This is a genomic window from Rathayibacter sp. AY1F2, from assembly GCF_002930885.1.
GTDB lineage: Bacteria > Actinomycetota > Actinomycetes > Actinomycetales > Microbacteriaceae > Rathayibacter.
Genome location: NZ_PSVG01000001.1, coordinates 1 through 114,181 on the forward strand (window position 1 = coordinate 1; position 114,181 = coordinate 114,181).

Below are 114,181 nucleotides of genomic sequence, written 5' to 3' on the forward strand. Positions count from 1 at the left end.
CGGCGAGCTGTTCGAGCTCGACCTCGAGGACGACGACGTCGACTCGGTCGCCGGGCGGGCGGGCGGCCTGGCCGCGGCGCTCGGCGCGGTTCGCGAACTCCCGGGCCTGCTCGCGCTCGAAGTGCTGCGCCTGCTTCTGCTGGTCGTACTCGGTGTACGCGTCCACGATGCGGCCGACCAGGCTGTGGCGCACCACGTCCTCGCTGGTCAGGCGCGAGAAGTGGATGTCGTCGATGCCGTCGAGCACGCGCGTCACGAGGCGGAGTCCGCTCGCGCCGGTCGGCAGGTCGACCTGGGTGATGTCGCCGGTGACGACCATCTTGGAGCCGAAGCCGAGGCGGGTGAGGAACATCTTCATCTGCTCGGGCGTCGTGTTCTGCGCCTCGTCGAGCACGACGAACGAGTTGTTGAGCGTGCGTCCGCGCATGTAGGCGAGCGGAGCGACCTCGATCGTGCCGGCCGCGAGCAGCTTCGGGACGATCTCGGGGTCCATCATCTCGTTCAGCGCGTCGTAGAGCGGGCGCAGGTACGGGTCGATCTTGTCGGTGAGCGAGCCGGGCAGGTAGCCCAGCCGCTCCCCCGCCTCGACCGCCGGGCGGGTCAGGATGATCCGCTCGACCTCCTTGCGCTGCAGCGACTGCACGGCCTTCGCCATCGCCAGGTAGGTCTTGCCGGTTCCGGCCGGGCCGATGCCGAAGACGATGGTGTTCTGATCGACCGCGTCGACGTACTCGCGCTGCCCGAGCGTCTTGGGCCTCACGCTCCGTCCGCGTGCCGTGAGGATGGCCTGGCCGAACGCCTCGGCCGGGCTCACCGGCCCGCCGTTCTGCAGGATGCGGGCGGACTCGCGCACGCCCTCCGGGTCGAGATCGTGCCCGCTCGCGGTCATGCGCACCAGTTCTTCCACCAGGCGCGTCGCCGCGGCGACGGGCTCGCGCTCGCCGTCGAGCGTCACCTCGTTGCCGCGCACGTGCACCCGGACATCGGGGAATCGTCCTTCGACCGCTCGGATGAGGCGGTCCTGGGGTCCGAGGAGTCGCACCATCGCGACTCCGTCGACGGCGACGACGCGCCGCGTCGTCTCGGACGCGTCCGCGCCGGGGGCGGGACGCTCGTCGGGGCTCGCGCCCGTGTTCTCAACCGGTGGCAAGGGAGCCTTCCGTCTGGTGGCCGCCCAGGACGTGGGCGTGCACGTGGAACACGGTCTGGCCCGCCTCTTCGCCGGAGTTGAAGACGAGGCGGAACTGACCGTTGCTGTGGGCGTCGGCGAGCGACTGGGCGACCTGCACCATCTCGGCGAGCAGGGCGGGATCGGCGGCGGCGAGGGCGGCGACCGTGGCGTGCTCCTGGGTCTTCGGGAAGACGAGGAGGTGGACGGGCGCCTTCGGCTCGATGTCGGTGATCGCGAGGATGCGCTCGTTCTCGAACACCACATCGGCCGGGATCTCGCCCTGGACGATGCGCGTGAAGACGGTGGGTTCGCTCATGCACTCATCTTAAACGGGGCCCGTGCGCGACGGGCGCCGCGTTCGCCCACGGCACCCTGCTCCGGCGCCCCGAGGCGGCTGTGGAGGAGCGTCACCAGCGGCCCAGGCGGGCCGAGAGGACGGCGATGGCAGCGGGACCTGCGGTCGAGGTGCGCAGGACGGAGTCGCCGAGCGCGACGGCCTCGGCGCCCGCCTCCGCGAGCAGCCGCAGCTCCTCCGGAGCGATGCCGCCCTCGGGCCCGACGACGAGCACCAGGTCGCGTCCGTCCGGGACCACCTGGGAGAGCCGCGCCTGCGCCGAGGGCTCGAGGACCAGCACGCGGGACGTCGCGGCGCGCGCGACGAGACCGCGCACCTGCTCGAGCGGCGCGACCTCGGGCACCCGGGGGCGCAGCGACTGCTTGCTCGCCTCGCGCACGATGGCCCGCCAGCGCTCGCGCCCCTTCTCCTCCTTCGGGCCCGACCACCGCGAGATCGACCGCGCGGCCTGCCACGGGACGACCTCGTCCACCCCGAGCTCGGTCGCCGCCTGCACGGCGAGCTCGTCGCGGTCGCCCTTCGCGAGGGCCTGGACGAGGACAAGGCGCGGGGACGGAACCGGGGACTCCTGCACCGACTCCACGACGAGCACCACTCGCGCCGGCTCCGCGCTCTCGACGACCGCGGTCGCGACGAGTCCGCGCCCGTCACCGACCCGGACGCTCTCGCCCGCGCGGATCCGGCTGACGGTCGCGGCGTGCCGTGCCTCCGCGCCGGTGAGCGCGAGCCGGCCCCCGACGACGAAGCCCTCGGAGTCCAGCGACTCGTCGATGTAGTGGTGCGCCACGGGCTCAGCCCAGGAAGCGGTCGCGGAGCTTCGAGAAGAGGCCCTGCTGGAAGTGGGTCAGCGCGGGCTTCTGCGGCTTGTAGTGCTTCGCGAGCTCCTGGACCAGCTCCCGCTCGCGGTGGCCCAGCTTCGTCGGGGTGACGACCTGGATGCCGATGCGGAGGTCGCCGCGTCCGCTGCCCCGCAGGCGCGTGACTCCGCGTCCCTTGATCGTGACGATCTCGGTGCTCTGCGTGCCCGGCTTGATCTCGATCTCGATGTCGCCGTCGAGCGCCTTGAGCGACGCCGTGGAGCCGAGGATCGCGTCCGTCATCTGCACCTCGAGGGTGCAGAGCAGGTCGTCGCCGTTGCGGCTGAAGACGTCGTGGTGCTTGACCTTGATCTCGAGGTACAGGTCGCCGTTGGGGCCGCCGGCCGGGCCGACCTCGCCGCTGCCGGGCATCTGCAGGCGCAGGCCCGTGTCGACTCCCGCGGGGACGTCGACGGGGATGGTGCGGCGGGCGCGGACGCGTCCCTGGCCCTGGCAGGTGGAGCAGGGGGTCGCGATGACGGTGCCGTAGCCGCGGCAGGTGCCGCAGGGGCTCGCCGTCATCACGTTGCCCAGGAGCGAGCGGACCGTGCGCTGGATCTGGCCGGAGCCGTGGCAGATGTCGCAGGTCACCGGCGAGGTGCCGGGCTGGCAGCACGAGCCCTGGCACGTCTCGCAGAGCACCGCCGTGTCGACCTCGAGGTCGCGGTGGGTGCCGAAGATGACCTCGTCGAGCGAGACCTCCACGCGCAGCAGGGCGTCCTGGCCGCGCTCGCGGCGGGAGCGCGGCCCGCGGGACGAGCCCTGCGCGCCCTGCCCGAAGAAGGTCTCGAAGATGTCGCCGAACCCGCCGAAGCCCTGGCCGCCGCCGCCGAAGCCCTCCTGGGGCCCGCGGTCGTACTGCGCCCGCTGCTGGGCGTCGCTCAGGACGTCGTAGGCGTGCGTGACGAGCTTGAAGCGCTCGGAGGCGTCCGCGCTCGGGTTGACGTCGGGGTGCAGCTCGCGGGCGAGTCGGCGGTACGCCTTCTTGATCTCGTCGGCGGAGGCGTCGCGGTCGACGCCCAGCACTTCGTAGTGATCGGCCACAGGTGGCTTCGTCCTTCGTTCGTGGGTCGGTGGGCCGGGCACGGCGCACCGGGGGGATCCGGCGGGGGCCGGGAGGTCGGGCCTACTCCTCGCCGAGGAGGCGGGAGAGGTAGCGGGCGACGGCGCGCACCGCGGTGATGTTGCCGGAGTAGTCCATCCGGATCGGGCCGAGCACGCCCAGGCGCGAGACCTGGCCGCCCGCGGTGTTGTACCCGCTCGTGAGCACCGAGGTCTCCTGCAGCCCGAACGGCGCGTTCTCGCGGCCGATGCGCACCGAGATGCCCCGGGGGTCCGGGGTCATCTCGGCGAAGAGGCGCAGCAGCTCCACCTGCTCCTCGATCGCCTCGAGCACGGGGTAGATGCTGCCCGAGAAGTCCTCCTCGGTGCGGACGAGGTTGGCGGCGCCGGCCATGACCAGGCGGTCCTGCCGGTTGGCGCCGACCTGCTCGAGCAGGGTCTGCACGATCGGCGTCAGCACGTGGCGCCGCTCGGGGCTGAAGCGCTCCGCGACGGAGCCGAGCGTCTCGGCCGCCTGCTGGAGCCCGAGGCCCAGCACGGCCGTGTTGAGCTTCGCGCGGATCTCGCCCAGGAGAGCGTCGTCCACGTCCTCCGGGGTCTCGAGCACGCGCTGGTCGACCCGGCCGGTGTCGGTGATCAGCACCGACAGGAGGCGGCGGGGAGCGAGGGCGACGAGCTCCACGTGGCGCAGCCGCGCGGCCCCGAACGACGGGTACTGCACGAGCGCGACGCTGTTGGTGAGCTGCGAGAGCAGGCGGACGGTCTTGACCAGCACCTCGTCGAGGTCCGGGCTCTGCCCGAGGAACGTCTCGATCGCCTGGCGCTGCGCGGAGGTCAGCGGGCGCAGGTCGGCGAGCTGGTCGACGAAGAGGCGGTAGCCCTTGTCGGTCGGCACGCGGCCGGACGAGGTGTGCGGAGCCGCGATCAGCTCCTCCTCCTCCAGCTGGGCCATCTCGTTGCGGATGGTGGCGGCCGAGACGCCGAACGCGTGGCGCTCGACGATCGACTTGGAGCCCACCGGCTCCCGGTTCGCCACGTAGTCCTGCACGATCACGCGCAGGACCTGGAGACCGCGCTCCGTGACCATACGACCGACCTCCCGCCGGACTCCGAGTGCCCGCGGGCACGACCGTCTGCGGCGCTGACGCCGCGCGGAGCCTGGCACTCCGCAACTCTGAGTGCCAATCATAACCGGGAGGCGGACCGCCCGGCGGGGTTGCGCGGGGATCGGCCGGGGTGCACTCCTGCAGGGCCGCGGGGAGGAGCCCCGTCATCCCCGAGGAGGAGGTCCCGCGCGGCCCGGTGCGGAGGGAGTCGCCGCATGCCACGATGGACGCCGAGCGCACGGGGGACGCCCGTCGCCGCCGCCGGAACGGAGACCATCATGTCGGCCACCCCTCCCCCGCCCCCCGTCTACGGGACCCCGGCTCCGCCGCTGAACCCGGCGGACGAGAAGACCTGGGCGATCGTCACGCACGTGACCGGCATCTTCTTCAGCTTCCTGCCCTCGCTGATCGTCTTCCTGGTCTTCAAGGGGCGCGGACCGTTCCTCGAGGCGCACGCCAAGACGGCCCTCAACTTCCATCTGACGACGCTGATCGCCTACGTCGCCGGGACGATCCTGTCCTTCGTCCTCGTCGGCTTCATCGTGTTCCTGGTCGTGCCGATCCTGGTGATCGTCTTCGCGATCATCGCCTCGGTGCGCGCCAGCGCGGGCGAGTACTACACGTACCCGCTCAGCATCCCGTTCTTCAAGTAGCCGCGGCACCGGGGCGGCCGTGCGTCGCCCGCCCCGGGATCCGGCCTCAGCCGTCGGTGAGGCGGCGCACGACCGCGTCGGCCAGCAGACGGCCGCGCAGGGTCAGCACGATCAGGCCGCCGAGCGCCGCCCGGCCGTCGACGAGGCCGTCGGCGATGAGCCCCGCCACCTCGCTGCGCCGATCGGCGTCGATCGCGTCGATGGGCAGCCCGTCCGCCAGGCGCGAGCGCAGCAGCACGTCCTCCACACGCCGCGTGCCCGCGTCGAGCGTCTCCCGCCCGGCAGCGGGCGAGACCCCGGTGCTCAGCCGGTCGGCGTAGGCCGCCGGGTGCTTCACGTTCCACCAGCGCACGCCTCCGACGTGGCTGTGCGCGCCGGGACCGACGCCCCACCAGTCGTGGCCGAGCCAGTACGAGAGGTTGTGCCGGGAGCGGTGGGCTGCGTCGCGCGCCCAGTTGCTGACCTCGTACCAGGAGTACCCGGCAGCGGCCAGGCGCGCGTCGGCGAGTTCGTACATGTCGGCCGTGAGGTCGTCGTCCGGGGTCGCGACCTCGCCGCGGCGGATCTGACGGGCGAGCTTCGTGCCGTCCTCCACGATCAGGGCGTAGGCCGAGAGGTGGTCCGGCCGGTTGGCGAGCGCGGAGTCGAGCGACCGCTCCCAGTCGGCGAGGGACTCCCCCGGCGTGCCGTAGATGAGGTCGAGGCTGACCTGCAGGCCGGCCTCCCGCGCCCACTCGACCACGAGCGGGACCCGCTCCGGGTCGTGGGTGCGCTCGAGCGTGGCGAGGACGTGCGGCACGGCCGACTGCATCCCGAAGCTGACGCGGGTGAAGCCCGCCTCGGCCAGCGCGCGGAGGTAGGAGGCATCGACGGAGTCCGGGTTCGCCTCGGTGGTGATCTCGGCGTCGGGCGCGACCCCGAAGTGGGTGCGGAGGCCGTCCAGCATCCGCACCAGGTCGCCGGCGGGCAGGAGGGTGGGCGTCCCGCCGCCGAAGAAGACCGTGCGGGCGGGGCGTCGGGGCAGACCCGCGCGCTCGAGCACCTCGGCACCGAGAGCCATCTCGGTGATCGCCTCGTCGGCGTAGTCCTGCTGCTTCGCCCCACGGAGCTCGGTCGCCGTGTAGGTGTTGAAGTCGCAGTACCCGCAGCGGACCCGGCAGAACGGCACGTGCACGTAGAGGCCGAGGTCGCGCTGCTCCACGCCGTCGACGACGGACGCGGGCAGTCCGCCGTCGAGCGGAGCAGGATCGGCGATCGGGAGGGCGCTCCCCACGTCAGCTGACGCGCGCCGGCAGCAGCGCGCGCAGGTACTTGGCGACCTGGCGCTTCTGCACGGCGCGCAGCACCGGCGCGCCCAGGCGGTAGAGGCGGGTGGAGGGTCGCGAGAAGACCCGGATGACGAGCCAGACCGAGTCGTCCGCGCGCTTCTCGACGACGAAGGACTCCTCGCCGCTCTCGGGGTGGCCCGCGAGGGTGCCGTAGGCGAAGCCGACCTGGTCGGGCTCGTCGACGACGTAGACCACGCGGACCGGGGCGTCGAAGACGCGGCCGAGCAGGGTCACGCGGAGCACGGCGGTCACGCCGGCGGTGATGTAGGGGGTGCCGTCGGGAGCGAAGTGCTCCTCCGTCGGCCGGCTGACGAGGTCGATCGGGGTGCCCGCGGCGTCGAAGTTGACGCCGGTGTACTGCACGCCGCTGCCGCTGGTGATATCGGTCACCTCGATGCCGCTGCCGCGCTGCACGCCCCAGGTCATCAGGGAGGCGGTGGTGATGGCGAAGCGCTCGTCGCCCGAGCCGAGACGGGCCTCGAAGCGCTCGGCCGTGAAGCCGTCCGGCGGGTACTCGAGCAGGTCGGGTGCCAGAGTGCCGCCGACGGCCGCGTAGGTGACCTGCGGCTGGCCCTCGAAGTTGGAGCGGCGGATGCTCACGTCCCGACCTTCTTCCCGGACTCCTCGAGCGCGGCGCGCGTCGAGTCCGCGCGCCGGGTGGTGCTGTCCATCCGACCCAGCGTATCCGACCGTCGGCGCCCCGAGCCGGGAACGACCGAGGGCCCTCCCCCGCCGGAGCGGGAGGAGGGCCCTCGTCGTGGTGCGGGTCGGGTCAGCTGCAGGGAGTCAGCTTCGCGACGGCGTCCGACAGGGTGCCGGTGCCGCCGAGGAGGACGATGCGCGTCGCTCCGCCTGCCTTGATGCCCTGCAGCACCTTGACCGGCACGCAGGTCGGGGGCACGGCGAAGAGGGGGCTCCCCGTGCGCCCGGCGGCCGCGGCTCCGGCCAGGGCGTCGGGGAAGTTCTCTCCGGTGGCCAGGAACACGGTCTCCGACCCGCGGGGGAAGGCCGCCCGGTTGAGCTGCTCCGAGGTGTCGTAGCGGTCGACCCCGCCGATGCGGCTCACGGTGGGTCCCCCCGGCACAGTGAGGGAGTTCTGGATGCCGGCGCTGACCGACAGCTCGGATCCCGCGATGGTGAGCACCGGCGGCCGGAGCCGCGTCAGGATCCCGACAGTGGTCGGGTCGGCCGCCGGGAGGCCGCCGTTCACGAGGACGACGGGGGCGGAGTTCTTGCCCGCGGCGGCGGTGGCGCTGAGCGCGTCGGGGAACTTCTCGCCGGTCGCGAGCCAGGCCCCCTTCGGCGAGGTGCCGAAGGCGCTCTCGATGATCTTCCGCGACGTGTCGTAGCGGTCGGTGCCTCCGAGGCGGAAGACCCTCCCGTTCGCGTACTGGCCGAGGTCGGTCGCGAGGGCGTCGCTGACGCTGAGGTCGGAGCCGACGACGACGATCCGCTGGGGCTTGAGACGGGTGAGCTCGTCGCGCACGACCTGGCTCACCGAGTCGCGGTCGACCAGGAGGAGCGGGCCGCCCTGCTTCGCGGCGGCGGGACCGGCGCTGAGCGCGTCGGGGAAGTTCGCGCCGGTGGCGATGTAGACGACGGGGACGCCGGGGGTGTCGAAGGTCGCCTTCGAGATCTCGACCGCGGTGCCCTGGCGGTCGGTGCCCGCGAGGCGGACGACCTCCAGGCCGGTGCCCGGCGTCGGGGTGGTGGTCGACGGGACGACGCGCAGCGGCGCGCGCACGATGACGCCGGTGCCGGAAGGCTGCTCCCCGCCGCGGCTGAGTCCCTTCACCTCGACCGACGGGGCGCCGAGCGGCGTCGTGTCGCTGAAGGTGAGGTAGCGGTCGAAGAACTCCTGGGTCGGGGTGATCGCGATGCCCCGGCCGTCCTGCACGACCTTGGGGACGGCCTTCAGGCGGCCACCGTCCTCCGTTCCGACCGTGGCGCTGAGGCCCGCGAGGTCGAAGAAGCCGGGGATACCGGAGTCGAGGACGATGACGTCGCCCGCGCCGGCCTCGGTGACAGTGCCGCCGCCGGCCCAGAATTCGCCGCCGGCGCGCTCGGAGGAGGTGGACGTCGACAGGTCGAGGTCGGCCTCCGCGGACCCGCTCGCAGCAGTCACCTGGAGGTCGGCGGAGAGGGCGAGGACGAAGCCGGTCCGGTCGACGCCGGCCGGAGCGTACGCGTCGTCCGCCTCGTCCTCGGCGCCGTTCAGGAGGAGCGAGAGCGAGGTGCCGCCGAAGGAGCCGGCGGCGCGTCCGATCGGGATCTGGATCGAGTTGGTGGCGGTGTCGACGACGGATTCGCCGCTCGCGAGGTCCGTCGCGGTGCTCCTCAGCTGCCACGTCACGACCCGGTAGCCGGGGTGCGACCACTCGGTGAAGGTGTCGGGAGCGGTGGAGTCGGGCAGCTCGACGGTCAGCGTGGTCGCGTCTCCGGGCACCGGAAGCGGCACGTCGGTGCCGAACCGGGCGCTGTCCGACCAGGAGTAGGGCGCGGGCGCGACCGGGATCACCTTGTTCGCTGCCGAGGCCGGTCCCGCCGCCACCAGCGATCCCGCTGCGACGGCCGCGATGCTCGCGAGCGCCGCCCCCGTCCTGATCCAGCGCTTCCTCGTGCTCGTAGGCACCACGGACTACCACCCTTCGTCATGGTGGAGGACCGGTCGTCGACGCTGCAGCCCCCCGTGCGGATCGATCTCGATCCACGGCCGCGTCCTGGCGTCCGAAAGCTACCGGTCCGCTGTGAGGCGCCGCAATCCCCGAGGACACGATATCCCGGACGGGGGGGTGCGTCGCCCGTCCGGGAGGGGGGACGGGCGCCGGCGACGGGGCTCGCGCTACTTCTTGTCCTTGGTCTCGACGTCACCCGAGAGCGCGGCGATGAACGCCTCCTGGGGGACCTCGACGCGGCCGACCATCTTCATCCGCTTCTTGCCCTCCTTCTGCTTCTCGAGGAGCTTGCGCTTGCGGGTGATGTCGCCGCCGTAGCACTTGGCCAGGACGTCCTTGCGCATCGCGCTGATCGACTCGCGGGCGATGATCCGGGCGCCGATGGCGGCCTGGATCGGCACCTCGAACTGCTGACGCGGGATCAGCTTGCGCAGGCGCCCCGTCATCAGCACGCCGTAGGCGTAGGCCTTCTCCCGGTGCACGATCGCGCTGAACGCGTCGACCTGCTCGCCCTGCAGCAGGATGTCGACCTTCACGAGGTCGGCCTCCTGCGAGCCGGCGGGCTCGTAGTCGAGCGAGGCGTAGCCGGCGGTCTTGGACTTGAGGTTGTCGAAGAAGTCGAAGACGATCTCGCCGAGGGGCATGTGGTAGCGGATCTCGACCCGGTCCTCGCCCAGGTACTCCATGCCGATCAGGGTCCCGCGGCGGCTCTGGCAGAGCTCCATGATCGTGCCGACGTAGTCCTTCGGCGCGAGGATCGCGGCCTTGACGATCGGCTCCGTGACAGCGGCGATCTTCCCGACGGGGAACTCGCTCGGGTTCGTGACGGTGACGGTCTTCTTGTCCTCCGTCGAGACCTCGTAGATGACCGAGGGCGCCGTGGTGATGAGGTCGAGACCGAACTCGCGCTGCAGGCGCTCGGTGATGATCTCGAGGTGCAGGAGGCCGAGGAAGCCGCAGCGGAAGCCGAAGCCGAGCGCCACCGACGTCTCGGGCTCGTAGACGAGCGCCGCGTCCGAGAGCTTGAGCTTGTCGAGGGCCTCGCGCAGGTCCGGGTAGTCGCTGCCGTCGATCGGGTACAGGCCCGAGAAGACCATCGGGAGCGGCTCGGTGTAGCCGGGCAGCGCCTGCGTCGCGGGCTTGGACGCCGTGGTGACGGTGTCGCCGACCTTCGACTGGCGCACGTCCTTCACACCGGTGATCAGGTATCCCACCTCGCCGACCGCGAGACCCTGCGTCGCGACGGGCTCGGGGCTCGACACGCCGATCTCGAGGATCTCGTGCGTGGCGCGGGTCGACATCATCTGGATCTTCTCGCGCGGCGAGAGCTTGCCGTCGATCATCCGGACGTAGGTGACGACCCCGCGGTAGGCGTCGTACACGGAGTCGAAGATCATGGCGCGCGCAGGGGCGGAGGGGTCGCCGACGGGCGGCGGGATGAGCTCGGTGACGCGGTCGAGCAGCGCCTCGACGCCCATGCCGGTCTTGCCGGAGACGCGGAGGACGTCGTCCGGGTCGCCGCCGATGAGGCTCGCGAGCTCCTTCGCGTACTTCTCGGGATCCGCGGCCGGCAGGTCGATCTTGTTCAGGACAGGGATGATCGTGAGGTCGTTCTCGAGCGCGAGGTAGAGGTTCGCGAGCGTCTGCGCCTCGATGCCCTGCGCCGCGTCGACCAGGAGGATCGCGCCCTCGCAGGCCGCCAGCGAGCGGCTGACCTCGTAGGAGAAGTCGACGTGACCCGGAGTGTCGATCATGTTCAGGGCGAACGTGCGCCCGTCGCGCTCCCACGGCATCCGCACGGCCTGCGACTTGATCGTGATGCCGCGCTCGCGCTCGATGTCCATGCGGTCGAGGTACTGCGCGCGCATCGCCCGGTCCTCGACGACACCCGTGATGCCGAGCATCCGGTCGGCGAGGGTGGACTTGCCGTGGTCGATGTGGGCGATGATGCAGAAGTTGCGGATGGACGCCGGATCGGTCGCGGCGGGCTCGAGCCCGGAGTGTGCACGTGGAGACATCGTGGGACCAGTGTCCCATGCCCGGCGGCGGAGGCCGGGACCGGCGGCTACAGATCGAGTCCGTAGGTGCGGGTGGGCTCGACGCCGGGCGGGTTCTCCCGCTCGCCGAGGCGGACGAAGCCCATGCTCTCGTAGAGGGCGTGCGCGGTGGTCATCAGCGTGCCGCTGTTCATCACGACCCGCTGGAGGCCCCGCTCGGCGGCGAGCATCACGACGAACTCGGTGAGCAGCCGCCCGAGACCCCGCCCGCGTGCCTCCGGGGCGACGGCGAGCAGCCGCCAGTCCAGCTCGCCGGGGCGGCCGAGCTCGTACAGGTTCGCGCCCGGGCGCGCAGTGGTGACCGTCGCGCGGATCCGCCCGTCGCCCTCGACGGCGACCCAGACCTCGCCCTCGACGTCGTGCCGGGCGACCGCGGCGACGTCGGCGGCGTACTCCTCCCCCAGCTCGTAGTCGTGGGCGTAGGCGGCGAGCCGCAGGCGCGAGACCTCGTCGTACTCCTGGGCCCGGACGCGCCGGACCAGCACCTCGGCGGCGCTCATCCGCGCACCGGGGCCGGGAGAGCGCGCAGCCCGTGCTCCAGCGCGGCGGGGTCAGCGGCGAGGCAGACGCGGATCCAGCCCTCGCCGGTGCGGCCGAAGGCGCTGCCGGGAGCGACGGCGACGAGGGTCTCGAGGAGGAACGACTCGACCCAGGAGGCGACGTCCCCGCCGGTCGCGTGCGCCATGTCGATCCACAGGTAGAACGCGCCCTCGGGCTCGCGGTAGGCGATCCCCCGCTCGTCGAGCACGCCCGTCGCGAGCCGCAGGTTGGCGAGGTAGTGGTCGGAGGCGGCGGCCACCGCGTCCTGCGGCCCGGTCAGAGCGGCGAGGGCGGCGCGCTGGTCCGGAGTGGCGACGCAGCTGATCGCCGCCTCCTGCACCGTGACCATGATCGACGTGAAGCCGGGAGGCGTCACGAGGTAGCCGACGCGGACGCCGGTCGTCGCGTAGGTCTTCGAGAAGGAGAAGACGCTGAGGACGCGGTCGGCGTCGTCCCCGCGCTCCTGCGCGATCGCCGCGAGGCTCACGTGCGGGCGCCCGTAGGTGAAGTACTCGTAGACCTCGTCGCTGAGCACCCACAGGTCGTGGCGCCGGGCGATGTCGAGCAGGCGCTCGAGGACCTCTCTCGGGAACACCACGCCGAGCGGGTTGGACGGGCTGTTGACGATCAGGACGCGGGTCCGGTCCGTGATCAGGCGCTCGACCTCCTCGGGATCGGGGAGGAAGGCGTTCTCGGCGCGCAGCGTGTACGGCACGGGCACGGCGCCGATGGTCCGCGCGTTGGTCGTGAAGACGGTGTAGCCCGGGTCGGGGATGAGCACCTCGTCGCCGGGCCCGAGCAGGAGCGTCATCGCCTGGTGCAGCGCCTGCGTGGCGCCGACGGTCACCCAGACCTGCTCGACGTCCGCCTCGATGCCGTTGTCTCGTGCCAGCTTCTCGACGATGGCGCGCCGGAGCTCGGGGACTCCGCCGTTGGGCCCGTAGCGGGTGTCATCGGCCGCCCACGCCGCCCGTGCCGCCTCGATGATGTGCGGCGCGGTCGGCACGTCGGGCTCGCCCACCGCGAGGAGGGTGACTCCGTCGAGCCGCAGCGCGATCTCGAACAAGTGGCGGATGCCCGAGGGCGGCACCGCGGAGAGGTGATCGGCGAGACGGGGCACCGGCGTCACGTTACCGGCGGGCCCGGACCGCGAGACGCCACGGCGGTCCGCCTCCCCCGGCGTGTCGCCCCGGCGGCCCCGACCCGGACGGCGCCGCACCCGCGGGCGCGGCGCGGTTGAAGGGTGACGACGGGTGCGCTAAAGTTCCTTGTTGGCTTGCGCTCCCCCTCCGGACACCCGGCAGGCGTGGAGTGATCAGAAGCCGGCGACCTCCAGTCGCACCGCAGGGCGTTCAGACGCCCGCGGAAGGGGCACTCCGTCGAGTAGCCGGCTGCACACACGCACATCCGAGAAGAAGGTAATCCACGTGGCAAACATCAAGTCGCAGATCAAGCGCAACCTCACCAACAAGAAGGCGAACGAGCGCAACAAGGCCGTCAAGAGCGAGCTGAAGACCGCCATCCGCTCGGTCCACACCGCCATCGCCGCCGGCGACACCGAGAAGGCCGGCACCGCCCTCGCCTTCGCCGCCAAGAAGCTCGACAAGGCCGCCAGCAAGGGCGTCATCCACAAGAACCAGGCCGCGAACCGCAAGTCGGCCATCGCGAAGCAGGTCGCCGCGCTGTAGTACTGCGCGAAGCTGCAACGACGAAGGGTCCGGCCATTGGCCGGGCCCTTCGTCGTTGCAGCTTCGCGGTCGACGGGCTCCTCGTGCCTCGTCGCCCGTCGCGCAGTCGGCTTCCGCGCTTGGTTGCGGTGGGAGGAGCGGGTTCCGTTCCGGGTACGTCGATCCGCTGACACGCGGATCGCCGGTGACCCTGCGAGGGCATCGTCCGGCTCTCGATCGGCTGCGGCCCGGTCGGCTACCGCGGAGGGTCGCGGGGGGAGGAGCGGAGAGCGTTTCGGGGTACGACGATCCGCTGACACGCGGATCGCCGGTGACCCGCACCGATCTCGACGGGCTCCTCGTTCCTCGTCGCCCGTCGCGCGGTCGGCTTACAGGGGTGGTCCCGGTGGGAGGAGCGGGGAGCGTTCCGGGTACGACGATCCGCTCGCACGCGGATCGCCGGTGACCCTGCAGGGTCGTCGTCCGACTCTTCGTCGGCCGCGGTGCGACCCTGCGAGGGGAGGTGATCCCCTCACTGCTGGTCGAGTGGACGCGGAGCGGCGTATCGAGAACCGCCGGGGACGAGGTCGGTGCGGATCGCGGGCGCAGGGTCTTTCGGGCGGGTCAGAGGCCCCGGGCGGAGACGACGGAGACCATGCGCTCGAGGGCGTACACGGGGTCGCGGGTGGCGCCCTTCACGTTCGCGTCGGCGTCGGCGACCGTCAGGATCGCGGTGCCGAGGCCCTCGCCGGTCCAGCCCTGCAGGTCGCGCCGGGCCCGGTCCACCTGCCACGGAGCGAGGCCCAGACGCGAGGCGACCTGGCCCGAGCCCTCGCGCGAGCCGGCGACCTTCGCCATGGTCCGCAGCTTGCTCGCGAACGCGGCGACGATCGGTACCGGGTCGGCACCGGAGGCGAGGGCGTGGCGGAGCCCGAGCAGCGCCTCGCCGTGACGGCCCGCGATCGCGGAGTCGGCGACGGTGAAGGCCGTGGTCTCGACGCGGCCGCCGTAGTACTTCGCCACGGTCGCCTCGGTGATCTCGCCGGTGACGTCGGACAGCAGCTGCTGGCACGCCGACGCGAGCTCGTCGAGGTCGTCGGAGAAGGCAGACACCAGGGCTCGGACGGCACCGGTGGTCGCCGTGCGGCCGGCGGTGCGGAACTCGGCGATCGCGAAGTCGACCTTGTCGCTCTCGCGCTTGAGCTCGGCGCAGACGATCTCGATGCCGCCGCCCGTGCCCGAGCGGATGGCGTCGAGGAGCTTCTTGCCCCGGTTGCCGCCGCCGTGGCGGAGCACCAGGGTCGCCCCGTCCGCGGGCGCCGAGAGGTAGTCGAGGGTCTCGAGGAGGAACGCGTCCGTGCACTTCTCGACGTTCGAGACGCGGATGAGGCGGGGCTCGTCGAAGAGGGACGGGCTCGCGAGCGTCAGCAGCTCCCCCGGCGCGTAGCCGCCGGCGTCGATGTCGCTGACCTCGAGGCTCGGGTCCTCGGCCCGGAGGAACTCGCGGAGGAAGCGCAGCGCGCGGTCGGCGAGGAACTGCTCCGGGCCGGTGATCAGCACGATCGGCGCCGGCCGGGTCTGGTTCCAGGCGAGCTGCGGGATCGCCGCCTTCGAGGGCGCTGCCTTCGCGCGCGCCGGGGCCCTGCCTGCCATGCCGTGTCCTTCCGTGCCGCGCCCGTCCGAGCGCCCTCCACCCTACGGCCCGCTCACGGCGCCCCGAGGCCGCCGCGGGAGCCGTCGCGCCGCTCACCCAGACCGCGATCCCGTCGCTGCGGGACGCGAGCACGACCGTACCCTCGACATCCGACCTCAGCGCCTCGACCCCGCGCTCGGCCAGCAGAGCGAGGAGCGACGGATTCGGATGACCGTAGTCGTTCTCCGCCCCGACGGAGATCAGCCCGACGCTCGCGCCGAGCGCGTCGTAGAGGGCGAGCGACTGGTCGGCGGAGCCGTGATGCGCGACCTTGACGACGTCGACCCGGCCGACCGGCAGCCGGGAGACGCGCCCCTGCTCCTGCTCGCCGAGGTCGCCCAGGAGCGCGACGGAGAGCGGGCCGCCGCGGGCGTCCGCGCCGATGTCGACCCGGAGGGTCACGCTCGCCTCGTTGCCCCGCAGCGCGCTCCGCCGCTCCGGCCACTCGACCCGCCAGCGCAGCGAGCCGAGCGCGCCGCTGTCGCCGCGGACCGCCTCCTGCACGGCGACCCCCGCGCCGGTGAGCGCCGCCCGGTCGCGCTCGTCGTCGCGGCCCGCGGCGGGCCCGACGAGCGCGGCGTCGGTCCGTCCGAGGACGGCCTGGAGCCCGCCGACGTGGTCGAGGTCGTAGTGAGTGAGAACCAGCAGCGGGATCCGGTCCACCCCCATCAGGCTGAGGCAGGCCTCGAGCGGTGCGGGCTCGGGCCCCGTGTCGACGAGCAGCACGCCCGCGTCTCCGCGGAGGAGGACCGCGTCGCCCTGCCCGACGTCGCACATCGCGACACGCCAGTCCTCGGGAACCGAGGCGGCGCGGAGGAGCGGCGTGGCGACGGTGGTGCCGCCGGCGGCGGCGATCGCGCACGCCAGCCCGACGGCGGCGATCCGGCGCACCCGCGCGAGCCGCGGCGACTGCGTGACCAGCACGAGGGCGAGCAGGGTCAGCACGGTGAGCGCGAGCGCTCCTCCCACTCCGGGCCACCAGGCGATCCTCGGGGCGGGCCACGAGTCGACGGCGCGGGCGATCGAGGCGATCCACCAGGCGGGGACGGCGGCGAGCCGGATCGCCGCGTCGGCGGCTCCGGGCCACCAGGGAGCGAGCAGGCAGCCGATGAGCCCGAGCCCGGTCGCGGCGGGTGCCGCGGGCTCGGCGAGCAGGTTGGCGAGCACTCCGTACACCGGCACCGACGGGTCCACGAGCAGCAGCACGGGCTGGCAGGCGAGCTGCGCCGCGGTCGGCACCGCGAGCAGCAGGGCGAGAGGCCGGGGCAGCACCCGACCGAGAGCGCCCGCGATCGGCTCGGCGAGCAGCAGGAGTCCGGCGGTGGCGAGGACGGACAGCACGAAGCCGAGCCTCCCCGCGATCGAGGGGTCGGCGGCCACGAGGAGGACGACGGTCGCGAGCAGAGCGGGCACTGCCGCTCCGGAGCGACGCCCGAGCCGCGCGAGGAGGACCACCGTCGCCATCACGGCGGCCCGCACCACGCTCGGCTCGGGGGTCACCAGCACCACGAAGCCGGCGAGCAGGGCGAGGGCGGCGACGGTCCGGAGGCGGCGCCCGGCGCCGAGGAGCGCCACGATCGTCCAGCCGGCGACCACCACCACGGCGCAGTTGGCGCCCGAGACGGCGGTCAGGTGGGTGAGCGACGCGGTGCGCATCGCCTCCTCGAGCCCCGCGTCGAGCGCGGACGTGTCGCCGGTCGCGAGGCCCGGCAGCAGCCCCGCCACATCGCCGCCGACCAGCGCCGCGCGTTCGAGGAAGCGCGAGCGCAGCACCTCCGCGACGGCCGCCGCTCCCCCGGGACCGCGCCGGTCCTCAACGGACGCCGCTCTCAGCATCGTCGCCTCGCCGACGGACCCCTCCTGCGCCGCAGCACGGGCCTCCAGGTCGAGCTCGGCGCCCACGGGCAGACGACCGCCGGGATCGGCGAGCAGCACGCGGACGGGGGCCGCGGTCGACGCGTCTCCTACCCGCAGCGCCGTCGCGTCGAACCACACTCCCCCGGTCGCGAGCGGTCGGGCACCCGTGTCGACGCGCACGGTGACCGGAGTGAGGGCGCGATCCTCCTGGGCCTCCCGCAGCGACGCCGGGTGGCCACCGGGCGCCGCAGCGACGACGGAGGTGAGGGCCAGGGCGGCACCCGCGCCCGCGACGAGCACCGCTCCGACCAGCCGCCCGCCGAGGCCGCGCCGGAGCAGGACGCACGCCGCCCCGAGCAGCACCCAGCCCGCGGCGCACCACGAGAGGCCCCCGTCGAGCACTGCCGCGACCGGCAGCATCCCGGCCGCCCACGCGGTGGTCCAGGCGGCCACCGCTGCCGGCAGGAGCCGCAGGTCCGCCGCCCGCACGCTCCTCACGGCGCGACCTGGTCGCGGAACGCGGCGAGCGTCTTCTCGCCGATCCCGGGGACCTCGAGCAGCTGGTCGACGGAGGAGAACGGGCCGTTCGCCTCCCGGTGGGCGACGATCTTCTTCGCGGTCGCCGGGCCGATCTCGGGCAGCTCCTCCAGCTGGGCCGCCGTCGCCGTGCTCAGGCTCAGCACGGATCCGGCGGCGGAGGCTCCTCCTGGAGCGGCCCCGCCCGGAGCCGCTCCCGCCGCGGCCGGCGCCGCTCCCACGGCCGGCACGACGATCTGCTCGCCGTCCACGAGCCTCCGGGCCAGGTTGACCGCCGCGCGCTCCGCCGACTCCTGGAACCCTCCGGCGGCGGCGACCGCGTCCGCCACCCGCGCCTCCGGCGACAGGACGTACAGCCCCGGAGAGGCGACCTCGCCGGCCACGTGAACGTACAGCGACTCGACCGCCGCAGCAGCGGGCGCGCTCGTCGACACGGCGGGCTCCAGGACCCGCTCATGACCGCTCGACCGCGCTCCCGCGAGCAGCACCGCGACCACCGCGGCGCCGATGACGAGCACGACCGCCGCTCCCACTCCCACGCGCCAGCGCGGGCGGGCGCGGCGGGGCCGCAGCAGCGCCGTCAACTGCTCGTCGTCCGTCCCGCTGGTCTCTGGCATCCGCCGACGGTAGGACCCGCGTCACCGCCCGGCGCGGCCGCCGACACCGATCCGGGGACAGCCCGCCGGATCGCCTCCCTGTGGAGGAGAGAGCAGCACCGGCAGGACGCACGACGGGGCCCCTCCTGCGAGAGGAGGAGCCCCGTCGGGACGGATCGGCGGCTAGACCGCCTTCGTCACCAGGTTCACCAGGCGCGGCGCCCGCACGATCGCCTTCACGACCTCGCGGCCGACGAGAGCCCGGGCGACGCCGGCCGTGGCCCGCGCCTTCTCCTCGAGCTCGTCGGAGGAGATCTTCGGCGAGACCTCGAGCCGGTCGCGGACCTTGCCGTCGACCTGCAGGATCGCCGTGACCTTCTCCTCGACCAGCAGCGACGGGTCGGCCTTGCGCCACAGCGCGTGCGCGACGGTGCCCTCGTAGCCCAGACGGTGCCACATGTCCTCGGCCGTGTACGGCGCGAACAGGTTGAGAGCCATCGCGACCACCTCGACCGCCTCGCGGACCGCGGGGTCCCCGGCCCCGGCGCCCGAGTCGACGACCTTGCGGGTCGCGTTGACGAGCTCCATCAGCCGCGCGACCACGACGTTGAACTTGAACGCCTCGATCAGCGACGGGGACTCCGCGAGGAAGCGGTGGGTCTGGCGGCGCAGAGCCGCGTCGCCCGACTTCCACTCGACGTCGGGCCTCGAGGTGACGTCCTTCGCCAGGCGCCAGGCGCGGGCGAGGAACTTCGCGCTGCCGCCGGGCGAGACGTCGGCCCAGTCGATGTCGTCCTCGGGCGGGCCGGCGAACGCCATCGTCAGGCGCACGGCGTCGACGCCGAACTCGTCCAGCTGGTCCGAGAGCCGGACGATGTTGCCCTTCGACTTGGACATCGCCGCGCCGTCCATCTGCACCATGCCCTGGTTCAGCAGCGCGGTGAACGGCTCCGTGAACGACACGTAGCCCAGGTCGAACAGCACCTTGGTGATGAAGCGCGCGTACAGCAGGTGCAGGATCGCGTGCGTCACGCCCCCGACGTACTGGTCGACGGGCGCCCACTTCTCGGCGAGCTTCGGATCGAAGGCCTGCGTGTCGTCCTTCGGCGAGAGGAAGCGGAGGAAGTACCACGAGGAGTCGACGAAGGTGTCCATCGTGTCCGGGTCGCGGCGCGCGGGCGAGCCGTCCACCGGGTGCGGCACGTTCACCCAGTCCTCCGCCGCTCCGAGCGGCGACGAGCCCTTCGGCTGCAGGTCGAGGCCGTCGGTGGAGGGCAGGACGACGGGCAGCTGGTCCTCGGGCACCGGCACGAGCTCGCCGTCGGCTCCGTGGATGATCGGGATGGGGGTGCCCCAGTAGCGCTGACGCGAGATCAGCCAGTCGCGCAGGCGGTAGTTCTTGGCCGAGCGGCCGCGGCCGCGCTCCTCGAGCATCCTGATGACGCGCTCGATGGCCGTGCGCTTGGAGAGCCCGTCGAGCGGCCCGGAGTTGATCAGGCGGCCGTCGCCGGTCAGCGCCTCGCCGGTCGTGGCGGGGTCGAGCGAGTACTCCTTCTCGAGCGCGGCCAGCTCCTCCGGATCCTCGGGGATGACCGGGATCGCCCCGGTGACGGACGCGTTGGTGTCGACGACCACGCGCACGGGCAGGTCGAAGGCGCGGGCGAAGTCGAGGTCGCGCTGGTCGTGCGCGGGCACGGCCATGACGGCTCCGTGGCCGTAGTCGGAGAGGACGTAGTCGGCGGCCCAGATCGGCAGCCGCTCGCCGTTCACGGGGTTCACCGCGTAGCGGCCGAGGAACACGCCGGTCTTGGGGCGGTCGGCGGTCAGGCGCTCGATCTCGTTCGACTTCTGCACCGTCTCGAGGTAGCTGCGGAACGCGTCGCGGATCGCGGGCTCGGAGCCCTCGACCAGCTCGGAGGCGAGATCGGAGTCGGGCGCGACGACCATGAAGGTCGCCCCGTAGAGCGTGTCGGGGCGCGTGGTGAAGACGGTGACGAGTTCGTCACGGCCCTCGATCTCGAACTCGACGTCGGCGCCGATGGAGCGGCCGATCCAGTTGCGCTGCATGGCGATGACCTTCGACGGCCAGGAGCCCTCGAGCTGGTTCAGGTCGTCGAGCAGCCGGTCGGCGTAGTCGGTGATCTTGAAGTACCACTGCGTGAGCTTCTTCTTGACCACGACCGCGCCGGAGCGCTCGGAGGTGCCGTCCGCCAGGACCTGCTCGTTCGCCAGGACCGTCTGGTCCACCGGGTCCCAGTTGACCCAGCTGTCCTTGCGGTAGGCGAGGCCCTTCTCGTACATCTTGAGGAACAGCCACTGGTTCCACTTGTAGTACTCGGGGTCGGAGGTGTGCAGCACGCGGTCCCAGTCGAAGGACGCGGCGTAGCGCTTCATCGAGCGCTTCTGCTGCTCGATGTTGTCGTAGGTCCAGGTGACCGGGTTCAGCCCGCGCTTGATCGCGGCGTTCTCGGCGGGCAGGCCGAAGCTGTCCCAGCCGATCGGGTGGAGGACGTTGAAGCCCTGCTGGCGCCAGTAGCGCGCGATCACGTCACCGAGCGCGTACGCCTCGGCGTGGCCCATGTGCAGGTCGCCCGAGGGGTACGGGAACATGTCGAGCACGTACTTACGGGGGCGCTTGTCGTCGGGGTCGTCCGTCGCGAACGGGCGCGTCTCCTCCCAGATCGGGAGCCACTTCTCCTGGAGCGCTCGGAAGTCGTAGCGCTCCTCGTCGCTCGCGCCGGTCTGCCGGGAGGTGTCTTCTGCCACAGGTGCTTCTCACTTCTGAAGGAGGGGGAGAACGCGCACGCGTGGGCGGCTGCGTTCGACCATCAACCCTACTGGCCCCGCGCGCACGGCAGACGAACGCGGCGCCCGCTCACTCCTCGGCGGCGCCCAGCACCGCGAGGAGCGCCCGCGCCTTCAGCCGCGTCTCCTCGACCTCCTCCTCCGGCACCGAGAGCGCGGTGATGCCGCCGCCGGTCCCCAGGCGGGCGCGCTCGCCGTCGAGCACGAGGGTGCGGATCGTCATCGCGAGGTCCAGCGAACCGTCCGAGCCCAGGCGGCCGAAGGCGCCGGAGTAGACGCCGCGGGGACCGCCCTCCCACTCCCGCAGCAGCTCCACGGCCCGGCGCTTGGGCGCTCCCGTCATCGAGCCGGCCGGGAAGAGGGCTGCGATCAGCTCGGCGATCCCGACGCCGGGCGCCCGGCGGGCCGAGACCTCGCTGACCAGCTGGTGGACGTGCGGGTAGCTCTCCACCTCGAGCAGGCGGTCGACGACGACGGAGCCGGGGGCGGCGATCCGGGCGAGGTCGTTGCGGACGAGGTCCACGATCATCACGTTCTCGGCCCGCTCCTTCACGCTCGACACGAGCTCGTCCCGGAGCGCGCGGTCCTCGTCGGCGTCCCGGCCCCGGGGGCGCGTGCCCTTGATGGGATGCGTGGCGACGCGTCCATCGGCCCCGCCGGTGAGGAACCGCTCGGGCGAGGCGCTGACGAGCGCGAGCGGGCCGAGGCGGATCAGCCCGCCGTGATGGCTCGGGCTGGAGCGGCGGAGGCGACGGTACGCCTCGACCGGATCGAACCGGCCCTCGACGACGATCTCGTCGGTGAGGCAGAGCTGGTAGGCGTCCCCCGCGCGGATGGCCTCCTGGCAGCGGCCGATCAGCGCCGTGTACTCGGCGGCGGAGTGACGGCGGACCGGGACGCCGGCGGGCTCGGGATCCGCGGGGTCCGCGGGTGCGAGCGCGCCGACGAGCTCGAGCAGGCGCACGGTGAGCTCCTGCGCGTCTCCTGTCGCGACCAGGCGGACGGTCCGGGTGCCGTGGTCGAACTCGAGCACGGGGTCGCCCCGGAGCAGGGCGAGAGCGGGCGGATCCGCGGGGCCGGTCGGCGCCGAGGGCAGGGAGACGGAGGCGGCTCCCGCCTCGTAGGAGATCCAGCCGTAGCGGCCGAGCGCGCGGTCGCCCGCCGGGGCCTCGTCGTCGACCGCGGCGAGCGCCGCCGCCACGTCGCCGCCGGCCTCGACGAGGAGCACGTCCTCGCGGGCGCACGCCCCGAGGTAGGAGCGGCCGCTCGTCGCTCCGAGGCCCGAGTCGAGCCAGAACGACGCCTCGGCCGTGGCGAACAGGGCGTGGTGCGCGAGCTCCGGATCGACCCAGGGCAGCTCGACCGAGCGGACGTGCCGATCCTCCGAGACCACTGGGCTAGCGTAGGCGGTCGTGGACGGCGAGCAGGTTCGGGAGTGGGACGGGCGGGCCCTGACGAGCGTTCCCGAGCCGCCCGGCACCTCCCTGGACGCGGCCGACTCCTGGCTGGTGGACGAGGGCCGGGTCCGCGGACTCGACCTGCACCGCGAGCGGTTCGCCGCCTCCGTCGCCTCGGCGGGCGGGCACCCGGACGTCGAGGCGTTCCTCGACGCCGCGATCGCCGCCCTGCCCCGCGAGGGCCGGTCCTTCCCGCGCGTCGAGCTCTCGGGAGGCGCCCTGCGGCTCCGGCTGCGACCCGCCCCGCCGACGACCCGCTCGGTGGTGCTGTGGACGAGCCCCGTGGATCCGCGCCGGACACCGTCCTGGAAGGGGCCGGACATCGCACGTCTCGCCCTCCTGCGAACGCTCGCGCACGCCGCGGGAGCGGACGAGGCCGTGCTGCTCGACGCCGAGGGCGCCGTCATCGACGGAGCGAGCAGCGCGATCCTGTGGTGGCTGGGCGACGCGCTGGTCGTCCCTCCGGCGACGAGCACCCGCGTGCGCAGCGTGACGGCTCGCACCGTCTCGGTGCTCGCCGGCGCGCTCGGCGTGGACGTGATCGAGGCCCCGGCCGAGCCGGAGTCGCTCGAGGGCCGTGAGGTCTGGACGGCCAACGCCCTGCACGGTCTGCGGCTGGCGACCGCCTGGGCGGACGGACCGGCGCTCGCCGCGGAGCCGGGCCGCCTGGACGCCTGGCGGAAGCGGCTGGACGCTCTCAGGCGGCCCCTCCCTGCGCTCTGACCCGCGGAGGACCTCAGCTCCCACGCGTCCCCCAGACGGAGGGCCCCCGTTCCGGTCGCACTCGTGCGTCCGCCGTGCGAGCATCGAGTACCCCCTCTTCCGGCCCCCGCCGGCCACTCGAGAAAGTCCTGCGATGACGCGTTCCCCCTCCCCCCGCCCCCTCGCCTCCGGGCTGATCGCGCTCGTCGCGACCGGTGCCCTGCTCTTCGGCGCGACCCCGGCCCTCGCCGCGGAGAACCCGCAGAAGCCCCTGTCCTCCTCCGAGGAGGCGCCGACCGGCCTCGCTCCCGCGAGCGAGTCGCCCGAGGCCGCCCAGCAGACCGCCCGCGCGGCCGTCAGCTACTACAACGCCCTCGTCGGCGGCAAGGAGCTGGCCGCCGGACAGCGGATCGTCTCGGGCACGAACGGCTACTCGTTCCGGATGCAGACCGACGGCAACGCGGTGGTCTACGACCCGCAGGGCCGCCCCACCTTCGCGACGAACACCCAGGGCCGCGGCGACCACCTGGTCATGCAGACCGACGGCAACATGGTCGTCTACTCCGCCAAGGGCGGCCCCGTGTGGAGCACGAACACGATCAACGAAGCGGGCGCCTCGGTGATCATGCAGCCCGACGGCAACCTCGTCGTCTACCGCGAGAACGGCTCGCCCGCCTGGGCGAGCAGCGTCCGCCGCGTCATCGCCGAGCCGGTGACCGACACGCTGTTCACGGAGCAGACCCTCCGCCCCGTCCACCAGCTCACCTCCGCCGACGGCCGCTTCAGCGCCGTCATGCAGAACGACGGCAACTTCGTCGGCTACGGCCCCCAGGGCGCCGTCTGGGGCACCGGCACCGGCGGCTCCGGCAACCGCATCACCATGCAGAAGGACGGCAACGCCGTCATCTACGGCTCCGACGGCTCCGTCAAGTGGTTCTCGGGCACGCGCGGCAAGGACCTCCGCCTGGGCATCAACAACGCCGGCTCGCTGATCATCGTGAACCCGTCCGACGACGTGATCTGGACCAGCCAGGCCGCCTTCCCCTCGACCACCCTCTACGCGGCGAACTCGCTCGAGGCGGGCAGCTTCCTCCGCTCCGCGAACGGCGTCTACCGAGCGGTGATGCAGGCGGACGGCAACTTCGTCGTCTACGGCAAGAACGGCCCGATCTGGGCGTCGAAGACCACCCGCGCAGGCGGCTTCTTCGCCCTCGACACCAGCGGGCAGATCGCCGTGGGCACCGAGACGACGAGCGGATGGTCGGTCGTCCCGCCCGCCGCGTCGGTCGGCCCCTACAAGCTCGTCATGCAGGACGACGGCAACCTCGTCGAGTACGACAGCCGCCGCGCGGTCTGGGCCAGCCGCGGCTGACGCCCCTCCGCCACGACGCCCCCTGGTCCCCGGACCGGGGGGCGTCGTCGTCTCCCCCGCCGTGGGACGATTCCCCCGACCCCGCCGCCCTCCCCGACAGGACTCCTGCGATGACGCACCTCCCCTCCGGCCGCTCCCTGACCGCCTCCCTCGCGGCGCTCGCCGCCACGGGCGCGCTCCTGCTGGGCTCGCTGCCCGCCTCCGCGGTCGAGGCCCCGCCCTCGGCGTCCTCCGCCGTCGCCTCCGCCGCGGTCCTCCGTGCCGGCGAGCAGCTCGCGCGCGGCGAGCGCCTGGTGTCCCCCGACGGCGCCTCCTCCCTCGTGATGCAGACCGACGGCAACGCCGTGGTCTACGCCGCCGGCGGCCGTCCCACCTGGGCCTCGGGCACGCAGGGGCGCGGCGACAGCCTGCGGATGCAGGACGACGGCAACCTCGTCGTGTACGCCGCGGACGGGCGCCCGGTCTGGGCGAGCGGCACGGTGGCCGACCCGGGCGGCGAGCTGCGGATGCAGGACGACGGCAATCTCGTGATCTACCGCCGCAGCGGCTCGGCCGCCTGGGCCAGCAGCATCGGCGGCCGGATCGACGAGCCGCGCACCGACACCCTCCGCCGCGGCAGCACCCTCTACGCGGGGAACCGGCTCGCCACTCAGGGAGGCACCACGGCGGTCATGCAGGCGGACGGCAACCTCGTCGTCTACGGACAGGGCGGGGCTCTCTGGGCGAGCGGCACCCGCGGCCGGGGCAACGTACTCCGGATGCAGGACGACGGGAACGCCGTGGTCTACACCGCGGACGGCGCGCCCGTGTGGGCCTCGGACACGTCCGGCGAGCCGGGCGCCACGATGGTCCTCCGCGAGGGCGATCTCCGGATCGCGGACGACTCCGGCGTCCTCTGGAGCAGTGCCGCGCTCGTCGTGCGCGACTCGCTCTCCCCGAGCGGCCTCGTCGTCGCGGGCACGCGGCTGACCTCGGCGAGCGGGCAGTGGCGGGCTGAGATGCAGCGCGACGGCAACTTCGTCGTCTACGGGCCGAACGGCGCGGACTGGGCGACGAACACCTCCTCCGCCTCCGGTGCCGCCTTCTCGATGAGCTCCGAGGGCCGGCTCGACGTGGCCGACTCCCGGATCCTCTGGCTGCGGTTCCCGAGGATCTCCTTCGGCATCGGCCAGAGCGGCGTCGTCGCGCCCTACCGCCTCGTGCTGCAGGACGACGGCCGCCTCGTCGAGTACGACGGCATCGGACGGGCCGTCTGGGCCAGCCGGGGCTGACGCGCGACGCATGATGGAGGGGTGAGCGACCCCGGCGACTTCATCCGCTCGGCCCTGGAGTACGAGGGCGACGTCTGGCGCGCGCAGGACGTGCGCGAGCGCCTGGGAGCAGGGCTCGACTCGACGGGCGCCTCGGTCGGGGCGGTCCGCGGCACCGTCCGCGACGCGCTGAGGAAGTTCCGCTCGCTCGAGCACGACGACGTGACCGCCCTCTCCTCCGAGCTGTGGGAGCCGGCGGTGTTCGAGCCGCGGCTGGCGGCCGTCGTGCTGCTGCAGTCCCGAGCCGAGTGGCTGCGCGGCTCCGACCTCACCCGGCTCGAGGGCTTCGTCCGCGACTCCCGCGTGGACGAGCTGAGCGACCCGCTGGCCCGCGACGTCGTCGCTCCGCTCCTGGCAGGGCTGCTTGGTGCGGCGCGGACCCGGGCGGACGCGGTCCTCGACCGCTGGGAGGCGGAGGGCGGGCGCCTGGCGCGCGCGGCCGCCCTGGCACGGGCCTCGGTCCCGACGGAGCACGGCTGAACGGCCGCTCGGACCGACCGCCCCGCGGAGCCGGACGCCTGCTCAGGCGGCCCGGTACTCCTGAGCCGCCGTGCCGTCCGCCACCCGGATCCGCGTGTCGAACTCCAGGCCCGGATCGACCCGGTGCGCGATCAGGACCACCGTCCGCCCCTCGGCGGCGCGGAGCAGATCCCCGAGCAGGGCGTCGGCCACGGGAGCGTCCACCGACGCCGTCGGCTCGTCCAGCACCAGGACGCGGAAATCGGCCAGGAGTGCGCGTGCGAGGGCGATCCGCTGAGCCTGACCGCCCGAGACGAGCGAGCCCCGCTCCCCCACCCGCGCGTCGAGCCCGCCGCGTGCAGCGACCCAGGGCCCGAGCCCGACCCGCTCGAGCACCGCCTCGAGCACGGCGCCATCGGCCTCGGGCCGCGCGAAGAGGAGGTTCTGCCGGATCGTGTCGTCGAAGAGGTACGGCTGCTGCTCCATGAGCCCGACCCGCTTCCGCACCTCCGCCTGCGGCAGCGTGCGCGCCTCGACTCCGCCCAGGAGGTAGCTGCCGGAGTGGTCGAGGAAGCGCACCAGAGCGTGCGCGAGCGTGGTCTTCCCGGACCCGCTGCCGCCGGTGACGAGGACGCGCGCACCCTCCGGCAGGTCGAGCGAGACGCCCCGCAGCGCGGGCGTGTGCGCGCCGGGCCAGCTCACCGACAGGTCGCGCAGGACGATGCCGGCGCCCCGGGGAGCCGGGGCATCCGGGTCCACGTCCGCGTCGGTCGCGAGCGCCGGCGACGCCGCCTCGGCGTCCAGATCGGCCAGGCGCTGAGCGCTCGAGAGCGCGGTGCGCGCCGCCTGCACGGCGAGCGGCGCGGCGGCGGCGACCTCGAAGACCGCGAGCGGCACGAGCGCGACGACTCCCAGCGCCGGACCGCCGAGGTCGCCGATCGCCGGGATCCCGAGCGCGAGGCCCGCCCAGACCGCACCGCCCGAGCAGAGGGCGAGGACGGCCGCGGCCAGTCCGGCGGAGGCCGCCCGCCGACGCGCCGCCCGGGCGAGCGACTCCTCCGCGCGTGCCACGTCCGCCAGAGCGTCACCCGCCGCATCGAAGGCGATGAGCACGTCGAGGCGGGTGACCAGCAGGTTGAGGCGCTCGGCGAGCTCCCCGCGCAGCGGCGCCAGCTCGCGATCCGCCTGCGCGGAGAGCCGGCCGGCGCCCAGGGCCCCACCGGCGAAGGCGAGGACCAGCAGCGCCAGCAGCACGGCGCCCATCGCCGGCAGCAGCAGCCAGACGCCGACCACCGAGACCGCAGCGACCAGCGCCGCGACGACCAGCGGCTGCACGACGCGCAGCGGCACGTCCTGCTGGGCGTCGACGTCCGCCACCACCCGGGAGACCAGGTCGCCACGGCGAACGCGGCCCAGCCCGTCCGGCGCGACCGGCACCAGGCGCTCGTAGACGCCCGCCCGGAGCTCCGCGAGCGCGCGGAAGGCGGCGTCGTGGCCGGTCAGCCGCTCGAGGTAGCGGAAGAAGGCCCGCGCCAGCGCGAAGGCCCGCACGCCCACGACGGCCATGGAGAGGAACAGGATCGGCGGCTGCTCGGCCGCGCGGACGATCAGCCAGGCGGAGCAGGCCAGCAGCGCCACGACGGCGGAGGAGGAGAGCAGCCCGAAGGACAGACCCGGCAGGAAGCGGCGCGGCCCGGGCATCGCGGCGCGGAGGACGTCGGAGCGGTTCACCTCGCGACCGCCTCCGCCGGCGCCAAGGCGATCACGGCGTCGGCCGCCGCGACGGTCGCGGGCCGGTGGCTGGCGACGACGACGATCGTCCCGCTCTCCGCCAGCGACCTGAGTCCGGCGAGCAGCGCCCGCTCGGACTCGTCGTCGAGGGCGGCGGTCGGCTCGTCCAGGGCCAGCACCGCGCACCCGCGCTCGAGCAGGCGGTGCACAGCGCGGGCGACGGCGACACGGGCGCTCTGCCCGCCCGAGAGGCCCGTCCCCTCGGCGTCGAGCCGGCGCTCGGGGTCCACGTCGACGGCGGCGATCGCCAGGGCCCGCCGCACGCGCTCGGGGTCCGGCGAGAGTGCTCCGAGCCCGACGGCGGAGGCGACGCTCCCCGGGAAAAGGTCGGGCCGCTGGCCCGCCCAGGCGAGCGTCGACCGCAGATCCGCGACCGGCGACCCGCCGAGCAGCAGCGTGCCCGAGAAGGGCACGAAGCCCGCGAGCGCGGCGATCAGCGTCGACTTCCCGGACCCGCTGGGCCCGGTCACCACGGTGATCGACCCGACGGGGAGCACCGCGTCGACAGGAGCGAGCGTCCGCCCGCGTCCGTCGTCGACCGCGAGACCCCGCAGCTCGAGCGCCCCCGTCGCCGCCGGGGCCTTCCCGCGAGCGGGCAGGGCCGCCGCGCGCTCGAGGACGGCGAAGGCGCGGTCCGCCGCCTGCACCCCGTCCGCCGCCGCATGGAACTCGGCACCGACCTGGCGCACCGGCAGGAACACGTCCGGCGCCAGCACCAGGACGAACAGCCCGACGGCCAGCCCCAGCGAGCCGTCGACGAGCCGCAGCCCGATCGAGACGGCGACCAGCGCGACCGAGAGCGAGCCGGCGAGCTCCAGCACGAAGCCGCTGACGAAGGTCACCCGCAGCACCTTCATCGTGTGCACGCGGTAGTCCTCGGTCAGCGCGCGGATCCGCGTCGCCTGCCGCTCGGCCCGCCCGAAGATCTTGAGTGTTGCGAGGCCGCCGACGGTGTCGACGAAGCCGGACGCGAGCGCCTGCAGCCGCTCCCACTGCCGCGCCTGCACGGCCTGGGTCGCCCAGCCGATCAGCACCATGAACACCGGGATGAGCGGCAGGGTCACCACCAGGAACACCGCGCTGAGCGGATCGGCGAGGAAGACCACGAGCGTCAGGAGCGGCGTCGCCACCGCGGTGGCGATCAGCTGCGGGAGGTAGCGGGCGAAGTAGCCGTCGAGGGAGTCCAGTCCGCCGCCCAGCAGCGCGACGACCCCGCCCGAGCCCCCTTCGGAGCGGCCCGCCGGGCCGAGCTCGACCAGTGCGGCGAGGACCGCCTGCCGCAGCTGCGCCTTCGCTCCTGCTCCTCCGCGCACCGCGTTCACCTCGGTCGCCCAGGCGAGAGCCGCCCGCGCCGCGACGACCGCGAGCAGGGCGGCCAGCAGCGGCGCGAGATCGTCGGCGCTCCTCCCGTCGACCGCACCGGCCACCAGCTGCGCCACGAGCCACGCGAAGGCGACGATCGCCAGGGTCCTCGCCAGCGCGAGCACCCCGCCGAGCAGGAGGAACACGCGGGCCGCCCGGGCGTAGCGGAGCAGGCGCGGATCGAGGGGCTTCACGTCAGTGGGCGTCGACCGGGATGTGCGCGCGGCTGATGCGCTTGCGGAAGATCCAGTAGGTCCAGGCCTGGTAGCCGACGATGAGCGGCACGAACACCAGGGCGGTCCAACTCATGACCGCCAGCGTATAGGGCGTGCTGGAGGCGTTCTCGATCGTCAGCCCGTAGGCGGGGACGTTCGAGGCCGGCATCACCGCGGGGAACAGCGTCGCGAAGAGGGCGAGCACGGCGAGCGCGATGGTGCCGGCCAGCAGCGCGAAGGCGCGTCCCTCCCGGCCTCGCGTGATCGCGAGCCAGCCGCCGACGAGGGTCGCGGCCGCGCCCGCCGAGAGCGCCCAGGAGGCGGTGCTCCCCTGGCCGAGGTTGGTCCAGGCCAGGAAGACCGCGGCGACGACCACGGTGAGCAGCCCCGCGCGGGTCGCCAGGCGGCGCGCACGCTCGCGGATCTCCCCCTCCGTCTTCAGGGCGACGAAGACGACTCCGTGCGTGAAGAAGAGCAGGAGGGTCGTCGCTCCGCCCAGGAGCGCGTAGGGGTTCAGCAGGTCCAGGACGGTGCCGGTGAAGTTGTGGTCGGCGTCCATCGGGACGCCCTGCACGATGTTCGCGAAGGCCACGCCCCAGAGGAAGGCGGGCACCGCGGAGCCGACGACGATCATCGTGTCGAAGCGCCGCTTCCACTGCGCCTCCGGACGCTGGTGCCGGTACTCGAACGAGACGCCGCGGGCGATCAGCGCGAGCAGGATGAGCAGAAGCGGCAGGTAGAACCCGCTGAAGAGCGTGGCGTACCACTCCGGGAACGCGGCGAACAGGGCGGCGCCGGCGACGATCACCCACGTCTCGTTCAGGTCCCACACCGGGCCGATCGTGTTGATCAGCACGCGGCGGTCGGTGTCGTCGCGCCCGAGGAACGGGAGCGACATGCCGACGCCGAAGTCGAACCCGTCGAGGACGAAGTAGCCGATGAAGAAGAACGCGACGATCCAGAACCAGAGAACGGCGAGATCCATGAGGGGTGCCTCCTAGTAGACGGTGCCGACGAGCTGCGGGCGACCGCTCTCCTCGTCGACCTCGGGAGCGTCGTCGGGGCCGGCCTGCGCGGCCCGCTTGATCAGGCGGAACTCGACCACGGCGAGCGTGCCGTAGATCGCGGTGAAGGCGAGCAGCGAGATCAGGACCTCGAGGCCGCTCACTCCGGGCGAGACTCCGTCGGCGGTCTTCAGCAGTCCGAACACGAGCCACGGCTGGCGGCCCATCTCGGTGAAGACCCAGCCCACGATCATCGCCATCAGCGGCAGCGGGGCGGCCCAGATCGCGACCTTCCACATCCACTGCTTCGGCTCGCGGCCCTTCCGGGTGAACCAGAGGCCGGCCGCGGCGATGCCGATGGCCAGAACGCCGAGGGCCATCATCCAGCGGAACGACCAGTAGGTGACCCAGATGATCGGCGTGTAATCGCCGGGTCCGTAGACCTGGGTGTATTGCGCCTGGAGGTCGTTGATGCCCTCGACCGTGCCGGTGAAGGTGTGCGTCGAGAGGAAGGAGAGCAGGTAGGGGATGCGGATCGAGAACAGCTCGCTCGAGCCGTCCGGCGTGCCCCAGGTGAAGACGGAGAAGGAGGCGTCGACGCCCGTGGAGGTCCTGTAGAGCGCCTCCGCGGCCGCCATCTTCATCGGCTGCGTGTCGACCATCGCGAGGCCGAGCGAGTCGCCGGTGAACAGGGTCAGGCCGCCGCTGACGAGCATCATCCAGGCGCCGAACCTCAGCGCGGGGCGCATGGTCTCGAGGTGCTGGTTCCGCGAGAGGTGGTAGGCCGCGACGCTGATGATGACGGCGGCCGAGACCATGAAGCAGGCGAAGATCGTGTGCGGGAACGCGGCGAGAGCGACCTTGTTGGTGAGGAGCGCCCAGATGTCGGTGAGCTCCGCGCGGCCCTTGGTCTCGTTGATGCGGAAGCCGACCGGGTTCTGCATGAACGCGTTCGCGGCGATGATGAAGTAGGCCGAGAGCGTGGTGCCGAGCGTGGTCAGCCAGATGGTGGCCAGGTGCAGCTTCTCGGGCAGCTTGTCCCAGCCGAAGATCCAGAGGCCGATGAAGGTCGCCTCGAGGAAGAAGGCGAGCAGGCCCTCGAACGCCAGCGGGGCCCCGAAGACGTCGCCGACGAAGCGGGAGTAGTCGCTCCAGTTCATCCCGAACTGGAACTCCTGGACGATCCCGGTCACGACGCCCATCGCGAAGTTGATCAGGAAGAGCTTCCCGAAGAACTTCGTCAGCTGCAGGTAGTGCACCTTCCCGGTGCGCACCCAGCAGGTCTGGAAGATCGCGACGGTGAGCGCCATGCCGATCGTGAGCGGCACGAACAGGAAGTGGTAGATCGTCGTCAGACCGAACTGCCATCTCGACAGCAGGAGCGGGTCCAGGAGTTCGTTCACAGCTCCGAGAGTAGGTCGGCGGAAGGGGTCCGACGGCCTCCGATCCCAGTACTGGGGCGGATGTGCGGCCTTCCGCGAGCTCCTGGCGGCACCCTTTCCGGGGTGGCCCCGGACGCCCCTCCGAGCGCTCCCGCCGACCGGTCGCTCGACGTCGAGACAGTCCCTCTCGACGTCGAGGGAGTCCACCGCGCGGCGACTGCGGAGCGGGGCTCGCCTCCGTCGGACCAGCCGCCGCCGGCCTCTCGACGCCGAGCGATCAGGCGGGCGACGGAGCGCTGAGACTTCCTCTCACGGGCCTTCAGCGGATTCCCAGGCGCACATCCGCGCGATCGGCTCTGGGAAACCGTTCAAGAGACTCCCGGGGCCGATGCCGAGGCGCCGTCGGCGGGCGCCCCGCGGTCAGCCGGCGTCGACGCGCGAGCGGGAGCCGGAGAACCAGGCGGGCGCCTGGAAGCCGTACTTCAGCACGGGCAGGTCGCGGGTGAGGCGCCAGTAGCCCAGCGCCGCCGCGACGCCGGTCCCGCAGACCAGGAGCGGCACGACCGGCCCGATGACGTCGAGCCAGCGCTCTCCGTCGAAGAGCAGCAGGGCGCTCGTGGCGAGCGAGACGAAGAGGACGTGCACCACGTACACCGGGAGCGTGTTGCGGCCGATGAAGGTGATCCAGCCCGCGCCGCGCCGGTTCGAGAGGAAGCGGGCGACCACGAGCCCGGCGAGGACCGCCAGCACGCTCACCAGGACCAGCCCGATCGTCAGCAGCGGGAAGCGGGCGCGGACGGCGAGGATCACGCCGGCGAGCGCGAGGAACAGCACGCCGAAGCCGACTCCGCTGAGGATCCCGCGGCGCTCCACGAAGGCGATCACCGCGTTGCGCAGGTAGAGGCCGAGCAGGAAGAACATCAGGTAGCGGGCCATGCCGTCCCAGGCGATGTTCCCGGTGCCCTCGGAGGTGCTGGAGCGGACGGCGTACCAGACCACGGCGATCGCGGTCGCGATGCCGATCTGCACCCGCCAGTCGATCCGGCCCTGCGCGAGCTTGGCGGCCACGAAGAAGATCGTGAGCGCGTAGAGGAACCAGAGCCCGTTGTGCGGCATCACCGGCTGGAGGAGCAGCGCGAGCGGGTCGGACTCGTCGGTGCCGCCCGGGTTGGGCACCACCAGGAAGAAGAGGAACCGCACCACGGACCAGAGCAGGAAGGCCCAGACCAGCAGGCTCAGCCGCGAACGCCAGAGCTCCGGCCACGACCGGGTGAGCACGGAGCCGGCGAACAGCCCCGAGGCGAGGAAGAACAGCGGCATCCGGAAGGTGATGAGGAGGAGGTTGATCTCGTTCCACGAGTCGGGGGCGATCCCGGCCGTCGTGGTCCACTGCACGGAGTGGGCCAGGGCGACCAGGATGATCGCGATGCCCTTCGCCGTGTCCACCCAGGTGATGCGTGCGCGTGCCATGAGTCCTCGTCGTGATCGTCCATCGGAAGTCGGCCGGCGGCGACGATGGCGATGGCGATGTGCAAGTGTCGCACGGCTGTGCATCCTCTGTGATGTTCTGCGCGTATTCGATCACGGCGATCCGGTGACGGAGAGACGGCCACCGGGTGCGCGGGTCCTCGGCCGGCCGCCTCGTGGACGACGCGCCCCCGCCGATGCCCGAGGATCGAGCCATGACTCGAGCGACGCCCCCCGGCTCCGCCCCCGACCCCCGCCGCATCCGCCTCCACCTCCTGGTCGCGCTGCTGGTGCTCGCGCTGGTCCTCGCCGGCGCGGGCATCGCCCTCTCGCTCGCCTCGCGGAGCGGAGGCGCGGGCGCTCCGGCCGCGAGCTCCCCCGACCCCACCTCCTCCGTCGACATGGCCGAGCGCGTCGCCGGTCTCGAGAGGCGCTTCGCCGCCGGGTTCCCGCAGCACAGCATCGTCCTCACGGGCAGCTCCACGATCGGCCGCTGGACGACCTCCAAGGAGGACCTGCGCCCGCTCGAGACCTACAACATCGGGATCGGCGGCACGACCGTCGCCGATCACCTCGCGTGGCTGGACCGCATGGTCGCCCCCTTCGATCCCCGCGCCGTGATCGTGTACGTGGGAGCGAACGACATCAGCGGCGAGGAGGGCTCGCGCACCGGCGCCCAGACCGCCGGCGCCGTCGTCGAGTACCTCCAGCGCGTGGAGGAGGTCGCCCCCGACGCCGAGCTGTTCTACGTCGAGATCGCGGAGACGCCCGCCCGCGCCTCCGTCGGCGCCGAGGTCCGCGCCGCCAACACCGCGGTCAGCGCCTACGCCGAGACGGACGGCCGCGTCACCTTCGTCCCCACCGCCGACGCGCTCGTCACCTCCGACGGCTCTGTCGACCCCTCCCTCTTCGTCGACGACGGCCTGCACTTCGACGAGGCCGGCTACGCCCGGTTCTCGGAGGCGGTCCGCGCGGTGGTCCTGCCCGCTCTGGAGTGAACCGGCGGGCCGACGCACTGCAGCCCCGCTCGACGTGAGCGGCCCGGGGACACCGCGCCCGGAGCCCCCAGTGTTGACCCTGAAGGGGGACACGGCCCCTCCGCCGCGCGCGCCTATCCTGGCCCCGCGTCATCGCCGACAGCGCCCTCTGCACCGCCGCAGACCGCCGCTCGCTCAGCAGCGCCGACCGTCTCGGAGTCACCGATGCCCCGCTCGAGGATCCGCCCCCGCGGTCTCGCCCTGCTCACCGTCCTGGCGATCACGGCCGCCGCGCTCGTCGCCGGGCCCGCGGGTCCGGCGTCCGCCGCTCCCGTCGTGCCCGCCGGCTTCACCGACTCGCGGGTGGCGGCCGTCCCCGCGCCGACCGCCCTCGCCTTCACGACCGATGGGCGCACCCTCGTCTCCTCGCAGACCGGAGCGATCCGGGTGATCCGCGGAGGCAGCCTTGTCGCCACTCCGGCCCTCGACCTGCGCTCGAAGGTCTGCGCCAACGGCGAGCGCGGCGTGCTCGGCCTCGCGGTCGACCCGGCACCGGGCTCGCGCACCGTCGTCGTCTACTACACCGCGAAGGGCTCCGACTCCTCCTGCCCGACCAACGCCGGCGGCACGGTGAACCCCGCGGGAGCCCCGCGCAACCGCGTCTCCTCGTTCCAGCTCGGCACCGACGACCGCATCGACCCGGCCTCCGAGCGCGTGCTCCTCGACGGCATCTACTCCCCCGCGAGCAACCACAACGGCGGCGACCTCGCCATCGGCAAGGACGGCCTGCTCTACGTCAGCGTCGGCGACGGCGGCTGCGACTACCGCGGCGGAGTCGGCTCGCCGGGCGGCAGCGGCTGCGGCGGCCGGAACGACGCCGCCCGCGACCCGAACATCCTGAACGGCAAGATCCTTCGGATCACCCTCACCGGGGGCGTCCCGGCCGGCAACCCCTACCTGGGCACCGGGACCGCCTCCTGCCGGCTCGCCCCGGCCGCCGAGGGCCTGCGCTGCCGCGAGACCTTCGCGAGCGGCCTGCGCAATCCGTTCCGGATGGCCTTCGACCCGAACGCGACCGGCACCGTCTTCCGCATCAACGACGTGGGCCAGGACGCCTGGGAGGAGATCGACCAGGGCGTCGCCGGCGCCGACTACGGCTGGAACACCCGTGAGGGCCACTGCGCGAAGACCGGCTCGGCCTCGAACTGCGGAGCCGTGGCGCCCGCCGGGCTCACCGACCCGGTCCACGACTACGCGCACAGCAGCGGCTGCGCCTCGATCACGGGCGGCGCCTACGTCCCCCGCGGCGTCTGGCCGGCCGCCTACGACGGCGCGTACCTCTTCGGCGACTACGTGTGCGGGAAGATCCGGACCCTCGGCCGCACCGGCGCGGCCGGCGACCTCGTGACCGGCCTCGGCGGCAGCAGCGCCGTCGCCATGGCCTTCGGTCCCTCGCGCGGGACCCAGGACCTCTTCTACACCAGCTACGCGAACGGCGGCGAGGTCCGGCGCCTCGCCTACACCGCTGCGGCGAACCGCGCCCCGACCGCGGCCCTCACCGCCGCCCCCTCCTCCGGCGCGGCTCCTCTCGCCGCGCGGCTGAACGGCTCGGGCAGCAGCGACCCGGAGGGCGGTGCCCTGACCTACCTGTGGTCGTTCGGCGACGGCACCCCCGACCGCATCACGACCGGCCCGACCTTCACCCACAGCTACGCCGCCGGCAGCTGGACCGCGTCCCTCCGCGTCCGCGATCCGAAGGGAGCCGTCTCCGCCCCCGCGACGACGAGGATCACCTCGGGCGACAGTGCCCCGACGGTGAGCATCACCGCACCCGCCGACGGAGGGGTGTTCGTCACCGGCCGGAGCTACGGCCTCCGCGCCACGGCGACCGACGCCGAGGACGGCGCCCTGCCCGCCTCGGCGCTCACCTGGACCGTCCAGCGCCGCCACGCTCAGCACACGCATCCCTTCCTCGGGCCGCTGACGGGGAACGACCTCTCCTTCGTCGCCCCCGGCCCGGAGGACCTCGCCGCCGCCGCGGACAGCGACCTCCTGATCAGCGTCACGGCGACGGACTCGAGCGGAGTGTCGACGACGGCGACGCGGACGTTCTCCCCGCAGAAGGTCTCCGTCACCCTGGCCACCGCTCCCGCCGGCCGGACGGTCGTCGTCAACGGCACCGAGGTCGCCGGAGGCACGACCGTCGTCTCGTGGGCGGGCTCGGCCCTCCAGCTGGAGGTCCCGGACCAGACCGACGCGTCGGGCACGGCCTACCGGTTCTCGTCCTGGTCGGACGGCGGCGCCGCCTCGCACAGCGTCGTCACTCCCGGGAGCAGCACCACGCTGACAGCGACCCTCGTCGCCGCCGGGCTCCCCGGCGCTCCGACCGCCGTCACCGCCACGGCGGGCTCGGACGGCGCGGCGACGCTCGCGTGGTCGCCCCCCGCGGGGACCGGTGGCTCGGCGGTCACCGGCTACCGGGTGTCGCGCGACGGGTCCGACACGAGCGGAGCCGGAGCCTGGAGCGCCATGGTCGCCGCGACCAAGCGCTCGCAGACCTTCACGAAGCTGGTCCCGGGCCGCAGCTACACCCTCTCGGTGCAGGCGGTCACGGCGAACGGCACCGGCCCGGCGGCCTCCGCGCTCGTCGCCGTCCCCTGACCGCCCGGCGTCCACCGGCCTCCCGGGCGCAGCCCTGCCGCCGCCCAGCCGTGCGCCCCTACGATCGAGCCATGCCGAGCATCCGGAGCCGCCGTCGGCCCCAGCCCCCGATCGAGTCCCCGGCGGGCGGGGGCGCCCGGTGAACGACACCCTCACCGGGATCCTGGACTTCGTCGTCAGCGTCCCGCCGGTCTGGCGGACGCTCCTCGCCGGACTCGCGATCTTCTTCGAGACCACGATCCTGGCGGGCCTCGTCGTCCCCGGCGACACGATCGTGATCGTCAGCGCGACCGGCGTGACCAGCCCGCTGCAGTTCGCGGCGCTGGCCGTCACGGTCGTCATCGGCGCCCTCTGCGGCGAGTCCGTCGGCTTCTACCTCGGCCGCTGGTTCGGGCCGCGGATCCGCGCGTCGCGCCTGGGACGCCGGCTCGGCGAGAAGAACTGGCTGAAGGCCGAGCGCTACCTCGCGCGGCGCGGCGGGTTCGCCGTGTTCCTCTCGCGATTCCTGCCGGTGCTGCACTCGCTGATCCCGCTGACGGTGGGGATGAGCGGGATGCGCTACCGGACCTTCATGGCCTGGACGATCCCGGCGTGCGTGCTCTGGTCGTCCGCCTACGTCGGCGTCGGCGCGGCCGCGGCCGGCAGCTACCGGGAGCTCTCGGAGAGCCTGCACGGCGCCGGCTACGTCTTCGTGGGCGTCATCGTCGTCTTCGCCCTGCTCGTGCTCCTCGGGAAGAAGCTCCTGAACAGAGCGGAGGCACGTCACCTCGACGAGTGACGCGCCTCCGGGCGTGGATCCGGGGAGGATCAGTCGACGAGACCCGCCGACTTCAGCCACTCGCCCGCGATCGCGGACGCGGACTTCTGCTCGTTGACGCTCTCGGAGTTGAGGGCGACGAGGTCGTCCGCCGTGAGCTTCGCGCTGACCGCGTTCAGCACCTCGGCCGCGTCGTCCGTGATCTTGCTCGAGACGATCGGCACGACGTTGTCGGCCACGAACAGTCCGTCCGGGTCCTCGAGAGCGACGAGGTCGTTCTTCTGGATGTTCGGGTCGGCCGTGTAGACGTTCGCCAGCTGGATCTGGTCGCTGGTGAGCGCGTCGACGGTGGTCGATCCGCCGCTGTCCTCGATCGCCTGGAAGGTGGTCGTGATGCCGTACTTCGACTGCAGGGTGTCGGGCCCGTAGGGGCGCGTCTGCAGCTCGGAGTTGCCGCCGACCACGATCGGGTCGGTGACGTTCTTGAGCGACGCGATGTCGGTCAGGTCCCACTTGTCGGCGAAGGCCTGGGTGACGGTGTACGAGTTCTGGTCGCTGGCCTCGGCGGCGTCGAGGGCGCGGAGGCCGTCGGGCAGCGCGTCGCCGAGCGCGGAGTACACGTCGTCGGCGGTGGTGGCCGTCGCGTCGGGCTCGAGCGCCTGCAGGAGGCTGCCGTCGTACTCCGGGAAGACGTCGATGGATCCGCTCTCGATCTCGGGCAGGTAGATCTCGCGCTGGCCGATGCGCAGCTGGCGGTCGACGGTGAAGCCGTCGTTCTCCAGCGCCTGCGCGTAGATCTCGGCGAGGATCTCGTTCGAGTAGTAGTCCTGCGAGCCGACCACGATGGTCTCGCTGCCCGCAGTCGCACCCGATCCCTCATCGAGCGGATCGCTCGAGGAACACCCTGCCAGTGCCACGACGGCACCGACCGCGAGTGCGCTGAGCGCGACACGGCCCTTCGTGAAATGTGCTGTGAACATTGCTATTTCCCTTCTTCGATGGGGATTCCCATCACCGCGCGTCGTCGGGGCGACGAAGCGCGGGAACCTGTGCGGCCGGCGGTGCCGGCCAGGCCGAGCACGACTCCGCGCGGCACGGCGAGCCGCTGGAGGAGGGCGAACAGGACCTCGCTGAGGAGCGTCAGCACGATCACCAGGATCGAGCCGGCGAGCATCTGCGGGTAGTCCCCCGACTTCACTCCGCGGAAGATGTACTGCCCGAGGCCGCCGGCGCCGATGTAGTCGGCGAGCGTGGCGGTCGCGATGATCTGCAGCGCCGCCGAGCGGAGCCCGCCGATCAGCAGCGGCAGCCCCAGCGGGATCTCGACCTTCGTCAGGATCTGCCACTCGGTCATGCCCATCGAGCGCGCCGCGTCGACCGTGCGGCGGTCGACCGCCTCGAGCCCGGAGTACGCGCCGGCGAGCACCGACGGGATCGCGAGCACGACGAGGGCGATCACCGGAGCGCCGAGGCCGAGCCCCAGGCTCATCGCCGCGAGGACGAGCACGCCCAGCGTCGGCAGGGCGCGCAGGCCGCCTGCGACCGGCACGGCGATGCCCTTGCCGCGCCCGGTGTGCCCGATCAGGTAGCCGATCGGGATCGCGATCGCGGCCGCGATCACGAGCACCAGCAGGCTGATGCCGACGTGCTGGGCGACACGGGTCGGGATCGCGTAGACCCCGGTCCAGTGCGCGGGGTCGGCGATCCAGGCGAAGGCCTCGGCGATGAGGTTCACGACGTCACCGCCCTCTCGACCGCGACCGGTCTGCGCGAGCGGCGCGTGCGGTCCAGAGCCGTCCAGGGCATGAGGAGACGGCCGATCAGCACCAGCAGTCCGTCGAGTACCAGCGCGAGGACGATCGTGAGGACGATGCCCGTGACGATCTCGCCGGTGATGCCGCGCTGGAAGCCGTCGGTGAAGAGCAGGCCGAGGCTCTGGATCCCGAGCACCGCGCCGACCGTCACCAGGCTGACCGTGCTGACCGTGACCACGCGCAGGCCCGAGAGCAGGACCGGACCGGCCAGCGGGAACTCGACCCGCCAGAAGCGCGCCCAGCCGGAGTAGCCCATCGCGGTCGCCGACTGGCGGACGTCGTCCGACACCGCGCCCAGTGCGTCCGAGGTGGTGCGGACCATCAGCGCGACGCCGTAGAGGGTGAGACCCGTGATCACGTTGGCGGTCGAGCGGAGCGGGATGCCCAGCAGCACCGGCAGCAGGATGAACATGGCCAGCGAGGGGATGGCGTAGAGCACGCCGAGCCCTGTCAGCAGGGTGCCGCGGCTCCAGCGGTAGCGGTTCGCGAACCAGCCGAACGGCAGCGAGACGAGGAAGCTGAGCAGGATCGGCGGGACCGACAGGGCCAGGTGCGCCAGCAGGTTCGCGACGATCGCGTCCGTGTTGTTGACGACCCAGTTCACGCGGCGGGGCCGTCCTGCGCGCGCAGCACTCCGGTCGGGCGCCCGTCGCCGTCGACCACGATGCGGGCGCCGTCGCGCTCCTCGATCCGGAGCGAGCGCTTGCCGCGGTCGGCGCCGACGAAGCCGGCGACGAACTCGCTCGCGGGGTTCGCCAGGATCTCGGCGGGCGAGCCCTTCTGCGCGATCCGGCCGCCCTTCTCGAGGATGACGACCTGGTCGCCGAGGAGGAACGCCTCGTCGATGTCGTGGGTGACGAAGACCACGGTCTTGTCGAGCTCGTCCTGGAGTCGCAGGGTCTCGCGCTGCAGGTCGGCGCGCACGAGAGGGTCGACCGCGCCGAACGGCTCGTCCATCAGCAGGATGTTCGGGTCGACCGCCAGGCCGCGCGCCACACCGACGCGCTGCTGCTGGCCGCCGGAGAGCTGGCTGGGGTACCGGGCGGCGAGCGCACGGTCCAGTCCGACCGTGTCCATCAGCTCGAGCGCGCGGGCGTGCGCCTGCTTCTTGGCGACCCCGTTCAGCCTCGGCACGGTCGCGATGTTGTCGATGACCTTGCGGTGCGGCAGGAGGCCGGAGTTCTGCATCACGTAGCCGATGCGGCGGCGGAGCGCGACGGCGGGCAGGGACGAGATGTCCTCGCCGTCGATCTCGATGGTGCCGGAGGTCGGCTCGATCATCCGGTTGATCATGCGGAGGATCGTGGTCTTCCCGCAGCCCGAGGAGCCGACGAAGACGGTCGTCTGCCGGGAGGGCAGCACGAGCGAGAAGTCGTCGACCGCCCGCGTGCCGTCCGGGTACTGCTTGCTGACGTTGCGGAACTCGATCACGAGGCCGCCCGCCGTCCGGCGGTGTGCGCGCCGATCTGTCCCTGGTCCACGACTGTGCCCGCTCTCGCTCCGCGCGTCCGGCCGTTGCACGGCCCGCGGCCCCGAACGGGGCCAGGCGGCAAGGAAAACACCAATAGCAGCCGCCTGCCAACCCGGACCGCGAAGTGTTGCGGGATGTTCCGGGAGCGACTAGGGCCTTGACAGTCCTAGCCGGTCAGGACTCCTCGACGGCTCCGTAGTGCGAGGTCATGTAGTGGCGCAGCAGCGAGCGGCTCTCGTCGATGAAGCGCTGGTCGCCGTTGGGGTCGATGAGGAACGCGCGCGTGAGCAGCGCGTCCGCGACCTCGATGGTCACCTCGAGGCGGAAGGACAGCTGCGCGCCGCCCGGGAGGCCGTACTCGGACGCGAGGATCTCGGCGAAGCGGCGGGCGAAGAAGCCGGCCTCGAACGCCTCGCCCGCGACCTCGGGGGCGTGGATCGTGTCCACGAAGCGGATGGAGCGGAAGCCCGGCTCGTTGCGGTGCATCTCGCAGAAGGCGTCGATCGCGCAGTCGACCGCGCCCCACCAGTTGCCCGGGTGGGTGTCGCGGATCTCGGTGATGACGCGGCGGCGGAAGCGCTCGAGGGCCCGCTCGCGCAGCGCCTGGAGGACGGCGATGCGGTCCGGGAAGTAGCGGTAGACCGTGCCGATCGCGGCTCCCGCGCGCTCGGCGACCATCGCCGTGGTCAGACGGTCGAAGCCGACCTCGTCGACGACGGCGGCCGCCGCGTCGAGCAGCGAGGCGAGACGGGCGGCGCTGCGCACCTGCACCGGCTCGTTGCGGACCTGGGACGATTCACCGAACGGTCGATCGACGAGGTTTCCAAGAGGCACGGCGGGCTCCTTCGGTCGTGGTTCCTACAATCGTACGCACGGCGACCGCCGGTCGGGGTCGTCTCATCGAAAGTCCCTCGTGTTTCGCGCCCCCGGAAGGGCGACGGCTCCGCGGGTCCGATCCACCCGGGAGAAACCATGTGCGGACGCTTCGTCCTCTCGCAGACCACCGCCGACCTGGTGGCGCTCTTCGACATCGACGAGCCGGGCGCCGACCTTCCGGAGCCGTCCTGGAACATCGCGCCGACGCAGCGGATCGCCGTCGTCGCGGAGTCGATGAAGGGGGTCGAGGAGGGCAGCCCGCCGCGGCGTCGGCTCGCCGGAGCCCGCTGGGGCCTGGTGCCCCGCTCCGCCGCCGACCCGTCCGCGGGGCCGCCGCTGTTCAACGCGCGGATCGAGTCCGTCGCCGAGAAGCCGTCGTTCCGCGAGTCCTACGCCTCCCGGCGCGCGATCGTGCCCGCCTCGGGCTGGTACGAGTGGCGGGTCGGCGCGGACGGGGCGAAGGCACCCGTCTACGTCTCGCCGGGCGAGGGCTCGCTCCTCCTGTTCGCCGGTCTCTACGAGTGGTGGCGCTCGGCCCAGCCGGGCTCTCCGTGGCTGCTCTCGGCGACGGTCCTCACCCGCCCCTCCGCCGGGCCGCTCGCCGAGGTGCACGAGCGGATGCCCGTGCTGCTGCAGCCGGAGCTGATCGAGGACTGGCTGGACCCGGCGTCCCCCGGGGACGGCGAGCTGCTGCGCGCGGCCGCCGAGGGCGCGGCCGAGCTGGCCGAGGAGCTCGAGGTGCACGGCGTCGGCGCGGCCGTGGGCTCCGTCTCGGCGAACGGCCCCGAGCTGATCGAGCCCACCGGAGCCTGACGATCGCGTGAGAGCGCGATCCGCGGTCCGGCATCCGGTCTGACAGACTGGGCGGATGCCGCTGACGCCCGAGAGCAAGCCCCTGAGCGCAGGCAAGGCGGAGGTCATGCACCGCGCCGCCCGCCTCGAGGACCGACTCCACTCCTTCCGGATGAGGCGCGTGAAGCGCAAGGGCTACGTCCCGAGGGTCATCCCCTACACCGGCTACGGCTCGACGACGCAGCTGCGCGTCCTGGCCCGCGTCCTCTACACGCGGCCGACCCCTCCCGGGGTCGAGGAGGTCCGCCCCGTCGAGGGCGTGCGCGGCTGGCGGAGCTTCACCAGCGTCTTCGTGAGCGGGGCCGTCGTGACCGTCGAAGCCGACGGGCAGACCCACCAAGTGACGGCCGACCGCGGCGGAGTCGTCGACGCGGACCTCCCGATCACGCTCGAGCCCGGCTGGCACACCATCACCTTCTCGACCGCGGGCTCGAAGCCCGTCGAGGCGCCCGTCTTCATCGTGCGTCCGGAGTCGCGGCTCGGAGTCGTGTCGGACGTGGACGACACGGTGATGGTCACCGCGCTCCCCCGCCCCTTCGTCGCCGCCTGGAACACCTTCGTGCTCGACGAGCACGCCCGGATGCCCACGCCCGGCATGGCGGTCTTCCTCGACCGCTTCGCCCGGCAGTACGAGGGCTCCCCGGTCATCTACCTCTCCACCGGCGCGTGGAACGTCGCCCCGGCGCTCACCCGCTTCCTGTCGCGGCACCTGTACCCGGCCGGAGCGCTCCTCCTGACCGACTGGGGCCCGACGCACGACCGCTGGTTCCGCAGCGGCAAGCAGCACAAGGAGATGAACCTCCGCCGACTCGCGGCCGAGTTCCCGGACGTGCGCTGGCTGCTGGTCGGCGACGACGGGCAGCACGACGAGGAGATCTACTCCGACTTCGCGGACGAGCACCCCGACAAGGTCGCGGCGATCGCGATCCGCCAGCTCTCCACCGGCGAGGCGGTGCTCGCGGGAGGCCGCTCCAAGGCCGAGGACCGCTCCCTGACCAGCGGCACGACCTGGGTCTTCGCGCCCGACGGCGCGGGCATCTCCGAGCAGCTGACGGAGCTCGGCATCCTCTGATCCCGGACCGGCTCCGGGAACGACGGAGCCGTCCGCTCCCCGGGGGGAGGGACGGCTCCGGTCGATCGGCTCGGACTACGCCTGGTGGGCGGCCTGCAGGTCGAGGGTGATGGTGACCTTCTCGCCGATGAGCACGCCACCGGTCTCGAGGGCCGCGTTGTAGGTCAGACCGAAGTCGGTGCGGTCGATGGTGGCCTTGGCGGTGAGGCCGGCCTTGTAGTTGCCGTAGGGGTCGGTGCCGAAGCCGCCGAACTCCACCTCGAAGGTGACGGGCTTGGTGGTGCCCTTGATGGTGAGCTCGCCGTCGACGAGGAAGTCGTCGCCGTTCGGGCGGACGGCGGTCGAGACGAAGTGGATCTCCGGGTACTTCTCGGCCTCGAAGAAGTCGCCGGTGCGGAGGTGGCCGTCGCGGTTGGGCTCGTTGGTGTTGACGGAGGCGACCTCGGCGGTGGCCTCGACCTTGGAGTCGAGCGGGTTCTCGCCGGTGGTGAACGTGGCGGTGAAGCGCTCGAACTTGCCCTTGACCTTGCTGATCATCAGGTGGCGGACGCTGAACGCGACCTCGCTGTGGGTGGGGTCGATGACCCAGGTGCCGGCCTTGTAGCCGGGGATGGTGACGGTGTCGGTCATGGTTTCTCCTCGAGTGTGACGGTCGTCGCGGGGAGAGCGTCCCCGTCCGATGTATGCAAGCGCATCGACGTCGATCAGTATTCCATGTAGCGACAACTATTTCATCCACGTTCCGTCGAAGGATCGGCGGACACCGCGTGAACACGGAGCGCCGCACCCCGGACGGGGGTCGGAGACGCTCCCCGAGCAGTCGTCAGCGGTCGGCGGGAGCCGGGTTGCGGATGCCGAGGAGGGAGACGACGCCGCCGGCGACCAGGAGGGCGGAGGTCGCGACGGCGGCACGGGAGAAGCCCTCGACGTCGAGCGAGTCGCCGACCACGAGCGAGGTCGCGGCGATGGCGACCAGCCCGGCGATGCGCGAGACCGCGTTGTTCACGGCGGAGCCGACTCCGCTGTGCCCGTCCTCGACCGCGCCGAGGATCGTCGAGGTCAGCGGGGCGACCGTCACCGCGAGGCCGAAGCCGAAGAGGAGGATCCCCGGCAGCAGCTGCGTGGCGTAGTCGGCGCCCTCGTCGACGAAGGAGAGCAGGAGGAACCCGGCCGCGGCGATCAGCGGTCCGACGCCCATGAAGAGCCGCGGGCCGAACCGCGCCGACAGCGACCCGGAGACCTGCGAGAGCAGGAGCAGCAGGATCGTCGGCGGGAGCGTCGCGAGCCCGGCCAGGGTCGCCGAGAAGCCCAGGGTCTGCTGCAGGAACAGGCCCAGCGCGAAGAAGCCGAAGGAGAGCGCGCCGTAGACGAACGCCGTCGAGACGTTGCCGACGGTGAAGTTCCGCGACGCGAAGAGCGACAGCGGCAGCATCGGATGCGCCGCTCGCCGCTCCCACACGACGAACGCGACGAGGGCGGCGACTCCCCCGATCAGGGCGGTCAGCACGAGCGGATGCTGGATCCCGAGCCGCTCCTGCTCGATCAGCGCGAACACCGGCCCTCCCAGGCCGATCACCCCGAGCACCGCGCCGACGCCGTCGATCGGCACCCGGGTCCCCGAGTCGACCGCGCCGAGCCTGCGCAGCAGGACCAGCGTCACCGCGATCGGCAGCAGGTTGAGCGCGAAGACGTACCGCCACGAGCCCGCGTCCACCAGCAGGCCGCCGAGCACGGGCCCGACGATCGTCGCCGTGCCGGTCCAGGCCGTCCACGCACCGATCGTCCGGGCCTGCGCGGCGCCGTGGACGGTCGCGATGATGAGGGCGAGCGAGCTGGGCACGAGGATCGCGCCGGCGGCGCCCTGGAGCATCCGCGCCACGATGAGGACCTCGGCGGTGGGGGCCAGCGCGCACAGCAGCGAGGTGACGCCGAAGCCGATCAGGCCGATGGTCATGCTGCGGGCCCGGCCGATGCGGTCGGCGAGCGCGCCGGCCACGAGGATCAGCGCGCCGAGCGTGATCAGGTACCCGTCGACCACCCACTGCTGCACCGCGAGCCCGCCGCCGAGCTCGCGGGTGATGGCGGGCAGGGCGACGTTGACGACGGTGCCGTCGAGGAAGGCGACGAAGGAGGCGAGGACGGCCACCACGAGCACCGCGCGGCGGCGCGTCTCGGCGGGGTCGGCGGAGGCGGTCATGCTCGGGCTCTGGTCACCCGCTCACCGTACCGGCGGCCGCCGCTCCCGGGGCCGGGAGGGCGGGCATCCGGGCCCCCGAGCGCGGCCGCACGACGGATCCAGACTCGTCGCCTACTCTCGTAGCCATGTCTGCGCAAGGAACCGCCCGCGGCGGCGTGCTCGCCCGGGTCCTCGGGATCGTCGGAGCCAGCCTCGCCGGGGGCCTGCTGATCACGGTCGGGGTCACTCCCGCCCTCGCCGTCACCGGTCTCGCCGAGAACAACCCGATCGGGCTGTTCGAGACGGTGCCGGAGTACCTCGAGCTCGGCCAGCTGGCCCAGAAGACCGAGATCTACGCCAAGCGCACCGACGGCTCGGACGAGCTGCTCGCCTCCTTCTACGCGCAGAACCGCGAGGAGGTGGCCTTCGACCAGGTCAGCCAGTCCGTGAAGGACGCGGCGGTCTCGACGGAGGACCCGCGCTTCTACGACCACGGCGGCGTCGACCTGCAGGGCACGATCCGCGCGGTGCTCAGCAACATCGTCGGCGGGGACCTCCAGGGCGGCTCCTCCATCACTCAGCAGTACGTCAAGAACGTCCTCGTGCAGAAGGCGGAGTCGCTGAGCGCGACCGACGAGGCGGCCTCCGAGGCCGCCTACGAGGAGGCGACCGCGACCACTCCGAGCCGCAAGCTCAAGGAGATGAAGCTCGCCGTCGACCTCGAGAAGAAGTACAGCAAGGACGACATCCTCCTCGGCTACCTCAACATCGCGGGCTTCGGCGGGCAGGTCTACGGCATCCAGGCGGCGGCCGAGTACTACTTCTCGACCACCGCGGCCGACCTGAGCCTGGCGCAGGCCGCGAGCCTGATCGCCACGGTCAACAACCCCAACGGCCTCAGGATCGACCAGCCCGAGAACATCCCGGACAACAAGATCCGCCGCGACTACGTCCTCGACCAGATGCTGCAGGAGGGGAAGATCTCGCAGGCCGACCACGACGCCGCCGTCGCCGAGGAGGTCGTCCCCGCGATCACGCAGACGCCCACCGGCTGCCAGACCGCCGGCAACGCGGCCTTCTTCTGCGACTACATCACCCGCGTCGTCCAGAACGACCCGGCGTTCGGCGACGACGCGGACACCCGCCTCGCGAACTTCCAGCGCGGCGGCTACAAGATCTACACGACGCTCGACCGCGACCTGCAGGACACCGCGGCGAACGCGACGAACAACGCCGTCCCCAAGGTCCCCACCCTCGACACCAACATCGGCAGCGCGACCGTCTCGATGGAGGTCGGCACCGGCCGGATCCTGGCGATGGTGCAGAACAAGGACTACGACGCGGCCGGCGCCGTCAACGGCGCGAACTTCTCCGCCGTCAACTTCAACACCGACACGGCCTACGGCGGCTCCGCCGGGTTCCAGGTCGGATCGACCTACAAGGTGTTCACGCTCGCGCAGTGGCTCGCGAGCGGACGCACCCTGAACGAGACGATCAACGGCCGCGAGCGCACCTTCTCGGGCTTCCCCGCCAGCTGCGCGCCCGGCGGCGAGCTCGACACCTCCTACGAGGTCAACAACGACGACAGCGAGAACGGTAGCTACAGCGTGCTGACCGGCACGATGCAGTCGATCAACACCGTCTACGTCTCGATGGCGCAGCAGCTCGACCTTTGCGCGATCCGCGACCGCGCGGTCGGCTTCGGCGTGAAGGCGGCCGACGGCGGCGAGGTCGACTACAAGCCGTCCGCCGTCCTCGGCTCGGACACGCTCATCTCCCCCCTCTCGATGGTCACCGCCTTCGCCGGCTTCGCCAACAACGGCACCGCCTGCTCCGCGATCGCCATCGACGCGATCACCGACGCGACCGGCGCCGCCGTCCAGCCGCCGACCTCCACCTGCAACCAGGCCCTCAGCCCCGAGCTGACGGCGGTCGCGAACTACGCCCTGCAGCGCGTCGTCACCGGCGGCACGGCCGCCCAGTCCGACCCGGACGACGGCATCGAGCACATCGGCAAGACGGGCACCACCGACAACGCGGAGTCGACCTGGATGGACGGGGCGAGCTCGCGCGTCGCGACCGTGGTCTGGGTGGGCAACATCGACGGCCACACCTCGATGCGCGAGGTCCGCTTCCCGAACTCGGAGCTCGAGAGCCGCCCGTACGCCTCCAACATCCGCCACTACATCTGGAACTCGGTGATGACCCGCGCCGACCAGAAGTACGGCGGAGACGACTTCGAGGAGCCCAGCAGCGCCCTGCTGAACGGCCGCCAGATCGCCGTGCCGACCGTCTCCGGCCGCTCGGTCGACGACGCCACGGAGGCGCTGGAGGACCTCGGCTTCGACGTCGAGGAGGGGGCGACCATCGACTCGTCGCTCCCGGCCGGCGTGGTGGCGGGCACCGACCCGGCCGCGGGCACGACCGTCGCGCGCTACTCCGACATCGCCCTGCTGATCAGCAACGGGTCGCAGGTCCCGGCTCCCGCCACCCAGGCACCGGCTCCGGCTCCGACCGGCACGGGAGTCCCCGCGACAGAGGCTCCCCCGGCGACGCCCACGGCGACCCCGACAGCGACAGCCACGGCGACTCCGACGGCGGAGGTCGAGGAGTGAGCTTCGACGCGGACTTCCTCGGCGTCCCCGCGGCGGCGCCGCGCCTGAGGGTCGAGCGCCCGGTGCGGCTCCTGCCGTACACGCACTTCGAGGTGCTGCTGGATCCGGAGCGGCGCCTGGCCGTCTCGACGGCCGTGAACATCGACGGCGCGCGCCTGGTCGAGCTCGGCCGAGGCGACGACTGGCACCTCGACGACCGCATCCCCGCCTCCGAGCAGACCGGGCCGGAGGTGTACGCCCGCAACGACCTCGACCGCGGCCACCTGGTCCGCCGCCGCGACCCCGTCTGGGGCGAACGGGACGAGGCCGCCGCGGCCAACCGCGACAGCTTCTGCTACACGAACGCCGCGCCCCAGGCGAGCGGCTTCAACCAGTCGCAGGAGCTGTGGCTCGGGCTCGAGACGCTGGTGCTCGAGTACGCGCAGACCTGGCGCACGCGCCTGAGCGTCTTCACCGGGCCCGTGCTCGCGGACGACGACCCGGTCTACCGCGGTACGGGCATCCCCCGCCGCTTCTGGAAGATCGCGGGCTGGAGCCCGGACGGATCGACGCTCGCGACGAGCGCGTACCTGCTCGACCAGAGCGAGCTCGTGGAGCGCGTGCGCGAGGGCCTGGTGCCGCTCGGCGGCTTCAGGACGTTCCAGCTGCCGGTCGCCGCGATCGGCGAGCTGACAGGTCTCGACGTGGACCTCCTCGCCGGGGCCGACGTGCTCGGCTCGGCAGGACTCCGGCCGGAGCCGTGGCGCGAGATCGTCGAGCCGTCCGACGTGGCGAGCGGCCTCCTCCCCCGCTGAGGCTCCGCCGGGGGCAGGATGGGCGGATGAGCACCCCCGTCCTGGTCGAGATCACCTCCGGCGCCGTCGTCCTCCGCGACCCGGAGGGTCCGCTCGTCCGCGTCGACGAGGCGGGCTACCTCCGCGGCGACGGGGTCTTCGAGACCGTCGCGGTCCTCGACGGACGTCCCCGTGCGCTCGGCGAGCACCTCGCGCGGCTGGCCGGATCGGCCCGGGCCGTCGGGCTGACGATCCCGGAGGCGCCCCTCTGGTCCCGAGCGGTCGACCTCGCCGTGGCGGAGCACGATCGGGTCGACGACCTGACGGTCCGCTTCATCGCCGCTCACGGGTCGGGCGACTCCGCCCGGTGCACCGTGCGCGCGGCTCCGACTCCCGACTCGAGCGCGCTCCGGGAGAAGGGCGCGGCCGTCGTCGTGCTGGACCGCGGGTACGCGAGCGGTCCGCTCGCGCCGTGGCTGCTCCCGGGCGTCAAGACCACCTCGGGCGCCGTCACCCGGGCGGCGCTGCGCGAGGCGGCGTCCCGGGGCGCGGACGACGTGGTCTGGCGCACGAGCGACGGGCTTCTCCTCGAGGGGGCGACGTCGAGCCTGGTGCTCCTCGGCGACGGGGTGCTCGCGACGCCGCTCTCGGGCAGCGTGCTCGCCGGCACGACGGTCGAGCGGGTTCTCGCGCTGGGCGAGCGCCGCGGGCTCGCGTCGTCGCGCCGCGAGCTGCCGGTCACGGCGCTCACCGGTGCCGATGCGGCGTGGCTGGTGTCGAGCACCCGGCGGGCGATCCCCGTCCGCTCGGTCGACGGCGCACCGCTCGCGATCGACGCGGGCCTGACGGCGGCGTTCGAGGCGGGGCTGCTCGCCGGCTGACCGTGTCCGCGGCTCGGACTCCCTGCGCGTCAGGCCGCTGCGGCCAGCGCGCGGGAGGTGTGCGGGCCGACGCCGGCCTCCTCCGCGTCTCCGAGATCGGCGAGCGTGTCGACGTCCAGCCTCAGCGTCGACGAGCCGGGCAGCACGACGACGGCGCAGCCCGCGTCGCGGTGCCGGGCCAGCGAGCCCGGGCCGAACGCCGGAGCGACGAGGGCTCCGGCCGCCAGCAGGAGCGCCGTGGTGCCGCTCCCCTCGCGGTCCGGGACGACGGCCGGGAGCGACCGCGTCGCGAGCGCCTCGGAGAGGTCCGACGGCAGCAGGGCGGGCAGGTCCCCGGTCAGCACGATCACCGGGGCGCCCGGCCGGCGGTGGAGGGCGGCCTCGGCTCCCCCGGACACGGCGGCGTCGAGGGTCCCCGGGTCGGGCACCACCACCAGCTGCGGGTGCTCCGCCCGTGCGCGGTCGGCCGCACCGGCGTCGGAGGTGACCAGGAGAAGGCTCGCCACCGGCTCCGCGGCGGCCACGGCGGCGAGCGTGTCCAGGAGGAACGCCTCCGCCAGCGCCGCGCGGCCCGGCACGTCGAGGCGCGTCTTCGAGCCGCCGCGGCCCTTGAACACGACGACCGCGCTCCAGCCGGTCACGCGCGCTCCTCGCGCGAGGCTGCTCCGGCCGCGAAGCCCTCGGCGAAGGCCTCGTCGGCGCCGAGGCGGAACATGTCGTCGGGGCCCGTGCGGGTCAGCGTGCGGGCACCCGGGCTCTCGACCCTCGTCACCAGGCGGGCGAGCCCGCGGACGACGGCGACGGGGCGTCCGCTCGCCTTGCCCTTCACCAGGTCGCCGAGCGCGGCGATCTCGTCCGCGACGGCCGGCATGGTCACTCCCAGCGTGCGCCCCAGGGCGTCGACTCCGCCGCGGAGGTCGTCGATCACGAGGACGCCGGAGGCCCCGATGGCCGCGTCGGTCTGCCCGACCCGCCACGCGCGGCCCAGGGTGTCGCTGACGAGCACGCCCACCTGCACGCCGAGCCGCTCCCGGAGGCCCGCGCAGAGGGCCCGCGCCGAGGCGTCCGGGTCGACGGGGAGGAGGAGGACCGTCCCCTCCGCGACGTTGCTGGCATCGACTCCGGCCGCCGCCTGCACGATCCCGAGGCGGTTCTCCACGATGCGGGTGACGCCGGAGCCGTGCGCCCGGGTGGCGACGACGCGGACGGTCTCGGCCGTGATCGCGTCCTCGCGGTCGGCCGCGGCGACGACGCGCCCCTCCGCCTTCGAGACGATCTTGCTCGTGACCACGAGGATGTCGCCGTCCGCGGGCCGGTCCTCCTCGGCGGCGGCGGCGACGGCCGCGAGGATCAGCTCGAGCAGGTCGTCACCGGGAGTCACCTCCGGGATGCCGTCGAGGGCCCAGGCCTGCACGCGCGTCTCGCTCACCGGTCCATTCTCCCGGCTGCCGCGGGCGCACGGGTCCACGGCCCGGGATCGCCCGGGTGGACGATCGGCGGCGCCTCAGCCGGCGGCGAGGTACGCGGCGACCGCGGGCGGCACGTAGGGGGCGACGTCGCCGCCGAGGGAGGAGACCTGCCGCACCAGCGAGCTCGACACATGGGCGTGCGCGGGATCGGGCAGGAGGAACACCGTCTCGACGTGCGCGAGGTTGCGGTTCACGATCGCCATGGGGGTCTCGTACGCCACGTCGACCTGCGAGCGGATGCCCTTCACCAGGATGCTCGCGCCGACGTCGGTGCAGTAGTCGACGAGCAGGCCCATGCTCCACGAGGCGACGACGATCCGCCCCTCGAGCCCGGCCTCCGCGATCGACTGCTCGATCAGCGAGACGCGCTGGGCGATCGGCAGCAGCGCCGTCTTGGCGGGGTTGTGCACCACCACGACGTGCAGCTCGTCGACCAGGCGCGCGGCCCGCTCGATCACGTCGAGATGACCGAGGGTCACGGGGTCGAAGGAGCCGGGGACGACGGCGATGCGGGCCATGCCGACAGAGTAGCGGGCGGGCACCGCCTAGCTCTTGGCGAGGAACTCCCGGTCGCGGTCCTGCACGCGGCGCTCGAGCGCGGCACGGAGCCGATCGTACGAGGCGAGGGACGGGTCCTCCGCGAGGAGCCGCTCCGCCAGCGCCCGCGCCTCCACGATCACGTCCGCGTCCTGCACCACCCGCAGCAGGCGGAGCGACGAGCGCCCGCCGGACTGCGAGTCGCCCAGCACGTCGCCCTCGCGGCGCAGCTCCAGGTCGACCTCGGCGAGCGCGAAGCCGTCGAGCGTCGCGGCGACCGCCTCCACCCGCTCGCGCGCGACCGTCCCCGCCTCCGCCGCCGTCACGAACAGGCACACCCCCGCGACGCCGCCGCGCCCGATGCGCCCGCGGAGCTGGTGCAGCTGCGACACTCCGAACCGCTCCGCGTCGAGCACGACCATCATCGAGGCGTTCGGCACGTCCACGCCGACCTCGATGACCGTCGTCGACACCAGGACGTCGATCTCCCCCGCGGCGAAGGAGCGCATCACGGCGTCCTTCTCCTCCGTCGTCATCCGCCCGTGCAGCGCGGCCGACCGGCGCTTCCCGAGCAGCGGATGCGCGCGCACGCCCTCCAGCGTCGCCGCGACGGTCGTGAGCGGCGCGGCGGCGTCCTCCTCGGGCGGCTGCGCGCCCTCGGCGGGCTCCCCCGGCTCGATCGCCGGGCAGACGAGGTAGACCTGGTGCCCCGAGCGGATCTCCTCCTCGGCGCGCTCCCAGGCCCGCGCGATCCACGCGGGGTGGTCGGTGAGCGGGACCACGTGGCTCGTGATGCCGGGGCGCCCGGCGGGCAGCTCGCGGATGGTCGAGGTGTCGAGATCGCCGAAGACCGTCATGGCGACGGTCCGCGGGATGGGCGTGGCCGTCAGCACCAGCACGTGCGGCGGGGTGGCGCCCTTCCGGCGCAGAGCGTCCCGCTGGTCCACGCCGAAGCGGTGCTGCTCGTCGATCACGACGAGGCCCAGGTCGTAGAAGGAGACCGCGTCGCCGAGGAGGGCGTGCGTGCCGACGACGATCTTCGCCGTGCCCGAGACGATCCGGAGGAGGGCCGCACGGCGCTGCGCCGCCCCCAGCCCGCCGGTGAGGAGGGTCGGCACCAGCTCGGCCGCGAGCTCCGGGCCGAGGGTCCTCGCAATCGAGCGGAGGTGCTGCCCCGCGAGCACCTCTGTGGGAGCGAGCAGAGCCGCCTGCCCGCCGCTCTCGGCCGTGGCGAGCATCGCCCGGAGCGCGACGAGGGTCTTGCCGGAGCCGACCTCGCCCTGCACCAGCCGGGTCATCGGGCTCTCAGCGGCCAGGTCGGCGGCGATCTCGTGCCCCACCGCGGTCTGGTCGCCGGTGAGGGCGAAGGGCAGCGCGGCGTCGAAGCGCTCGAGCAGCCCGCCGGGGCCGGGCACGCGGGCGGTCGCGGGGCTGCTGCGCGCCGAGGCCCGGCGCTCGAGCAGGGCGAGCTGCAGGAGGAACGCCTCGTGGAAGCGCAGCGTCTCGCGCGCCTGCGCCTCCTCGCCCTCCCGCTGCGGGCGGTGGATCAGCTCCAGCGCCTCGCCGAGGCCCAGCAGCGAGCGGCCGGCGCGCACCTGTTCGGGCATCGGGTCGGGCACGTCGCGCAAGCCGTCCAGCAGCACGCCGATCGCGGCCTGGAGCTGCCAGCTCGAGATCGCGCTGGTCGCCGGGTAGATCGGGATCGGCCGCTCGGCCCAGTCCTTCGCGAGCTCACCGCCTCCCGTCTCCGTCGCGGCGGCCTCCTCGTCGTCGAACAGGCGGTAGTCGGGATGCGTGAGCTGCGGGGTGTCGCGGAACATCGAGACCGTACCCGCGAAGATTCCGCGCACGCCGCGGTGGAGCTTCGCCGCGCGCCAGGGCTGTCCGAAGAACGTCAGCGAGAGCGTGCCCGAGCCGTCCGAGATGACGACCTCGAGCAGGGTGCCGCGCCGGTTGCGCATCGGCCGCTCGCGCACCTCGCGCACCTCCGCCACGATCGTCACGCTCTCTCCCACGGGGAGACGCGAGAGCGCCGTCAGCTCGCCCCGCTTCGCGTAACGGCGCGGGTAGTGGCCCAGGAGCTCGCCGACCGTGCGGTACCCGAAGGCCTTCTCGACCGCGCTCGCCGTGCGCGGCCCGATCAGCGGCGCGAGCGAGGCGTCGAGGGGGTCCGGGATCACCTAGCGATCATAGGTCGGACCTCGGACGCGCGAGCCGGGCGACCGGGTCCAGCGCCGAGCGGGGCACGACCGACGCGAGCACCCGACGACCGGCACTCGCGGAGCCGCGGAGCGCGGCGGCCACGGCGGTCGCGTCGTCCCACGCCTCCGACTCGCTCGCGGACGGCGAGTAGCGCCGGCGCTCGACGCGCTCCCGGAGCCCCTGCAGACGTGCCGCCGCTCCGGGGTCGAGGGCGGGAGCCATGCGGGCCTCCTGCGCGCGCGGAGACTCCGTGTCCTCCACGGGGACGCCCAGGTCGCGGGCGGTCGCCAGCAGCTCGGCCCACGCGGCCTCGACGGAGCCGGAGCGCGCGGACCGGCGCCGCAGCGCGCGCTGGACGGCGCGCATCAGCCAGGGGACGAGCACGAGCAGCAGGAGCAGCACCCAGAGCGTGGCCGCGGGAGCCGCCGTGGTGCTCGAGGCGCCGACGGCACCGGGGGTCGGCGTCGCCGACGCGGCCGTCGGAGTGGGTGTCGCGGCGGGAGCGCTGGTCGCACCGGGCGCGGTGGTCGCGGTCGAGCCCGGGGCGGTGGGGCCCGAGGACGCCGTCGCGCTCGGCAGGGTGTAGGAGGCCGGAGCGCCGCGGCTGGGCGTCGGCTCGAAGGGCAGCCAGCCGACTCCCTCGAAGTACAGCTCGGGCCAGGCGTGCAGGTCGGAGGAGAGGACGCGGTAGGTGGTCAGGTCGCTGCCGCCGGAGGGCACGACGGAGCCGGGCTGGTAGCCGATGGCGAGCCGCGACGGGATCCCGAGCTCGCGCGCCATCACCGCCATCGCCGAGGCGAAGTGGACGCAGTAGCCCTCCTTCGTCGTCAGGAACGCCGAGAGCACGCCGACTCCGTCGCCGTCGTAGCCCTCCTCCGCGGGGGTGTCCTCGGAGTAGCGGAACTCGGACGAGCGGAAGTACGTCTGCAGCGCGCGCGCCCGGTCGTAGGCGGTCGGAGCCTCCGCCGTGACCTCCTCGGCGGTGGTGCGGACGATCTCGGGCACGTCGTCGGGGAGCGAGAGGTACCGGTCGACGCCGGACGGCGCGGGCGCGGCGAGCAGCTGCTGCGGGTCGGGCTCGAGCCGCAGCGCCTGCACCTGGTAGTCGTCTCCGGAGCGGGTCGTCGCGTCGCCGCGGATCGAGCCGTCCTGCACGTCCTGGAGCCAGCCGTCGCCGACGCCCGTCAGCGACGAGACCGGATACGGCACGGGGAGCCACTGGCTCCGCAGCGTCTCCACCGAGACGTCGACCTCCTCCGCCTCGCGCGGCACGCTCTCGGAGAGCCCCTCGGGCGCGATCGGCGCCTCGATCGGAGCGGTCTGCTCCGTCTCGCTCGGCGCCCAGTCGTCACCGTCGAAGTCCGAGACGGTCAGCACGCGGAGGTAGACGGGCAGGTCGGAGTCGGTGGCGTAGCGCAGCACGGTCACGGGGTTCGGGCGGCGCAGGTCCGCGCCGAGAGCGACCACCGGGTCGATCGCGCCGTTGAAGAGGCTGCCGGAGACGCCCGAGGGGGCGGTGGTGCGCGCGTAGCCTGCCGCCGACCCGGCGACGACTCCCGCGCCCAGGACGACGACGGTCACGGCCGCGAAGGCGGGCAGCACGGCCGCGGCCGCGCTCGGGCCGCTCGGGCGGCGAGGGGCGGCCGTGGCGGCGAGCACGCCCGCGTAGGCGAGCGCAGTGACGACGAGGCTCGCCCAGGACACCTCGGAGGGGTCCACGATCGCCGGCACCGCGAGCAGCGCCGCAGGGAACAGACCGGCCAGGGCGGGGAGGCGGACGGAGAAGGCGAACAGGTCGGCCGCCCAGGCGAGCACGACCACCCCGCCGATCAGGAGGAACGAGATGCCGTCGTCGGCGATGGCCGGGAGCCCCTGCTGGGCGATGGACTGGAAGCCGCCCTGCGCGAGCGCCTCCGCCTGCGCGACGGCGCCGGGCGTGGGGATCACGAACAGCAGGGCCCGACCGGGCACGAACATCGCGGTCAGCACGCCGACCATCGTCAGCGTGCCGAGGATCGGCGGGACGACGGGGTGCACGCGCAGAGCCCGGGCGGCGGCCGGGACGCCGAGCACCACGGCAACCGCGCTCGCGAGGAGCACCAGCCAGTCGACGCCGACGAGGAGCCGCCCGATCCCGGCGGCGGCGGCCGTGATCGCGAGGAAGAGCAGACCGCTCAGAGGAGCCGACCCGGCGCGCGGATCGCTCTCGACGCGGCGGCTCACGCCACCACCCGCAGAGCGAGAGCCTGCGCCCACGCCTCCTCGACGGAGGCACTCGGGTCGACGGACACCGCGTACCAGCCGAGCGAGGCGAGAGCCGCCTCCTCCTCAGCGGTGCCGGCGACGACGAAGGCGATCGCGGGGCGCGACTGCGCGGCCAGGGAGCCGAGGGCGTCGAGGTCCGACTCGAGGAGTCGGGTGAGGACGGCGAAGACCGGTCGCACTCCCCCGGTGTCGCGCATGTCGGCCGAGATCCGGGTCACCGCGTCGACCGACTCGCGCGAGGGCGCCAGCTCGGCCAGGCGCAGCAGCACGTCGTGCGCCACCTCGCGCTCGTCCTCCGAGTGCTCCGGCTCGCCGTCCGCACCCGTCTCGACGAGGTGGGTCTCGAAGCCGCGGTCGAGCAGGTGCACGGCGAGGGAGGCCGTCATCGACACCGCCCACTCGAGCCGGTCGTCGCCGCGCCGCTCGAGCACGCGCTCGGCCCGGGTCTCGAGGAGGATCCACGCGTGCGGATCGGTGTTCTGCTCGTCCTGGCGGACCATGAGCCCACCGGAGCGGGCGCTCGCCCGCCAGTGCACCCGGCGCATGGCGTCCCCCGGGCGGTAGTCGCGCGGGATCACGTCGTCCGTGCCGGCGCCGGCCGTCGCGTGCGCGACCGGGCTCGATCCGCCTGCTCCGTGCGCGTCCAGGACGTCGCTCTGGAGCGGCACGACCCGCGGAGTCACGACGAACGGCTGCGCAGCCCCCACGACGCTCTCGCGGAGCGCGAGCCCGAGGCCGTCGCCGCGCACCAGGCGCAGCGGGCCGATGCGGTGGATCCCGCGCCGCTCGGCGGGCAGACGGTAGCGGGCGCGCACGCGGCCGCCCGACGGGACGCCCGGCAGCCCGAAGACGCCCTCGGCGACCGGCCGGCCGACGACGACCCCGCGCTCCACGCGCTCGAGCCGGTCGTGGGCGCGCGCCCCGCTGCGGACGGCGCGGCCGCGGTTCTCGAGCAGCACGTCGACCTCCACCACGTCGCCGGCCGCGACGGTCTGGGGAGCGAAGCGGCGCTGCACTCGGAACGACGCCGGCGCCAGGAGCAGGGAGACGAGCGCGCCCAGGGGCAGGCCCAGCAGCACCAGGCCGACGAACAGCAGCTCGCGGAACTCTGTCAGCGGCGCGATCACCACTCCCGCGACGCCCAGCAGAACGAGCGTCCAGCCGCGCAGCGTCAGCGCGACCCCGCGGAGCGCGGGCAGACCGCCGAGACGGGACGACGGCGTCTCGGCGGCGCGGGCCTCAGTCGCCACGGTTGCCGAAGGGGACGGGGGTGGCCGCGACGATGCGCTGCACGATCTCGGCGACCGAGTGCGAGGATCCGGCGCCGGAGCGGCCGGGGAGGCGCGTGGCGGGCAGGAGGCGGTGGCCGAGCACCGGGACGGCGAGCGCGTCGACGTCGTCCGGCACCACGAAGTCGCGGTCGCTGAGGGCGGCGAGAGCCTTCGCGGCGGCGATCAGCTGGAGCGTGGCGCGCGGGCTCCCCCCGAGCCGCAGCTCGGGGTCGACCCGCGTGGCCTGCATGATCGCCACCACGTACTCCTGCACGGGTGGTGCGACGTACACGGAGCGCACGTAGGCCATCATCCGCTCGAGCTCGGCGAGGCCCACGACGGGCCGCAGCTCCTCGAGCGGGCTGGCCGAGTCGCGGGTGCGGATCATCTCGAGCTCGGCGCGCTCATCGGGGTAGCCGAGCGAGAGGCGGGCCATGAAGCGGTCGCGCTGGGCCTCGGGCAGCGAGTAGGTGCCCTCCATCTCGACCGGGTTCTGCGTCGCGATCACGGCGAAGGGGCGCGGGAGGAGGTGGGTCGTGCCGTCGACCGAGACCTGGCGCTCCTCCATGCACTCCAGCAGCGCCGACTGCGTCTTGGGCGAGGCCCGGTTGATCTCGTCGCCGATCAGGATGTTCGCGAAGACCGGGCCCGGCTTGAACTCGAAGTCGCGGGTCGCCTGGTTGTAGACCGAGACCCCCGTGACGTCGGAGGGGAGCAGGTCGGGCGTGAACTGGATGCGCGCGACGCTGCCGCCGACCGAGGCCGCCAGCGACTTCGCCAGGACCGTCTTGCCGGTGCCGGGGACGTCCTCCATCAGGAGGTGCCCACCGGCGAGGAACACCGTCAGCGCCATCGAGACCTCGGCCGACTTGCCGTCGATCACGCGGGTGAGGTTCCCGAGGACGGCGCCGCAGTGCGCCGTGAACTCCTCGCGGGTCAGGGGCGTCTCGGGAGCCGCTCGGCGGCCGACAGCGGAGCGGGTGTCTTCGAGCGACGTCATAGCTAGGGATTCTCGCAGTCCTGACGGGAAAAGGGTCCAGGTTCCGAGAGTTCGCAGTGTGCCGCCAGGCGGGAGCGCGCGGCGGCCGCCGGACGCCGTGGGCAGGGGTGCCGCCCTATGCTCGATCCGGTGACCAGGATCATCGCCGGATTCGCCGGCTCGCTCACCCTCCGGGTCCCGCGCGCGGGCACCCGCCCCACCAGCGACCGCGTGCGCGAGGCCGTCTTCTCGGCCCTCGAGGCCCGGGACGCCCTCGACGGCGCGACGGTGGTCGACCTCTACGCGGGCTCCGGCGCCCTCGGGCTCGAGTCGGCCAGCCGCGGAGCGAGCGCGGTCGTCCTGGTCGAGCGCGACCCGAAGGCCGCCCGGACCGCGGGCGAGAACGCACGGGCGATCGTGACCGCGGCTGCCAAGAACAAGCGGCCCGCCCCGCGGATCGAGGTGGTGACCGGCTCGGTCCGCTCCTTCCTCGACGGGTCCCCGGCCCTCAACACGGACACGGTGTTCCTCGACCCGCCCTACGACCTCGGCGAGGACGACCTCGCCGCCGATCTCGCCGGCGTGCTGCCGCTGCTGCGCGAGGACGCGGTGGTCGTCGTGGAGCGGAGCTCCCGCAGCCCGGAGCCGCGCTGGCCCGCGGGTCTGGAGCGGGAGCGGAGGAAGGACTACGGCGAGACCACGATCTGGTGGGCTTCACCGGCGTCGCCCGTCTCGCCCGCTTCCTCCGCGGCCGGCTGACCGGCCTCAGCCCGCCGCGCCGTCCCAGCCGAGGTACGGGTCCCAGCCCCCGCGCCCCTCGAGCGCGACCCCGCCCAGGCGCACCTCCGGGTCCCCCTCGCGGACGACCCCGAGCGGGACGAAGCCCTCCGGCAGCGCCGCGGCGGGCGGGAAGCACGCGAGCATCGCGTGGTCCTCGCCGCCTCCCAGCACCAACGCCCTCGCCAGGTCGAGGTCCACGCCCTCCACGCCCGTGAGCCCGCGCGCGTGCACGTCGACCGCCGCGGCATCGAGGTCGATCGCCACTCCGCTCGCACGCGCCATCCGACGGGCGTCGAGCACCACGCCGTCCGAGACGTCCATCATCGCGGTGGCGGTCCCGCCCGCGGCCTCGCCCGCGGAGATCGGCGCGGTCGGGCGCAGCTGCGCCTCGAGGAGGGACGGATGCCGCTCGCGGAGCCGGGCGGCGAGGTCGGCCGACGGCTCCCCGTCCCGCCGCGCCTGCTCGAACAGCAGGCGCAGCCCGAGCCCCGCTCGTCCCAGCGGACCGGCCACGGCGAGCACGTCCCCCGGCCTCGCACCGCTGCGGAGCACCGGCGGTCGTCCGTCGAGCGAGCCGAACGCCGTGATCGAGAGCGTCAGCGTCGCGGAGGCGGACAGGTCTCCCCCGACGACTCCGCATCCCGGCGCCATCGCGGCGCAGCCGGCGGCGAGGCCGCCCGCGATCCCCTCCAGCACGTCGACGCCCAGCGACTGGGGTGCCGCGAGCGCGACGACGAGCCCGGTGGGACGGGCCCCCATCGCCGCGACGTCGGCGAGGTTCGAGGCCGCCGCCTTCCAGCCCAGGTCCGCCGGGCGCGACCAGGCCAGCCGGAAGTCGGGGCCGTGCACCATCATGTCCGTGGTCACCACGAAGCGGCCGTCGGGAGCGCGCAGCACCGCGCAGTCGTCGCCGGGCCCGACCAGGGTCTCCGCGCCCGGGCCGCCGAGCCGGGCCAGCACCCTCGCGAGCACCTCGTCCTCGCTGAGCTCGGCCAGGGTGGGACTCCGATCCTCTGCCATGGTTCACACGCTAGCGTTGACGGCGATGTCCCCCCGCCGACTCCGCTCCCCCCTTCTCGCCGCCGCCGCCGTCCTGCTGCTCTCGGGCTGCTCGGCCAGCGTCGCCCTCGAGCCCGCCGCCGATGCGACGAGCACCGGCTGCGCGGAGGTCTCGGTGCGCCTGCCCGACGTGGTCGCGGAGCAGCCCGAGCGCGAGACGAACGCTCAGGGCACCGCCGCCTGGGGCACCCCGGCCGCCGTCATCCTCCACTGCGGAGTCGAGGTGCCCGGCCCGACGACGGACCTCTGCGTGAACGTCAGCGGAGTCGACTGGATCATCGACGAGACGCAGAAGGACGAGGACATCTACACGCTGACCACCTACGGTCGCGATCCCGCGGTGGAGATCACCGTCGACCAGAGCCGCGCGTCCGGATCCTCCGCCGCGCTCGACCTGGCGAACGCCGTCTCCTACGTCCCGCAGACGCGCGAGTGCACCGACGTCTCGGACGCCGACACCCTCGATCCGACGGACACGCCCACCGGCTGAGCTTCAGCGTCAGACGCCGAGGGCTCGACTCGCTGCGGTGAGCGCACCATCGGAGGTCGCCCCCAGCTCGCGCGCGCGGGACGCGAACACGGCGGCCGCGGCCTGCAGCTCGCGCTCCAGCGCGTCCACGCCTCCCGCGACGACCGTGCCCGCCCGGCCGCGCGTCTCGACCAGGCCCGCCGACTCCAGCTCCCGGTAGGAGCGGGCGACCGTCCCCGCGGCGACGCCCAGCGTCTCGGCCAGCGCGCGCACCGGCGGCAGCCGCGTGCCGACCGGCAGCTCGCCCGCGGCGATCAGAGCGGTGATCTGCTCACGGATCTGCTCGAAGGGCGCCGCGGCCGCGCCCGCCTCGACGCGGAGCGCGAGCGCCGACGTCATCGGGCGGCGACCGGGACGCGGTCGAGCGCCGAGTCGAGCAGCTCGCTGATCAGGTCCGGGTAGTCCACGCCGCTCGCGCCCCACATGCGCGGGAACATCGAGACCGGCGTGAAGCCGGGCATGGTGTTGATCTCGTTGACGACGAAGCCGTCGGCGGTGAGGAAGAAGTCGACCCGGGCGAGGCCCTCGGCTCCGATCGCGTCGAAGGCGCGGATCGCGAGGGACCGCATCTCGGAGAGCTCGCCGTCGGTGAGATCGGCCGGGCAGACCAGCTCGATGCCGGACGCCCCGAGGTACTTCGCCTCGAAGTCGTAGAAGCCGCGGCCGGTGACGACCACCTCGCCGGCGACGGAGGCGCGGGCCGGAGCACCGCGGCGGCCGCCGAGCACGCCGATCTCTACCTCGCGGCCGACGATGCCCGACTCGATCAGCACCCGCGAGTCGTGCGCGAACGCCTCCTCCAGCGCGGCCTCGAGCTGCTCGCGCTCGTCGATCCGGCTGACGCCCACGCTCGAGCCGGCCCGCGCCGGCTTCACGAACGCGGGCAGGCCCAGCTCGTCGAGGGCCGAGGAGGCGTCGCCCGGGTCGGCGCGCCACTCCGCCTCGGTCACGAGGTACCAGGGCGCCACCGCGAGGCCCGCGGCCCGCAGCACCGTCTTGGTGAAGTGCTTGTCCATGCCGAGCGCCGACGCGAGCACGCCCGAGCCGACGTAGGGCAGCCCGACGAGCTCGAGCATCCCCTGGACGGTGCCGTCCTCGCCCCACGGGCCGTGCAGGATCGGCAGCACCACGTCGACCTCGCCGAGCGAGCGCGTCGCGCCGTCCTCGGTCGTCACGGTGAGCTCACGCGAGAGGGCCGACTCCGGCCAGCGCACACGGGAGCCGTCGTCCTCGACGCGGGGCAGCGACGCGGCATCGAGAGCGAACTTCTCAGGACGGTCCTCCTCGAGCACGAAGGCGCCGTCGGAGGTGATCCCGACGAGGATCACCTCGAAGCGGTCACGGTCGATCGCCCGCAGCACCCCGGCCGCCGTTGCGCAGCTGATCGAGTGCTCGCTGGAGCGCCCCCCGAACAGAACGGCCACGCGGAGCTTGCTGGTCATCGAGGTTCCTCTCACCCTGTGGCTCGTCCGAATCCGTGGTCAGGTGCGGCGCGATGTCCTTCGGATCGAGCGTACCGGCGAGCACCTGCGACACCTGCTCGACGATGGGCATGTCGACTCCCCTGGCGCGCGCCAGCTCGAGGACCGGCGCGACGGAGGCGAGCCCCTCCGCCGTCTGCTGCATCGACTTCACCACGTCGGTGAAGCTGTAGCCCTGGCCGAGCAGGCGCCCGGCCGTGTTGTTGCGCGAGAGGGACGAGCTCGACGTCGCGATGAGGTCGCCGAGCCCAGCGAGTCCGGCCATCGTCTCGGCCCGTCCGCCGTACGCGACCGCGAAGTCGGTCATCTCGGCGAGACCGCGCGTGATGATCGATGCCTTCGTGTTCTCGCCGTAGCCGACGCCGTCGACGATGCCGATCGCCACGGCGACGAGGTTCTTCAGCACGCCGCCGAACTCGGTGCCGATCACGTCGGTGTTGACGTAGGAGCGGAAGTAGCGGTTGGTCGCCGCGAGAGCCACCTCCTGCGCGGTGACGAGGCTCTCGGAGGCGATGACCGCCGCGGTCGGCTGCTCCTTGGCGATCTCGAGGGCGAGGTTGGGCCCGGAGGCGACGGCGATCCGGTCGAGAGAGACCGGCAGCATCTGCGCGATCACCTCGCTCATCCGCTGGCCGGTGCCCTTCTCGACGCCCTTCATCAGGCTCACCAGCACCGTGCGCTCGGTGAGGAACGGCGTGATCGCCTCGAGGTTGCTCCGCAGCGACTGCGACGGGATGGAGAGGTAGACGTGGTCCGCGCCCTCCAGCGCCTCCTCGATGCGCGGCGTGGCCCGGATGTTGCGCGGGAGGTTGATGCCGGGGAGGTAGTCGCTGTTGCGCTTGGCCTCGGTGATCTCGCGGGCCAGCTCGGCGCGGCGCGCCCACATCACGACGTCGGAGCCGCCGTCGGCGAGGATCTTCGCGAACGTGGTGCCCCAGCTGCCGGCGCCGAGGACGGCGACGCGGCGGGGCACGGGGATGGGCGCCTTCCTACTGCTCGGACTCAAAGCGACCCGTGCCCTTCTGGTTGTGCTCGGAGGGGTTCCAGCGCTTCTCGGGCGCCGCCTCGCCGCGCAGCTCCTCGAGCAGGGCGGTGATCGCCGCCATCACGACCGCGGAGGCCTCGTTGAGTGTGGCGGAGTCGAGGCTGCGTCCGCGGAAGGCGGACAGGTCGACGGGGTCGCCGACGATCACGTCGACGCGCTTGCGGCGGAAGAGGGTGATCCGCTTGGAGTAGCGGCCCATCAGCTGCTGCGCACCCCAGTGCGCGACCGGGACGACGGGCAGGCCGTACTGCAGCGCCATCCGCACCGCTCCCGTCTTGCCGCGCATCGGCCAGAGCTCGGGGTCGCGGGTGAGGGTGCCCTCGGGGTAGATGATGACCGAGCGGCCCTCGTCCACGAGAGCCTTGGCGGTCTTCAGCGGCTCGCTGCCGCGGACCGAGCCCGAGCGCTCGACGGGGATCTGCCCGGAGCCGCGCAGGATCGAGCCGAGCACGGGCACCGAGAACAGCGAGGCCTTGGCGAGGAAGCGCGGTGCGCGGCCGGCGCGCCACAGGGTCCAGCCCGTGATGATCGGGTCGATCTCGCTGTAGTGGTTCGGCGCGAACACGAAGGCCCCGGTGCTCGGGATCTTGTCGCCGTTCCGGATCCGCAGGTCGACCGAGGCGGTCATCACGGGGATCACCGCCGCCGCGAGGAACCAGAAGATGGACGGACGGCTTCGCTCAGACACCCGCCCATCCTCGCATCCCGCATCGGAGGGGCCGCGTCCCCACGCCCGGGAGCAGCGGGGCCCCGCGGTGGGAGGAGCGGTCCGGCCGCCGGGTACGGTACCGGCATGCCCCGTCCGCGTCGCCGCCCGTCGCCGTGGGACGCCGTCAGCAGGGCCCTCGGCCGCCTCGCCGACTCGCCGATCGCGCTGTCCGGCCTGGTGCTCCTGATCGTGTGGGGAGTCGTGCTGCTCGCCACGCAGGCCGGACGCGATGCGGCCGCGCTCGGCGACGGCCTCCTGCTGACGCTCGCGGTCCTCGTCGGCGGCTCGGCGTCAGTCGCCCTCGTGATCGGCGGGGTCGACGCCCTCTGGCGCGTGGCGGTGGCACCGCTCGCCCACGTCGAGGCGGAGGCGACCGGCGGCGTCGCGGTCCTCGGACGCGGCCGGCTCGGAGCGGGCCTCCGTCGGGTCGAGCCGCGGTTCCCGCTGCCGACGCTGCGGCCCTACGCGGTGGTCGTGCCGCGCCGCCGGGGACTGACCGTCTCCTTCGGCGACTGGGGCGTCGTCGTGCCCTGGGTGCGGATCGCGCGGCTGGAGCGGCGGTGGGTGCTGGTGGGCCTGCGTCCGCGCGAGGCCCTCGAGGTCGTCCTGGCCGGCACGCGGCGCGGACGCCTCACGCTGGTCCTGGTCGAGTCGCCCGGACCGCTGGGCCTCCGGCCCGCGCCGGAGACGACGCTCGCGCTCCTCGAGAAGCGGATCCGGGGACGCCTGGAGGAGGACGCGGAACCGCCCGCGTGGGGCGCGCCCGGGCGCGACAGGACCCCGGGCCGCTGAGGACGGTCGTCCTCCGCGGGACCGGGGTCCCGGTGGGCGGCTACGCGTCGAGCGAGAAGTCGGCGCCCAGCAGCTCGAGCTTGGTGAGGAAGTTCTCGTAGCCGCGGCTGATGATGCCGACGTTCGAGACCGTCGAGGTGCCCTCGGCCGAGAGCGCCGCGATCAGGTGCGAGAAGCCGCCGCGCAGATCCGGCACGACGATGTCGGCGCCGTGCAGCTTCGAGGGTCCCGAGATCACGGCCGAGTGCATGAAGTTTCGCTGCCCGAAGCGGCAGGCCTGCCCGCCGAGGCACTCGCGGTGGATCTGGATGGTCGCGCCCATCTCGACGAGCGCGTCGACGAAGCCGAAGCGCTGCTCGTAGACGGTCTCGTGCACGATCGAGACGCCCTTGGCCTTCGTGAGCGCCACGACCAGCGGCTGCTGCCAGTCGGTCATGAAGCCGGGGTGCACGTCGGTCTCGATGATGACCGGCTTGAGCTCGCCGCCCGGGTGGTAGAAGCGGATGCCGTCCTCGGCGATCTCGAACGCGCCGCCGACCTTGCGGAAGACGTTGAGGAAGGTGGTCATCTCCTGCTGGCGGGCGCCGCCGACGAAGATGTCGCCGTCGGTCGCGAGGGCCGCGGCCGCCCAGGAGGCCGCCTCGTTGCGGTCGAAGAGCGCGCGGTGGGAGTAGCCGGTGAGCCGGTCCACGCCCTCGATGCGGATCACCCGGTCGGTGTCGACCGAGATGATGGCGCCCATCTTCTGCAGGATGTTGATCAGGTCCATGATCTCGGGCTCGATCGCCGCGCCCGAGAGCTCGGTGATGCCGGAGGCGCGCACCGCGGTCAGGAGGACCTGCTCGGTCGCTCCGACGCTCGGGTAGGGCAGCGACACCTTGGCGCCGTGCAGGCCCTCGGGGGCCGACATCCGGATGCCGGAGGGCAGCTTCTCGATCACCGCGCCGAAGTTGCGGAGGACCTCGAGGTGGTAGTCGATCGGGCGGTCACCGATGCGGCAGCCGCCGAGGTCGGGGATGAACGCCTCGCCCAGGCGGTGCAGCAGCGGGCCGCAGAAGAGGATCGGGATGCGGCTGGAGCCGGCGTGCGCGTCGATGTCGGCGAAGTGCGCGGACTCGACGTTGGAGGGGTCGAGGATCAGCTCGCCCACCTCGGCGCCCTGCTTCACCTTGACGCCGTGGACTTCGAGCAGGCCCTTCACGACGCGGACGTCGCTGATGTCGGGCACGTCGCGGAGGGTGGAGGCGGTCTCGCCGAGCAGCGCCGCGACCATCGCCTTGGTGACCAGGTTCTTGGCCCCCTTGAGCTCGATCCGGCCCACCAGCGGTCGCCCGCCGTTGATGGTGATCCGCTCGGTCGTCATTCCCACCCGTGCTCCCGACGCCTTGGCGTCCTGCAGGGCCTTGGCGTCCTGAAGAAGTGTGTTCACGCTATTTCACCGGCAATGTCTTGGGCCGCCAGCTCTCGCGGCGGGTCTCGAATTCGGAAATGAGCGCTTCGTCGCGCAGGGTCAGGCCGATGTCGTCCAGGCCCTCGATCAGGCGCCATCGAGTGTAGTCGTCGATCTCGAAGTCGAAGGTCTCGCCACCGGCGGTGACCGTACGCGCAACCAGATCCACCGTCGGTTCTATTCCCGGGGTGCCCTCGATGATCTCCCACAGCCGCTCGACGTCGGGCTCCGAGACGACGGCCGCGAGCAGTCCCTGCTTGCCGGCGTTGCCCCGGAAGATGTCGCCGAAGCGGGGGGAGATGACGACCCGGAAGCCGAAGTCGCGCAGCGCCCAGACGGCGTGCTCGCGGCTGGAGCCGATGGCGAAGTCGGGGCCGGCGACGAGGATGCCGGCGCCGCGGTAGCGCTCCTGGTTGAGGACGAAGTCCGCGTCCTGCCGCCAGCCGTGGAAGAGCGCGTCCTCGAAGCCGGTCTTCGTGATGCGGCGGAGGTAGATGCCGGGGAGGATCTGGTCGGTGTCGACGTTGGCGCGCTTCAGGGGCGCGGCGATCGCGGTGACGGTCTCGAACTTCTGCACGGTCAGACTCCTGCTCTCTCGCGGACCGGCTCCAGATCGGAGGGACTGGAGAGGGTGCCGCGCACGGCCGTGGCCGCGGCGACGAGGGGCGAGACGAGGTGGGTCTTCGCCCCCTTGCCCTGACGACCCTCGAAGTTGCGGTTGGACGTGGAGGCCACGCGCTCCCCCAGGACGAGCTGGTCGGTGTTCATCCCGAGGCACATCGAGCAGCCGGCGAAGCGCCACTCCGCGCCGAACGCGGTGACGATCCGGTCGATCCCCTCGGCCTCGGCCTCGAGCCGCACCCGGGCGGAGCCGGGGACGACCATCACGCGGACGCCGGGGGCCTTGGTGCGCCCCTCGACGACGGCAGCGAAGGCCCGCAGGTCCTCGATCCGCGAGTTGGTGCAGGAGCCCATGAAGACCACGTCGACCGGGATCTCCTTCATCGGCGTGCCGGGCTCCAGCGCCATGTACTCCAGCGCTCGCAGAGCGCTGGCGCGCTCGTTCGGATCGTCGAGGACGTCAGGGTCCGGTACCGCCTGCGAGAGCGAGACGCCCTGGCCGGGGTTCGTGCCCCAGGTGACGAACGGCTCGAGCGCGTCGGCGTCGATCACGACCTCGGCGTCGAACACGGCGCCCTCGTCGCTCGGCAGCGTCCGCCAGTAGGCGACCGCGGCGTCCCAGTCCTCGCCCGCCGGAGCGTGCGGGCGGCCGTGCAGGTAGGCGAAGGTCGTCTCGTCCGGCGCGACCATGCCGGCCCGCGCACCCGCCTCGATCGACATGTTGCAGATCGTCATCCGGCCCTCCATCGAGAGCGCGCGGATCGCGGAGCCGCGGTACTCGAGGATGTAGCCCTGGCCGCCGCCGGTGCCGATGCGGGCGATGACCGCGAGGATGATGTCCTTGGCCGTCACCCCCTCCTTCAGCGTGCCCTCGACCGTGATCGCCATCGTCTTGAAGGGTTGCAGCGGCAGCGTCTGCGTCGCCATCACGTGCTCGACCTCGCTCGTGCCGATGCCGAAGGCGATCGCGCCGAACGCGCCGTGCGTGGAGGTGTGCGAGTCGCCGCAGACCACCGTGACGCCGGGCATCGTCAGGCCCAACTGGGGGCCGACGACATGCACGATGCCCTGCTCGACGTCGCCCAGGGAGTGCAGGCGGACGCCGAACTCGCCGGCGTTGCGGCGCAGCGCGTCGATCTGGGTGCGGCTGATCGGATCCTCGATGGGGCGTCCGATCTCGAGGGTCGGCGTGTTGTGGTCCTCGGTGGCGATGGTGAGGTCCGGCCGGCGCAGCGGGCGCCCCGCGGCACGCAGGCCGTCGAACGGCTGCGGGCTGGTCACCTCGTGCAGCAGGTGCAGGTCGATGTAGAGCAGGTCGGGAGCGCCGTTCTCGCCCGCGACGACGACGTGGTCGTCCCAGACCTTCTCGGCGAGGGTGCGCGGCTTCTCGGCTCTCCTGCCGGTCCCTGCTCCACTCGACGCGGGCGCGGCTGTGCCGGGTGTGGTCTCGATCATGACGGTTCCTTCTCCTCCTGGAGTCGCTGCTCGGCCGGGCGAGGCACCGCGACGAGGGAGGCCGTCAGTTCGAGGTCTCGTCGCGGCACGGAAGGAGGCGCGGGCCACTCAGCATGGACCGAGAATAGCACCGCGCTCCCCCGCCTCCCGGGCGGGCGAGGCACGGAGTCGCCCGGCTCAGGCGCGGGCGTCGAGCACGGCGTCGACGACGACGACGGTGACGTTGTCCCGTCCGCCGGCCTCGACCGCCGCACGCACGAGCGCCTGAGCGAGGTCTGCAGGGTCGCCGGAGTCGCGGCGGGCGAACAGGGCGGCGATCCGCTGGTCGGAGAGCTCCTTCGTCAGCCCGTCGGAGCAGAGCAGGTAGCTGGCGCGCGGCACGACGGGCAGCGTCCAGACGTCCGTCTCGACCTCCTCGTCGGCGCCGAGGGCGCGGGTGACGATGTTGCGGTCGGGATGCGACTCCGCCGACTCGGGGGTGAGCAGGCCGGCCGAGACGAGCTCCTGCACGGCGGAGTGGTCCACCGTCAGCTGCTGGAGTTCGGCACCGTCCCAGCGGTAGACGCGGGAGTCCCCGACGTTGAACAGCGCCCAGCGGGCCGGGCCCGCGGGCTCGGGGAGCACGAGCATCAGCCCGGTCAGCGTCGTGCCGCAGAGCGCACCGCCCACGTCGAGCGCGCGCACGGCCGTGTTGGCGCCCTCCACCAGGTCGAACACCGCGTCCACCGGACCCAGGCTCGTCGGCCGGTTCTCGCGCAGCGCCTCGACGGCGGCTGCGCTCGCGAGGTCCCCTCGTGCGTGCCCGCCCATCCCGTCCGCGACTGCCAGGAGCAGCTCGTCGGCGAGGAGGGCGTCCTCGTTGACGCGGCGGACGGCGCCGACGTCGGTGCTGCTGCTGACGGCGAGCCGCAGCGCCCCCTGGGGCAGGTCGACCGTGGTCGTCGTCATCGCGGGATCACTTCTCCTCGGCGGAGGACCGGGCGTCGTCCGCGACGACCTCGGGGTGCCCGTCGTGCAGCTGGATGTGGCGGTGCTCGCGGCGCATCTTCGCCAGGCTCGCCAGCGTCGCCACGGTCATGCTCAGCAGGATGACCACGAGCGAGGTGATCGTGTCGATGTCCCACACCGGCACCGGCTCGCCCCCGTTGAGGAAGGGCAGGTCGTTCTCGTGCAGGGCGTGCAGGACGAGCTTCACGCCGATGAAGGCGAGGATGAACGCGATCCCGTACTTGAGGTAATCGAGCTTGTCGATCAGCCCGCCGAGCAGGAAGTAGAGCTGGCGGAGCCCCATCAGCGCGAAGACGTTCGCGGTGAACACGATGAAGGGGCTCTCGGTGATGCCGAAGATCGCCGGGATCGAGTCGAGCGCGAAGAGCAGGTCGGTCGAGCCGATCGCGAGGAACACGATCAGCATCGGCGTGAAGTGGCGCGTGCCGTCGATCGTGGTGCGAATCCTGGAGCCGTCGAACGAGTCCGAGATCTTGACGCGGCGGCGCAGGAGCCGGATGAGCAGGTTGTCGGTGCCCTCGTCCTCGTCCTCCGCGCCGAACGCCTGGTTCCAGGCCGTGTAGACCAGGAACGCGCCGAAGAGGTAGAAGATCCAGCTGAAGCTCTCGATGAGCTGCGCGCCGAGCAGGATGAAGACGCCGCGGAAGACCAGCGCGATGATGATGCCCACCATCAGCACCTCCTGCTGGAGCTTCGCCGGCACCGCGAAGCGGCCCATGATGATGACGAAGACGAACAGGTTGTCGACCGAGAGGCTGTACTCGGTCAGCCAGCCTGCGACGAACTGGCCGGCCAGCTCGCCGCCGCCGAGGATCAGCATCAGCAGCGCGAACACGAGCGCCAGCGACACGTAGAAGCCGACCCACAGCCCCGACTCCTTCAGGCTCGGCACGTGCGGGCGCTTGTAGACCAGCAGCAGGTCGGCGGCGAGGATCAGGCTCAGGACGACGAACGAGCCGATCACGAACCAGACGGGCAGATCGAGCATGAGGGCCTTCCGAGTGGGTGGGGGCCGAAAGTCTCTCCCCGGGGAGCGGACGGCCGTGCCGGTCCGCGTCACCCGTCCCGCCCCCGGCGCCGCGCAGGGGCGGTGCGTACTGACGGGAGCGGAAAGGCGGGATACTCCCCTTCGCGGATGCGATCCTAGCGCCGATCCGGCGGGATGCGGCCCCGGGGAGGCGGAGCGGGAACGAGGCGATCGGCGCGATGCGTCGAGCGGGTGCCGCGTGGCGAGCACCCGGGTGTTAAACGAGAAGAACCCCCGGTCAGACCGGGGGTTCTTCTCGTGTTGCCGTGGTGACCCCAGCGGGATTTGAACCCGCGTTACCGCCGTGAGAGGGCGACGTCCTAGGCCGCTAAACGATGGGGCCGCGTTTTTGCAACTCGAAGAGTGTTGCACACGGATCCGCATCGACGCAAATCGAGCGCCCGGCCCATCCGGTCTCCGCTCGGCCCCGGCCTTGCCCGCCGCCCGCCGAGGCGGTTGGCTCGGGGCATGAGACTGACGAAACTCGAGCACGCCGCCGTCCTGATCGAGGAGGACGGCGCCCGGCTGGTGATCGATCCGGGGTCCTTCACCCGGCCCGTCGAGGGGACGACCGACACCGTCGCCGTGGTGCTCACCCACGAGCACACCGACCACTGGACCCCGGAGCAGCTGCAGCGCCTGCGCGACGCGGCCCCGTCGCTGCGGATCCTCGGCCCGGCCGGGGTCGCCGCCGCCGCCGAGGGCTTCGACGTCGAGACGGTCGCCGACGGCGACCTGGTGACGGTCGGCCCGTTCGAGCTGCGCTTCTTCGGCGCCCGCCACGCGGTGATCCACCGGAGCATCCCCGTCATCGACAACGTCGGCGTCCTCGTCGACGGCCGCGTCTACTACGCCGGCGACTCCTTCACCGTCCCCGAGGGCGTCGACGTCGAGGTCCTCGCGGCCCCGTCGGGCGCGCCGTGGATGAAGATCGCCGAGGCGATGGACTACGTGCTCGAGATCGCGCCGCGGCACGCCTTCGCGACCCACGAGCAGGTCCTCTCGGAGGCGGGACGCGCGCTCGGCCACGACCGGCTCGGCTGGGCCGTGCGCGAGGGGGGCGGGGAGTACCACGCGCTCGAGCCCGGCGACGTGCTCGAGCTCTGACGCCGGGGACGACGACGGCCGGGTCGGGGGCGAGCCCCGGCCCGGCCGTCGTCGCGATCCGCTACCGGATCAGTAGTACTCGCCCTGGCGGTAGTCCCAGGAGTTGAACTGCTCGGCGAGGTTCAGCATGATGCGCTCGTAGTCGAGGCCGCGGCGGATCAGCACGGGGCCCGGGGTGATCGAGCGCTCGCCGCCCTGCACGGGGATGAGGGCGCCCGAGGCGTCCACCATCGAGACCATGACGCCCTGCTCGTGGCGGGAGTCCTCGTCCTTGTCCGGCTGGATCGAGGAGACGTAGGAGTCGGCCGAGACGATGACGTCGGCCTCGTTCTCGATCCGCTCGCCGATGTTCGCGACGCGGCCGCGGTTGCCCACGCCCGAGGGGTTGGCCGAGCTGGCGAAGGTGAGGGTGCGGTCGCGCTCCCACATGGTGGCGACCAGCTGCTCGGCCGGGCGGCCGAAGCGGATGACGAAGCAGCTGGTGCCCCGTCCGTCGCGGACCAGCTCGCGGGCGTCCTCGTCGATCAGGTCGACGGCCTCGGCCTTCCACGGGAGGATGCAGCCGAGCAGGACGTCCTGGTCCCAGTGCTTCTGGTAGAAGGCGAGGACCTCCTCGTTGAGCTCGGCGAGCTCGGTGAGCTGCTCGATGCTGGAGCAGAGCACGACGCCCGGCTTGTTGCGGTTGCGTTGCTTGGCCGAGAACTTGCGCTCGAGGCCCGCTCCGTCGGTCGTCATCAGGATGTAGCCGACCTTGGTCGCGCAGACGACCAGTCCACCGGGGGCGTAGAGCGCGTCCACCGCTTCCGCAGGAGCCTGCTCACGCCATTCGATCACCGTCGTGCTGGTCATTCTTTCCCTTTCGTGGTGTCCAGAGACGCCATGGGCGGGGCCCCGGCCGAGCGGAAGCCTAGCGGATCGCCTCCCGTCGTCCGCGGCGGTGATGCCGCGAACGGACGCGCACCGGGCTCCGGATCGACTCCGGTGCCCGGTGCGCGCCCGTCCGCGCCGCGCGCGCCGACGGGACGGCTCAGGCGAGGGCCGTGAGCGAGCCTCGCGCGAGCGTGTTGACGGTCAGATGGAAGCCGACCAGCGAGGCCGGAGTCGACTCGTCGACCGGCAGCGTCGGCACTCCGAGCGCGTGCACCGTGAAGAGGTAGCGGTGCGGGCGGTCACCGGGCGGCGGGGCCGCACCGGCGTAGGCGAGCGACCCGAGGTCGTTGAGCGCCGGGCGCCCCACTTCCGTCGAGCCGGCGGCCAGCTCGGTGACCTCCTTCGGGATGTCGACCAGGACCCAGTGGTGGATGCCGCCGAGGGTCGGCGCATCGGGGTCGAACACGGTCACGGCGTACGACTGCGTGCCCTCGGGGCCGGCGCTCCAGCGCAGGGACGGGCTGGTGTCGCCGCTCCCCTGGGCCTCGGCGAGCCGCTCGCCGTCGGTCACGTCGTCGCTGGACACCTCCAGGGGCGCCGTCGCGGGCAGGAAGTCGAGCGGGTGCGGGGGCGTGCTCCTGGTCAGATCGGTCATGTTGTTCTCCTTCTCTCTCAGTCGGTGACTCGGCCGCGGACGCCGTCGAGCCAGTAGTCGGAGTGGCGGTCCGCGGTCGCCGCGTCGCGGAACGAGTACGTCTTCAGCAGCCAGCGGAAGCGGGTCTTGTCGCGGTCCTGGACGTCGACGAGCTGACGGCTGTGCAGGCCGTCCTGGTTCGCGATGATCAGCAGGTCCGCGTCGCGGATCCGGTGGTACTGCTCGCTGACCTTCGAGAGCGCATCGCGGAACTGCCAGAGCGCCCACAGGTGCGGCAGGTCGTCCGGGTCGGCCGGCACCGTCCGGGTGTCGTAGTAGCGGAAGCTGTGCTCGTTCTCGAGCAGAGCGTGCTGGTCCGACACGATCTGGTTCTTGTTCTGGGCGCGCGAGAGCTCGTCGAACGGGGTGATGTAGACCGCCTCGCGCAGGAGCGCCTGGTTCTCGGGTGAGATGAAGCGCAGGATCTCGCGGCCGTCGACGTACTTCGTGTAGACGAGGTCGGTCTCGGGCGTGCGCAGTCCCAGGAGCGAGATGAAGTCGGCGCGCACCGGGTGCGCGGTCCGCTCGTTGTGCCAGTACAGCTCGCCGTCGGTCTTCTGCGTCTGGGTGTTCGAGAAGCGGTTGTCGGCGTAGACGTCCTGGAAGAAGTCGCCGTTGTTGCGGGTGGCGTACGCGAGCAGCGGCGAGCCGAGGTACTGCGACTGCAGCTCGAGCAGGCCCTCGCCGACGAACGTCAGCTTCTTGCGGTACTTGTCCTCGAGCGCGTCGTCCTGGTCGAGCCAGGGGATCTCGTCGTCGACCGGGTTGTTCGAGATCAGGTGCGCGTAGGTGATCTTCTCGTCGCGCTCGCGCCGGATGCGGGCGAGCGCGTCGACGAAGCCCTGCGGGACGTCGCCGCTGTCGATCAGCGCGGCGATCGCGTCGCGGAAGCGGTCGTAGTCCTTGTAGGGGTCGATGGCGACCGCCAGCAGCGACTGCTGGAGGGTCGATCTGTCGGAATCGGACAACGTGTAGATGGGCTGCATTGCTTCACTCCTTGCACGTGGATGAGGGACGCCGCCGGCGGGCTCGTCCCGGACTTCCTCTGTCACTCCGCTTCCGCGGTGACGGCCCTCCTCTCCTGTCGTCGCATCGAGACGGCCCCGATCGTCTGCGCGAGGACCGCGAGGACGACGAGGACGATGAGGGTCGGCGCGGTCCCTCCCGTGAGGGGGACGAGTATCCCGGCGCCGACGAGCAGGACGGCCTGGAGGATCCCCTGGTTGCGCTCCAGTCCGCGCATCACCGCGACCCGGGCGCCGTCCTCGAGCCCGTTCATCGCCGGCGCCAGGGCGATCATCGTCGCGGGCCGCACGAAGCCGCCCGCGATCCCGAGCAGGGCCAGGCCGGCGATCGCGGCGCCGAGCACCCCGAGGGTGGTCAGGGCGAGGCCCAGCACCTGGGTGAGCGCCGTCAGCCGGAAGACCAGGGGCGTGCCGGCGATGAGCGGCGAGAGCCGGGCGGCGGCCAGGCCGGCGAGCGTGTAGAGGCCGAGCACCAGGCCGAACGCGGGCAGCGTCAGACGCAGCTCCTGGAACAGCAGCAGCGGGATCACGAAGGTGTAAGCGGCGAGCAGGACGGCGCGGTTCACGGAGTAGTAGAGGGACCAGAAGCGCACCGCGGCGGGCAGGACGGCCGGCCGCACGGCGCGCGCCGCCACTCCCGAGGCGGCGTTCGCGCCGAGCGGCAGGCGGGCAAGGAGCACCACGGCCAGCGCGGCGCACGACACGAGCGCGCTGAGGAGGAACGGCAGCCGGTCCCAGAGCGCGAGCGAGGCGGCCCCGAGCACTCCCGCGCCGAAGGAGGCGAGGAACATTCCGCTCTGCACCCGCGTCTCCTGGCGGCGAGCATCGGCTCCGGCGCGCAGCGAGGAGGCCAGCGCGGCGTCCCGCCCGGCCGTCAGCGAGAAGCCGCAGCCGGCGAGCAGCTGGCTGATCACGACGGCGACCGGATCCGCGTCCAGCACGATCACGACGAGGCCCAGTGCCTTCACGCCCTCGCCGACGACGAGCGCGCCCGCCGAGGACAGGCGGCGTGTGAGCGGCGAGAGCGGGCCGTCGGCGAGCGCCGCCACCACTCCGTAGAGCGCCAGCAGCAGCGCCACGGCCAGGATCGGGTAGCCCCGCGCCAGCAGGAACACCGCGACCACGGGCAGGTGGAAGTAGGCGCGCGAGACGATCCGGTAGACCGTGATCAGCCCGGCGGCGCTGCGGCCGCGCGGGGCGTCCCCGCGCCCGAGGTCAGACAAGGGAGGGCACGACGACGCGCAGTGCGTCGGCGCCCACGTCGCCCTGACGGACGATCGACGCGCCGCCCACGAGGGAGACGATCGTGCTGCTCATCGTGGAGTCGGGGGCGGTGGTGCTGCGGATCAGGTAGTCGCTGTCGCCGCCGAGGTGCTCCGCGGCGAGGTCGAAGTCGACGAGTCCGGTCGACACCGTGCCGCTGATGTTGGCGGAGGTGGCCGCGAGCGGCAGGCCCGCGAATATCGAGAGCAGGTTGATCGGGGCGCTGAGGTTGTGCACGACCGACACCGTGTCCTGGCCCGAGGTGACCCAGTCCGGGACGACGGGCTTGCGGCGCAGGATGACGTTCAGCGGCCCCGGCCAGAACGCTGCGACGAGCGCGTCCATGTCGGCCGTCTCCGGGGCGAAGGCCCAGGTCGCCCAGTCGCGGGGCGCGGAGACGAAGAGGGTGAGCGGCTTCGCGCCGTCCCGCTTCTTCATGTCGTAGAGGCGGAAGCAGGCGCTGCGCGAGAAGGGGCTGGCGAACACGCCGTAGTTCGTGTCGGTCTGCGCGATGACGGTCGCGCCCTCGCGGAGCTCCTGCCCGACGCGCCGGAGCTCGTCGAGATCGGTCGCGTCGATGATCTGTGCCGTCATGGGTAGTGCTCCTGCTGCGCTCGGGCGCGTCCGGGCGGGGCCGGATCGCGTCGCTGTCGTGTGGCCCGCTGACGGCGGCGCCCCACGGAGGGCGCCTGGCGGGTCGGACGGCGGAGGCCGTCCGGATGCGGGTGACCACGGAGGAGAGATGCGGCTGCGTCCTCCCCCCGAGGACGTCTGCCCGGTGAAAGTAGCAGGGTGCGCATCCGGCCCGCGTGTTCGCGACGCTGCATGACGAAGGAAGTCGTCGACGTCGGGGAGCAGGGTCGGGGATCGGTATGTTCCGCTGACGCGCCGCATCTCCGCGGCGTTCTCCCGGCTCCGCGGATCCGCGCGATCGTCCGTCTGGCGGCGCACCACGGCCGGGGCTGGACGGCTCGCGGCGACCCGGTCTCCGGGCCCTCCCGCTCCTCGACAGAAGGACCGCCCATGACCGACTACTGGCCCGTGCTCCTCATCCTGCTCACGATCGTGGCCGTCGTGGTCCTGATCGTCGTGCTGAAGGTCGAGCCGGTGATCGCCCTCCTCGTCTCGGCCCTCGGGCTCGGCCTCGTCTCGGGGCAGGGCGGCGAGGGGACGGTGACCGCGATGACGTCCGGATTCGGCGCGGTCCTCGGCGACATCGGCCTGCTGATCGCGCTCGGCCTGCTGCTCGGATCGCTCCTGGAGGCGCTGGGCGTGGCCCCGCTGCTCGCCCGCTGGCTCGTGAAGCGCTTCGGTCGGCGCGCGCTCCCGGTCGCCTACGCGCTGACCCTGGGCGTCGCCTTCCCCTCGATCTACTCCGACGTGCTGGTCGTGATGAGCGCACCGCTGACTCGTCTGGCCTCGCGGGGGCTCGGTGCCGGTGGCTACGGGCTGCTGGCCGGCTCCTCCATCGTCGGGATGATCGTGGGCGTGGTCTTCGTCGTCCCCGGAGCCGCCGCGCTGGCCACGGCAGGCATCGCGGGCGCTCCCCTGCCGTCGATGGTCGCCATCGGCGCCCCGCTGGGCATCGTCACCATCGTGCTGACCGTGCTGGTGTACAGCGCCCTGGTGAAGCGCGGCGGCTGGCGGGACGAGCGCGACCTCGAGGGCGGGGCGGTCCCGGGGCCCGCTCTCGAGCCCGAGGCGGGCGCGGCCACGGGAGGCACGGCGCTCGCGACGCGGCGGGTGCCGCTCGCGCTGGCCGTCGCTCCGATCGCCCTCACCATCGTGCTGATCGCCGCGAACTCGCTCACCCAGCTGGCCGAGCTCGACGTCCCCCTCCTGCGGTTCCTCGGCGACGCGCACATCGCGCTGCTGGCCGGCTTGGTGCTGGCCTACGCGACGGCACTGCGGACGCTCCCGAAGGGCGCCGTGGCCACGGCACTGGGCGGAGCACTGACCCGCAGCGGCCCGATCGTCGTCCTGACCGGGGTCAGCGGCAGCCTCGCCGCCGTGGTCGGAGGAACCGGGGTCGGCGACGCGCTCGCCGGCGCCTTCGACGGGCGGGCCCTCTCGCCGATCCTGCTCACCTGGGTCGTCGCGGCCGTGCTGCACGCGGCGATCGGCTCGGTCTCGACGGCCGCGATCACCGCGGTCGGCATCGTCGCCCCGCTGATCCCCGTGCTCGACGTGAACCCGGCGCTGATCGCCCTGGCCGCCGGCTCCGGCGCGCTCTTCCTCGGGATGGTCAACGCCAACGCGTTCTGGCTCTTCAAGTCCGTGCTCGGCCTCACCGTGCGGGGCACGTTCACCGCCTACTCGCTGACGCTCTCGATCGCCTCGGTGATCTCGCTGCTGGCGCTGCTGGTGGCGGGAACGTTCGTCTGAGCGTCGGCCGGCCCCCACGAGGCCACGCTCGCGAGGTCGGCGCCGAACTCGACCCGGAGGCGCACGGGCGCGCCCCCGCGCAGCACGCCCGGCAGCCAGAGGCGGGCGTCATCCCACATCCGCTCGAACGGCACCTCCTCGACCGGGACGAAGGCGGCGGCGAGCTCGCTCGACTCGGTGACCTCGCCGGTGACGCGGCGGCAGAGGAAGACGTGCGAGCGCTGGCTCCAGGCCGGCCGGTGCGGGAAGGAGTAGTCGAGCACGCCGCGCGGCTCCAGATCGGCCGCTCGGGCGACGAGCCCGGCCTCCTCCTGCAGTTCGCGGACGGCGGCGGCGACGGGCGACTCGCCGGGCTCGAGCTTGCCGCCGGGAGCGACCACGCGCCCCTCGCCGAGGCCGCGGCGCTTCCGGCCGAGCAGCACCTCCGCGCCCCGCGGGCCGTCGCGGAGGACGTAGACGACGCAGACCTCGGGCAGCCCCACCGCGCACCTCCGCTCCGGCGGGCCGGGGGCCCGGCACCGCCGTCGTAGGCTAGCCCGGTGACGACGACCGCGCTCGAGCGCTTCCAGGCCCTGCTGCGCGTCGACACCGTGTCCCACTCGGACGAGTCGGCGACCGACTGGAGCCGCTTCCACGCCTTCCGGGAGCTCGTCGCCGAGCTCTACCCGGCGCTGCACGCGGCGCTGGAGTCCGAGACGGTCGCCGGCCACTCCCTCCTCTGGCGCTGGCGGGGCGAGGAGCCGGGCGAGCCGGCCGTGCTGATGGCCCACTACGACGTGGTCAGCGTGACGGCGGCGGAGTGGTCGCACGACCCGTTCGCGGCCGAGACGGTCGTCGCCGCGGACGGCCGCACCTCCGTCGTGGCGCGCGGCGCCCTCGACGACAAGGGCTCCCTCGTCGCCCTCCTCGAGGCGGTCGAGGCGGCCGTCCTGCGGGGCGAGCGGCCCCGGCACGACGTGTACCTCCTCTCCACGCACAACGAGGAGACGGCGGGCGACGGCGCCCCCTCGGTCGTCGCCCTGCTCGGCGCGCGCGGGGTCCGCCCGCGCCTCGTGCTCGACGAGGGCGGGAACGTGCGGCGCGGCATCCTGCCCGGAGTCACGACCCCCCTCGCCGTGATCGGCGTCACCGAGCGCGGGATCATGAACCTCGAGCTGACCTGCCGCGACGTCGGCGGCCACGCCTCCGCTCCGCCGCCCCCGCCCGGGCTGCTCGCCACCCAGCGGCTCGCGAGGGCGATCCACCGCTTGACCGAGAACCCGTTCCCCTCGACCCTCCCGGAGCCGATCGCCCAGCTGGTGCGCGCGGCGGCCGACCACGCGGACGCGGCCCACGCCGTCTGGTACGCCCGCCCGCACGAGCACCCGGACGCCGTCGTCGGCGCGCTCGCCGCCCACTCCAACCGCTCGGCCGCGATGCTGCGGACGACGGTCGCGATCACCGAGCTGCGCGGCAGCACCGGGGCGAACGTCCTCGCCTCCAGCGCCAGCGCCACCGCGAACGTGCGGATCAACCCGGGCGGCACCGTGGCGGGCGTGGTCGAGCGCATCCGCGCCGTCATCGACGACCCGGAGGTCGAGGTCGAGGTGAAGGTCGCCCACGAGCCCTCCCCCGTCTCCCCCACGGGCGAGCCCGGCGACGGCGGGCCGTACGACCTGCTCCGCGCGGTCGTCCAGGAGTCGTTCCCGGACGCGGTCGTCGCCCCCTACGTGCAGACCGGCGGCAGCGACGCCCGGCACTTCCACGCCATCAGCGACCACGTCTACCGCTTCATCCCGTTCGAGATCAGCCCGCGGCAGCAGCTCGGGATCCACGGGGTCGACGAGTCGGTCGAGGCCGACCAGTTCGAGCGCGCCATCGAGTTCTACGCGCGGCTGCTCGCCCGGCTCTGATCGCGGCGGTCCTCCGGGGTCCGGGAGGACCGCGCAGCGACCGGCAACCTGGGAGAACCGTTCGATGACGCGCCGACCGGTGTTGGCCCGGAGTTCACCCCGCGATGATGGACTGGTCTCAGCGGGGTCGCCTCCGCTGGAGCAGTGCGCAAGTGCCGACGCCGGGTCGCGTGATCCGGCTCCCGCCGATCGTGGAACCCGAGGATCATGTCCCTCCGCCAGGCCGAGTACCCCCGGCCCAACCACTTCATCCTTCACCTGAGCGACACCCACTTCATCGCCGGAGACGGCGGCCTGTACGGCTCCGACGTCGACAGCGAGGCCCAGCTGCGGCTCCTGTTCGACGAGCTGGAGGCGTCCGGCGGACGTCCGGAGGCCATCGTCATCACGGGTGATCTCGCCGACAAGGGCGAGCCGGAGGCGTACGCGAAGCTGCGCGCCGTCGTCGAGCCCGCAGCCGCACGCCTCGGCGCCGGGGTGATCTGGGTGATGGGCAACCACGACGACCGCGGCGCGTTCCGCTCGGGGTTGCTCGACCAGCTCCCGACCACGCAGCCGGTCGACCGCGTGCACGACGTCAACGGGCTCCGGATCATCGCGCTGGACTCCACCGTGCCCGGCGCCCACTACGGCGAGATCTCGGACGCGCAGCTCGACTGGCTGGCGGAGGAGCTCTCCAGCCCGGCCCCGCACGGCACGATCCTCGCGCTGCACCACCCGCCGGTGCCGAGCGTGCTCGACCTCTCGGTCCTCGTGGAGCTGCGCGACCAGCCCGCCCTCGCGGAGGTGCTCGAGGGCTCCGACGTCCGCAGCATCATCGCGGGCCACCTGCACTACTCGTCGACGGCGATGTTCGCCGGCATCCCGGTCTCGGTCGCGTCGGCCACCTGCTACACCCAGGACCTCAACGTGCCGGTGGGCGCGACCCGCGCCCGCAACGGCGCCCAGGCGTTCAACCTGATCCACGTCTACGACGGCACGGTGCTGCACTCGGTGGTGCCGATCGGCGCCTCGACCGAGGTGTCCTACGTCTCGGCGAGCGAGACGCAGCGGATCCTCGCGGACCACGGCGTCGAGATCGCCGCGGCGACGGCGGCCCCCGTCGCCCGGGACGAGGAGCTCTACCCGCCGCTCGTGGAGCGGGTGGGCGTCAGCGCGTAGCGACGCGACGGGGAGTCGGGGTCGCCCCGACGCCTCCGGGCGCCGCGTCGACCGCGTCCTCGGACACGGCCGGCGGTGTCAGCGCCCGCCGGCGCGGTCCCGCGCGAACAGCCATCCGGCGAACGCCAGCGCCGCGGCCAGCGCGACGCCCACGCCGACGCCCGCTCCCACTCCGATGCCCGGGAACACGAGCGAGCTCGCCAGGCCGAGAAGCAGCCCGGCAACCGCTCCCCCGACGGCCCAGCCCACGGTCAGACCTCGCGCTCCCACGGAGCCGGGATCGGGTAGTACTCCTCGAGGAACCCGATGACGGCCTTGGTGCGCGCCTCCGCCGAGATCTCGGGGAAGCTGCCGTCGTTGAGGCAGAAGAAGTCGACTCCGCGGTTCTTGAGGAGCTTGCGCATGTCCTTCAGCCCCTGGTGCATCGTCGTGTCGACGTACTTCACCGAGGCGTTCTCCTGCACGACCGCGCGGCCGGTCATCAGCGCGTAGTAGTGGTAGAGCGAGTTGGTGACGGAGACGTCGCTCGCGGAGCGGAAGCGGCTCGCGGCGGTCGCGGTGAACTCCGGCTCGAACTCGGCCTCGAGCTCGGCCATCACGGTCTTGCGGAGCGGCGTGGCGGCGTGCTCGAGGTGACGGGTCGTCATCGCGCCGAAGCGCTCGCGGAGCAGGCGCCGGTTGACGCGGGCCGCGTTCTCGAAGCCGCTGCGGGAGGCGTTGGAGTCGCCCATGCCGATGCGCGTCGTCGCCTCGATGAACTTCGTGATGCCCCCGGGCGAGAAGAAGATCGACGGGTCGACCGGGCGCCCGAAGAACATGTCGTCGTTGGAGTAGAGGAAGTGCTCCGCCAGCCCCGGGATGCGGTGCAGCTGGCTCTCGACCGCGTGGGAGTTGTGCGTCGGCAGCACCGAGAGGTCGCGGAAGTGGTCCTCGCTGCGCACGAGGGTGACGTCCGGGTGCTCGTCCAGCCAGCGCGGGCGCGGGGAGTCGGTGACGATGTAGATGTGCCGGATCCACGGCGCGTACATGTAGACGCTGCGCAGGGCGTACTTGAGCTCGTCGATCTGGCGGAAGCGCGCCGGAGCGTCGTCGCCCTCGCCCACCACGTAGCTCGCCATGCGGGCCGCACGGGCGCGCTGGAACTCCAGGTCGGTGCCGTCGACCCACGAGAAGACGATGTCCACCTCGAAGCGGATGTCGCTGACGAGCGGCTCGAACATGCCCTCGAACGTCGGCCAGGTGCGGCCGTACGCCTCGACGTGGGCGTCGATGGCTTCGGCGACGGGGAGGCTGTTGCGCATGAGCGCGTTCTCGGCGGGAGTGATGATCTCCTCCTCGCCCACCTTCCACAGCTCGAGGCGGACGCCGCTGCGGGCGCCGTAGCGCAGCGATCCCGTCGAGGAGACGCGCGGGCGGAAGAGCTTGAAGACGGAGGCGCGCGGGTACGGCGCGAGCACGCCCTCGGCCAGGAGCTGGGGCGGGGTGCCCCGCTTGTCGACCGTCTTGGCGTAGAAGGGCTCGGTCGCGAAGGCACGCGCCAGCAGCGTGGCCAGCTCGGCGCCGAGCACGCGGTCCACCGCGAGGAAGGGCGAGCCGTCGGTGCCGCGGATGAGGCGGTAGGGGAATTCGGCGGCGTCGAGGACCTCGCCGATGGCGATCAGGTCCTCGGTCCAGGCCGCGCGGGGCGTCGTACTCGAGTTCACCAGCGAGAACAGGCCGGCATGGACCACGACGTCGTCGCGGTCGAAGTGGCGCGGGCGCAGGAGCGGTGACGGAAGAGCACGGACGGAAGGCATGATTCACATTATCCGCCGTGGATTTCGTCCGTGTGACCGGGCCGTCGGCTTGACAGCGACCGCGGGGCCGCACGGTCAGCGCGAGAGCGACCCCAGACGGTCCCCCGCCTTCTCCGCGGCCTTCGCGGCCCGCCTGGCGCGGTGCCGCTCCTCGGCGGCGACGACCCCCAGCGCGAAGGCCCCCTCCCCGCTGCGATCGGCCTCCTTCAGGATCAGCGCACGGGCGGCGAGCGCGTCGCGCTCCTCCCCCAGGGCGTCGGCGAGGTCCTCGCCCGCCTCGGCGAGCGAGCGGCGCCGGGCGCCGACGGCCTCGGGGACGACCGCCCGCCACGCCTCCACGGTGTAGCGGAGCCGCTTCGCCGCCTTCCGCAGGTCGTGACGAGCCTCGAGCGAGCCGCCGGCCGCCGCGGAGCCCGCCGCGGAGATGCGCGCGAGGTCCTTCGCGACGGAGCGGCGCACCAGCGCCGTCGCGCTCGAGCCCGCCCGCGCGGTGCGGGGCGGATCCGCGAGCAGGGCGTCGAGCGAGGCGAGGAGCGCGAGGTAGCGGCCGCCGCGCAGAGTGCGGTCGACGCGGCGCAGCGCCGAGGCGTGCCGGTGCTCGATCTCCTCCAGCAGGGCGGTGGGGGTGCTCGGGGCGCCCTCGACGGCCGCCAGGGAGGTGCGGAACCGCTCGGCGAGCACCTCCTGGTCGCGGGCCGCGCCGAGGACCCCTCCCAGCCAGCGCAGCTCGTCCCGCACGGGGTCGGTCGCCGCACGGTCGAGCACGGAGCGGGAGGCGGCGAGGACGGACCGGAGCCGGCGCGCGAGCACGCGCATCCGGTGCAGGGCGTCGTCGGCCTCGAGGCGCACCCGCGGGTCGACGGCGCGCAGCTCGCGCAGGAGCGAGCGGACCGCGGCGAGCGCCGCCTCCCCGCCGTTCCGCGGATCCGGGACCGCCTCCTCGATCGGGCCGCCGGTGGCCCGGGCGAGCTTGGAGGCGCTGGCGGCCGGGCGGGCGCCCGCGGCGAGGAGGCGCTGCTCGATCGCGTCGAGGACCCGCTCGCCCTCGTCCCCAGGGACGTCGACGAGCTCGACCTCCCACTCCCTCCAGCGCCGCTCGCGGCCGGTGCGCTGGTCGCGCGCGGTCACCAGGTCGTCGGCGATCTCGGCGAGCTCCCGCCCGTGGGAGTCGAGGGCGCGGGTGATCGAGCGGACCGTCTCGAGCAGCGCCAGCGGCTCGAGCGGCGCGCGCCCCACCTGCCCGAGCACCGGCTCGCGGACGGCGGACGGGACCGTGCGCGAGGCCGTGAGCTCCGCGTGGATCTCGGTGCGGCCGGAGGAGCCGGGCAGCTTGACGTGCCAGCCCTGGTCGGATCCGCCCTCGCGGCGGCGCAGCGTGATCCGCGCCCGGGACAGAGCGCGCTCGGCGGTGTCGAAGTACTCGGCGCGGAGGGTCACCGGCTCCTCGGTGCGGACGCTCGCGACGCTCCCGGTGCCGGTCAGGTCGGGCAGCCGGGTGCCCGCGTCGACGTCGTACTTGCGCTCGACCTCGGTCTGCACTCTCCGCGCACCGCCCGCCCGGGACGTCGCCGACTCGTTCTCCGCACCGCTGGCCATGCTCCATTGTGATCACGCCCGGCGCCGCTGCGGCACCCCGGGCGGCCAGGGGCGCCCTCGCCCTAGGCTGGAGCGATGACCGCGCCCGTTCCGCCCGTCGCCCGCCGCGTCCCCCTCGAGCGCCGCCACCACGGCGACGTGGTGGTCGACCACTACGAGTGGCTGCGCGAGAAGGAGAGCCCCGAGGTGATCGCGCACCTCGAGGCCGAGAACGCGTACACCGAGGCGGTGCTGGCTCCTCTCGCTCCGCTGCGCGAGCGCCTGTTCGAGGAGATCCGCTCGCGGACGAAGGAGACCGACCTCTCGGTCCCCGTCCGGGAGGGCTCCTGGTGGTACTTCTCGCGCTCCTACGAGGGCCGCCAGTACGCCGTGCACTGCCGAGCGCCGATCAGCGGGCCGGACGACTGGACGCCGCCGTCGATCGCCGAGGGCGGTCCGCTCGAGGGCGAGCAGGTCGTCCTGGACGGCAACGCGGAGGCGGAGGGGCACGACTTCTTCTCGCTCGGCAGCTTCGACGTCTCGGCGGACGGCCGACGGCTGCTCTTCGGCACCGACGTCGAGGGCGACGAGCGCTACACCCTCCGCATCCGCGACCTCGAGACCGGCGAGGACCTGCCGGACGTCATCGAGGGGACCGGCGGCGGAGCGACCTTCGGCGCGGACGCGCGCTTCGTCTTCTACCCGACCGTCGACGAGTCCTGGCGCCCCGACACGATCTGGCGGCACGAGGTCGGCGCCGGGACCCCGGACGAGGTCGTCTTCGCCGAGCCCGACGAGCGCTACTGGATCGGCGTGAGCCTCACCCGCAGCCGCCGCTTCCTCGTCATCGAGATCGGCAGCAAGATCACGAGCGAGTGCCTGCTGCTGGACGCGTCCGACCCGACCGGCTCCTTCCGCTCGGTGTGGCCGCGCCGAGAGGGCGTGGAGTACGAGGTCGAGCACGCGGTCGTCGACGGGCACGACCGCCTGCTGATCGTGCACAACGACGGCGCCCTCGACTTCGAGATCGTCGAGGAGCCGGCCGACCTGTCGCTCGACGCCGACGCCCGGGCCCGCGAGCGCCGCGTGGTGGTGCCGCACCGCGAGGGTCGCCGGATCGAGGGCGTCGACGCCTTCGCCGGGCACGTCGTCGTCTCGTACCGCGCCGACGGAGCCACCCGGCTCGGGCTGCTCCGCGAGGACGGCGCCGGAGCGCGGCTCGAGGAGATCGTCTTCGACGAGCCGCTCTACGACGCTGGCCTGGCGGGGAACCCGGAGTGGGAGCAGCCCTCCCTCCGCCTCGCCTACACCTCGTTCGTCACCCCCTCGACCGTGCTCGCGCTCGACGTCGCGACGGGCGAGCGCACGGTGCTCAAGCAGCAGCCGGTGCTCGGCGACTACGACCCCGCGCTGTACGTGCAGAGGAGGGAGTGGGCCGTGGCGGAGGACGGCACGCGGGTGCCGCTCTCGCTCGTCTGGCGCCGCGACGCCGCCGATCCGGACTCGGCCCCCGCGCCGCTCCTCCTCTACGGCTACGGCTCGTACGAGGCGAGCATCGACCCTGGCTTCTCGATCGCGCGCCTCTCGCTGCTCGACCGCGGCGTCGTCTTCGCCGTCGCGCACGTCCGCGGCGGCGGGGAGATGGGCCGCTCCTGGTACGAGAACGGGAAGACGCTGGCGAAGCGGACGACCTTCACCGACTTCGTCTCCGCGGCGCGGCACCTGGTCGACGCGGGCTTCACCTCTCCGGCCCGCCTGGTCGCGCAGGGAGGGTCGGCCGGCGGCCTGCTGATGGGCGCGGTCGCGAACCTCGCCCCGGAGGCGTTCGCGGGTGTCCTCGCGCAGGTCCCGTTCGTCGACGCGCTCACCTCGATCCTCGACCCGTCGCTCCCGCTCACGGTGATCGAGTGGGACGAGTGGGGCGACCCGCTGCACGACGCCGAGGTGTACGCCTACATGAAGTCGTACTCGCCCTACGAGAACGTCCGCGAGGGCGTGCAGTACCCCCGGATCCTCGCGACGACGAGCCTCAACGACACCCGGGTGCTGTACGTGGAGCCGGCGAAGTGGGTGGCCAGGCTCCGCGAGGTCGGCGCTCCCGCGCTGCTGCGCACCGAGATGACAGCGGGACACGGCGGAGTGAGCGGACGCTACGAGCGCTGGCGCGAGATCGCGTTCGAGTACGCCTGGACGCTGGACGTGCTCGAGCTGGCCTGAGCGCCCCGCCGCAAGCCCCTCCGCCCGTCGTCCGCGGCCAGTAGGGTTCGGGGTGCCGACGGAGGGAAGAGCATGAGCGCAGGCCTGTCGATCGACCGCATCGCCGCATGGGTGGCGGACCAGAGGTGGTACGCGAGCAAGGGGCGGCGCCCCGAGCTGGAGGTCCGCGGCGCCTGGTCGCTGCACCCCGGCGAGGCGGAGGTGGTGGACCACCTCTTCATCGACCGGGCAGGCACGAGCCCGGTGCTGTATCAGGTCCCGGTGACCGTCCACGCGGCTCCGGTGCCCGGGCTCGAGGACGCCCTCGTCTACTCCGACGACTCGCACTTCGTGTACGACGCTCCACGGGACCCGGTGTTCGCCCGCGCCCTGCTCGGCATGATCGCCGACGGCGGCCGCTCCGACGAGGACGGCGCCCAGGGCGGCGCCCGCGCCGAGGGCCACCGGCAGCCGGGTGCCGCGATCGGGGCGTTCGCGTCCTCGAAGGTGCTCAGCGGCGAGCAGTCGAACACCTCGGTGATCGTCCGCACCACCGCCGACGACGGATCCGACGCGACCCCGGTGATCGTCAAGGTCTTCCGCGCCCTCCACCACGGCGACAACCCGGACGTGACGGTGCAGTCGGCGCTCAACGCCGCCGGGAGCGCCCTCGTCCCGCCCGTGATCGGCAACGTGACCGGCGAGTGGGACGACGAGGGCGAGGAGACGGGCCGCGCCTTCGGGCACCTCGCCTTCGCGCAGGAGTTCCTCCCCGGGGTCCAGGACGCGTGGCGCGTCGCCCTCGAGGCGGTCGCCGCCGACTCCGACTTCACCGGACCCGCCCGCGAGCTGGGCCGCGCCACCGCCGAGGTGCACGCGACGCTGGCGGAGGTCATGCCGACCGAGGACACCACGTCCGAGGTCGTCGAGCGGATGGTCGCGGCCATGCGCCGTCGCCTGCGCATCGCCTCGGCCGAGGTCCCCGTGATCGCCGAGGACTCGGAGGCGATCGAGGCCGTGTTCCGCGCCGCCGAGACCGCGCCGTGGCCGAGGCTCCAGCGCATCCACGGCGACTACCACCTCGGGCAGGTCCTGTCCGTGCCCGATCGCGGCTGGGTGCTCCTCGACTTCGAGGGCGAGCCGCTGCGGCCCATGCACGAGCGCCGTCTTCCCGACGTGGCGCTCCGCGACGTGGCGGGGATGCTGCGCTCCTTCGACTACGCGGCGGGTGCGCACGAGCAGGCCGAGCCGGGCGCCTCGAGGGCGGCGTGGGCGGCGGCGAGCCGTGCCGCGTTCCTCGAGGGCTACGCCGAGCAGGCGGGCGACGCGGTCACCGCGCACCGGGCGGTGCTCGACGCGTTCGAGCTCGACAAGGCCGTCTACGAGGCGATCTACGAGGCGCGCAACCGGCCGGAGTGGCTGTCGATCCCGGTCGCCGCGGTGCAGCGCCTCGCCGGACGCTCGTAGGGTGGCAGGCATGAGCGACGACACCGACGACAAGAAGCCCCTGGACCCGCTGAGCGACTTCAGCATCCCGGGCGACACCGATCTGCACACGACCGGCGACGCCTCGGGCGCGGACGGCGACGAGGTCGCGGAGCCCGGAGCGGACGAGGACTGAGCCGCCTGCTCTGCGGGGCCGGCCGTCGGCTCGGCTCCGCGGAGCCGGCGGCCGGCCTAGCCCAGCGGGGCGAGCGGCTCGACCGCCGGCCCCTCCAGCACCGTCCCGTCGGCTGCGAAGCGGGAGCCGTGCAGCGGACAGTCCCAGCTGCGCTCCGAGTCGTTCCAGGTGACGATCCCGCCCAGGTGCGGGCACACCGCCGACACCGCGCAGCGCCTCCCCTCCACGGTGGAGACCGCGACGGGCTGCAGGCCGTCGCGGGCGAGCGAGCCCTGGCCCTCCGCCGGCACCACCCCGGCCGAGCGGGGCGCGCGGAGCGCTGCCGACCAGCCGCGGGCGTACCAGGCGCCCACCGCCAGCCCGGCGCCGAGCCCCTCCGCCATCACCCGCGGCAGCGTGGGCCGGCGGTGCAGCGTCCTCGCCCAGGCCGGCGTCCCGCCCTCGAGGTCGGCGACGAGCGTCATCGCGGCCTGCACCGCGTTGGTCATCCCCCACTTGTCGTAGCCGGTCGCCAGGAAGATCCGTCCGCGGCCCCGCGGCAGCCAGCCCACGAACGGCACACGGTGGAACGGCTCGTAGTCCTGGGCGCTCCACTGCGCGACCGGCTCCGCCCCCGGGAAGGACCGCCGCGTCCAGGCGACCAGGTCGTCCACCGCCTCCGAGGTGACGGGCCTGCGCCCCACGGGGTGGCCGTTGCCGCCGATCAGGAGGAGCCGCTCGCCGTCGCGCTCGGCGTCGCGCACCGAGCGGGACGGCTCGTCGACCGAGAGGTACATGCCGTCGGGGATCGGCACGTCGGTGCGGAACGCGACCGCGTACGAGCGCAGCGCGGCGATCTTGGCGAAGTACAGGCCGCGGTCGAGGATCGGCGTCCCCGTGAGCAGGTAGGCCCGGTCCCCGGTCACCGGGCCCGCGCTGGTGCGGACCCGGACGGGAGCGGTCGCTCGCATCCCGAGGGCCCGGACGCCCTGCACCAGGGTGCCCCCGGCGGCGCGGAAGTCGGCGGCGAGCGCCGTGAGGACGTCCATCGGGTCGAACTGGGCCTGGTCGTCGAGGGCGACGGCCGCCGTGCTGGGGAACGGCACGTCGAGCTCGCCGACGAGGCGGGTCGCGAGGCCGAAGCGGCGCGCGGTCGCGTGCTCCTTCAGGACGGCGTCCACGCCCTCGGGCGTCTGCGCGTAGCTGTAGGCGGTGCGCCTCTGCACCGGCACGCCCGCGCCCTCGCAGTAGTCGAGCAGCCAGCGGAAGCCCGCGAGGTTCGCCGCGACGTAGGCCTCGGTCACCGCGGGGATGTTGCGCTCCGCGATCCGGGAGAGGTGCGCTCCCTGCAGGAGGCTGAGCTTCGCCGTCGTGTTCCCGGTCGTGACCGCGCCGACCTCCCGCGCCTCCAGCACCAGCACGCGCCGGCCGGTCCGCTGCAGGAGGAGCGCGGTGACCAGCCCGGTGAGTCCGGCGCCGACCACGACGTCGTCGTAGTGCGCGCCCGGGACGAACTCGTCGGAGGGGATCGGAGCCGCGCCCGCCCGCCAGAGGGAGCGGGGCCGCGGGGCCGTCGTGGTCGTGTCCTCCGGAGTCATCGGGAGTCCCTCCGTTCAGGGGCCGGACGGCCCGCGATCGACGCTACGCGGAGCCTCCGGGACCGTCACGGTGTTGACACGTCGCGGGACGCGGGCTCAGAGCCAGCCCCACCGCTTGAAGAGCCGGTGCAGCACCACGCTCGAGGCGAGCATCGCCGCGAGCGCCGCCGGGTACCCCCACGCCACGTGCAGCTCGGGCATCACGTCGAAGTTCATGCCGTAGATGCTCGAGATCATGGTCGGCGCGAAGAAGATGGCCGCCCACGCGGAGATCCGCTTGACCTCGTCGTTCTGCTGGTTGCCCACCTCCGCGAGCTTCTTCATGTCCTCGTTCTGGCGCTGGGCGACGAGGGTCGCGTTCACCGCCAGGATCTCCCGCAGCGTGGTGCGGAAGCCGTCGACCCGCTCGGTGACGAGCGCGACGTGGTCGGCGACGTCGCGGATGTAGCGGCGCAGCTCCACATCCGACTGGAACACCTCGAAGTCGGTGACGAGCCGCCCGAGCATGCCGGTCAGCGGAGCGACCGCACGCTGGAAGTCCAGCACCTCCTGGCTGAGCTCGTAGATGCGTCGGGACACCGCCGGGTCGCCCTCGAAGACCTGCGCCTCGATCTCGTCGATGTCGTTCTCGAGACCGGCGACGACGGGCGAGTACTGATCCACGACGGCGTCGAGGATCGCGTACAGCACGGCGACCGGGCCGACGCGCAGCAGCTCCGGATCGGCCTCCATCCGCCGCCGCACCAGCGAGAGGTCGGGCTTCTCGGAGTGGCGGACCGTGACGACGAAGTTCGACCCCACGAACAGGTGGAGCTCGCCGAAGTCGACCTCCTCGCGCTGGTCGGAGTAGCTGGCGGCGCGCAGCACCACGAACATGTCGCTGCCGTACCGCTCGAGCTTGGGCCTCTGGTGCGCGCTGATCGCGTCCTCGAGGGCGAGCGGGTGCATCGAGAACTCGTCCTCGAGCGCGGCGAGCTCGGCCGCGTTCGGCCGGTACAGCCCGATCCACGCCATCGCGTCGGGCAGCTTCTGCAGGGCGGCGAGCGCCTCCGGGATGCTGCCGGGTGAGACGACCCGGCGGCCGTCCTGGTAGATCGCGTTGTCGACCGTGCTGGTGCGGGCCGGCTCGTCGTCCGGGCGCAGACGCTGGATGGGAGCGGTGTCCTCGGCGGCGGCGCGGGTGCGCGAGCCCAGACCCAGGATCGTCGCGGGGACGCGGGGCAGCTTCACGACCATCTCCTCTGCTCGACCGACGCCCTATTGTGCACCTCCCGGTGAACGGGAGGTGTCCGCTGCGCCGCCGGTGTCGGAGGGCCTCACTAGCCTGGAGTCGCTCCCCCGGACGACGCAGAGGAAGGACGACCGTGAAGCTGCTGCACACCTCGGACTGGCACATCGGCCGCTCCTTCCACGGGCACTCCACGACGGCGGCGCTCGCGACCGTGCTCGAGGCCCTGGTCGAGACGGTGCGGGCCGAGCGCGTGGACGCGGTGCTGATCGCCGGCGACGTCTTCGACTCCGCCGTGCCCGCCGCGGAGCACTACACCCTCCTCACCCGCACCCTCGAGGCGATCCGCGCGGCCGGCGCCGAGGTCGTCCTCACCAGCGGCAACCACGACTCCCCCGCCCGGCTCGGCTTCCAGGCGGGGCTCCTTCGCGGAGCGGGCGTCCACGTCCTCACCGACCCCGAGGCGTACGCCGAGCCGGTCGTGCTGCGCGACGCGTCCGGGCTCGAGGTCGGCGTCCACGGCATCCCCTTCCTCGAGCCCGCCCTCTACCGCCACCGGCACCCGGAGGAGCAGCTGCGCCGCCACGAGGACGTGCTCGCCTTCGCGATGGCGCGGGTGCGCGTCGCCGCCGAGGCGGCGGGCCGTCCCTGGGTCGTGCTCGCGCACTGCTTCGCGGTCGGAGCCCCGGCCGCGGTCCTCGAGCGCGACATCACGGCGGGCGGGCTCGACTACGTCTCGGTCGAGCACTTCGCCGCGGCCGACTACGCGGCGCTCGGGCACATCCACGGACGCGCCGAGCTGCTGCCGGGAGTGCGCTACTCCGGAGCGCCGCTGCACTACTCGTTCGGCGAGGCGTCGAAGCCGCGCGGCGCCTGGCTGGTGACGATCGGGCCCGAGGGGCTCGAGGGCGTCGAGTGGTCGCCGCTCCCCGTGCCGAGGAGGCTCAGCGTGATCGAGGGCGAGCTCCAGCAGCTGCTGCGCGATCCCTCCCTGGCCGAGGTGGAGGGCGACTGGGTCTCGGCGGTGCTCACCGATCCCGTGCGCCCGCTCGAAGCGATGGCGCGCCTGCAGTCGCGCTTCCCCGGCTGCGCCACGCTCGAGCACCGACCCCCGCACGCCGCGGCCGAGCCGCGCGCGTACGCCGAGCGGATCCGCGGGCGGAGCGACGTGGAGGTCGTCGACGACTTCCTCGCCCACGTCCGCGGCGGTCACGGCGCCACGGAGACCGAGCGCGCCCTCACCCTCGACGCGCTCGCGGCCGTCGAGGCCGAGGCTCTGCGGTGAGGATCCACCGACTCGCCTTCGCCGGACTCGGACCGTTCCGCGCCGAGCAGTGCGTCGACTTCGACCGGCTCGAGGACGTGGGCGTATACCTCATCGCCGGGCGCACCGGAGCGGGCAAGTCGACGATCCTCGACGCGATCGCGTTCGCGCTCTACGGCTCGGTCCCCCGCTTCGACGGCACCGCCTCGCGCCTGCGGAGCGACCACAGCGGCCCCGAGGACGAGACCTTCGCCGAGCTCGACTTCGAGGCGGCGGGGCGCGTCTACCGCGTCCGGCGCTCGCCCGAGTACGAGCGGCCGAAACGGCGCGGCACCGGCACCACGACCCAGCCGGCGAAGGTCGAGCTGCTGGAGCAGGTCGACGGCACCTGGGTCGGGCTCTCGTCGAGCGCGAAGGAGGTGGGCGCCGACATCGGCCGGATCGTCGGCCTGACGAAGGACCAGTTCCTCCAGGTGATCCTGCTGGCGCAGAACCGCTTCCACGAGTTCCTGCTCGCGAAGAACGACGACCGGCAGCGGCTCCTGCGCACGCTCTTCGCGACCGAGCGCTTCGATCTGCTCCGCCGCCGCCTGCTCGAGCAGCGCGACGCGAGCGCCGTCGGGCTCGAGGAGGAGCGCGCGGCCGTGACGGCGCTCGCGGACGAGGCCGTCCGGCTCCTCGATGACGGAGCCGAGCCGCCCCTGCCGGACGCCGCCTGGTTCGCCGGGCTGCCGGCGCGGCTCGCCGCTCCGCTCGAGGCGGCCCGGGCCGGCTCCGCCGCGGCCGACGCGGCGCACGAGGCCGCGGGCACCGCTCTCGACGAGGCACGGCGCATCGCACGGGGCCAGGAGCGGCGCCGGCGCGCCCTCATCGAGGCGGAGGAGCTCGTGGTCGCCGAGTCGCACGTCGAGCAGCAGCGGGCCGCGATCGAGCGCGCGCGCCGGGCCGACGGCGTGCTGCCGCTGCTCCGCTCCGCCCGGGCAGCCGCCGAGAAGGAGCGGGCCGCCCGGCAGCAGCGCGACCTCGCCGCCGACGCCTACGGGGACGCGTCCGGGGGCCCGGCCGCCGAGACGGCCGAACGGCTCGCCGCTGTCCTCGGCGCCCTCGCCGAGGCGCTGGCAGAGGAGCGCCGGCTCCCCGACGCGGAGCGCGTCACCGAGCGGTCCGCACGCGCCGAGCAGGCGGCGGCGACCGCGCTCGCGGGGATCGAGGCGGAGCTGCGCGAGCTGCCCGCCCACGTCGACGCGCTCGCCGCCGAGGAGGAGTCCCTGGCCGGGGAGGCCGCCGCTGTCCCCACGCGCGTCGACGAGCTCGCCGCGCTCGAGCGGAGGATCGCCGCGGCCCTCGAGCGCGATCTCACTGCGGCGGGTCTGCAGCGGCTCGGCACGGCCTACGCCGACGCGGCGCGCGTCCACGGCGAGCGCGCCACGGAGCAGGCCGCCCTGATCGCGCGCCGGTTCGCCGGGTTCGCCGGGGAGCTCGCCGAGCGGCTGGAGCCGGGCGAGCCCTGCCCCGTCTGCGGCTCGTGCGAGCACCCCCGCCCGGCCGAGCACGACGGCCCGACGACGGTCGGCACCGACGACCTCGACCGGGCCCGCGTCGCGGTGGAGCGCGCCGCCGCCGCCCTCGACGGCGCCCGCGAGCGCGAGGGAGCCGCGGCTCGGGCTCTCGCGGCGCTCGAGGAGCGTGTGGGCGAGGACGCGGATCCGGAGTCGCTCCGCCCGGCGCACGAGGAGCGGCTCGCCTCGGCGCGCCGCGCCGCCGCCCGCATGGAGGAGCTGCGGCGCGAGCGCATCCGGCTGCGCACCCGGATCGACGCTCTCACGACCGGGCGGGACGCCGCTCGCGAGGAGCACCGCGCCCGCGCCGACGAGTCCGCCCTCGCCGCTGAAGCGCTGCGGCTGCTGCGGGAGCGCGTCGAGGCCTTCCGCGACGGCGCGACGAGCGTCGCCTCGCGCGTCGAGCAGCTGAACGCCCAGCGCCGTCGTGCCGTCGCCCTGGTCGAAGCCGAGGAGGCGGCCGTCTCGCGGTCCGAGGCCGCCGCCGCCGCCCGGGAGGAGCTCGCCGAGGTCCTCGCCGAGCGCGGCTTCACGACCGCCGAGGAGGCCGAGTCGGCCGCGCTGGCCAGCGGGGACCGGGCGCGGGCCGAGGCCGTCGTCGCCGAGCACGAGCGACGGCGGAGCGCGACGGAGGCGGTGCTCGCCGACCCGGAGCTCCGCGGACTGCCGGGCACGGCCGTCGACCTCGCCGACGCCGAGGGGCGCTCGCGCGAGGCCTCCGCCCGTCGCGACGAGGCGCGAGCCGGCCTCTCCGTGCTCGAGCACCGCTCGGAGCGCCTGGCCGAGCTCGCCGCGACGGCCGCGGGCCGCCTCGCGGTGCTGGGTGAGCGCCTCCGCCGCCACGAGGAGCTGCGCGCGCTGGCCGAGACCGTCTCCGGCCGGGGGCAGAACACGCGCCGGATGGACCTCGAGGCCTTCGCCCTCGCCGGACGTCTGGAGGAGATCGTGACCGCGGCGAACCTCCGCCTCGACGCGATGACCAGCGGCCGCTACGCGCTCGCCCACGACGACTCGCTCGCCTACCGCGGCGCCGCCTCCGGCCTCGGGATCGACGTGCTCGACGCCTTCACCGGCGTCCGCCGGCAGCCCGCCTCGCTCTCCGGCGGCGAGACGTTCCTCGCCTCGCTCGCCCTCGCCCTCGGCCTCGCCGACGTGGTGACGGCGCAGTCCGGCGGCATCTCGCTCGAGACCATGTTCATCGACGAGGGCTTCGGCTCGCTCGATGCCGAGACGCTCGAGACGGCGCTCAGCACGCTCGACGAGCTGCGGTCGGGCGGTCGGACGATCGGCCTGATCAGCCATGTCGACGCGATGCGCGAGCGGCTGCCGATCGGCCTCCGCGTCGCGGTGGGGCCGCGCGGCGACTCGACGATCCTCACCGGCTGAGCGGCCGCTCCCGGGCGAAGGGGCGACGACGTCCCGCTGGCTCCTCTCGCACTGCAGCAGCGAGCGCGCCCGCGCCCGCTGCTAGGGTCGTGCGCAGTGACACGGGGTGCCCGCCAGGGCTGAGAGAAGACCCGTTGAACCTGATCTAGTTCGTACTAGCGAAGGGATGTCGCGAATGAGCATTCGCACGCCTGTCCACCCGACCCTCCCCGCCGACACGGCGCCCGACCCGGCGTCCGTGGGTCGCGATCTCGCCGAGCTCCGCGCCGCCGGGCCCCTGGTGCAGTGCATCACGAACGCGGTCGTCACCGGCTTCACCGCCAACAGCCTCCTGGCCCTCGGCGCCAGCCCGGCGATGTGCGACCTGCCCGGCGAGGCGGGCGTCTTCGCGGGCCTCGCCTCGGCCGTGCTCGTCAACCTCGGCACGCCCGGAGCGGAGCAGCGCGAGGGTGCTCGCGAGGCGGTCGCCGCGGCCGGACGCGCCGACACCCCGTGGGTGCTCGATCCGGTCGCCGTGGGCCCGCTGCCCGTCCGCACCGCTCTGGCGGTGGAGCTGCTCGAGGCGCGGCCCGCGATCATCCGCGGCAACGCCTCCGAGATCCTCGCCCTCGCGGGAGCCGGTGCGGGCGGCCGCGGCGTGGACGCCGTCGACACCGCCGAGCAGGCGCTCGACTCCGCCCGCGTCCTCGCCCGCCGCACCGGAGGCGTGGTCGCCGTCTCGGGAGCGGTCGACCTCGTCACCGACGGCGAGCGGGTCGTCCGGGTCACGGGCGGCCACCCGCTGCTGACCCGCGTGACCGGCGGCGGCTGCGCGCTCGGCGCCGTGATGGCGGCGTTCCTCGGCGCGGGCGCCCGCCCGCTCGACGCGGCCGTCAGCGCTTCCGCGGTCTGGGGCCTCGCCGCCGAGCGGGCCGCCGTAGCGAGCAGCGGTCCCGGGTCCTTCGCCGTCGGCCTCCTCGACGCCCTCGCTGCCCTCCAGCCGGCCGACGCCGAGGCCGGGGCGCGGATCGCATGAGCCTCGACCTCTCGCTCCACCTCGTCACGGACACCGCTCAGTGCGGTCCGCGCGGCGTGCCCGCCGTGGTCGCCGCCGCCGTCCGGGGCGGAGTCACGACCGTGCAGATCCGCGATCACGACGCCTCCGCCGCCGAGCTCGTCGCCCTGACCCGGGCCGTCGCCGCCGTCCTCGACGAGCGCACGACCCTGCTGGTCGACGACCGCGTCGACGTCGCCCTCGCCGCCCGCCTCGCGGGCGCCCGCGTCCACGGCGTCCACCTCGGGCAGTCCGACCTCCCCGTCACCGCCGCCCGCTCGCTGCTCGGACCCGACGCGGTGATCGGGCTCACCGCGAACACCCCCGAGCACCTCGCCGCCGTCCGCGCCCTGCCCGCGGGGACGGTCGACTACCTCGGCGTCGGCGTCATCCGGCCCACCGCGACCAAGCCCGACCACCCCGCTCCCCTCGGTGTCGACGGGTTCGCCGCCCTCGCCGCGGCCACGGCGCTGCCCTGCGTCGCCATCGGCGGAGTCGGAGCCGCGGACGCGGGGCCACTCCGCCTCGCCGGTGCGGCCGGGCTCGCGGTCGTGTCGGCGCTCTGCACGGCCGCCGACCCAGCAGCGGCCGCCCGCCTGATCCGAGCGGAGTGGGACCGGTGACCACCGGCGCCCGCGTCCCCCGTGTCCTCAGCATCGCCGGCACCGATCCGACCGGCGGTGCCGGCGTCCAGGCCGACCTCAAGTCGATCGGCGCGCTCGGCGGCTACGGCATGGCGGTCGTCACCGCGCTCGTCGCGCAGAACACGCACGGGGTCCGCTCCGTGCACCTGCCGCCCGCCGCGTTCCTCCGCGAGCAGCTCGACGCGGTGAGCGACGACGTCACGATCGACGCGGTGAAGATCGGGATGCTCGCCACGGCCGAGTACGCCGGAGTCGTCGCCGAGTGGCTCGACGAGGTCCGCCCGCCCGTCGTGGTCGTGGATCCGGTGATGGTCGCGACCAGCGGTCACCGGCTGCTCGCTCCCGAAGCCGAGGACGCCGTGCGCGACCTGCTCCGCCGCGCCGACCTGGTGACGCCGAACCTCCCCGAGCTGGGCGTGCTGGCCGGAGAGCCGACCGCCTCCGACTGGCCGGCCGCGCTCGCGCAGGGAGCGGCACTCGCCCGCGCCCTCGACGCCGCCGTGCTGGTGAAGGGCGGCCACCTCGACGGCCCCGCCACCCCGGACGCGATCGTCACCCCCGACGGCCTCGTGCGCGAGGTCCCCGGCGAGCGCGTCGCCACCTCGAACACGCACGGCACCGGGTGCTCGCTCTCGTCCGCGATGGCGACGCTCCTGGCCGGGCGCGACGCCTCCGCCGACGCCCTGGTCGAGGCGCTGACGGAGGCCAAGGAGTGGCTGACCGGCGCCCTGCGCGCCGCCGACGCCCTGGAGGTCGGCACCGGCAACGGCCCGATCGACCACTTCCACCGGCAACGTCCTCCGGAGTTCTGCGCGGACGTCTGGGAGCGGACCCGGACCCTCCGCGACGAGATCGACGCGCTCCCGTTCGTGCGGGCCCTCGGCGACGGCTCCCTCGGGCGGGAGGACTTCGAGTGGTACCTCGAGCAGGACGCTCTCTACCTCACCGAGTACGCCCGCGTCCTGGCCGTGGCGGCGCAGCGCGCGCCGACCACCGCCGAGCAGGTCTTCTGGGCCGAGGGCTCGGCGTCCGCCCTCGCGGCGGAGGCGCAGCTGCACCGCGACCGGCTCGGGACCAGGGACGCGGCTCCCGCGCCCGTCACCCGCGGCTACACCGACCACCTGCTCGCGGTCGCCGCGCGGGGCGGCTACGGCGAGATCGTCGCCGCCCTGCTCCCCTGCTTCTGGCTCTACGCCGACGTCGGGTCGCGCCTCGCCGCCTCCGGGCACCCCGAGCACCCCTACGCGGACTGGCTGCTCACCTACGGCGACCCGGTCTTCGCGGCGGCCACCGAGCGGGCGATCGAGTTCACGGAGCAGGCCGCCCGCGACGCCTCACCGAGGCAGCGCGCCGCGATGAGGGACGCGTTCCTGCGGTCGAGTTCGTTCGAGAAGGACTTCTTCGCCGCACCGCTCGCCCGGACCGGCTGAGCTCTCAGCCGGCCCGGTCGGGTGCGCTCAGCCGATCGCCTCGCGCAGGACGTGCATGAGGGCGTCCAGCTGCACCGTGTCGGCCGAGACCGTCTCGGCGTCCGCGCCGTCGAGCGCGCGGGCGGCGAGACCGGCCTTGGCGTCGATGAGCTCGGCGATCTTCGCGTCGATCGTGTGCGCCGCGATGATCCGCCACGCCGTCACCGGCTCCTCCTGGCCGATGCGGTGCACGCGGTCGATCGCCTGCGTCTGCTCGGCCGACGTCCACGACAGCTCGGCGAGCACCACGTTGGACGACGCCTGCAGGTTCACGCCGACTCCCGCCGCGGTGAGCGAGCAGACGGCGACCGAGACGTCGGGGTCCTCGTTGAAGGCATCGATCTGCGTCTGGCGGAACGCCGCGGTCTGGTCTCCCCGAATCGAGACGGACGTGAGCTCGCGCTTCTCGAACGTGTCCTCCGCCTGGTCCATCACGTCGATGTGCTTCGCGAAGAAGACGACCTTGCCCACCGAGCGGGCCAGCTGCGAGGCGTAGTCGGCGGCCAGCGCCGCCTTGGCCTGGCCGATCCGGCGCACCATGGTGAAGACGTTCTCGCCGGTCTTGGCCGACTTCGACTCCTCGAGCTCGCTCTGCGCCACGATGCGGATGAACCGCTCGCGCTCGTCGTCGTCGAGCTCGTGCGTGATCGAGGAGGTGACCGCCCTGAAGCGCTGCAGCATGCGGGCGCCGAGCTCGCGCTCGGCCTTCTGGATGGAGCGGCCGAGGTCGTCGTCCAGCTCGACGGGCAGATCGACGATCCGCTTCGACGGCAGGTCGGCGGCGACGTCGATCTTCTTGCGCCGGACGATGCCGAGGTCGATCACGGCCTCGCGCGCCTCCGGGTAGAAGCCCGTGTCGGCGGGGGTGAGGCCCGTCTCCTCGAGGCGGCCCATCAGCTCCGGTCCCGGCTTGGTCTCGTCGATCCAGCCGAGGAAGCGCCAGATGGCGCGGAAGTCGTCGACGTCGTTGATCAGCGGGGTGCCGGTCAGCGCGATCATCAGCGGATCGTGCCCCGGAGTGGTCTCGCGGATCCTCGACGCCAGCGCGAGCACGCTCTGCGAGCGCTGCGAGCGGAGGTTCTTGATGAAGTGCGCCTCGTCGACGACCATGCCGCGGAAGCCCAGGCTCCCGAGCCAGCCGATGTGCCGGTCGAGGATGTCGTAGTTGACGATGACGACGTCGGCGAACGCGTCGAGCGTGCCGCCGTCTCCGTGGATCACCGTGGCGCGCCGCTGCGGCGTCCAGTGCTCCACCTCGCGCGCCCAGTTCATCTTGACCACGTTCGGCACCACCGCGAGCAGCGGGTACGCCCCGACCACCGAGGCGGCGAGGAGGCTCTGCGCGGTCTTGCCCAGACCCGGCTCGTCGGCGAGCAGGAAGCTGCGGTGCCCCTCGCGGGCGCTCTCGATGAAGCGCGCCTGGTGCGGCATCAGCTCGCGGCCGCGCGGCGAGACCCGGTCGAGCTTCGGCGGCTCCGGGAGCTCCATGCTCGCGGCCCGTCCGCCCGCTCCGTACTCGAACGCCTTGAAGAGCGGCCCGAGCAGCTCCCAGTCGTCGAGCCTGCGACGCGGCGCCGGAGCGGAGGCCTCGGCGATCGAGAAGTCCGGCGGGAGGAAGGGGTTCGCCAGCTGCCGGGCGCGCACCGACTGCGGCACGACCTGGTTGACCGGCACCTCGGGCTTGGGCTCCGGCTCGGTCACGATGAGCAGCTCGTCGGGGCTGAGCTCCGCGCCCGCCTCGAGCAGCCAGTCGCGGCGGAGCTTCTGCGCGGCCGCCGTGACGCCGGCCTCCGATTCGAGCAGCGCGATCAGGCTGGTGTCGCGGGCGGCCGTCTTGGCCAGGATCGTGGCGATGCCGTCGAGGCGCTTCATCTCCTCGGCGCGCTGCGCGTCGCTGAGCGAGGGATCGACCTTGACCCGCTTGCGCTCCTCGCGCATCAGGAGGGCGATCACCAGGAACTTCGTCCGGTTGGTCGGTCCGACCTTGCCGGTCTGGGCCTTCGCCTCCACCTCGCGGACGCGGCGGGCGAGGATCGGGATGATCCCCGCGTTGTCCACGCCGCGCGAGCGCGATCGGGGTCGGCTCCCGGCGGCGTTCGACGCTCGTCGCGTCTGACCGGACTGACGCTGGCCGCTGCGAGCCATGCTCCTCCTCGATGTGTGACGGGGGGCGGAGGAGGGGTTCCCGCGCGCTGCCGTCGCCGTGCATCCGCCGGATCGCCTCCGGAGAGGCGTCGGGCGTCGGTGCATCCGGTGGCCGTCGGGAGCTCCGAGCAACGGGTCTGGGACCCGGTCGCAGCATCCCCGGCGTGCGGGTGCGCCGCCAGTCTACTCCTCGGGGCGGTCCGGTCGGCGCTCCGCCGCGCGGACGGTCGCGCTCGTCGTCATTCCGGAGTCGGGACGCGGATGACGAGGCCCGCCGCCACGAAGACGCCGACCGCGGCGAGGCTCAGCGAGGACCAGATCGCGTCCGGGAAGGCGAACGGCAGCACCGGGTTCCACAGCACGAGCACCGGGACGAGCCCGATCAGCCAGAGGAGTGCGCGCGCCTGGATCGCGAACCAGCCGATGACCGCCGCGAGGATCGCGACCGGGTAGCGGATGAAGTCGTAGGCGTCGGAGCCGACGAGGGCGAGCCCGGCCAGCAGCACGATCGCGCCGAGGATCCCGGGCGCGAGCGCCATGCGGGCGCGGTCGCGCGAGGGGTAGCGGGCGGCGGTCGCGCGGGACGGCTTGCGGGTGCTCACCCCTCGATCGTAGGCGCGCATACCCCGCCCGGGTACCGCCTGCGGCGCGTAGGCTGGAGGAGTGATCGAGGACCTCAAGAAGCGCTCGCTGCACCGTGCCCGGATCCTGGGCGGCCAGATGCGCGGCCTCGAGCGGATGATCGAGAACGAGGACTACTGCGTCGACATCGTCACGCAGTCCCTCGCGATCCAGAAGTCGCTCGGCTCGCTCAACAAGCTCATCGTCGAGAACCACCTCCGCACGCACATCACCGCGATGTTCGAGGAGGGCGGAGACGCCCGCGAGGCGGCGATCGCCGAGCTCGTGAAGATCTTCGAGCTCTCCAACAACCGCTCGTGACCGCCGGCCTCGTCGCCGCGGCGCGGGTGCGCCCGCTGCTGCTCGACGGGGGCCTGGGCACGGAGCTGGAGGCGCAGGGCGCCGCGGTGGACTCCTCGCTCTGGAGCGCCCGGGTCCTGCTGGAGGAGCCCGGCCGGGTCGTCGCCGCGCACCGCGCCTTCGCCGAGGCGGGCGCCCGGGTCGCGGTGACCGCGAGCTACCAGGTGTCCGCGAGCGGATTCGCGGCCGCGGGCCTGGCCCCGGGCCTCGCGGAGCGCGCCCTCCGGGAGAGCGTCGACCTGGCCCGGCGCGCGCAGAGCGGCTGGGTCGCCGCCTCCGTCGGCCCTTTCGGTGCGAGCCTCGGCGACGGCTCCGAGTACCGCGGCGACGACGGCCTCACCGTCGGCGAGCTCGCCGCCTGGCACCGCCCGCGCCTGGAGACCCTGGCCGCGGCCGGGCCCGACCTGCTCGCCGTTGAGACCATCCCGTCGGTGCGGGAGGTGCGGGCCGTCGTGAAGGCCCTCGCGGGCTCCTCGGTCCCCGCCTGGATCTGCGTGAGCGGTCGTTCGGGCCGCACCGCGTCCGGCGAGCCCCTGGCCGAGGCGCTCGCCGTCGCCGCCGCCTCCGAGGAGGTCGTCGGCGTGGGAGTGAACTGCTGCCCGCCCGGCGACGTCGCCGAGGCGGTCCGCATCGCCCGCTCCGTCACCGGCAAGCTGGTCGTCGTGTACCCGAACAGCGGCGAGGAGTGGGACGCCGTCGAGCGTCGCTGGGCAGGCGACGCGGCCTTCGACCCTGCGCTGGTCGCCTCCTGGCGCGCGGCGGGAGCGGATCTGATCGGCGGCTGCTGCCGCGTGGGACCTGCGGCGATCGCTGCCCTCGGACGAAGCCTTAAGGAGGAGTCGTGACCACCCTGAGAGCCGTGCGCGGCGACCTCACCCGCGAGCACGTCGACGCGATCGTGAACGCGGCGAACTCGTCGCTCCTCGGCGGCGGCGGCGTCGACGGCGCGATCCACCGCGCGGGCGGACCAAAGATCCTCGCCGAGTGCCGCCGGCTCCGCGGGACCGAGCTGCCGGACGGTCTCCCCGCCGGCTCCGCGGTCGCCACGACCGCCGGCCGCCTCCCCGCCCGCTGGGTCGTGCACACCGTCGGTCCCGTCCACTCGCGGTCGGAGGACCGCAGCGCCGTCCTCGCCTCGGCCTACCGCGAGTCGGTGCGCACCGCCGTCGGTCTCGGTGCGCGGACGCTCGCCTTCCCGGCCGTCTCGGCGGGCGTCTACGGCTGGCCGATGGACGACGCGGCGCGCATCGCGGTGGAGACGGTCCGCGAGGCGACCGCGGACGGCGCACTCGACGAGGTCCGGTTCGTCCTCTTCTCCGCGGACGCCCTCGCGGCCTTCGAGGCCGCCCTGGCCGCGGAATGACGGAAGGGGAGCCGACCCTGCGTTCGACTCCCCCTCCACGGTGCTGCGCTAGGCCGTCTTCGGCCGCGCGAACTCGTCGTAGGGCAGCGTGATCGGGCGGGTCCGCGGAGGCATCCGCACGACCGCCTCGAGCGCCGGGCCCAGTGCCTCGCGCCAGGCGCGGTAGCCGTCCTCGTTGAGGTGCAGGCCGTCCGGCGAGTACTGCTCGAGCAGCCCGCCGTCCTCGCCCGCGAGCACCGGCCACAGGTCGAGGTAGCCCGCGTGCGCCGTGGGCGCGAACTGCCACAGGTGGCGGTTGATCTCGCGGATCTGCGGCGCGAACTCGTGTCCGCGCGGCAGGACCGAGGTCACCAGGATGCGCACGTCCGGGAGGTCGCGCCGGAACGTCGCGACGATCGTCTCGATGTTGCGCACGACGTGCTCCGTCGTGCGGTGCCAGGCGAGGTCGTTGGTGCCGATCAGCAGCACCACCGTGTCCGGCTCCTGCGCGACCAGCTCGGCGAGCCGCGCGACGACGTCCGCCGTGGTGGCCCCTCCGACTCCCTCGTCGACGACCGTCGACTCCGTCAGCCACTCGCCCCAGGCTCCCGCCTGGATGATGCTGTCCCCGATGAAGAGGACCTTCCCCAGCTGGAGTCCGCGCCCCGCGTCCGTACTCGACCGTTCGCTCATCGTGCTCCTCTCGTCGGCGTCCCGGGCGGCCTCGCCGCCGCCGGACCCCTCCATTGTCACCGCTGCACCCGGCGCCCGCCAGGGGAGCGCTCGTCGCCGGAGTCCGGCAGGTCGGCCGCGGTGGCCGTGATGCGGTTGGCCATGCCGTTGAAGATGATGCCGTGGAAGGGCAGGATCGCGAACCAGTAGAGCCTGCCCGCGAGGCCCTGCGGGAAGAAGACCGCGCGCTGCGTGTAGACCGAGCCGCCGTCTCCGGAGGGCTCGGCGCGCATCTCGAGCCAGGCCCCGCCGGGCACCTTCATCTCGGCGCGCAGGCGCAGGAGCTTCGGCCGCTCGATCTCCTCGACGCGCCAGAAGTCGAGGGCGTCGCCGGCGTGCAGGCGCGCGGAGTCGCGGCGCCCGCGCTGCAGGCCCACTCCCCCGACGAGGCGGTCCATCCAGCCGCGGATCACCCATGCGAGCGGGAAGGAGTACCAGCCGTTGGTGCCGCCGATGCCCTCGATGACGCGCCAGAGCTTGGCCGGGTCGGCCTGGGTGCGGCGCTCCTTGAGGTCCACGTAGACCGTGTGGCCGGCCCACTCCGGGTCGCTCGGCAGCGGATCGCTGGGAGCGCCGACGACCTCCGCGTTCTGCCAGCTCGTCTCGATCTCGCCCGCCTGCATCTTTCCCAGCGCGAGCCGGACGGCGCGGCGGTAGGAGGTCAGCCCGCCCTCGGGATCGGGGATGAGCGCGCGGATGTCCTGCTCGTGCACGACGCAGTCGTACTGCAGCGAGGCGATGATGGGCACCGCGAGCGAGCGCGGGATCGGCGTGACCAGGTTGACCCACTGCGAGGCCAGCCACGGGGTGAACACCGGCAGGGACGCGATCGGCCGCTGCGGGAGCCCGGCCTCGACCGCGTAGCCGTTCATCATCTGGCCGTAGCGGAGCACGTCGGGCCCGCCGATGTCGAAGGTGCGGTTGAGCGTGGCGTCCTCGAGCGACGCGGAGCCGATCAGGTAGTGCAGCACGTCGCGCACGGCGATCGGCTGGATGAAGTTGCGCACCCACTGCGGCGCGGGCATGTACGGCAGCACGTCGGTGAGGTGGCGCACCATCTCGAACGAGGTCGACCCGGAGCCGATGATCACGCCCGCCTGCAGGGCGATCGTCGGCACTCCCGACTCCATCAGGATCCGGCCCACCTCAGCGCGCGAGCGGAGGTGCTTCGAGAGCTCCTGGCCCTCGGGGTGCAGGCCGCCGAGGTAGACGATGCGGCCGACGCCGGCCGACCTCGCGGCCGTGGCGACGTTCTGCGCGGCGCGGCTCTCGACCTCCTCGAAGTGGGCGTGGTCGTTGCCCGAGCCCATCGAGTGGACGAGGTAGTAGAGGACGTCGACGCCCTCGACCGCGGCCTCCAGCGACTCCGGATCGCCGAGATCGCCCTGGGCGACCTCGACCTCCTCCGCCCACGGCACGTCGACCAGCTTGCGCGGGTCGCGCACCAGGACGCGCACCCGGAAGCCCGCCTCGAGGAGGCGCGGCGTCAGCCGGCCGCCGATGTAGCCGGTCGCGCCGGTGACGAGCGCGAGGGGGCGCGCCGAGTCGGAGGGGGTTTCGCTCATGCGGCCACGGTACGCCGATGGCCCCGGGACCTCTCCCGCTGGTGCGGGCCCGCGGCCCCTGCTAGGCGGCGGCCGGCATCCCGCTCAGTCGATGCCGAGGACCTCGCGGACCTGCACCACGTCGTGGTTCATCTGGCGGATGAGGGGCTCGACGCCCTCGTAGGCGACCTGGCCGCGGATCCGGCCGACGAACGCCACGTCGACCACGCGGTCGTAGAGGTCGAGGGTGTCGAGCGTCTGATCGAGCACGTACGCCTCGACCTGCTTGGGCGGCACCCCGACGAAGGTGGGGTTGCTGCCGACCGAGATCGCGGCGGGATGCGTGACGCCGTCGGTGGTGAGCCGGCCCGCGTAGACGCCGTCGGCCGGGATCAGGCCCTGCGACTGCGGCGAGAGGTTCGCGGTCGGGAAGCCCAGCTCGCGGCCGCGCTTCGCTCCGTGCACGACCACGCCGCGGACGACGGGCTCGTGCCCGAGCAGGCGCGTCGCGTGCTCCACGTCGCCCTCGGCCAGCAGCTCGCGGATCCAGGTGGAGGAGACGCGGCGCCCGTCCTCGGGCCGCACGTCGTCGATCAGCTCCACCTCGAATCCGTGCTGCCCGCCGAGCACGCGCAGCAGGTCGACGTCGCCCGCTCCCCGGGCGCCGAAGCGGAAGTCGGAGCCGACGAGGACCACGCGGGCCTCGAGCGCCTCCACCAGCACCTGCTCGACGAACTGCTCGGGCGAGAGCGCCCGGAACGCCTCGTCGAAGGTGAGCAGCAGCGTCGCGTCCACGCCGGTCCCGGCGAGGAGCTCGAGCTTCTGCTCGTTGCCGACCAGGACGGGCGGGCACTTCTCCGGCGCGATCACGCTGAGCGGATTGCGGTCGAAGGTGACGACGACGGCGGCGAGCCCCTGCTCGCGGGCCCGCTCGTGCAGCCGGCCGATGACGGCCCGATGCCCGGAGTGGACGCCGTCGAACTTGCCGATCGTGACGGCGGAGGGTCCGATCCCGGCCAGGTCGCCGGGGCGGGTCTCGACGCGCATCAGGCGGCCGCCCGGGCCGTGCGCCGCCCCTGCACGCGGAGCCACCAGAGACCGAGCACGGGCAGGACGAGCGGGATGAGCAGGTAGCCGGCGCCGAAGGCCGCCCACACCGTCGACTGGCGCCCGAACGGGTCGGCGCTCGCGAGCCCGAGGAGCTGCGGAGCGAGGAGGCTGAGCGCGCCGACCACGAGCACGCCCACCAGCTCGAAGGTGATCGTCACCCACGCGACCCGCTGCCAGGCGCGGCCCGGGACGATCAGGGCGACCGTCGCGACGATGTACACGACGGCCGAGAGCGCCGAGAGCGAGAACGCCAGCGGCGCCTCGTCGAACCGGTCGATGATCTGGAAGACGGAGCGCCCCGTCGCGGCGAGCGCGAGGATCCCGTAGACCACGACCAGGAGGCTGCCGATCCCGCGCGAGCGGGCGGAACGGGTCGGCTCTCCGCTCCCGGGGGCTGAGGGGACTGAGGGGTCGTGAGCGGCCCGTCCGGACGCATCGCTGGCTGGTTTCGACATCGCACGTCCATGCTAGGCGCTCGCCGGGCCGGGCCCGGTGGCGGGCCCGATCAGGCGCTCTGGAAGAACCAGATCTGGTGCATCCGGTAGACCATGACCGCGATCGAGAGGCAGGCGACGCCCAGGATCACGGTGCTCCAGCGGCTCCGCTCGATGAGCGCCCAGAACCCGGCAGCGAGCGGCAGGAGCAGCGCCGAGATCAGGTAGATGTAGTACTCCGGCAGGCTCCCCGACGGGCGGTTGCCGACCAGCGGCGACACGATCGCGACCGCCAGCTGGACGATCAGCAGCAGCTCGACGATCGCCGTCGCGCCGACCGAGACGTCCGAGGGACGGCGGGCGAGCAGCCCGAGCACGAGGCAGAGCAGGCCGGCCGCGACGGCGATCCCCACCTGGAGGATCGTGAACCACTCGATCACGAGGCGGCCGTCCGCAGGTCCTCGGTCGGGAAGTTGACGACGCTCTTGAGCTGGGTGCCGCGCCGCTCGGCGAGGCCGATCAGCCGCTCCCCCGGGCCGACCGCGGCGAGGAGGCCCTTCGCGCCCGCCACCGCCTCCGGGGCCGGGATGCGCTTGCCGTTTGCGAGATCGCCCGCCTCCTGGGCGTCGAGGCGCAGCAGGGGGAACAGCTCGCCCGCCACGAGCGTCGGCGGCAGGAGCGCGGCGGGGACGTCGAGCTCGTCGATCTCGCCGGCCTGGGCCACGGAGAAGGGGCCGACCGCGGTGCGCCGCAGCGCGGTCAGGTGGCCGCCGACTCCGAGGGACGCGCCCAGGTCGCGGGCGAGCGCGCGGATGTAGGTGCCGGAGGAGCAGGTGACGCGCACGTCCAGGTCGAGGAACCCCTCGACCGGGCGGCTCGCCAGGACGGCGAACTCCGAGACGGTCACGGGGCGGGAGGCGAGCACGACCTCCTCGCCGTCGCGGGCGCGGGCGTAGGCGCGGCGGCCGTCCACCTTGATCGCGCTGACCGTGCTCGGGACCTGCTCGATCGCTCCGGTGAGGGCCGCGATCGCGTCGGACACCGACTCCGGGGCGAGGGCCGCGACGAGGGCGGGCTCCGCCGAGGCGAGCACCTCGCCCTCCTGGTCGTCGGTGGTGGTGGAGGAGCCCAGCCGGATCGTCGCCTCGTACTGCTTGTCGAGGCCGACGAGGTAGGTGAGCAGGCGCGTCGAGGGGCCGAGACCGAGGATCATCAGCCCGGTCGCCATCGGATCGAGCGTCCCCGCATGGCCGACCTTGCGGGTCCCCGCGCGGCGGCGGGTCCGCGAGACGAGGTCGTGGCTGGTGATGCCGCCGGGCTTGTCCAGCAGGAGGATCCCGTTCGGAGCCGGGGCGGGGGTCTCGAGCACGGGTGCGAGGATACACGGACGGATCGGGAGTACCCCCGGGGTGGAGCCGGAGCCCTCGCCCGCCCGTCCTAGGCTGTCCGGATGAGGATCGCAGTACTCGGAGCAGGCGCCGTCGGCGGCACCATCGCCGCCCTTCTCGACCGCGCCGGGCACGACGTCGAGGTCACCGCCCGAGGCGACCACCTCACCGCGATCCGCCGGTCGGGGATCCGGCTCGACGGGGCGTGGGGCGAGCACACCGCCTGGGTCCGCTGCGGCGAGTCCCTCGACCTGGTGCCCGATCTCGCCTTCGTCTGCACGAAAGCGCAGGACGCCGAGGACGCGCTGCGCACCAACCGCCGCACGGTCGACGGCACCCTCGTCGTCGTCGTCCAGAACGGACTGGACGGGCTCACCGCGGCGGCCCGGCAGGTGCGCGACGCCCGGCTCGTGGGTGCTCTCGCCCTCTTCGCCGCGAGCCACCTCGAACCCGGCCGCGTCACCGTCACGGCTCCTGCCACGACCACGCTCGGCGTCCCCGGCCGCCCGGCCGACGACGACGTGCGACGGGCCGCCGCCGTGCTCGGCGAGGCGGTCCCCACCGCCGTCACCGACGACTTCACCGGAGCGCAGTGGACGAAGCTGCTGATCAACGAGGTCAACGCCCTGCCCGCGATCACCGGGCTCTCGGTCCAGGAGACGATCGACGATCCGGGGCTGCGGCGCGTCCTCGCCCGGTCGATGCGCGAGGCCGCCCGGACGGGCTTCGCGTCTGGCGTCCGCTTCGGCTCGCTGCAGGGACTCTCGAACACGTCCGTCCGCGCCCTGGCCGCCGCTCCCCTGCCCCTGGTCGAGCTGCTCCCCCGCCGGATGGCCGCGCGGATGGGCGAGGTGCCGAACCCCGGGTCGACGCTGCAGAGCGTCCGCCGCGGAGTGCCGAGCGAGATCGACCACCTGGCCGGGGCCGTGGTCCGCACCGCTCACCGCGGCGGGCGCGAGGCACCGGTCAACCAGCTGCTGGTCGACCTGGTGCACGAGGTCGAGGGGGCGGGCGCCTTCGTGCCGCCGGCGGAGGTCGTGCGCCGCGCCGCCCTGGTCTGAGCCCGCGGCCCTGTCGGACGGACGCCGCCCGCGGCGGCGGCCTCCGTCCCGAGGCTCAGCAGGAGTCGGCGAAGAGGCGCCGGGGCTGCTCCGGATCGCGGACGTCGACGAGGATCCCCGCCAGCCGGCGCGGGTCCGTCGTGGCGCGGTACGCCGCGTCCACCGGCGGCTCCTGCGTGTCGAGGCGGATGCTGGTGCTCCACGCTCCGCGCAGCTCCGGCCGGAGGACGAACTCGCCGTCGACGAGCAGCACCGCGTCGCGGCCGGCGGTCCGCCAGCGCGCCTGCCGCGCCTCGTCGCGCACTGCGTCGAAGCCCGCCAGCACGAACCCGGTGCTGCCGCCGAGGGTGAACGGATCGAGCAGCACGCGGCGCAGGAGCTCGTAGTCGTACCCGGCCGCGTAGGAGCGCTGCTCGTCGGGCACGGCGGGGTCGTCCCGATCGGCGCGGGGACGTCGGAAGTCGGCGAGGTGCGCGACGATCGCGTCCTTGCCGGCCCGGCGGAGCGCCTCCGCGAGGTCGACCGCGAACGCCGCGCTCACCGCGGGGTCGTCGCCGTCGATCCCGACCTTGACCCGTCCGCGCCCGTAGTTGTGCAGCACCTCCGCCGCGAGAGCGTCGAGCACATCGGCCTTCTGCGGAGCCCACCTGGTCATCCGCCCACGATACGCGCCGCCGCCTAGTGTGGGCTGATGCCCTCCGACCCTCTCGCCGACGCGATCACCGCCTGGTTCCGCACGAGCGCCCGCGACCTGCCGTGGCGCCGCGAGGGCTTCCCCGCCTGGGGCACGCTCGTCAGCGAGTTCATGCTGCAGCAGACCCCGGTGGTCCGCGTCGTCCCGCGTCTGGCGGAGTGGCTGGAGCGCTGGCCGACACCCTCCGCGCTCGCCGCCGTCCCGCCCGGCGAGGCGGTGCGCGCCTGGCAGTCCCTGGGCTACCCGCGGCGGGCCCTGCGCCTGCACGCCTGCGCCGTGGCGATCGCCGAGGAGCACGGCGACGTGGTCCCCGACGACGTCGAGACCCTCCTCGCGCTGCCCGGCATCGGCGACTACACCGCCCGCGCCATCGCCGTGTTCGCCTACGGGAGGCGGCACCCCGTGGTCGACACCAACGTCCGCCGGGTCCTCGCGCGCGCGGTCGACGGAGCGGCGGAGCCCGGCCCGCCCCGCGCGAGGGCCGACCTCGCCGCGATGTCGGCGCTGCTGCCCGAGTCGCTCTCCGAGGCGGCGGCCTTCAACGCGGGCGCGATGGAGCTGGGGGCGGTCGTCTGCACCGCCCGCGCTCCGCGCTGCGACGAGTGCCCGATCCGCGACCTCTGCCGCTGGCGGGCGGAGGGGTACCCCGAGCACACCGGGCCCGTGAAGGCGAAGCAGAAGCGGTTCGAGGGCTCGGACCGCCAGGTCCGCGGCCTCATCCTCGCCGAGCTGCGCGCCGCGCACGGCCCGGTCACCGCGGCCGAGGTGGAGTCTCTCTGGCCGGACGCCGACCAGCGCGGTCGCGCCCTGGCCGGGCTCCTCGCCGACGGCCTGGCGACGGGCGGCCCGGAGGACGGCTACCTCCTCCCCGGCTCCTGAGGGCCCGTCGACCGCCGTCCGCGTCGGAGGAGGCGGGTAGGGTCGGCGCCGTGACCGGTCGCCGCCTCCGCCTCCCCCGCCCCGACGCCGCCGTCGAGCGCGCCCTCGACGTCGACCTCGCCCAGGACGTCCAGCGCGCCCTCGCCGCGGTCCGCGTCGAGAACGACCTGCCCGGCCCGTTCCCGCCGGCCGCGCTGGCCGAGGCCGAGCACGCGGACGCCGGAGCGGACGACGAGGACCGCGTCGACCGGACGGACCTCCCCTTCGTGACGATCGACCCGCCCGGCTCGCTCGACCTGGACCAGGCCCTCCACCTGGAGCGCACGTCGGAGGGCGTCGTCCTCCGCTACGCCATCGCGGACGTGCCCGCGGTCGTCCGCACCGGCGGAGCGCTCGACGCCGAGACGCGCCGCCGCGGCCAGACCTACTACCTCCCGGACGGCCGCGTCCCGTTGCACCCCGCGGTCCTCTCCGAGGGGACCGCGTCGCTCCTGCCGGACGAGACGCGCCGAGCGCTGGTCTGGACGCTGACCCTCGACGAGCGGGCGGAGCCGCGCTCGGTGCACCTCGAGCGGGCGCTCGTCCGCAGCGTGGCCCGGCTCGACTACGAGGGCGTGCAGCGCAGCGTCGACGCGGGCGATCCGCACCCCTCCCTCGCCCTGCTCCCCTGGTTCGGACGCGAGCGCCTGGCGCGCGAGGCCGAGCGTGGAGGAGCGAGCCTGACGCTGCCCGAGGAGGAGATCGTCGCCGTCGACGGCGGCTACCGGGTCGAGCGCCGCGCTCCCCTGGCCGTCGAGGGCTGGAACGCCCAGGTCTCGCTGCTGACCGGTATGGCGGCGGCGACGATGATGCTCGACGCGGGGGTGGGCATCCTCCGGACCATGCCCGAGGCCGACCCCGCCACCGTCGCGGCCTTCCGCTCCCGAGCCGCGGCGCTCGGCGTCCCGTGGCCCGAGGAGGAGGCCTACGGCGCCTACCTGCGCCGCCTCGACACCGACGACCCCGCCCAGCTCGCCATCATGTACGCCGCGGCGACCCTGTTCCGCGGCGCCGGCTACACCGCCTTCGACGGCGCCCCGCCGGAGCATCCCGCGCAGGCGGCTCTCGCCGCGCCGTACGCGCACGTCACCGCGCCCCTGCGGCGCCTGGTCGACCGGTTCGGCCTCGCCGTCTGCCTCGCGGTGTCCCGGGGCGGAACGATCCCGTCGCAGCTGCGCGAGGCGCTGCCCCTGCTCCCGCCGCTCCTCGCCGCGAGCGACCGCCGGGCCGGAGCCGCCTCCCGTGCGGCGACCGCGATCGTCGAGGCCGCCGTCCTCCGCGGCCGCGAAGGAGCCTCCTTCAGCGGGATCGTCGTCTCCTCGGCGCGCACCCGCTCCTCGGTCCAGCTGCTCGACCCGGAGATCACCGTCGACCTCCCGGCCCCGCTCGAGCCGGGAGCCCGTGTCGTCGTCGTCCTGGAATCGGTCGACGTCGCCACGGGCTCCGCGGTGTTCGGGCTCGGCGCCTAGTCCTCGTCGTCCTCGCGGGGCTTCACATAGGGGTCGGCCTCGCCGGCGTAGTCCGCCTGAGCGGCGAGCGACTGCACCTGCGAGTCCTGGCTGCGCGCGGCGGCGAGCAGGTCCTCGATGTGCTTCGCGTTCTCGGGCACCGCGTCGAGGATGAACTCGAGCGACGGCGTGAGCCGGGACGTGATGTTCCTGCCCACCTCGGTGCGGAGCATGCCGGTGGCGGCCTTGAGAGCCGCGGCCGAATCGGCGCGCTCCTCATCGGTGCCGTAGACCGTGTAGAACACCGAGGCGTGCTGCAGGTCGCCGGTCACCTGGACATCGGTGATGGTGACGAAGCCGAGGCGCGGGTCGCGGAGACCGCGCTCGAGCCGCTTCGCGACGATCACCTGGATACGTTCGGCGAGCTTCCTCGCCCGGGCCGGATCTGCCATGGCTGGTCCTCACATCTCTCTCGGCGAACCGTTCAGCTCGCCATTCAACCACTCTCCGCCCGGACGACCGGTCGCGTTTGAGGGGGCCTTGCTTCTGGGGCGTGATGCCCCTCGACCGCGCGTCATCGACGGCGCGGGTGGGGTGCCTTCTCGCGGCTCCCTCCCGTGGGCCTGCGGCCCGCCCGCCAGGCCCGGCCAGGAGCCGCGAGAAGGCACCGCACCCGTGCCCGCGATCGGAGGGAGTGCGGGTCCGCCCCCCGGATCCTCGGGGACCGGGGCGGGAAGGCTCAGGTGCTGGATCGGGAGCCGGACATCGCCCGCAGGCTCGCTGCTCACGAGCTGCTCGCTCAGCGGGCGCACCCACCGAGACGGGAGCGCCTGATCTTCGACGGCCTTCCACGCCCGGAGGTGCGGAAGCGCCCTCTGGAGGGTGCGCACCTCCGGGACACGGGCCGCCCCCGATTCCTCCCGCAGGGCGCGAGAGGACGAGAGTCCCCTCCCGATCCCGCACGAACAGCGCCGTGAGACGCCGGAAGGCCCGGGCGGACCCGGGCCTTCCAGTGGAGCGGATCAGCCTCGCGGCTTCTCCTTCATCTCGATCGTCTCGATCTCGTCGCCGATCTGGATGTCGTTGTACTTTCCGAGACCGATACCGGCCTCGTAGTCCGTACGGACCTCCGTGACGTCGTCCTTGAAGCGACGCAGCGACTCGATGGCCAGGTTGTCCCCGACCACGACGCCGTCACGGATGACGCGCGCCTTCGAGTTGCGGGTGATCGTGCCGGAGCGGACGATGACACCCGCGATGTTGCCGAACTTGGAGGAGCGGAACACCTCGCGGATCTCGGCGACACCGGACTGGACCTCCTCGAACTCGGGCTTGAGCATGCCCGTGAGCGAGTTCTCGACCTCTTCGATCGCGTTGTAGATGACCGAGTAGAAGCGGATGTCCACTCCTTCTCGAGCAGCGCGCTCGCGGGCCTTCGGGTCGGGGCGGACGTTGAAGCCCACGATGATCGCGTTGTCGATCGTCGCGAGGTTGACGTCCGACTCCGTGATCGCACCGACACCGCGGTGGATGATGCGCAGCTGCACCGAGTCGT

General features: G+C 73.3%; 101 protein-coding genes, 1 tRNA gene, 1 pseudogene and 1 riboswitch (1 of these 104 cut by a window edge). Of the genes and pseudogenes, 35 read left to right on the top strand and 68 right to left on the bottom strand.

Going from position 1 to position 114,181, the window contains the following annotated elements; all coding sequences use genetic code 11:
- The 5 genes from C5C54_RS00005 to hrcA all read right to left on the bottom strand — a co-directional run.
- A partial coding sequence (locus C5C54_RS00005; RefSeq protein ID WP_104287662.1) for a PhoH family protein occupies positions 1-1,045 on the bottom strand: 1,045 nt, incomplete at its 3' end.
- 91 nt (positions 1,046-1,136) lie between these two features.
- Positions 1,137-1,487, bottom strand: coding sequence for an HIT domain-containing protein (locus tag C5C54_RS00010; protein WP_104225201.1), 351 nt, complete (start codon positions 1,485-1,487; stop codon positions 1,137-1,139).
- Positions 1,488-1,578: 91 nt separating this feature from the next.
- Entirely contained in the window at positions 1,579-2,313 is a 735-nt protein-coding gene (locus tag C5C54_RS00015) for a 16S rRNA (uracil(1498)-N(3))-methyltransferase (protein ID WP_104239705.1), read from the bottom strand.
- Positions 2,314-2,317: 4 nt separating this feature from the next.
- Positions 2,318-3,427: a molecular chaperone DnaJ gene (gene dnaJ / locus C5C54_RS00020; protein ID WP_104225203.1), complete on the bottom strand. Its 1,110-nt coding sequence runs from the start codon at positions 3,425-3,427 to the stop codon at positions 2,318-2,320.
- 82 nt (positions 3,428-3,509) lie between these two features.
- A complete protein-coding gene (gene hrcA / locus C5C54_RS00025; protein ID WP_104223131.1) occupies positions 3,510-4,532 on the bottom strand; it encodes a heat-inducible transcriptional repressor HrcA in 1,023 nt (340 codons plus the stop codon).
- A gap of 297 nt (positions 4,533-4,829) precedes the next feature.
- Between hrcA and C5C54_RS00030 the strand changes: the two genes are divergently transcribed.
- A complete protein-coding gene (locus C5C54_RS00030; RefSeq protein ID WP_104223130.1) occupies positions 4,830-5,204 on the top strand; it encodes a DUF4870 domain-containing protein in 375 nt (124 codons plus the stop codon).
- Positions 5,205-5,250: 46 nt separating this feature from the next.
- On the opposite strand, the gene hemW is transcribed toward C5C54_RS00030, so the two are convergent.
- The 6 genes from hemW to C5C54_RS00060 form a co-directional block, all read right to left on the bottom strand.
- Positions 5,251-6,477, bottom strand: a complete 1,227-nt coding sequence (gene hemW, locus C5C54_RS00035; protein WP_104287550.1) for a radical SAM family heme chaperone HemW — start codon at positions 6,475-6,477, stop codon at positions 5,251-5,253.
- Between the two features lies 1 nt (position 6,478).
- A complete protein-coding gene (locus C5C54_RS00040) occupies positions 6,479-7,132 on the bottom strand; it encodes a DUF1990 family protein (protein WP_258063150.1) in 654 nt (217 codons plus the stop codon).
- Between the two features lie 172 nt (positions 7,133-7,304).
- Positions 7,305-9,167, bottom strand: coding sequence for a cell wall-binding repeat-containing protein (locus tag C5C54_RS00045; protein WP_104287551.1), 1,863 nt, complete (start codon positions 9,165-9,167; stop codon positions 7,305-7,307).
- A gap of 207 nt (positions 9,168-9,374) precedes the next feature.
- The gene (gene lepA, locus C5C54_RS00050) at positions 9,375-11,225 is read right to left on the bottom strand and encodes a translation elongation factor 4 (RefSeq protein WP_104223127.1); all 1,851 of its coding nucleotides are present in this window, start codon (positions 11,223-11,225) and stop codon (positions 9,375-9,377) included.
- Between the two features lie 47 nt (positions 11,226-11,272).
- The gene (locus tag C5C54_RS00055) at positions 11,273-11,764 is read right to left on the bottom strand and encodes a GNAT family N-acetyltransferase (protein WP_104287552.1); all 492 of its coding nucleotides are present in this window, start codon (positions 11,762-11,764) and stop codon (positions 11,273-11,275) included.
- A complete protein-coding gene (locus C5C54_RS00060; protein WP_104287553.1) occupies positions 11,761-12,924 on the bottom strand; it encodes a pyridoxal phosphate-dependent aminotransferase in 1,164 nt (387 codons plus the stop codon). Before C5C54_RS00060 ends, C5C54_RS00055 begins: the two co-directional genes overlap by 4 nt.
- Before the next feature lie 307 nt (positions 12,925-13,231).
- Here C5C54_RS00060 and rpsT point away from each other — a divergent pair, with 307 nt between their 5' ends.
- Positions 13,232-13,492: a 30S ribosomal protein S20 gene (gene rpsT, locus C5C54_RS00065; RefSeq protein WP_097165711.1), complete on the top strand. Its 261-nt coding sequence runs from the start codon at positions 13,232-13,234 to the stop codon at positions 13,490-13,492.
- A gap of 603 nt (positions 13,493-14,095) precedes the next feature.
- Here the strand turns inward: rpsT and holA are convergent.
- From holA to pabB, 5 genes and pseudogenes are all read right to left on the bottom strand, one after another.
- Positions 14,096-15,124, bottom strand: coding sequence for a DNA polymerase III subunit delta (gene holA, locus C5C54_RS00070; RefSeq protein ID WP_104225645.1), 1,029 nt, complete (start codon positions 15,122-15,124; stop codon positions 14,096-14,098).
- Positions 15,125-15,692: 568 nt separating this feature from the next.
- Positions 15,693-17,441, bottom strand: a pseudogene (locus C5C54_RS18485) (ComEC/Rec2 family competence protein); the annotation flags it as partial.
- A 74-nt stretch (positions 17,442-17,515) separates the two neighbouring features.
- Positions 17,516-18,175, bottom strand: coding sequence for a ComEA family DNA-binding protein (locus C5C54_RS00085; protein ID WP_104255142.1), 660 nt, complete (start codon positions 18,173-18,175; stop codon positions 17,516-17,518).
- A 162-nt stretch (positions 18,176-18,337) separates the two neighbouring features.
- Entirely contained in the window at positions 18,338-20,920 is a 2,583-nt protein-coding gene (gene leuS, locus C5C54_RS00090) for a leucine--tRNA ligase (protein WP_104287554.1), read from the bottom strand.
- Positions 20,921-21,029: 109 nt separating this feature from the next.
- A complete protein-coding gene (gene pabB / locus C5C54_RS00095) occupies positions 21,030-22,352 on the bottom strand; it encodes an aminodeoxychorismate synthase component I (protein WP_104287555.1) in 1,323 nt (440 codons plus the stop codon).
- 19 nt (positions 22,353-22,371) lie between these two features.
- Between pabB and C5C54_RS00100 the strand changes: the two genes are divergently transcribed.
- From C5C54_RS00100 to C5C54_RS00115, 4 genes are all read left to right on the top strand, one after another.
- The gene (locus C5C54_RS00100) at positions 22,372-23,139 is read left to right on the top strand and encodes an aminotransferase class IV (RefSeq protein WP_258063151.1); all 768 of its coding nucleotides are present in this window, start codon (positions 22,372-22,374) and stop codon (positions 23,137-23,139) included.
- Positions 23,140-23,272: 133 nt separating this feature from the next.
- Positions 23,273-24,490, top strand: coding sequence for a hypothetical protein (locus tag C5C54_RS00105; protein ID WP_104287556.1), 1,218 nt, complete (start codon positions 23,273-23,275; stop codon positions 24,488-24,490).
- 110 nt (positions 24,491-24,600) lie between these two features.
- Complete coding sequence (locus tag C5C54_RS00110) at positions 24,601-25,761, top strand: hypothetical protein (RefSeq protein ID WP_181127824.1); 1,161 nt, start codon at positions 24,601-24,603, stop codon at positions 25,759-25,761.
- Positions 25,762-25,782: 21 nt separating this feature from the next.
- A complete protein-coding gene (locus tag C5C54_RS00115) occupies positions 25,783-26,280 on the top strand; it encodes a DNA alkylation repair protein (protein WP_104261741.1) in 498 nt (165 codons plus the stop codon).
- Positions 26,281-26,322: 42 nt separating this feature from the next.
- On the opposite strand, the gene cydC is transcribed toward C5C54_RS00115, so the two are convergent.
- The 5 genes from cydC to C5C54_RS00140 all read right to left on the bottom strand — a co-directional run bounded on the left by cydC (position 26,323) and on the right by C5C54_RS00140 (position 33,483).
- Positions 26,323-27,990, bottom strand: a complete 1,668-nt coding sequence (gene cydC / locus C5C54_RS00120) for a thiol reductant ABC exporter subunit CydC (protein WP_104287558.1) — start codon at positions 27,988-27,990, stop codon at positions 26,323-26,325.
- Complete coding sequence (gene cydD / locus C5C54_RS00125) at positions 27,987-29,606, bottom strand: thiol reductant ABC exporter subunit CydD (RefSeq protein ID WP_104287559.1); 1,620 nt, start codon at positions 29,604-29,606, stop codon at positions 27,987-27,989. The genes cydC and cydD overlap by 4 nt, the downstream gene beginning before the upstream one ends.
- Before the next feature lies 1 nt (position 29,607).
- Complete coding sequence (gene cydB / locus C5C54_RS00130; protein ID WP_104246540.1) at positions 29,608-30,612, bottom strand: cytochrome d ubiquinol oxidase subunit II; 1,005 nt, start codon at positions 30,610-30,612, stop codon at positions 29,608-29,610.
- A 12-nt stretch (positions 30,613-30,624) separates the two neighbouring features.
- Entirely contained in the window at positions 30,625-32,034 is a 1,410-nt protein-coding gene (locus tag C5C54_RS00135; RefSeq protein ID WP_104261744.1) for a cytochrome ubiquinol oxidase subunit I, read from the bottom strand.
- A gap of 399 nt (positions 32,035-32,433) precedes the next feature.
- A complete protein-coding gene (locus C5C54_RS00140) occupies positions 32,434-33,483 on the bottom strand; it encodes an acyltransferase family protein (RefSeq protein ID WP_181127825.1) in 1,050 nt (349 codons plus the stop codon).
- Between the two features lie 212 nt (positions 33,484-33,695).
- Between C5C54_RS00140 and C5C54_RS00145 the strand changes: the two genes are divergently transcribed.
- From C5C54_RS00145 to C5C54_RS00155, 3 genes are all read left to right on the top strand, one after another.
- Complete coding sequence (locus tag C5C54_RS00145; protein ID WP_146082918.1) at positions 33,696-34,478, top strand: GDSL-type esterase/lipase family protein; 783 nt, start codon at positions 33,696-33,698, stop codon at positions 34,476-34,478.
- A gap of 204 nt (positions 34,479-34,682) precedes the next feature.
- The gene (locus C5C54_RS00150; RefSeq protein ID WP_181127826.1) at positions 34,683-37,118 is read left to right on the top strand and encodes a PQQ-dependent sugar dehydrogenase; all 2,436 of its coding nucleotides are present in this window, start codon (positions 34,683-34,685) and stop codon (positions 37,116-37,118) included.
- A gap of 139 nt (positions 37,119-37,257) precedes the next feature.
- Positions 37,258-37,896, top strand: a complete 639-nt coding sequence (locus tag C5C54_RS00155; protein WP_104223112.1) for a DedA family protein — start codon at positions 37,258-37,260, stop codon at positions 37,894-37,896.
- Between the two features lie 29 nt (positions 37,897-37,925).
- Here C5C54_RS00155 and C5C54_RS00160 read toward each other — a convergent pair whose 3' ends face one another.
- The 5 genes from C5C54_RS00160 to C5C54_RS00180 form a co-directional block, all read right to left on the bottom strand.
- Positions 37,926-38,855, bottom strand: a complete 930-nt coding sequence (locus tag C5C54_RS00160; RefSeq protein WP_104223111.1) for an ABC transporter substrate-binding protein — start codon at positions 38,853-38,855, stop codon at positions 37,926-37,928.
- A 2-nt stretch (positions 38,856-38,857) separates the two neighbouring features.
- The gene (locus tag C5C54_RS00165) at positions 38,858-39,610 is read right to left on the bottom strand and encodes an ABC transporter permease (protein WP_104225632.1); all 753 of its coding nucleotides are present in this window, start codon (positions 39,608-39,610) and stop codon (positions 38,858-38,860) included.
- On the bottom strand, positions 39,607-40,293 hold the full coding sequence (locus C5C54_RS00170; RefSeq protein ID WP_104223109.1) for an ABC transporter permease: 687 nt from the start codon (positions 40,291-40,293) through the stop codon (positions 39,607-39,609). Before C5C54_RS00170 ends, C5C54_RS00165 begins: the two co-directional genes overlap by 4 nt.
- Positions 40,290-41,120, bottom strand: coding sequence for an ABC transporter ATP-binding protein (locus C5C54_RS00175; protein WP_104225631.1), 831 nt, complete (start codon positions 41,118-41,120; stop codon positions 40,290-40,292). The genes C5C54_RS00170 and C5C54_RS00175 overlap by 4 nt, the downstream gene beginning before the upstream one ends.
- A 214-nt stretch (positions 41,121-41,334) precedes the next feature.
- The gene (locus C5C54_RS00180) at positions 41,335-41,994 is read right to left on the bottom strand and encodes a TetR/AcrR family transcriptional regulator (RefSeq protein WP_104223107.1); all 660 of its coding nucleotides are present in this window, start codon (positions 41,992-41,994) and stop codon (positions 41,335-41,337) included.
- 138 nt (positions 41,995-42,132) lie between these two features.
- Here C5C54_RS00180 and C5C54_RS00185 point away from each other — a divergent pair, with 138 nt between their 5' ends.
- Together C5C54_RS00185 and C5C54_RS00190 are read left to right on the top strand one after the other, a co-directional pair.
- The gene (locus C5C54_RS00185; protein ID WP_104246545.1) at positions 42,133-42,849 is read left to right on the top strand and encodes an SOS response-associated peptidase; all 717 of its coding nucleotides are present in this window, start codon (positions 42,133-42,135) and stop codon (positions 42,847-42,849) included.
- Between the two features lie 55 nt (positions 42,850-42,904).
- The gene (locus tag C5C54_RS00190) at positions 42,905-43,960 is read left to right on the top strand and encodes an App1 family protein (RefSeq protein WP_258059297.1); all 1,056 of its coding nucleotides are present in this window, start codon (positions 42,905-42,907) and stop codon (positions 43,958-43,960) included.
- 75 nt (positions 43,961-44,035) lie between these two features.
- Here C5C54_RS00190 and C5C54_RS00195 read toward each other — a convergent pair whose 3' ends face one another.
- Positions 44,036-44,590, bottom strand: a complete 555-nt coding sequence (locus C5C54_RS00195; RefSeq protein ID WP_104223105.1) for a YceI family protein — start codon at positions 44,588-44,590, stop codon at positions 44,036-44,038.
- A 193-nt stretch (positions 44,591-44,783) separates the two neighbouring features.
- Positions 44,784-46,157: a DHA2 family efflux MFS transporter permease subunit gene (locus C5C54_RS00200; RefSeq protein ID WP_104287561.1), complete on the bottom strand. Its 1,374-nt coding sequence runs from the start codon at positions 46,155-46,157 to the stop codon at positions 44,784-44,786.
- Positions 46,158-46,282: 125 nt separating this feature from the next.
- Here C5C54_RS00200 and C5C54_RS00205 point away from each other — a divergent pair, with 125 nt between their 5' ends.
- Genes C5C54_RS00205 through C5C54_RS00215 form a run of 3 tightly spaced genes read left to right on the top strand, consistent with a single transcriptional unit; the run spans position 46,283 to position 50,405 of the window.
- Positions 46,283-48,751, top strand: a complete 2,469-nt coding sequence (locus tag C5C54_RS00205; RefSeq protein WP_104225628.1) for a transglycosylase domain-containing protein — start codon at positions 46,283-46,285, stop codon at positions 48,749-48,751.
- On the top strand, positions 48,748-49,545 hold the full coding sequence (locus C5C54_RS00210; protein ID WP_258063152.1) for a DNA/RNA non-specific endonuclease: 798 nt from the start codon (positions 48,748-48,750) through the stop codon (positions 49,543-49,545). The genes C5C54_RS00205 and C5C54_RS00210 overlap by 4 nt, the downstream gene beginning before the upstream one ends.
- A gap of 26 nt (positions 49,546-49,571) precedes the next feature.
- Positions 49,572-50,405: an aminotransferase class IV gene (locus tag C5C54_RS00215; RefSeq protein ID WP_104255130.1), complete on the top strand. Its 834-nt coding sequence runs from the start codon at positions 49,572-49,574 to the stop codon at positions 50,403-50,405.
- A 29-nt stretch (positions 50,406-50,434) separates the two neighbouring features.
- Here C5C54_RS00215 and cofC read toward each other — a convergent pair whose 3' ends face one another.
- The 7 genes from cofC to C5C54_RS00250 form a co-directional block, all read right to left on the bottom strand.
- Positions 50,435-51,046 (bottom strand): 2-phospho-L-lactate guanylyltransferase, encoded by a 612-nt coding sequence (gene cofC, locus C5C54_RS00220; RefSeq protein WP_104225626.1) that lies wholly within the window; start codon positions 51,044-51,046, stop codon positions 50,435-50,437.
- Positions 51,043-51,834 (bottom strand): coenzyme F420-0:L-glutamate ligase, encoded by a 792-nt coding sequence (locus C5C54_RS00225; protein ID WP_258063153.1) that lies wholly within the window; start codon positions 51,832-51,834, stop codon positions 51,043-51,045. The genes cofC and C5C54_RS00225 overlap by 4 nt, the downstream gene beginning before the upstream one ends.
- A 75-nt stretch (positions 51,835-51,909) precedes the next feature.
- Positions 51,910-52,392: a pantetheine-phosphate adenylyltransferase gene (gene coaD, locus C5C54_RS00230; protein ID WP_104233800.1), complete on the bottom strand. Its 483-nt coding sequence runs from the start codon at positions 52,390-52,392 to the stop codon at positions 51,910-51,912.
- A 27-nt stretch (positions 52,393-52,419) separates the two neighbouring features.
- Complete coding sequence (locus tag C5C54_RS00235) at positions 52,420-54,591, bottom strand: ATP-dependent DNA helicase RecG (RefSeq protein ID WP_374953273.1); 2,172 nt, start codon at positions 54,589-54,591, stop codon at positions 52,420-52,422.
- A gap of 7 nt (positions 54,592-54,598) precedes the next feature.
- The gene (locus tag C5C54_RS00240) at positions 54,599-56,836 is read right to left on the bottom strand and encodes a DUF3488 and transglutaminase-like domain-containing protein (RefSeq protein ID WP_104223100.1); all 2,238 of its coding nucleotides are present in this window, start codon (positions 56,834-56,836) and stop codon (positions 54,599-54,601) included.
- A complete protein-coding gene (locus C5C54_RS00245) occupies positions 56,833-58,128 on the bottom strand; it encodes a DUF58 domain-containing protein (RefSeq protein ID WP_104287562.1) in 1,296 nt (431 codons plus the stop codon). Before C5C54_RS00245 ends, C5C54_RS00240 begins: the two co-directional genes overlap by 4 nt.
- Complete coding sequence (locus tag C5C54_RS00250) at positions 58,118-59,149, bottom strand: MoxR family ATPase (protein ID WP_104262530.1); 1,032 nt, start codon at positions 59,147-59,149, stop codon at positions 58,118-58,120. The genes C5C54_RS00245 and C5C54_RS00250 overlap by 11 nt, the downstream gene beginning before the upstream one ends.
- Before the next feature lie 129 nt (positions 59,150-59,278).
- Here C5C54_RS00250 and C5C54_RS00255 point away from each other — a divergent pair, with 129 nt between their 5' ends.
- Positions 59,279-59,887, top strand: a complete 609-nt coding sequence (locus C5C54_RS00255) for an RsmD family RNA methyltransferase (RefSeq protein WP_104223136.1) — start codon at positions 59,279-59,281, stop codon at positions 59,885-59,887.
- Between the two features lie 6 nt (positions 59,888-59,893).
- Here C5C54_RS00255 and thiL read toward each other — a convergent pair whose 3' ends face one another.
- Entirely contained in the window at positions 59,894-60,928 is a 1,035-nt protein-coding gene (gene thiL / locus C5C54_RS00260; protein ID WP_104287563.1) for a thiamine-phosphate kinase, read from the bottom strand.
- A 25-nt stretch (positions 60,929-60,953) separates the two neighbouring features.
- On the opposite strand from thiL, the gene C5C54_RS00265 reads away from it, so the two are divergent.
- The gene (locus C5C54_RS00265) at positions 60,954-61,457 is read left to right on the top strand and encodes a DUF3515 family protein (protein WP_104223096.1); all 504 of its coding nucleotides are present in this window, start codon (positions 60,954-60,956) and stop codon (positions 61,455-61,457) included.
- Positions 61,458-61,466: 9 nt separating this feature from the next.
- On the opposite strand, the gene C5C54_RS00270 is transcribed toward C5C54_RS00265, so the two are convergent.
- From C5C54_RS00270 to C5C54_RS00285, 4 genes are read right to left on the bottom strand one after another with little or no spacing between them, the layout of a single operon-like run.
- A complete protein-coding gene (locus tag C5C54_RS00270) occupies positions 61,467-61,835 on the bottom strand; it encodes a GntR family transcriptional regulator (RefSeq protein ID WP_104223095.1) in 369 nt (122 codons plus the stop codon).
- Positions 61,832-62,938 carry a D-alanine--D-alanine ligase family protein gene (locus C5C54_RS00275; protein WP_104287564.1) on the bottom strand — a complete coding sequence of 369 codons (1,107 nt, stop codon included), beginning with the start codon at positions 62,936-62,938 and terminating at the stop codon, positions 61,832-61,834. Before C5C54_RS00275 ends, C5C54_RS00270 begins: the two co-directional genes overlap by 4 nt.
- A complete protein-coding gene (locus tag C5C54_RS00280) occupies positions 62,835-63,950 on the bottom strand; it encodes an NAD(P)H-dependent glycerol-3-phosphate dehydrogenase (RefSeq protein WP_181127827.1) in 1,116 nt (371 codons plus the stop codon). Before C5C54_RS00280 ends, C5C54_RS00275 begins: the two co-directional genes overlap by 104 nt.
- A gap of 16 nt (positions 63,951-63,966) precedes the next feature.
- Positions 63,967-64,710, bottom strand: a complete 744-nt coding sequence (locus C5C54_RS00285; RefSeq protein WP_244229445.1) for a 1-acyl-sn-glycerol-3-phosphate acyltransferase — start codon at positions 64,708-64,710, stop codon at positions 63,967-63,969.
- 105 nt (positions 64,711-64,815) lie between these two features.
- Here C5C54_RS00285 and C5C54_RS00290 point away from each other — a divergent pair, with 105 nt between their 5' ends.
- A complete protein-coding gene (locus C5C54_RS00290) occupies positions 64,816-65,523 on the top strand; it encodes a hypothetical protein (protein WP_104287566.1) in 708 nt (235 codons plus the stop codon).
- 40 nt (positions 65,524-65,563) lie between these two features.
- On the opposite strand, the gene murA is transcribed toward C5C54_RS00290, so the two are convergent.
- From murA to C5C54_RS00320, 6 genes are all read right to left on the bottom strand, one after another.
- Positions 65,564-66,886 (bottom strand): UDP-N-acetylglucosamine 1-carboxyvinyltransferase, encoded by a 1,323-nt coding sequence (murA, locus tag C5C54_RS00295; protein ID WP_181027099.1) that lies wholly within the window; start codon positions 66,884-66,886, stop codon positions 65,564-65,566.
- A gap of 67 nt (positions 66,887-66,953) precedes the next feature.
- A complete protein-coding gene (leuD, locus tag C5C54_RS00300) occupies positions 66,954-67,550 on the bottom strand; it encodes a 3-isopropylmalate dehydratase small subunit (protein ID WP_104223089.1) in 597 nt (198 codons plus the stop codon).
- 2 nt (positions 67,551-67,552) lie between these two features.
- Entirely contained in the window at positions 67,553-69,049 is a 1,497-nt protein-coding gene (leuC, locus tag C5C54_RS00305) for a 3-isopropylmalate dehydratase large subunit (RefSeq protein ID WP_104223088.1), read from the bottom strand.
- A gap of 177 nt (positions 69,050-69,226) precedes the next feature.
- Positions 69,227-69,997, bottom strand: coding sequence for a PP2C family serine/threonine-protein phosphatase (locus C5C54_RS00310; protein WP_104223087.1), 771 nt, complete (start codon positions 69,995-69,997; stop codon positions 69,227-69,229).
- A 7-nt stretch (positions 69,998-70,004) separates the two neighbouring features.
- Complete coding sequence (locus C5C54_RS00315; protein WP_104287567.1) at positions 70,005-71,045, bottom strand: TerC family protein; 1,041 nt, start codon at positions 71,043-71,045, stop codon at positions 70,005-70,007.
- Between the two features lie 306 nt (positions 71,046-71,351).
- Positions 71,352-71,427: transfer RNA gene (locus C5C54_RS00320), tRNA-Glu, on the bottom strand.
- 125 nt (positions 71,428-71,552) lie between these two features.
- Between C5C54_RS00320 and C5C54_RS00325 the strand changes: the two genes are divergently transcribed.
- Complete coding sequence (locus C5C54_RS00325; protein WP_104287568.1) at positions 71,553-72,191, top strand: MBL fold metallo-hydrolase; 639 nt, start codon at positions 71,553-71,555, stop codon at positions 72,189-72,191.
- 69 nt (positions 72,192-72,260) lie between these two features.
- Here the strand turns inward: C5C54_RS00325 and C5C54_RS00330 are convergent, their stop codons facing one another.
- The 5 genes from C5C54_RS00330 to C5C54_RS00350 all read right to left on the bottom strand — a co-directional run bounded on the left by C5C54_RS00330 (position 72,261) and on the right by C5C54_RS00350 (position 76,637).
- Positions 72,261-73,040, bottom strand: coding sequence for an L-threonylcarbamoyladenylate synthase (locus tag C5C54_RS00330; RefSeq protein WP_104223084.1), 780 nt, complete (start codon positions 73,038-73,040; stop codon positions 72,261-72,263).
- Between the two features lie 178 nt (positions 73,041-73,218).
- Positions 73,219-73,716, bottom strand: a complete 498-nt coding sequence (locus C5C54_RS00335; protein WP_104223083.1) for a YbhB/YbcL family Raf kinase inhibitor-like protein — start codon at positions 73,714-73,716, stop codon at positions 73,219-73,221.
- Positions 73,717-73,733: 17 nt separating this feature from the next.
- Entirely contained in the window at positions 73,734-74,741 is a 1,008-nt protein-coding gene (locus C5C54_RS00340; RefSeq protein WP_104287569.1) for a TauD/TfdA family dioxygenase, read from the bottom strand.
- A 62-nt stretch (positions 74,742-74,803) separates the two neighbouring features.
- Positions 74,804-76,003 (bottom strand): hypothetical protein, encoded by a 1,200-nt coding sequence (locus C5C54_RS00345; protein WP_104287570.1) that lies wholly within the window; start codon positions 76,001-76,003, stop codon positions 74,804-74,806.
- Entirely contained in the window at positions 75,996-76,637 is a 642-nt protein-coding gene (locus tag C5C54_RS00350; RefSeq protein ID WP_104225616.1) for an L-threonylcarbamoyladenylate synthase, read from the bottom strand. The genes C5C54_RS00345 and C5C54_RS00350 overlap by 8 nt, the downstream gene beginning before the upstream one ends.
- A 429-nt stretch (positions 76,638-77,066) precedes the next feature.
- Between C5C54_RS00350 and C5C54_RS00355 the strand changes: the two genes are divergently transcribed.
- Positions 77,067-78,428, top strand: coding sequence for a GntP family permease (locus C5C54_RS00355; RefSeq protein ID WP_181028702.1), 1,362 nt, complete (start codon positions 77,067-77,069; stop codon positions 78,426-78,428).
- On the opposite strand, the gene C5C54_RS00360 is transcribed toward C5C54_RS00355, so the two are convergent.
- Complete coding sequence (locus C5C54_RS00360; RefSeq protein WP_181072714.1) at positions 78,356-78,910, bottom strand: 8-oxo-dGTP diphosphatase; 555 nt, start codon at positions 78,908-78,910, stop codon at positions 78,356-78,358. The genes C5C54_RS00355 and C5C54_RS00360 overlap by 73 nt on opposite strands.
- A 57-nt stretch (positions 78,911-78,967) precedes the next feature.
- Between C5C54_RS00360 and C5C54_RS00365 the strand changes: the two genes are divergently transcribed.
- Positions 78,968-80,320 carry a M20/M25/M40 family metallo-hydrolase gene (locus tag C5C54_RS00365; RefSeq protein WP_104287572.1) on the top strand — a complete coding sequence of 451 codons (1,353 nt, stop codon included), beginning with the start codon at positions 78,968-78,970 and terminating at the stop codon, positions 80,318-80,320.
- A gap of 207 nt (positions 80,321-80,527) precedes the next feature.
- Complete coding sequence (locus C5C54_RS00370) at positions 80,528-81,481, top strand: phosphodiesterase (RefSeq protein ID WP_104287573.1); 954 nt, start codon at positions 80,528-80,530, stop codon at positions 81,479-81,481.
- 78 nt (positions 81,482-81,559) lie between these two features.
- Here the strand turns inward: C5C54_RS00370 and C5C54_RS17530 are convergent, their stop codons facing one another.
- The 3 genes from C5C54_RS17530 to C5C54_RS00380 form a co-directional block, all read right to left on the bottom strand.
- Positions 81,560-81,751 (bottom strand): hypothetical protein, encoded by a 192-nt coding sequence (locus C5C54_RS17530; RefSeq protein WP_104237889.1) that lies wholly within the window; start codon positions 81,749-81,751, stop codon positions 81,560-81,562.
- Positions 81,733-83,277 (bottom strand): stealth family protein, encoded by a 1,545-nt coding sequence (locus C5C54_RS00375; RefSeq protein WP_104225612.1) that lies wholly within the window; start codon positions 83,275-83,277, stop codon positions 81,733-81,735. The genes C5C54_RS17530 and C5C54_RS00375 overlap by 19 nt, the downstream gene beginning before the upstream one ends.
- 75 nt (positions 83,278-83,352) lie before the next feature.
- Positions 83,353-84,873: a CYTH and CHAD domain-containing protein gene (locus C5C54_RS00380; protein ID WP_104268503.1), complete on the bottom strand. Its 1,521-nt coding sequence runs from the start codon at positions 84,871-84,873 to the stop codon at positions 83,353-83,355.
- A gap of 75 nt (positions 84,874-84,948) precedes the next feature.
- Between C5C54_RS00380 and C5C54_RS00385 the strand changes: the two genes are divergently transcribed.
- From C5C54_RS00385 to C5C54_RS17795, 3 genes are all read left to right on the top strand, one after another.
- Positions 84,949-87,069 carry a S9 family peptidase gene (locus C5C54_RS00385; RefSeq protein WP_104287574.1) on the top strand — a complete coding sequence of 707 codons (2,121 nt, stop codon included), beginning with the start codon at positions 84,949-84,951 and terminating at the stop codon, positions 87,067-87,069.
- A gap of 72 nt (positions 87,070-87,141) precedes the next feature.
- The gene (locus C5C54_RS00390) at positions 87,142-88,515 is read left to right on the top strand and encodes a phosphotransferase (RefSeq protein ID WP_104287575.1); all 1,374 of its coding nucleotides are present in this window, start codon (positions 87,142-87,144) and stop codon (positions 88,513-88,515) included.
- Between the two features lie 10 nt (positions 88,516-88,525).
- Positions 88,526-88,669, top strand: coding sequence for a hypothetical protein (locus C5C54_RS17795; protein ID WP_159914626.1), 144 nt, complete (start codon positions 88,526-88,528; stop codon positions 88,667-88,669).
- Between the two features lie 56 nt (positions 88,670-88,725).
- Here the strand turns inward: C5C54_RS17795 and C5C54_RS00395 are convergent, their stop codons facing one another.
- Positions 88,726-90,246, bottom strand: coding sequence for an FAD-dependent oxidoreductase (locus tag C5C54_RS00395; RefSeq protein WP_104287576.1), 1,521 nt, complete (start codon positions 90,244-90,246; stop codon positions 88,726-88,728).
- A 96-nt stretch (positions 90,247-90,342) separates the two neighbouring features.
- Positions 90,343-91,482: a magnesium and cobalt transport protein CorA gene (locus tag C5C54_RS00400; RefSeq protein ID WP_104223070.1), complete on the bottom strand. Its 1,140-nt coding sequence runs from the start codon at positions 91,480-91,482 to the stop codon at positions 90,343-90,345.
- Positions 91,483-91,610: 128 nt separating this feature from the next.
- Here C5C54_RS00400 and C5C54_RS00405 point away from each other — a divergent pair, with 128 nt between their 5' ends.
- The 5 genes from C5C54_RS00405 (at position 91,611) to thiD (ending at position 98,790) form a co-directional block, all read left to right on the top strand.
- The gene (locus C5C54_RS00405; RefSeq protein WP_104287577.1) at positions 91,611-92,759 is read left to right on the top strand and encodes an exonuclease SbcCD subunit D; all 1,149 of its coding nucleotides are present in this window, start codon (positions 91,611-91,613) and stop codon (positions 92,757-92,759) included.
- Complete coding sequence (locus tag C5C54_RS00410) at positions 92,756-95,683, top strand: AAA family ATPase (protein WP_104287578.1); 2,928 nt, start codon at positions 92,756-92,758, stop codon at positions 95,681-95,683. The genes C5C54_RS00405 and C5C54_RS00410 overlap by 4 nt, the downstream gene beginning before the upstream one ends.
- Before the next feature lie 92 nt (positions 95,684-95,775).
- Positions 95,776-95,867, top strand: a riboswitch (TPP riboswitch).
- Positions 95,859-96,698: a hydroxyethylthiazole kinase gene (thiM, locus tag C5C54_RS00415; RefSeq protein ID WP_104287579.1), complete on the top strand. Its 840-nt coding sequence runs from the start codon at positions 95,859-95,861 to the stop codon at positions 96,696-96,698. (Overlaps the previous riboswitch by 9 nt.)
- Positions 96,695-97,339 carry a thiamine phosphate synthase gene (gene thiE / locus C5C54_RS00420; protein WP_104237880.1) on the top strand — a complete coding sequence of 215 codons (645 nt, stop codon included), beginning with the start codon at positions 96,695-96,697 and terminating at the stop codon, positions 97,337-97,339. Before thiM ends, thiE begins: the two co-directional genes overlap by 4 nt.
- Entirely contained in the window at positions 97,336-98,790 is a 1,455-nt protein-coding gene (gene thiD / locus C5C54_RS00425) for a bifunctional hydroxymethylpyrimidine kinase/phosphomethylpyrimidine kinase (protein ID WP_104287669.1), read from the top strand. The genes thiE and thiD overlap by 4 nt, the downstream gene beginning before the upstream one ends.
- A gap of 27 nt (positions 98,791-98,817) precedes the next feature.
- On the opposite strand, the gene C5C54_RS00430 is transcribed toward thiD, so the two are convergent.
- Both C5C54_RS00430 and C5C54_RS00435 read right to left on the bottom strand, forming a co-directional pair.
- A complete protein-coding gene (locus C5C54_RS00430; protein WP_104287580.1) occupies positions 98,818-100,974 on the bottom strand; it encodes a DEAD/DEAH box helicase in 2,157 nt (718 codons plus the stop codon).
- 239 nt (positions 100,975-101,213) lie between these two features.
- The gene (locus C5C54_RS00435) at positions 101,214-101,576 is read right to left on the bottom strand and encodes a DUF6804 family protein (RefSeq protein WP_244229446.1); all 363 of its coding nucleotides are present in this window, start codon (positions 101,574-101,576) and stop codon (positions 101,214-101,216) included.
- A gap of 61 nt (positions 101,577-101,637) precedes the next feature.
- Between C5C54_RS00435 and C5C54_RS00440 the strand changes: the two genes are divergently transcribed.
- From C5C54_RS00440 to C5C54_RS00450, 3 genes are read left to right on the top strand one after another with little or no spacing between them, the layout of a single operon-like run.
- Positions 101,638-101,916, top strand: a complete 279-nt coding sequence (locus C5C54_RS00440) for a metal-sensitive transcriptional regulator (RefSeq protein WP_104223062.1) — start codon at positions 101,638-101,640, stop codon at positions 101,914-101,916.
- Complete coding sequence (gene mmuM, locus C5C54_RS00445) at positions 101,913-102,800, top strand: homocysteine S-methyltransferase (RefSeq protein ID WP_104287581.1); 888 nt, start codon at positions 101,913-101,915, stop codon at positions 102,798-102,800. Before C5C54_RS00440 ends, mmuM begins: the two co-directional genes overlap by 4 nt.
- Complete coding sequence (locus C5C54_RS00450; protein ID WP_104287582.1) at positions 102,797-103,318, top strand: O-acetyl-ADP-ribose deacetylase; 522 nt, start codon at positions 102,797-102,799, stop codon at positions 103,316-103,318. Before mmuM ends, C5C54_RS00450 begins: the two co-directional genes overlap by 4 nt.
- A 48-nt stretch (positions 103,319-103,366) precedes the next feature.
- Here the strand turns inward: C5C54_RS00450 and C5C54_RS00455 are convergent, their stop codons facing one another.
- The 6 genes from C5C54_RS00455 to truB all read right to left on the bottom strand — a co-directional run bounded on the left by C5C54_RS00455 (position 103,367) and on the right by truB (position 108,486).
- Positions 103,367-103,990, bottom strand: coding sequence for a GDSL-type esterase/lipase family protein (locus C5C54_RS00455; protein ID WP_104225671.1), 624 nt, complete (start codon positions 103,988-103,990; stop codon positions 103,367-103,369).
- A 56-nt stretch (positions 103,991-104,046) separates the two neighbouring features.
- Positions 104,047-105,594 carry an SDR family oxidoreductase gene (locus C5C54_RS00460; RefSeq protein WP_104233790.1) on the bottom strand — a complete coding sequence of 516 codons (1,548 nt, stop codon included), beginning with the start codon at positions 105,592-105,594 and terminating at the stop codon, positions 104,047-104,049.
- Between the two features lie 84 nt (positions 105,595-105,678).
- Positions 105,679-106,620 (bottom strand): bifunctional riboflavin kinase/FAD synthetase, encoded by a 942-nt coding sequence (locus tag C5C54_RS00465; RefSeq protein ID WP_104225670.1) that lies wholly within the window; start codon positions 106,618-106,620, stop codon positions 105,679-105,681.
- Positions 106,620-107,138: a hypothetical protein gene (locus tag C5C54_RS00470; protein WP_244229447.1), complete on the bottom strand. Its 519-nt coding sequence runs from the start codon at positions 107,136-107,138 to the stop codon at positions 106,620-106,622. Before C5C54_RS00470 ends, C5C54_RS00465 begins: the two co-directional genes overlap by 1 nt.
- Before the next feature lie 50 nt (positions 107,139-107,188).
- Entirely contained in the window at positions 107,189-107,557 is a 369-nt protein-coding gene (locus tag C5C54_RS00475; protein WP_104223058.1) for a hypothetical protein, read from the bottom strand.
- Positions 107,554-108,486 carry a tRNA pseudouridine(55) synthase TruB gene (gene truB, locus C5C54_RS00480; RefSeq protein WP_104223057.1) on the bottom strand — a complete coding sequence of 311 codons (933 nt, stop codon included), beginning with the start codon at positions 108,484-108,486 and terminating at the stop codon, positions 107,554-107,556. Before truB ends, C5C54_RS00475 begins: the two co-directional genes overlap by 4 nt.
- A gap of 81 nt (positions 108,487-108,567) precedes the next feature.
- Here truB and C5C54_RS00485 point away from each other — a divergent pair, with 81 nt between their 5' ends.
- Positions 108,568-109,566, top strand: a complete 999-nt coding sequence (locus C5C54_RS00485; RefSeq protein ID WP_104260222.1) for a ketopantoate reductase family protein — start codon at positions 108,568-108,570, stop codon at positions 109,564-109,566.
- A gap of 55 nt (positions 109,567-109,621) precedes the next feature.
- Here C5C54_RS00485 and C5C54_RS00490 read toward each other — a convergent pair whose 3' ends face one another.
- On the bottom strand, positions 109,622-110,221 hold the full coding sequence (locus tag C5C54_RS00490; protein ID WP_146078760.1) for a hypothetical protein: 600 nt from the start codon (positions 110,219-110,221) through the stop codon (positions 109,622-109,624).
- A 36-nt stretch (positions 110,222-110,257) separates the two neighbouring features.
- On the opposite strand from C5C54_RS00490, the gene C5C54_RS00495 reads away from it, so the two are divergent.
- Together C5C54_RS00495 and C5C54_RS00500 are read left to right on the top strand one after the other, a co-directional pair.
- Complete coding sequence (locus tag C5C54_RS00495; RefSeq protein WP_104246569.1) at positions 110,258-111,139, top strand: A/G-specific adenine glycosylase; 882 nt, start codon at positions 110,258-110,260, stop codon at positions 111,137-111,139.
- A 50-nt stretch (positions 111,140-111,189) separates the two neighbouring features.
- On the top strand, positions 111,190-112,647 hold the full coding sequence (locus C5C54_RS00500) for a ribonuclease catalytic domain-containing protein (RefSeq protein ID WP_104287584.1): 1,458 nt from the start codon (positions 111,190-111,192) through the stop codon (positions 112,645-112,647).
- Here C5C54_RS00500 and rbfA read toward each other — a convergent pair.
- Complete coding sequence (gene rbfA / locus C5C54_RS00505) at positions 112,644-113,078, bottom strand: 30S ribosome-binding factor RbfA (RefSeq protein WP_104223052.1); 435 nt, start codon at positions 113,076-113,078, stop codon at positions 112,644-112,646. The genes C5C54_RS00500 and rbfA overlap by 4 nt on opposite strands.
- Positions 113,079-113,648: 570 nt before the next feature.
- A protein-coding gene (gene infB, locus C5C54_RS00510; protein ID WP_104246572.1) for a translation initiation factor IF-2 crosses the window boundary here: on the bottom strand, positions 113,649-114,181 show its 3' portion. Its footprint extends 2,353 nt past the window's final position; the window shows 533 of its 2,886 coding nt (coding positions 2,354-2,886); its start codon lies off the right edge, out of view; its stop codon occupies positions 113,649-113,651.

Excerpts from the sequence above, each read along its gene's own strand:
- C5C54_RS00010 (WP_104225201.1), bottom strand. The coding sequence starts at position 1,487 with ATGAGCGAACCCACCGTCTTCACGCGCATCGTCCAGGGCGAGATCCCG.
- hrcA (WP_104223131.1), bottom strand. The coding sequence starts at position 4,532 with ATGGTCACGGAGCGCGGTCTCCAGGTCCTGCGCGTGATCGTGCAGGAC.
- C5C54_RS00030 (WP_104223130.1), top strand. The coding sequence starts at position 4,830 with ATGTCGGCCACCCCTCCCCCGCCCCCCGTCTACGGGACCCCGGCTCCG.
- lepA (WP_104223127.1), bottom strand. The coding sequence starts at position 11,225 with ATGTCTCCACGTGCACACTCCGGGCTCGAGCCCGCCGCGACCGATCCG.
- C5C54_RS00055 (WP_104287552.1), bottom strand. The coding sequence starts at position 11,764 with ATGAGCGCCGCCGAGGTGCTGGTCCGGCGCGTCCGGGCCCAGGAGTAC.
- holA (WP_104225645.1), bottom strand. The coding sequence starts at position 15,124 with ATGGCAGGCAGGGCCCCGGCGCGCGCGAAGGCAGCGCCCTCGAAGGCG.
- C5C54_RS00085 (WP_104255142.1), bottom strand. The coding sequence starts at position 18,175 with ATGCCAGAGACCAGCGGGACGGACGACGAGCAGTTGACGGCGCTGCTG.
- C5C54_RS00105 (WP_104287556.1), top strand. The coding sequence starts at position 23,273 with ATGACGCGTTCCCCCTCCCCCCGCCCCCTCGCCTCCGGGCTGATCGCG.
- C5C54_RS00110 (WP_181127824.1), top strand. The coding sequence starts at position 24,601 with ATGACGCACCTCCCCTCCGGCCGCTCCCTGACCGCCTCCCTCGCGGCG.
- cydB (WP_104246540.1), bottom strand. The coding sequence starts at position 30,612 with ATGGATCTCGCCGTTCTCTGGTTCTGGATCGTCGCGTTCTTCTTCATC.
- C5C54_RS00140 (WP_181127825.1), bottom strand. The coding sequence starts at position 33,483 with ATGGCACGCGCACGCATCACCTGGGTGGACACGGCGAAGGGCATCGCG.
- C5C54_RS00145 (WP_146082918.1), top strand. The coding sequence starts at position 33,696 with ATGACTCGAGCGACGCCCCCCGGCTCCGCCCCCGACCCCCGCCGCATC.
- C5C54_RS00150 (WP_181127826.1), top strand. The coding sequence starts at position 34,683 with ATGCCCCGCTCGAGGATCCGCCCCCGCGGTCTCGCCCTGCTCACCGTC.
- C5C54_RS00160 (WP_104223111.1), bottom strand. The coding sequence starts at position 38,855 with ATGTTCACAGCACATTTCACGAAGGGCCGTGTCGCGCTCAGCGCACTC.
- C5C54_RS00185 (WP_104246545.1), top strand. The coding sequence starts at position 42,133 with ATGTGCGGACGCTTCGTCCTCTCGCAGACCACCGCCGACCTGGTGGCG.
- C5C54_RS00190 (WP_258059297.1), top strand. The coding sequence starts at position 42,905 with ATGCCGCTGACGCCCGAGAGCAAGCCCCTGAGCGCAGGCAAGGCGGAG.
- C5C54_RS00195 (WP_104223105.1), bottom strand. The coding sequence starts at position 44,590 with ATGACCGACACCGTCACCATCCCCGGCTACAAGGCCGGCACCTGGGTC.
- C5C54_RS00200 (WP_104287561.1), bottom strand. The coding sequence starts at position 46,157 with ATGACCGCCTCCGCCGACCCCGCCGAGACGCGCCGCCGCGCGGTGCTC.
- C5C54_RS00205 (WP_104225628.1), top strand. The coding sequence starts at position 46,283 with ATGTCTGCGCAAGGAACCGCCCGCGGCGGCGTGCTCGCCCGGGTCCTC.
- C5C54_RS00215 (WP_104255130.1), top strand. The coding sequence starts at position 49,572 with ATGAGCACCCCCGTCCTGGTCGAGATCACCTCCGGCGCCGTCGTCCTC.
- coaD (WP_104233800.1), bottom strand. The coding sequence starts at position 52,392 with ATGGCCCGCATCGCCGTCGTCCCCGGCTCCTTCGACCCCGTGACCCTC.
- C5C54_RS00250 (WP_104262530.1), bottom strand. The coding sequence starts at position 59,149 with ATGACGTCGCTCGAAGACACCCGCTCCGCTGTCGGCCGCCGAGCGGCT.
- thiL (WP_104287563.1), bottom strand. The coding sequence starts at position 60,928 with ATGGCAGAGGATCGGAGTCCCACCCTGGCCGAGCTCAGCGAGGACGAG.
- C5C54_RS00265 (WP_104223096.1), top strand. The coding sequence starts at position 60,954 with ATGTCCCCCCGCCGACTCCGCTCCCCCCTTCTCGCCGCCGCCGCCGTC.
- C5C54_RS00270 (WP_104223095.1), bottom strand. The coding sequence starts at position 61,835 with ATGACGTCGGCGCTCGCGCTCCGCGTCGAGGCGGGCGCGGCCGCGGCG.
- C5C54_RS00275 (WP_104287564.1), bottom strand. The coding sequence starts at position 62,938 with ATGACCAGCAAGCTCCGCGTGGCCGTTCTGTTCGGGGGGCGCTCCAGC.
- C5C54_RS00290 (WP_104287566.1), top strand. The coding sequence starts at position 64,816 with ATGCCCCGTCCGCGTCGCCGCCCGTCGCCGTGGGACGCCGTCAGCAGG.
- murA (WP_181027099.1), bottom strand. The coding sequence starts at position 66,886 with ATGACGACCGAGCGGATCACCATCAACGGCGGGCGACCGCTGGTGGGC.
- leuC (WP_104223088.1), bottom strand. The coding sequence starts at position 69,049 with ATGATCGAGACCACACCCGGCACAGCCGCGCCCGCGTCGAGTGGAGCA.
- C5C54_RS00310 (WP_104223087.1), bottom strand. The coding sequence starts at position 69,997 with ATGACGACGACCACGGTCGACCTGCCCCAGGGGGCGCTGCGGCTCGCC.
- C5C54_RS00315 (WP_104287567.1), bottom strand. The coding sequence starts at position 71,045 with ATGCTCGATCTGCCCGTCTGGTTCGTGATCGGCTCGTTCGTCGTCCTG.
- C5C54_RS00325 (WP_104287568.1), top strand. The coding sequence starts at position 71,553 with ATGAGACTGACGAAACTCGAGCACGCCGCCGTCCTGATCGAGGAGGAC.
- C5C54_RS00330 (WP_104223084.1), bottom strand. The coding sequence starts at position 73,040 with ATGACCAGCACGACGGTGATCGAATGGCGTGAGCAGGCTCCTGCGGAA.
- C5C54_RS00335 (WP_104223083.1), bottom strand. The coding sequence starts at position 73,716 with ATGACCGATCTGACCAGGAGCACGCCCCCGCACCCGCTCGACTTCCTG.
- C5C54_RS00340 (WP_104287569.1), bottom strand. The coding sequence starts at position 74,741 with ATGCAGCCCATCTACACGTTGTCCGATTCCGACAGATCGACCCTCCAG.
- C5C54_RS00350 (WP_104225616.1), bottom strand. The coding sequence starts at position 76,637 with ATGACGGCACAGATCATCGACGCGACCGATCTCGACGAGCTCCGGCGC.
- C5C54_RS00355 (WP_181028702.1), top strand. The coding sequence starts at position 77,067 with ATGACCGACTACTGGCCCGTGCTCCTCATCCTGCTCACGATCGTGGCC.
- C5C54_RS00370 (WP_104287573.1), top strand. The coding sequence starts at position 80,528 with ATGTCCCTCCGCCAGGCCGAGTACCCCCGGCCCAACCACTTCATCCTT.
- C5C54_RS00375 (WP_104225612.1), bottom strand. The coding sequence starts at position 83,277 with ATGCCTTCCGTCCGTGCTCTTCCGTCACCGCTCCTGCGCCCGCGCCAC.
- C5C54_RS00380 (WP_104268503.1), bottom strand. The coding sequence starts at position 84,873 with ATGGCCAGCGGTGCGGAGAACGAGTCGGCGACGTCCCGGGCGGGCGGT.
- C5C54_RS00385 (WP_104287574.1), top strand. The coding sequence starts at position 84,949 with ATGACCGCGCCCGTTCCGCCCGTCGCCCGCCGCGTCCCCCTCGAGCGC.
- C5C54_RS00390 (WP_104287575.1), top strand. The coding sequence starts at position 87,142 with ATGAGCGCAGGCCTGTCGATCGACCGCATCGCCGCATGGGTGGCGGAC.
- C5C54_RS17795 (WP_159914626.1), top strand. The coding sequence starts at position 88,526 with ATGAGCGACGACACCGACGACAAGAAGCCCCTGGACCCGCTGAGCGAC.
- C5C54_RS00395 (WP_104287576.1), bottom strand. The coding sequence starts at position 90,246 with ATGACTCCGGAGGACACGACCACGACGGCCCCGCGGCCCCGCTCCCTC.
- C5C54_RS00400 (WP_104223070.1), bottom strand. The coding sequence starts at position 91,482 with ATGGTCGTGAAGCTGCCCCGCGTCCCCGCGACGATCCTGGGTCTGGGC.
- thiM (WP_104287579.1), top strand. The coding sequence starts at position 95,859 with ATGAGCATTCGCACGCCTGTCCACCCGACCCTCCCCGCCGACACGGCG.
- thiE (WP_104237880.1), top strand. The coding sequence starts at position 96,695 with ATGAGCCTCGACCTCTCGCTCCACCTCGTCACGGACACCGCTCAGTGC.
- C5C54_RS00430 (WP_104287580.1), bottom strand. The coding sequence starts at position 100,974 with ATGGCTCGCAGCGGCCAGCGTCAGTCCGGTCAGACGCGACGAGCGTCG.
- C5C54_RS00455 (WP_104225671.1), bottom strand. The coding sequence starts at position 103,990 with ATGAGCGAACGGTCGAGTACGGACGCGGGGCGCGGACTCCAGCTGGGG.
- C5C54_RS00460 (WP_104233790.1), bottom strand. The coding sequence starts at position 105,594 with ATGAGCGAAACCCCCTCCGACTCGGCGCGCCCCCTCGCGCTCGTCACC.
- C5C54_RS00465 (WP_104225670.1), bottom strand. The coding sequence starts at position 106,620 with ATGCGCGTCGAGACCCGCCCCGGCGACCTGGCCGGGATCGGACCCTCC.
- C5C54_RS00470 (WP_244229447.1), bottom strand. The coding sequence starts at position 107,138 with ATGTCGAAACCAGCCAGCGATGCGTCCGGACGGGCCGCTCACGACCCC.
- C5C54_RS00485 (WP_104260222.1), top strand. The coding sequence starts at position 108,568 with ATGAGGATCGCAGTACTCGGAGCAGGCGCCGTCGGCGGCACCATCGCC.
- C5C54_RS00490 (WP_146078760.1), bottom strand. The coding sequence starts at position 110,221 with ATGACCAGGTGGGCTCCGCAGAAGGCCGATGTGCTCGACGCTCTCGCG.
- C5C54_RS00495 (WP_104246569.1), top strand. The coding sequence starts at position 110,258 with ATGCCCTCCGACCCTCTCGCCGACGCGATCACCGCCTGGTTCCGCACG.
- rbfA (WP_104223052.1), bottom strand. The coding sequence starts at position 113,078 with ATGGCAGATCCGGCCCGGGCGAGGAAGCTCGCCGAACGTATCCAGGTG.